The sequence below is a fragment of the Bradyrhizobium sp. i1.15.2 genome (assembly GCF_040548425.1).
Lineage (GTDB): Bacteria > Pseudomonadota > Alphaproteobacteria > Rhizobiales > Xanthobacteraceae > Bradyrhizobium > Bradyrhizobium canariense.
The window spans coordinates 1-109,631 of record NZ_JBEPRQ010000018.1 but is presented as its reverse complement, the minus strand read 5'-3'; the positions used below and the strand labels follow the sequence as shown (position 1 = coordinate 109,631).

114 protein-coding genes, 3 tRNA genes and 1 pseudogene (1 of these 118 running past the window's edge) are annotated in these 109,631 nt (G+C 64.4%); 55 read left to right on the top strand and 63 right to left on the bottom strand.

The genetic code is table 11. The features are described from left to right. A protein-coding gene (locus ABIB80_RS27060; protein ID WP_219683775.1) for an ATP-binding protein crosses the window boundary here: on the bottom strand, positions 1–1,293 show its 5' portion. The gene continues 1,110 nt to the left of window position 1, outside the view; 1,293 of the gene's 2,403 nt are visible here — the first part of the coding sequence; the start codon lies at positions 1,291–1,293; its stop codon lies off the left edge, out of view. Between the two features lie 382 nt (positions 1,294–1,675). Between ABIB80_RS27060 and ABIB80_RS27055 the strand changes: the two genes are divergently transcribed. Beyond that, positions 1,676–2,389 carry a substrate-binding periplasmic protein gene (locus ABIB80_RS27055; protein WP_219683776.1) on the top strand — a complete coding sequence of 238 codons (714 nt, stop codon included), beginning with the start codon at positions 1,676–1,678 and terminating at the stop codon, positions 2,387–2,389. 50 nt (positions 2,390–2,439) lie between these two features. On the opposite strand, the gene ABIB80_RS27050 is transcribed toward ABIB80_RS27055, so the two are convergent. After that, on the bottom strand, positions 2,440–2,631 hold the full coding sequence (locus ABIB80_RS27050) for a hypothetical protein (protein ID WP_219683778.1): 192 nt from the start codon (positions 2,629–2,631) through the stop codon (positions 2,440–2,442). 197 nt (positions 2,632–2,828) lie between these two features. Here ABIB80_RS27050 and ABIB80_RS27045 point away from each other — a divergent pair, with 197 nt between their 5' ends. After that, a complete protein-coding gene (locus tag ABIB80_RS27045) occupies positions 2,829–3,209 on the top strand; it encodes a YciI family protein (protein ID WP_007602906.1) in 381 nt (126 codons plus the stop codon). A gap of 9 nt (positions 3,210–3,218) precedes the next feature. Here ABIB80_RS27045 and ABIB80_RS27040 read toward each other — a convergent pair whose 3' ends face one another. After that, on the bottom strand, positions 3,219–3,809 hold the full coding sequence (locus tag ABIB80_RS27040; RefSeq protein WP_007602905.1) for a TMEM175 family protein: 591 nt from the start codon (positions 3,807–3,809) through the stop codon (positions 3,219–3,221). Positions 3,810–3,936: 127 nt separating this feature from the next. Between ABIB80_RS27040 and ABIB80_RS27035 the strand changes: the two genes are divergently transcribed. Beyond that, positions 3,937–5,994, top strand: a complete 2,058-nt coding sequence (locus ABIB80_RS27035) for an ATP-dependent helicase (RefSeq protein ID WP_354128760.1) — start codon at positions 3,937–3,939, stop codon at positions 5,992–5,994. 6 nt (positions 5,995–6,000) lie between these two features. Here the strand turns inward: ABIB80_RS27035 and ABIB80_RS27030 are convergent, their stop codons facing one another. The 3 genes from ABIB80_RS27030 to ABIB80_RS27020 are packed head-to-tail and all read right to left on the bottom strand — an operon-like array spanning position 6,001 to position 9,118. Further along, positions 6,001–7,248, bottom strand: coding sequence for a metal-dependent hydrolase family protein (locus ABIB80_RS27030; protein ID WP_219683781.1), 1,248 nt, complete (start codon positions 7,246–7,248; stop codon positions 6,001–6,003). Positions 7,249–7,265: 17 nt separating this feature from the next. Continuing rightward, positions 7,266–7,763 carry a GAF domain-containing protein gene (locus ABIB80_RS27025; protein WP_219683782.1) on the bottom strand — a complete coding sequence of 166 codons (498 nt, stop codon included), beginning with the start codon at positions 7,761–7,763 and terminating at the stop codon, positions 7,266–7,268. Next, on the bottom strand, positions 7,760–9,118 hold the full coding sequence (locus ABIB80_RS27020; RefSeq protein WP_354128759.1) for an MFS transporter: 1,359 nt from the start codon (positions 9,116–9,118) through the stop codon (positions 7,760–7,762). The genes ABIB80_RS27025 and ABIB80_RS27020 overlap by 4 nt, the downstream gene beginning before the upstream one ends. 106 nt (positions 9,119–9,224) lie before the next feature. On the opposite strand from ABIB80_RS27020, the gene ABIB80_RS27015 reads away from it, so the two are divergent. Both ABIB80_RS27015 and ABIB80_RS27010 read left to right on the top strand, forming a co-directional pair. Further along, positions 9,225–10,154, top strand: a complete 930-nt coding sequence (locus tag ABIB80_RS27015; protein WP_354128758.1) for a LysR family transcriptional regulator — start codon at positions 9,225–9,227, stop codon at positions 10,152–10,154. Between the two features lie 150 nt (positions 10,155–10,304). Then, entirely contained in the window at positions 10,305–11,336 is a 1,032-nt protein-coding gene (locus ABIB80_RS27010) for an LLM class flavin-dependent oxidoreductase (RefSeq protein WP_354128757.1), read from the top strand. 111 nt (positions 11,337–11,447) lie between these two features. Here the strand turns inward: ABIB80_RS27010 and ABIB80_RS27005 are convergent. Continuing rightward, a tRNA-Tyr gene (locus tag ABIB80_RS27005) sits at positions 11,448–11,533 on the bottom strand. Between the two features lie 206 nt (positions 11,534–11,739). Here ABIB80_RS27005 and rlmB point away from each other — a divergent pair. Continuing rightward, a complete protein-coding gene (rlmB, locus tag ABIB80_RS27000; protein ID WP_219683789.1) occupies positions 11,740–12,570 on the top strand; it encodes a 23S rRNA (guanosine(2251)-2'-O)-methyltransferase RlmB in 831 nt (276 codons plus the stop codon). 61 nt (positions 12,571–12,631) lie between these two features. Here rlmB and ABIB80_RS26995 read toward each other — a convergent pair whose 3' ends face one another. Further along, positions 12,632–13,165, bottom strand: coding sequence for a hypothetical protein (locus ABIB80_RS26995; protein ID WP_354128756.1), 534 nt, complete (start codon positions 13,163–13,165; stop codon positions 12,632–12,634). Positions 13,166–13,208: 43 nt separating this feature from the next. Next, positions 13,209–13,694, bottom strand: coding sequence for a hypothetical protein (locus tag ABIB80_RS26990; RefSeq protein WP_219683793.1), 486 nt, complete (start codon positions 13,692–13,694; stop codon positions 13,209–13,211). Positions 13,695–13,977: 283 nt separating this feature from the next. On the opposite strand from ABIB80_RS26990, the gene ABIB80_RS26985 reads away from it, so the two are divergent. Beyond that, on the top strand, positions 13,978–14,478 hold the full coding sequence (locus ABIB80_RS26985) for a hypothetical protein (RefSeq protein ID WP_007602678.1): 501 nt from the start codon (positions 13,978–13,980) through the stop codon (positions 14,476–14,478). A 165-nt stretch (positions 14,479–14,643) separates the two neighbouring features. Continuing rightward, positions 14,644–14,718: transfer RNA gene (locus ABIB80_RS26980), tRNA-Thr, on the top strand. A 17-nt stretch (positions 14,719–14,735) separates the two neighbouring features. On the opposite strand, the gene ABIB80_RS26975 is transcribed toward ABIB80_RS26980, so the two are convergent. From ABIB80_RS26975 to ABIB80_RS26960, 4 genes are all read right to left on the bottom strand, one after another. Next, positions 14,736–15,149, bottom strand: a complete 414-nt coding sequence (locus ABIB80_RS26975; protein WP_219683794.1) for a GFA family protein — start codon at positions 15,147–15,149, stop codon at positions 14,736–14,738. 59 nt (positions 15,150–15,208) lie between these two features. Next, entirely contained in the window at positions 15,209–15,871 is a 663-nt protein-coding gene (locus tag ABIB80_RS26970; RefSeq protein ID WP_219683796.1) for a class I SAM-dependent methyltransferase, read from the bottom strand. A 100-nt stretch (positions 15,872–15,971) separates the two neighbouring features. Beyond that, complete coding sequence (locus ABIB80_RS26965) at positions 15,972–16,691, bottom strand: class I SAM-dependent methyltransferase (protein WP_219683797.1); 720 nt, start codon at positions 16,689–16,691, stop codon at positions 15,972–15,974. A 247-nt stretch (positions 16,692–16,938) separates the two neighbouring features. Then, a complete protein-coding gene (locus ABIB80_RS26960; protein ID WP_219683799.1) occupies positions 16,939–18,636 on the bottom strand; it encodes a methyl-accepting chemotaxis protein in 1,698 nt (565 codons plus the stop codon). A gap of 246 nt (positions 18,637–18,882) precedes the next feature. On the opposite strand from ABIB80_RS26960, the gene ABIB80_RS26955 reads away from it, so the two are divergent. After that, on the top strand, positions 18,883–19,062 hold the full coding sequence (locus ABIB80_RS26955) for a hypothetical protein (RefSeq protein ID WP_198288282.1): 180 nt from the start codon (positions 18,883–18,885) through the stop codon (positions 19,060–19,062). Positions 19,063–19,065: 3 nt separating this feature from the next. On the opposite strand, the gene ABIB80_RS26950 is transcribed toward ABIB80_RS26955, so the two are convergent. Further along, positions 19,066–19,230: a hypothetical protein gene (locus ABIB80_RS26950; protein WP_007602663.1), complete on the bottom strand. Its 165-nt coding sequence runs from the start codon at positions 19,228–19,230 to the stop codon at positions 19,066–19,068. Positions 19,231–19,332: 102 nt separating this feature from the next. Here ABIB80_RS26950 and ABIB80_RS26945 point away from each other — a divergent pair, with 102 nt between their 5' ends. Beyond that, on the top strand, positions 19,333–19,707 hold the full coding sequence (locus ABIB80_RS26945; protein ID WP_219683801.1) for a hypothetical protein: 375 nt from the start codon (positions 19,333–19,335) through the stop codon (positions 19,705–19,707). A gap of 304 nt (positions 19,708–20,011) precedes the next feature. Then, positions 20,012–20,266: a hypothetical protein gene (locus ABIB80_RS26940; protein WP_219683802.1), complete on the top strand. Its 255-nt coding sequence runs from the start codon at positions 20,012–20,014 to the stop codon at positions 20,264–20,266. A 38-nt stretch (positions 20,267–20,304) separates the two neighbouring features. Here the strand turns inward: ABIB80_RS26940 and ABIB80_RS26935 are convergent, their stop codons facing one another. The 4 genes from ABIB80_RS26935 to ABIB80_RS26920 all read right to left on the bottom strand — a co-directional run bounded on the left by ABIB80_RS26935 (position 20,305) and on the right by ABIB80_RS26920 (position 22,999). Beyond that, positions 20,305–20,547, bottom strand: coding sequence for a hypothetical protein (locus ABIB80_RS26935; RefSeq protein WP_018455389.1), 243 nt, complete (start codon positions 20,545–20,547; stop codon positions 20,305–20,307). Between the two features lie 254 nt (positions 20,548–20,801). Then, positions 20,802–21,509, bottom strand: a complete 708-nt coding sequence (locus tag ABIB80_RS26930; protein WP_354128755.1) for an outer membrane protein — start codon at positions 21,507–21,509, stop codon at positions 20,802–20,804. Positions 21,510–21,799: 290 nt separating this feature from the next. Continuing rightward, positions 21,800–22,195: a hypothetical protein gene (locus tag ABIB80_RS26925; RefSeq protein ID WP_035961651.1), complete on the bottom strand. Its 396-nt coding sequence runs from the start codon at positions 22,193–22,195 to the stop codon at positions 21,800–21,802. Positions 22,196–22,585: 390 nt separating this feature from the next. After that, positions 22,586–22,999, bottom strand: coding sequence for a His-rich protein BRANT (locus tag ABIB80_RS26920; protein WP_219683805.1), 414 nt, complete (start codon positions 22,997–22,999; stop codon positions 22,586–22,588). A 252-nt stretch (positions 23,000–23,251) separates the two neighbouring features. On the opposite strand from ABIB80_RS26920, the gene ABIB80_RS26915 reads away from it, so the two are divergent. Both ABIB80_RS26915 and ABIB80_RS26910 read left to right on the top strand, forming a co-directional pair. Next, on the top strand, positions 23,252–23,794 hold the full coding sequence (locus tag ABIB80_RS26915) for a tetratricopeptide repeat protein (protein WP_219683806.1): 543 nt from the start codon (positions 23,252–23,254) through the stop codon (positions 23,792–23,794). A 108-nt stretch (positions 23,795–23,902) separates the two neighbouring features. Further along, the gene (locus ABIB80_RS26910) at positions 23,903–25,291 is read left to right on the top strand and encodes a serine hydrolase domain-containing protein (RefSeq protein WP_219683808.1); all 1,389 of its coding nucleotides are present in this window, start codon (positions 23,903–23,905) and stop codon (positions 25,289–25,291) included. On the opposite strand, the gene ABIB80_RS26905 is transcribed toward ABIB80_RS26910, so the two are convergent. Then, complete coding sequence (locus ABIB80_RS26905) at positions 25,278–26,843, bottom strand: S10 family peptidase (RefSeq protein ID WP_354128754.1); 1,566 nt, start codon at positions 26,841–26,843, stop codon at positions 25,278–25,280. The genes ABIB80_RS26910 and ABIB80_RS26905 overlap by 14 nt on opposite strands. 255 nt (positions 26,844–27,098) lie before the next feature. On the opposite strand from ABIB80_RS26905, the gene ABIB80_RS26900 reads away from it, so the two are divergent. The 3 genes from ABIB80_RS26900 (at position 27,099) to ABIB80_RS26890 (ending at position 29,122) form a co-directional block, all read left to right on the top strand. Continuing rightward, the gene (locus tag ABIB80_RS26900) at positions 27,099–27,878 is read left to right on the top strand and encodes an NAD kinase (protein ID WP_007602648.1); all 780 of its coding nucleotides are present in this window, start codon (positions 27,099–27,101) and stop codon (positions 27,876–27,878) included. An 88-nt stretch (positions 27,879–27,966) separates the two neighbouring features. Then, positions 27,967–28,512 (top strand): response regulator, encoded by a 546-nt coding sequence (locus tag ABIB80_RS26895; RefSeq protein WP_007602647.1) that lies wholly within the window; start codon positions 27,967–27,969, stop codon positions 28,510–28,512. Between the two features lie 31 nt (positions 28,513–28,543). Beyond that, positions 28,544–29,122 carry an Hpt domain-containing protein gene (locus ABIB80_RS26890; RefSeq protein WP_219683812.1) on the top strand — a complete coding sequence of 193 codons (579 nt, stop codon included), beginning with the start codon at positions 28,544–28,546 and terminating at the stop codon, positions 29,120–29,122. A gap of 122 nt (positions 29,123–29,244) precedes the next feature. On the opposite strand, the gene ABIB80_RS26885 is transcribed toward ABIB80_RS26890, so the two are convergent. The 4 genes from ABIB80_RS26885 to folE all read right to left on the bottom strand — a co-directional run bounded on the left by ABIB80_RS26885 (position 29,245) and on the right by folE (position 32,935). After that, the gene (locus ABIB80_RS26885) at positions 29,245–30,420 is read right to left on the bottom strand and encodes a DUF2336 domain-containing protein (RefSeq protein WP_354128753.1); all 1,176 of its coding nucleotides are present in this window, start codon (positions 30,418–30,420) and stop codon (positions 29,245–29,247) included. Positions 30,421–30,625: 205 nt separating this feature from the next. Further along, positions 30,626–31,705, bottom strand: a complete 1,080-nt coding sequence (locus ABIB80_RS26880; RefSeq protein ID WP_354128752.1) for a lytic transglycosylase domain-containing protein — start codon at positions 31,703–31,705, stop codon at positions 30,626–30,628. An 87-nt stretch (positions 31,706–31,792) separates the two neighbouring features. Next, entirely contained in the window at positions 31,793–32,215 is a 423-nt protein-coding gene (gene hisI, locus ABIB80_RS26875; protein ID WP_354128751.1) for a phosphoribosyl-AMP cyclohydrolase, read from the bottom strand. Between the two features lie 27 nt (positions 32,216–32,242). Continuing rightward, positions 32,243–32,935: a GTP cyclohydrolase I FolE gene (gene folE / locus ABIB80_RS26870; RefSeq protein WP_007602630.1), complete on the bottom strand. Its 693-nt coding sequence runs from the start codon at positions 32,933–32,935 to the stop codon at positions 32,243–32,245. A 231-nt stretch (positions 32,936–33,166) separates the two neighbouring features. Between folE and ABIB80_RS26865 the strand changes: the two genes are divergently transcribed. Continuing rightward, complete coding sequence (locus tag ABIB80_RS26865; RefSeq protein ID WP_007602629.1) at positions 33,167–33,622, top strand: iron-sulfur cluster assembly scaffold protein; 456 nt, start codon at positions 33,167–33,169, stop codon at positions 33,620–33,622. A gap of 62 nt (positions 33,623–33,684) precedes the next feature. On the opposite strand, the gene ABIB80_RS26860 is transcribed toward ABIB80_RS26865, so the two are convergent. After that, entirely contained in the window at positions 33,685–34,584 is a 900-nt protein-coding gene (locus ABIB80_RS26860; protein WP_354128750.1) for a COG3904 family protein, read from the bottom strand. 241 nt (positions 34,585–34,825) lie between these two features. On the opposite strand from ABIB80_RS26860, the gene yidD reads away from it, so the two are divergent. Further along, complete coding sequence (gene yidD, locus ABIB80_RS26855; RefSeq protein WP_354128749.1) at positions 34,826–35,164, top strand: membrane protein insertion efficiency factor YidD; 339 nt, start codon at positions 34,826–34,828, stop codon at positions 35,162–35,164. A 90-nt stretch (positions 35,165–35,254) separates the two neighbouring features. Next, the gene (locus tag ABIB80_RS39450; RefSeq protein ID WP_502918754.1) at positions 35,255–35,482 is read left to right on the top strand and encodes a hypothetical protein; all 228 of its coding nucleotides are present in this window, start codon (positions 35,255–35,257) and stop codon (positions 35,480–35,482) included. Positions 35,483–35,491: 9 nt separating this feature from the next. On the opposite strand, the gene ABIB80_RS26845 is transcribed toward ABIB80_RS39450, so the two are convergent. From ABIB80_RS26845 to ABIB80_RS26835, 3 genes are read right to left on the bottom strand one after another with little or no spacing between them, the layout of a single operon-like run. Next, positions 35,492–36,448 carry a PDR/VanB family oxidoreductase gene (locus ABIB80_RS26845; RefSeq protein ID WP_354128747.1) on the bottom strand — a complete coding sequence of 319 codons (957 nt, stop codon included), beginning with the start codon at positions 36,446–36,448 and terminating at the stop codon, positions 35,492–35,494. Then, positions 36,445–36,966 carry an MOSC domain-containing protein gene (locus tag ABIB80_RS26840; RefSeq protein ID WP_354128746.1) on the bottom strand — a complete coding sequence of 174 codons (522 nt, stop codon included), beginning with the start codon at positions 36,964–36,966 and terminating at the stop codon, positions 36,445–36,447. Before ABIB80_RS26840 ends, ABIB80_RS26845 begins: the two co-directional genes overlap by 4 nt. Before the next feature lie 55 nt (positions 36,967–37,021). After that, the gene (locus tag ABIB80_RS26835; protein WP_219683823.1) at positions 37,022–38,335 is read right to left on the bottom strand and encodes an MFS transporter; all 1,314 of its coding nucleotides are present in this window, start codon (positions 38,333–38,335) and stop codon (positions 37,022–37,024) included. Positions 38,336–38,692: 357 nt separating this feature from the next. Between ABIB80_RS26835 and ABIB80_RS26830 the strand changes: the two genes are divergently transcribed. Further along, positions 38,693–39,256: a helix-turn-helix domain-containing protein gene (locus ABIB80_RS26830; protein ID WP_354128745.1), complete on the top strand. Its 564-nt coding sequence runs from the start codon at positions 38,693–38,695 to the stop codon at positions 39,254–39,256. A gap of 20 nt (positions 39,257–39,276) precedes the next feature. On the opposite strand, the gene ABIB80_RS26825 is transcribed toward ABIB80_RS26830, so the two are convergent. After that, positions 39,277–40,491 (bottom strand): hypothetical protein, encoded by a 1,215-nt coding sequence (locus tag ABIB80_RS26825; protein WP_354128744.1) that lies wholly within the window; start codon positions 40,489–40,491, stop codon positions 39,277–39,279. A 2-nt stretch (positions 40,492–40,493) separates the two neighbouring features. Then, positions 40,494–41,861 (bottom strand): APC family permease, encoded by a 1,368-nt coding sequence (locus tag ABIB80_RS26820; RefSeq protein ID WP_354128743.1) that lies wholly within the window; start codon positions 41,859–41,861, stop codon positions 40,494–40,496. Positions 41,862–42,190: 329 nt separating this feature from the next. On the opposite strand from ABIB80_RS26820, the gene ABIB80_RS26815 reads away from it, so the two are divergent. Then, on the top strand, positions 42,191–43,534 hold the full coding sequence (locus ABIB80_RS26815) for an alpha/beta hydrolase (protein WP_354128742.1): 1,344 nt from the start codon (positions 42,191–42,193) through the stop codon (positions 43,532–43,534). Positions 43,535–43,567: 33 nt separating this feature from the next. Here ABIB80_RS26815 and ABIB80_RS26810 read toward each other — a convergent pair whose 3' ends face one another. Together ABIB80_RS26810 and ABIB80_RS26805 are read right to left on the bottom strand one after the other, a co-directional pair. Beyond that, entirely contained in the window at positions 43,568–43,960 is a 393-nt protein-coding gene (locus ABIB80_RS26810) for a hypothetical protein (protein WP_219683825.1), read from the bottom strand. A gap of 92 nt (positions 43,961–44,052) precedes the next feature. Continuing rightward, on the bottom strand, positions 44,053–45,225 hold the full coding sequence (locus ABIB80_RS26805; RefSeq protein ID WP_354128741.1) for an MFS transporter: 1,173 nt from the start codon (positions 45,223–45,225) through the stop codon (positions 44,053–44,055). Between the two features lie 186 nt (positions 45,226–45,411). On the opposite strand from ABIB80_RS26805, the gene thrS reads away from it, so the two are divergent. From thrS to ABIB80_RS26790, 3 genes are all read left to right on the top strand, one after another. Continuing rightward, a complete protein-coding gene (thrS, locus tag ABIB80_RS26800; RefSeq protein ID WP_219683827.1) occupies positions 45,412–47,493 on the top strand; it encodes a threonine--tRNA ligase in 2,082 nt (693 codons plus the stop codon). 93 nt (positions 47,494–47,586) lie between these two features. Further along, positions 47,587–48,150, top strand: a complete 564-nt coding sequence (locus ABIB80_RS26795; protein WP_354128740.1) for a nitroreductase family protein — start codon at positions 47,587–47,589, stop codon at positions 48,148–48,150. Positions 48,151–48,213: 63 nt separating this feature from the next. Next, positions 48,214–49,482, top strand: a complete 1,269-nt coding sequence (locus ABIB80_RS26790) for a serine hydrolase domain-containing protein (RefSeq protein ID WP_007602606.1) — start codon at positions 48,214–48,216, stop codon at positions 49,480–49,482. On the opposite strand, the gene ABIB80_RS26785 is transcribed toward ABIB80_RS26790, so the two are convergent. The 4 genes from ABIB80_RS26785 to ABIB80_RS26770 all read right to left on the bottom strand — a co-directional run bounded on the left by ABIB80_RS26785 (position 49,468) and on the right by ABIB80_RS26770 (position 54,642). Beyond that, on the bottom strand, positions 49,468–51,930 hold the full coding sequence (locus ABIB80_RS26785) for a putative bifunctional diguanylate cyclase/phosphodiesterase (protein WP_354128739.1): 2,463 nt from the start codon (positions 51,928–51,930) through the stop codon (positions 49,468–49,470). The genes ABIB80_RS26790 and ABIB80_RS26785 overlap by 15 nt on opposite strands. A gap of 536 nt (positions 51,931–52,466) precedes the next feature. Continuing rightward, a complete protein-coding gene (locus ABIB80_RS26780) occupies positions 52,467–52,889 on the bottom strand; it encodes a hypothetical protein (RefSeq protein WP_219683829.1) in 423 nt (140 codons plus the stop codon). Between the two features lie 83 nt (positions 52,890–52,972). Further along, positions 52,973–53,212: a hypothetical protein gene (locus tag ABIB80_RS26775; protein WP_007602597.1), complete on the bottom strand. Its 240-nt coding sequence runs from the start codon at positions 53,210–53,212 to the stop codon at positions 52,973–52,975. Between the two features lie 356 nt (positions 53,213–53,568). Continuing rightward, positions 53,569–54,642 carry an RgsD C-terminal domain-containing protein gene (locus tag ABIB80_RS26770; RefSeq protein ID WP_007602595.1) on the bottom strand — a complete coding sequence of 358 codons (1,074 nt, stop codon included), beginning with the start codon at positions 54,640–54,642 and terminating at the stop codon, positions 53,569–53,571. A gap of 240 nt (positions 54,643–54,882) precedes the next feature. On the opposite strand from ABIB80_RS26770, the gene ABIB80_RS26765 reads away from it, so the two are divergent. Beyond that, positions 54,883–55,923 carry a patatin-like phospholipase family protein gene (locus tag ABIB80_RS26765; protein WP_219683831.1) on the top strand — a complete coding sequence of 347 codons (1,041 nt, stop codon included), beginning with the start codon at positions 54,883–54,885 and terminating at the stop codon, positions 55,921–55,923. On the opposite strand, the gene ABIB80_RS26760 is transcribed toward ABIB80_RS26765, so the two are convergent. Then, entirely contained in the window at positions 55,924–56,352 is a 429-nt protein-coding gene (locus ABIB80_RS26760) for a CBS domain-containing protein (RefSeq protein WP_219683832.1), read from the bottom strand. Between the two features lie 189 nt (positions 56,353–56,541). Further along, a complete protein-coding gene (locus ABIB80_RS26755; RefSeq protein ID WP_473404034.1) occupies positions 56,542–57,378 on the bottom strand; it encodes a rhomboid family intramembrane serine protease in 837 nt (278 codons plus the stop codon). 465 nt (positions 57,379–57,843) lie between these two features. Between ABIB80_RS26755 and ABIB80_RS26750 the strand changes: the two genes are divergently transcribed. Continuing rightward, positions 57,844–58,398 (top strand): PAS domain-containing protein, encoded by a 555-nt coding sequence (locus ABIB80_RS26750; RefSeq protein ID WP_354128737.1) that lies wholly within the window; start codon positions 57,844–57,846, stop codon positions 58,396–58,398. 13 nt (positions 58,399–58,411) lie between these two features. Here ABIB80_RS26750 and ABIB80_RS26745 read toward each other — a convergent pair whose 3' ends face one another. Further along, positions 58,412–58,801 (bottom strand): COG4315 family predicted lipoprotein, encoded by a 390-nt coding sequence (locus tag ABIB80_RS26745; protein WP_354128736.1) that lies wholly within the window; start codon positions 58,799–58,801, stop codon positions 58,412–58,414. Between the two features lie 147 nt (positions 58,802–58,948). Here ABIB80_RS26745 and ABIB80_RS26740 point away from each other — a divergent pair, with 147 nt between their 5' ends. Further along, the gene (locus ABIB80_RS26740; RefSeq protein WP_354128735.1) at positions 58,949–59,458 is read left to right on the top strand and encodes a GNAT family N-acetyltransferase; all 510 of its coding nucleotides are present in this window, start codon (positions 58,949–58,951) and stop codon (positions 59,456–59,458) included. A gap of 65 nt (positions 59,459–59,523) precedes the next feature. On the opposite strand, the gene ABIB80_RS26735 is transcribed toward ABIB80_RS26740, so the two are convergent. Next, positions 59,524–61,518, bottom strand: a complete 1,995-nt coding sequence (locus ABIB80_RS26735; protein ID WP_354128769.1) for a DEAD/DEAH box helicase — start codon at positions 61,516–61,518, stop codon at positions 59,524–59,526. Between the two features lie 368 nt (positions 61,519–61,886). Between ABIB80_RS26735 and ABIB80_RS26730 the strand changes: the two genes are divergently transcribed. Continuing rightward, positions 61,887–62,627 carry a metallophosphoesterase family protein gene (locus ABIB80_RS26730; RefSeq protein ID WP_007602584.1) on the top strand — a complete coding sequence of 247 codons (741 nt, stop codon included), beginning with the start codon at positions 61,887–61,889 and terminating at the stop codon, positions 62,625–62,627. Between the two features lie 52 nt (positions 62,628–62,679). Next, on the top strand, positions 62,680–63,033 hold the full coding sequence (locus ABIB80_RS26725) for a cupin domain-containing protein (protein ID WP_354128734.1): 354 nt from the start codon (positions 62,680–62,682) through the stop codon (positions 63,031–63,033). 23 nt (positions 63,034–63,056) lie between these two features. Here ABIB80_RS26725 and ABIB80_RS26720 read toward each other — a convergent pair whose 3' ends face one another. The 5 genes from ABIB80_RS26720 to ABIB80_RS26700 all read right to left on the bottom strand — a co-directional run bounded on the left by ABIB80_RS26720 (position 63,057) and on the right by ABIB80_RS26700 (position 65,863). Further along, on the bottom strand, positions 63,057–63,569 hold the full coding sequence (locus ABIB80_RS26720; RefSeq protein ID WP_354128733.1) for a hypothetical protein: 513 nt from the start codon (positions 63,567–63,569) through the stop codon (positions 63,057–63,059). 115 nt (positions 63,570–63,684) lie between these two features. Next, the gene (locus tag ABIB80_RS26715; protein WP_354128732.1) at positions 63,685–64,125 is read right to left on the bottom strand and encodes a VOC family protein; all 441 of its coding nucleotides are present in this window, start codon (positions 64,123–64,125) and stop codon (positions 63,685–63,687) included. A 102-nt stretch (positions 64,126–64,227) separates the two neighbouring features. Then, positions 64,228–64,518: a DUF5680 domain-containing protein gene (locus tag ABIB80_RS26710; RefSeq protein WP_354128731.1), complete on the bottom strand. Its 291-nt coding sequence runs from the start codon at positions 64,516–64,518 to the stop codon at positions 64,228–64,230. Next, on the bottom strand, positions 64,485–64,709 hold the full coding sequence (locus tag ABIB80_RS26705; RefSeq protein WP_354128730.1) for a hypothetical protein: 225 nt from the start codon (positions 64,707–64,709) through the stop codon (positions 64,485–64,487). The genes ABIB80_RS26710 and ABIB80_RS26705 overlap by 34 nt, the downstream gene beginning before the upstream one ends. Before the next feature lie 2 nt (positions 64,710–64,711). Next, a complete protein-coding gene (locus tag ABIB80_RS26700) occupies positions 64,712–65,863 on the bottom strand; it encodes a zinc-binding dehydrogenase (protein WP_354128729.1) in 1,152 nt (383 codons plus the stop codon). A 251-nt stretch (positions 65,864–66,114) separates the two neighbouring features. Here ABIB80_RS26700 and ABIB80_RS26695 point away from each other — a divergent pair, with 251 nt between their 5' ends. The 4 genes from ABIB80_RS26695 to ABIB80_RS26680 all read left to right on the top strand — a co-directional run bounded on the left by ABIB80_RS26695 (position 66,115) and on the right by ABIB80_RS26680 (position 70,229). Then, on the top strand, positions 66,115–67,356 hold the full coding sequence (locus tag ABIB80_RS26695) for an MFS transporter (protein WP_354128728.1): 1,242 nt from the start codon (positions 66,115–66,117) through the stop codon (positions 67,354–67,356). Between the two features lie 71 nt (positions 67,357–67,427). Beyond that, complete coding sequence (locus ABIB80_RS26690) at positions 67,428–68,594, top strand: MFS transporter (protein ID WP_007602574.1); 1,167 nt, start codon at positions 67,428–67,430, stop codon at positions 68,592–68,594. Positions 68,595–68,660: 66 nt separating this feature from the next. Further along, positions 68,661–69,272 (top strand): PilZ domain-containing protein, encoded by a 612-nt coding sequence (locus ABIB80_RS26685; protein WP_007602573.1) that lies wholly within the window; start codon positions 68,661–68,663, stop codon positions 69,270–69,272. A 330-nt stretch (positions 69,273–69,602) separates the two neighbouring features. Next, entirely contained in the window at positions 69,603–70,229 is a 627-nt protein-coding gene (locus ABIB80_RS26680; RefSeq protein WP_354128727.1) for a transglutaminase-like cysteine peptidase, read from the top strand. Positions 70,230–70,360: 131 nt separating this feature from the next. Here the strand turns inward: ABIB80_RS26680 and ABIB80_RS26675 are convergent, their stop codons facing one another. Then, entirely contained in the window at positions 70,361–71,437 is a 1,077-nt protein-coding gene (locus ABIB80_RS26675; protein WP_502918755.1) for a CYTH and CHAD domain-containing protein, read from the bottom strand. Continuing rightward, positions 71,426–71,854: pseudogene (locus ABIB80_RS39445) on the bottom strand (CYTH domain-containing protein); the annotation flags it as partial. The pseudogene ABIB80_RS39445 and the gene ABIB80_RS26675, both read right to left, overlap by 12 nt. Between ABIB80_RS39445 and ABIB80_RS26670 the strand changes: the two are divergent. The 3 genes from ABIB80_RS26670 (at position 71,846) to ABIB80_RS26660 (ending at position 74,353) form a co-directional block, all read left to right on the top strand. Next, entirely contained in the window at positions 71,846–72,112 is a 267-nt protein-coding gene (locus ABIB80_RS26670; RefSeq protein ID WP_354128725.1) for a hypothetical protein, read from the top strand. The pseudogene ABIB80_RS39445 and the gene ABIB80_RS26670 sit on opposite strands and share 9 nt — an antisense overlap. Before the next feature lie 335 nt (positions 72,113–72,447). After that, the gene (locus tag ABIB80_RS26665; protein WP_354128724.1) at positions 72,448–73,260 is read left to right on the top strand and encodes a helix-turn-helix domain-containing protein; all 813 of its coding nucleotides are present in this window, start codon (positions 72,448–72,450) and stop codon (positions 73,258–73,260) included. Between the two features lie 115 nt (positions 73,261–73,375). Continuing rightward, entirely contained in the window at positions 73,376–74,353 is a 978-nt protein-coding gene (locus tag ABIB80_RS26660; protein WP_219683843.1) for a Bug family tripartite tricarboxylate transporter substrate binding protein, read from the top strand. A 15-nt stretch (positions 74,354–74,368) separates the two neighbouring features. Here ABIB80_RS26660 and ABIB80_RS26655 read toward each other — a convergent pair whose 3' ends face one another. Continuing rightward, entirely contained in the window at positions 74,369–75,664 is a 1,296-nt protein-coding gene (locus ABIB80_RS26655) for a metal-dependent hydrolase family protein (RefSeq protein WP_354128723.1), read from the bottom strand. Between the two features lie 804 nt (positions 75,665–76,468). On the opposite strand from ABIB80_RS26655, the gene ABIB80_RS26650 reads away from it, so the two are divergent. Beyond that, entirely contained in the window at positions 76,469–76,678 is a 210-nt protein-coding gene (locus ABIB80_RS26650) for a hypothetical protein (protein ID WP_007602565.1), read from the top strand. 18 nt (positions 76,679–76,696) lie between these two features. Here ABIB80_RS26650 and ABIB80_RS26645 read toward each other — a convergent pair whose 3' ends face one another. Then, on the bottom strand, positions 76,697–77,401 hold the full coding sequence (locus ABIB80_RS26645; protein WP_219683845.1) for a GntR family transcriptional regulator: 705 nt from the start codon (positions 77,399–77,401) through the stop codon (positions 76,697–76,699). A gap of 265 nt (positions 77,402–77,666) precedes the next feature. Here ABIB80_RS26645 and ABIB80_RS26640 point away from each other — a divergent pair, with 265 nt between their 5' ends. The 6 genes from ABIB80_RS26640 (at position 77,667) to ABIB80_RS26615 (ending at position 83,254) form a co-directional block, all read left to right on the top strand. Further along, the gene (locus ABIB80_RS26640; RefSeq protein WP_354128722.1) at positions 77,667–78,653 is read left to right on the top strand and encodes an ABC transporter ATP-binding protein; all 987 of its coding nucleotides are present in this window, start codon (positions 77,667–77,669) and stop codon (positions 78,651–78,653) included. A gap of 42 nt (positions 78,654–78,695) precedes the next feature. Beyond that, on the top strand, positions 78,696–79,985 hold the full coding sequence (locus ABIB80_RS26635) for an ABC transporter substrate-binding protein (protein ID WP_007602563.1): 1,290 nt from the start codon (positions 78,696–78,698) through the stop codon (positions 79,983–79,985). A 4-nt stretch (positions 79,986–79,989) separates the two neighbouring features. Further along, positions 79,990–80,949, top strand: coding sequence for an ABC transporter permease (locus tag ABIB80_RS26630; RefSeq protein WP_007602562.1), 960 nt, complete (start codon positions 79,990–79,992; stop codon positions 80,947–80,949). A 3-nt stretch (positions 80,950–80,952) separates the two neighbouring features. Then, entirely contained in the window at positions 80,953–81,831 is an 879-nt protein-coding gene (locus tag ABIB80_RS26625) for an ABC transporter permease (protein ID WP_007602561.1), read from the top strand. Between the two features lie 20 nt (positions 81,832–81,851). Then, a complete protein-coding gene (locus tag ABIB80_RS26620; protein ID WP_219683861.1) occupies positions 81,852–82,583 on the top strand; it encodes an aspartate/glutamate racemase family protein in 732 nt (243 codons plus the stop codon). Positions 82,584–82,759: 176 nt separating this feature from the next. Further along, entirely contained in the window at positions 82,760–83,254 is a 495-nt protein-coding gene (locus ABIB80_RS26615; RefSeq protein WP_219683847.1) for a hypothetical protein, read from the top strand. 174 nt (positions 83,255–83,428) lie between these two features. On the opposite strand, the gene ABIB80_RS26610 is transcribed toward ABIB80_RS26615, so the two are convergent. Both ABIB80_RS26610 and ABIB80_RS26605 read right to left on the bottom strand, forming a co-directional pair. Next, positions 83,429–83,791, bottom strand: coding sequence for a hypothetical protein (locus ABIB80_RS26610; RefSeq protein ID WP_354128721.1), 363 nt, complete (start codon positions 83,789–83,791; stop codon positions 83,429–83,431). Positions 83,792–83,894: 103 nt separating this feature from the next. Next, positions 83,895–84,197 carry a hypothetical protein gene (locus tag ABIB80_RS26605; protein WP_007602556.1) on the bottom strand — a complete coding sequence of 101 codons (303 nt, stop codon included), beginning with the start codon at positions 84,195–84,197 and terminating at the stop codon, positions 83,895–83,897. 92 nt (positions 84,198–84,289) lie between these two features. Here ABIB80_RS26605 and ABIB80_RS26600 point away from each other — a divergent pair, with 92 nt between their 5' ends. After that, entirely contained in the window at positions 84,290–84,505 is a 216-nt protein-coding gene (locus tag ABIB80_RS26600) for a hypothetical protein (RefSeq protein WP_354128770.1), read from the top strand. A gap of 31 nt (positions 84,506–84,536) precedes the next feature. Here the strand turns inward: ABIB80_RS26600 and ABIB80_RS26595 are convergent, their stop codons facing one another. From ABIB80_RS26595 to ABIB80_RS26585, 3 genes are all read right to left on the bottom strand, one after another. Further along, positions 84,537–86,183, bottom strand: a complete 1,647-nt coding sequence (locus ABIB80_RS26595; RefSeq protein ID WP_354128720.1) for a PAS-domain containing protein — start codon at positions 86,181–86,183, stop codon at positions 84,537–84,539. Positions 86,184–86,357: 174 nt separating this feature from the next. After that, a complete protein-coding gene (locus ABIB80_RS26590) occupies positions 86,358–86,888 on the bottom strand; it encodes a gamma carbonic anhydrase family protein (RefSeq protein ID WP_007602554.1) in 531 nt (176 codons plus the stop codon). 90 nt (positions 86,889–86,978) lie between these two features. Continuing rightward, positions 86,979–87,308: a DUF6949 family protein gene (locus ABIB80_RS26585; RefSeq protein ID WP_007602553.1), complete on the bottom strand. Its 330-nt coding sequence runs from the start codon at positions 87,306–87,308 to the stop codon at positions 86,979–86,981. 222 nt (positions 87,309–87,530) lie between these two features. Here ABIB80_RS26585 and ABIB80_RS26580 point away from each other — a divergent pair, with 222 nt between their 5' ends. After that, entirely contained in the window at positions 87,531–88,238 is a 708-nt protein-coding gene (locus tag ABIB80_RS26580) for a hypothetical protein (RefSeq protein WP_007602552.1), read from the top strand. A gap of 166 nt (positions 88,239–88,404) precedes the next feature. Here ABIB80_RS26580 and ABIB80_RS26575 read toward each other — a convergent pair whose 3' ends face one another. The 4 genes from ABIB80_RS26575 to cysE form a co-directional block, all read right to left on the bottom strand. Next, positions 88,405–88,539, bottom strand: a complete 135-nt coding sequence (locus ABIB80_RS26575) for a hypothetical protein (RefSeq protein WP_354128719.1) — start codon at positions 88,537–88,539, stop codon at positions 88,405–88,407. Positions 88,540–88,624: 85 nt separating this feature from the next. Beyond that, a complete protein-coding gene (locus ABIB80_RS26570) occupies positions 88,625–89,596 on the bottom strand; it encodes an FAD-dependent monooxygenase (RefSeq protein WP_354128718.1) in 972 nt (323 codons plus the stop codon). Positions 89,597–89,690: 94 nt separating this feature from the next. Continuing rightward, on the bottom strand, positions 89,691–89,909 hold the full coding sequence (locus ABIB80_RS26565) for a DUF3126 family protein (RefSeq protein ID WP_007602550.1): 219 nt from the start codon (positions 89,907–89,909) through the stop codon (positions 89,691–89,693). A 150-nt stretch (positions 89,910–90,059) separates the two neighbouring features. Then, positions 90,060–90,884: a serine O-acetyltransferase gene (gene cysE / locus ABIB80_RS26560; RefSeq protein ID WP_007602549.1), complete on the bottom strand. Its 825-nt coding sequence runs from the start codon at positions 90,882–90,884 to the stop codon at positions 90,060–90,062. A 275-nt stretch (positions 90,885–91,159) separates the two neighbouring features. Between cysE and ABIB80_RS26555 the strand changes: the two genes are divergently transcribed. Further along, entirely contained in the window at positions 91,160–92,518 is a 1,359-nt protein-coding gene (locus ABIB80_RS26555; protein ID WP_354128717.1) for a hypothetical protein, read from the top strand. Between the two features lie 316 nt (positions 92,519–92,834). Here ABIB80_RS26555 and ABIB80_RS26550 read toward each other — a convergent pair whose 3' ends face one another. After that, the gene (locus ABIB80_RS26550; RefSeq protein ID WP_354128768.1) at positions 92,835–93,605 is read right to left on the bottom strand and encodes an alpha/beta fold hydrolase; all 771 of its coding nucleotides are present in this window, start codon (positions 93,603–93,605) and stop codon (positions 92,835–92,837) included. A gap of 214 nt (positions 93,606–93,819) precedes the next feature. Here ABIB80_RS26550 and ABIB80_RS26545 point away from each other — a divergent pair, with 214 nt between their 5' ends. Next, positions 93,820–94,782 carry an AraC family transcriptional regulator gene (locus ABIB80_RS26545; RefSeq protein WP_007602546.1) on the top strand — a complete coding sequence of 321 codons (963 nt, stop codon included), beginning with the start codon at positions 93,820–93,822 and terminating at the stop codon, positions 94,780–94,782. 149 nt (positions 94,783–94,931) lie between these two features. Here the strand turns inward: ABIB80_RS26545 and ABIB80_RS26540 are convergent, their stop codons facing one another. Both ABIB80_RS26540 and ABIB80_RS26535 read right to left on the bottom strand, forming a co-directional pair. Further along, positions 94,932–95,687 carry an alpha/beta fold hydrolase gene (locus ABIB80_RS26540; RefSeq protein ID WP_007602545.1) on the bottom strand — a complete coding sequence of 252 codons (756 nt, stop codon included), beginning with the start codon at positions 95,685–95,687 and terminating at the stop codon, positions 94,932–94,934. 34 nt (positions 95,688–95,721) lie between these two features. Next, positions 95,722–96,858 (bottom strand): hypothetical protein, encoded by a 1,137-nt coding sequence (locus ABIB80_RS26535; protein WP_354128716.1) that lies wholly within the window; start codon positions 96,856–96,858, stop codon positions 95,722–95,724. A gap of 304 nt (positions 96,859–97,162) precedes the next feature. Between ABIB80_RS26535 and ABIB80_RS26530 the strand changes: the two genes are divergently transcribed. Further along, complete coding sequence (locus ABIB80_RS26530; RefSeq protein WP_007602543.1) at positions 97,163–97,408, top strand: zinc-finger domain-containing protein; 246 nt, start codon at positions 97,163–97,165, stop codon at positions 97,406–97,408. Between the two features lie 19 nt (positions 97,409–97,427). Continuing rightward, positions 97,428–98,630 (top strand): FAD-dependent monooxygenase, encoded by a 1,203-nt coding sequence (locus tag ABIB80_RS26525; RefSeq protein ID WP_354128715.1) that lies wholly within the window; start codon positions 97,428–97,430, stop codon positions 98,628–98,630. Between the two features lie 15 nt (positions 98,631–98,645). Here the strand turns inward: ABIB80_RS26525 and ABIB80_RS26520 are convergent, their stop codons facing one another. Then, on the bottom strand, positions 98,646–99,083 hold the full coding sequence (locus ABIB80_RS26520) for a twin-arginine translocation pathway signal (protein ID WP_354128714.1): 438 nt from the start codon (positions 99,081–99,083) through the stop codon (positions 98,646–98,648). Between the two features lie 172 nt (positions 99,084–99,255). Between ABIB80_RS26520 and ABIB80_RS26515 the strand changes: the two genes are divergently transcribed. Together ABIB80_RS26515 and ABIB80_RS26510 are read left to right on the top strand one after the other, a co-directional pair. Then, a tRNA-Leu gene (locus tag ABIB80_RS26515) sits at positions 99,256–99,344 on the top strand. Positions 99,345–99,503: 159 nt separating this feature from the next. Beyond that, complete coding sequence (locus ABIB80_RS26510; RefSeq protein ID WP_219683854.1) at positions 99,504–100,754, top strand: multidrug effflux MFS transporter; 1,251 nt, start codon at positions 99,504–99,506, stop codon at positions 100,752–100,754. A 204-nt stretch (positions 100,755–100,958) separates the two neighbouring features. Here ABIB80_RS26510 and ABIB80_RS26505 read toward each other — a convergent pair whose 3' ends face one another. Both ABIB80_RS26505 and ABIB80_RS26500 read right to left on the bottom strand, forming a co-directional pair. Next, positions 100,959–102,554 carry a glycosyltransferase family 39 protein gene (locus ABIB80_RS26505; RefSeq protein WP_354128713.1) on the bottom strand — a complete coding sequence of 532 codons (1,596 nt, stop codon included), beginning with the start codon at positions 102,552–102,554 and terminating at the stop codon, positions 100,959–100,961. 244 nt (positions 102,555–102,798) lie between these two features. Further along, positions 102,799–104,406 carry an ABC transporter substrate-binding protein gene (locus ABIB80_RS26500; RefSeq protein ID WP_007602537.1) on the bottom strand — a complete coding sequence of 536 codons (1,608 nt, stop codon included), beginning with the start codon at positions 104,404–104,406 and terminating at the stop codon, positions 102,799–102,801. Between the two features lie 280 nt (positions 104,407–104,686). On the opposite strand from ABIB80_RS26500, the gene ABIB80_RS26495 reads away from it, so the two are divergent. The 4 genes from ABIB80_RS26495 to ABIB80_RS26480 all read left to right on the top strand — a co-directional run bounded on the left by ABIB80_RS26495 (position 104,687) and on the right by ABIB80_RS26480 (position 109,499). Further along, positions 104,687–105,817 carry a M20/M25/M40 family metallo-hydrolase gene (locus ABIB80_RS26495; protein ID WP_354128712.1) on the top strand — a complete coding sequence of 377 codons (1,131 nt, stop codon included), beginning with the start codon at positions 104,687–104,689 and terminating at the stop codon, positions 105,815–105,817. A 167-nt stretch (positions 105,818–105,984) separates the two neighbouring features. Further along, positions 105,985–106,926 (top strand): ABC transporter permease, encoded by a 942-nt coding sequence (locus ABIB80_RS26490; protein WP_007602533.1) that lies wholly within the window; start codon positions 105,985–105,987, stop codon positions 106,924–106,926. A 21-nt stretch (positions 106,927–106,947) separates the two neighbouring features. Further along, positions 106,948–107,835 carry an ABC transporter permease gene (locus ABIB80_RS26485; protein WP_007602531.1) on the top strand — a complete coding sequence of 296 codons (888 nt, stop codon included), beginning with the start codon at positions 106,948–106,950 and terminating at the stop codon, positions 107,833–107,835. Between the two features lie 14 nt (positions 107,836–107,849). Beyond that, positions 107,850–109,499, top strand: a complete 1,650-nt coding sequence (locus ABIB80_RS26480) for an ABC transporter ATP-binding protein (protein WP_219683863.1) — start codon at positions 107,850–107,852, stop codon at positions 109,497–109,499. The last annotated feature ends 132 nt before the right edge of the window (positions 109,500–109,631 follow it).

Below are 109,631 nucleotides of genomic sequence, written 5' to 3'. Positions count from 1 at the left end.
GATCGCATCCATCTTCTGCGACTGGCGAAGCCGCTCCTCGGTCTCGTGCTGCTCGGTCAGATCGGTGGCCGAACCACGATACCCCATGAAGCGTCCGTCGGCGCTGAACACCGGCCGGCCGTTGACGCTGAAATGGCGCGCGCGGCCAGCCGCATCGCGGCCGCGATATTCGAACTTGCGGAACGGCTCGTGGCGATCCAGCGTCGCCAAGTGAGCGCGCCATTTCTGGGGCTCGGCATCGCGGTCGAAGGCGGCGTCTGAACGGCGCCTCCCGATCAGCGCCTTGTGGTCCATGCCGAAAGCATCGGCCCGATCTGAAATGTAGGTGAACACGTGATCCGGGCCGGTCTCCCAGAACCAGTCGGATGCGGTCTCGGCATAATCACGGAAGCGCTGCTCGCTCGCGCGGGCGTTCTCCTCGGCGCGCTGCCGGATCTTCAGGTCACGCTCGAGATTCCCATTGGCCTCGCGCAGCTCGCCATAGGCATGTTCGAGGTTGGCGCACATGGCGTTGAAAGCAACGACCACCTTGTCCAGCTCGTCGGCCTCGTAAGGCGACCGGCGCTCCAGGCGCAGCGGCGGCGGCGGCCGTCCGAGGCTGTATTTGCCGACGTACTCGGCGATGGCGACGAGATGCCGGGTCACCAGCAGATGAAACATGTAGATGATGAACAACGAGACGAGGAACGTCTTTGCCGCCTGGCTTGCCAGAATGACGAGGGCCCTGTTCAGCAATTGCTGATAGACGTCGGTCAGCGTCGCCTCGACCCGCAGCGTGCCGATGGCGCGCGAGGTCCCCTGCACCATGGTGCTCAGCGGAAATTCCCGGGTCATGATCGAACGGGTGTTTCGCTCGCCGACTTCGACACGGATCGGATTGGGCCGATCGACGATCTCGCGGACCTCCGCCGCACGGATGTCAGGCAGCCGCAGAATGCCATCGAGCTGGAGCTTGAGCTGGTTCTGGTCGAGATTCCATAGGCTCTCTCCGAGGCTGCCCGTGGTGCTGCGGCCGATCTCGTCTAGCCGCGTCTCGATCAGTCCGACCTCACGATTGTAATCCAGATAGAGCTGGAGCGCAGTCAGGGTCAGCGTCACGACCGATGAGAACAGCAGCACGGCGGCAAGCAGCCGGGGCCCGACGCCGCTGCGCGACCAGTTGAAGATCCGCGACAGGAGCGCCGCGAACATCGGAGGCGCGAGCGCGGCGCCGATGCCGGTCAAATCCTGCTTCGCAGCCACCGGCGCAATGGCGCGGCGGCGCTTGGTATCATCGTCACCTGCGTTGCCCATGCACCACGTCCCCGAAAATGGCGGCACCTGCTCAGCCGGCCGACCGCAACCGCGAGCAAAGTGAACGGTTGAGGCCCTGCCTCAGCACGCGGTGCGCGTGGCGATCCTGTCGGCCGATGATCCTATCGGCCCTTGATCCTGTCGGCCCTTGGGCGGCCTGAGTTCGACGGGGTCATATCTTGCGCCCAGCAGCAGGATTCCCGGGCAAAGTACCACCTCGCGTGCTAGAATGACATCGGTGAAAGTCCGGAGCTCGCCCGCACAGCGGGAACGTGCTGTCAACGTTGCGGACTGGCGCAGCTGCCATCTCCGGTAGATCGCGCGGCCCCGGAATCCGATGTTAGCAGGGCACGCCCAAAAGGCATGGCCAGGGAGATGCGTCATGAGGCGGATAGTCGTGGTCTGCCTGTTGCTGCTCGCGGCAGGCCCGTCGCAGGCGCAAGAAGTCATCCGGCTCGCACGCATCGCCGATATTCCCGACCAATATGTCGGCGGCGAGATGCTCCGCGCGGTTTATGCCAGGCTGAACATCAAGCTCAAATTCGAGGATGTCCCCGGCAAGCGCGCGCTCGCGCTGTCGAGCACCGGCCAGGTCGACGGCGAGGTCCAGCGGATCGGAACGCTCTCTCGCGACTACCCGACGCTGATCCAGGTGACACCTGCGATCAATTACATCGAGCCCGCTGTCTTCACCACGAAACTGCAGTTCGACGTCGCCGGCTGGAATTCAATCAGGGACTACAGCATCGGCATCGTACGCGGCGTCGGCTCGTCGGAAGCCGGTACGCGCGGCATGACCCGGGTCACGGCGACGACAAGCCTCGACAACATGGTCAAGATGCTCGATGCCGACCGCTTCGACGTGATGGTCACCGACCTCTTCAGCGGGTTGGCTGCGGTGAAGAAACTCAATCTCCAGGCCAGGATCCATCCGCTCTCGCCGCCACTCGAGCGCATCAGCATCTACCACCATCTGCATGAACGGCATCGCGATCTCGTGCCGAAGGTCGGAAGGATGATCGAGCAGATGGAGACGAGCGGCGAACTCGCCCGGTTGCGGGAAACCCTGATCAAGCAGGTGCTGAGCGGGATGTGAGACGCGGTCAGTTCGTGCGAGTCTGCTCCCGCACCGCAACCGCGTCGGGTCTAGAAGCCGCAAACGCTCATTGCGCGCGGGCGCTTGCCGCGCCGGCTTTCGAGGATGCGCTCGCCGCCGCTCTCGGCCGAGCTGCCGTAATAGCGGTGGTGGCCGCTCTGGTCGTGCAGATCCGCGGCGTCCGACTTTCCCGCCCGACGCGCGTCGCAGATGATCTTGCAGATGATCTTGATGGTCGACATGGCCGCCTCCGAAGTGTTCTTAGTGGCCATCAGTCGCGCCGATTTCGAGCGGCGTTCACACCTTTCGGCCGCAATCGGGTTTCGGGAAGGTTTCGTCGCCGCACCCCGCGACGCAATATTTTCCTCAAGCCCATTGTCGGCTGCGACGGTGGTGATACGTCCTTCGGACGCGCGCAGCGAAAATCAACGAGGTGACGATGCTTTACGCCATCCTGGCCTATCACGTGGAAGACGAGATCTTGTCCTGGACGCCCGAGAAGGACGCCGCGGTCGTGGCCAAAGTCATCGAGGTTCAGGCACCGCTGCGGGCAAGCGGGCATTTTGGCCCGGCCGCCCGCCTGGATGAGACCCGAAAGGCCCGCACCTTGCGTGGCCCCGGCGCGGGCGTCGTGCTGGACGGCCCGTTTGCCGAGACCAAGGAGCAGCTTCTGGGCTTCCACCTCGTCGAATACGACACGGACGAGGAGGCGATCGCGGCCGCGCGGACGCTGCGTCAGGTCAATCCGTCAGCGGTCTACGAAATTCGCCCGGTCAAGCTTTACGTGCCGGCCGACGGGTTCGGCACGACGCAAGGCTGAGCCGCGGCCCTACGCGTCCGTCCCGGTCGGCCCGACATAGAAGCGCTGGATCAGCAGGCCGCCGAAGGCGATGAACCACACGAACGGCGCGACCTGCGGCGCGAACGCCGCAACGACCGTGCCCGGAATAAACACCAGCAGCGGAAACAGCGAGGCCATGATCTCGTGGCGCCAGCCGCCCAGGATCCTCCACCACAGCCAGGCATTGAGGCCGGCGATGGTGGTCAGGTGCAGGCCGTAGAGCACGGCGACCGCACTGCTCGTGGGGTAGTTGGTGTAGAGGCCGTTGGTCACCGGCAGCAGCACGATCGACAGCAGGAAAAACAGATTGAGGATCACCGCGCCGCGGCTGCCGACGGGCTGGCGCGCCAGCCGGCGGTGATGGCTGATCCAGAACACGCCGGCGATGATGAAGCTGAGCGCAAGACCCGCGAGCTTGCCGGAATAGACCCGGGCCAGATCGTTCCAGTCGGGCGCGCTTGTGAAGACCGCGGCCCTGGGCAGATCGTAGGCGAGCAGCGTCATGGCAACGCCAAAAATGGTGTTGCTGAGCGATTCCAGCCGTCGCATCTCGAACTGGTCGGATTTGAGCTCGGTCATGCCGGGTGGCGCTTTTCGGAATGGAACCTTGGGCCGTCTTGTCCCTAGGTCTTAACATCGGTCCCGTCCAGACGCATTGCGATTCGCAGCGGGATCGCCGAGTCTGGCTGTTTCACCGGGGCGATTCGTGGCGACATATCTGGACACGCTCAATGCGGAGCAGCGCCGCGCCGTGGAGCATGGTGTGGCCGATGGTGCGACCGTGGGCGCGCCCCTGCTCGTCATCGCCGGTGCAGGCTCCGGCAAAACCAACACGCTGGCCCATCGCGTCGCGCACCTGATCGTCGCGGGCAGCGATCCGCGCCTCATCCTCCTGATGACGTTCTCGCGGCGCGCCGCGGCCGAGATGGCCGGCCGGGTCGAGCGCATCGCCCGAAAAGTGCTTGGCGAGAACAACGCCGCGATCATGCGCGACGCGCTCAGCTGGGCCGGCACGTTCCACGGCATCGGCGCACGGTTGCTGCGCGAATATGCCGAGCGGATCGGCGTCGATCCTGCCTTCACCATCCACGACCGCGAGGATTCCGCCGATCTGATGAATCTGGTCCGGCACGAGCGCGGATTGTCGAAGACAGAGAGCCGCTTTCCCGCCAAAGGCACCTGCCTGTCGATCTACTCCCGCTGCGTCAATGCCGAGATGGAGATCGAGAAGGTTTTGGGGGCGCATTATCCCTGGTGCGCAGGCTGGGCGCCCGAGCTGAAGGGCCTGTTCGCGGCCTATGTCGAGGCCAAGCAGGCCCAGCACGTGCTCGATTACGACGACCTCCTGCTCTACTGGTCGCAGATGATGAGCGATGCGACGATCGCGGAAGAAATCGGCGGCCGCTTCGATCACGTCTTGGTCGACGAATATCAGGACACCAACCGCCTGCAATCCTCGATCCTGCGGGCGCTGAAGCCGGACGGGCGCGGCCTCACCGTCGTCGGCGACGACGCGCAGTCGATCTATTCGTTCCGCGCCGCCACTGTCCGCAACATCCTGGATTTTCCGCAGAGCTTCTCGCCGCGCGCCGAGATGATCACGCTCGACCGCAATTACCGCTCGACGCAACCCGTGCTGGCAGCGGCCAACGGCGTCATTGGCCTGGCGCGCGAGCGCTTTACAAAGAACCTCTGGACCGACCGCGCCGGCACGCAAAAACCACAGCTCGTCACCGTGCACGACGAGGCCGACCAGGCCCGCTACATCGTCGAGCAAGTGCTGGCCACTCGCGAGCAAGGCGCGCTGTTGAAGCACCAGGCGGTGCTGTTCCGAACGTCCTCGCATTCGGGCCCGCTGGAGATCGAGCTCACCCGCCGCAACATTCCCTTCGTCAAGTTCGGAGGGCTCAAGTTTCTCGATGCCGCGCATGTCAAGGACGTGCTGGCACTGCTGCGCTTCGCTGAGAATCCGCGCGACCGCGTCGCCGGCTTTCGCATCCTGCATCTGTTGCCGGGCATCGGACCTGCGACGGCGCAGCGTGTGCTCGACCAGATGGCGGAGAGCTCCGATCCGCTCGCCGCGCTCGGCCAGCTCCCGGTGCCGCCGCGCACCGGCGCGGACTGGACCGGCTTCGTCCGCACCATCGAAAATTTGCGCTATTCGGAATGGCCGGCTGACCTCGAACGCGTGCGGCTCTGGTACGAACCGCATCTCGATCGCCTGCACGAGGATTCCGAGACGCGCCGCGCCGATCTGATGCAGCTCGAGCAGATCGCGAGCGGCTATGCCTCGCGCGAGAAATTCCTGACCGAGCTCACGCTCGATCCACCGGATGCGACCAGCGACAAATCCGGGCCACCCTTGCGCGACGAGGATTATCTGATCCTCTCCACCATCCACTCCGCCAAGGGCCAGGAGTGGAAATCGGTGTTCGTGCTCAACGTCGTCGACGGCTGCATGCCGTCGGATCTCGGCGCCGGCACCAGCGCCGAGCTCGAGGAGGAACGCCGCCTGCTCTATGTCGCGATGACGCGCGCCAAGGACGACCTGCACCTCGTGGTGCCGCAGCGCTTCTTCACCCACGGCCAGGCAGCCAAGGGCGACCGCCACGTCTACGCCTCGCGCACCCGCTTCATCCCGGAGCAGCTGGTCTATCTGTTCGAGCGCACTGCCTGGCCGAAGGCCGGGGCAAGCGCAGCGCGCACCGCCGCGCAAGGCCCGAAGGTCGACATCGGCGCTCGAATGCGCGGAATGTGGCGGTAACGCCGGCTACGCGCCCAGCCGGTCGAACTGGACCTTGCCTGCCTTCATCACCATCGGGATGTGCTCGCCCTGGCCGAGCAGGCAGGCAACATCGCGCAGCGGATTGCCGTCGACCACCAGCAGGTCCGCAATGGCTTCGGGCATGATGCGCCCGAGCTTGCCCTCCATGCCGAGCACCTCGGCGCCGACCAATGTCGCGCTGGCGATGACGGCGCGCGGACCGAGAATCTCGGCGCGGATGCGGAATTCGTCGCTCTGCAGACGCTGCGACGGTCCGAGCAGGTCGCTGCCGAACCCCATCTTCACGCCGGCATCGCGATAGATCGTGAGCGAACGCAGGCCGGCGTCGCGGACATCGGCGATCTTGGCCACGCTTTCGGGCGGCAGGCCGTATTGGGCGCCCTCGTTGGCCAGCGCCTCGTAGGTGACGAGCGTCGGCACCACATAGGCGCCCTTCTCGGCCATCAGTTGCGCGGTCGGAGCATCGACCAGATTGCCGTGCTCGATGGTGCGCACGCCGCAGCGAATGGCGCGTTCGATCGCAGCAGCGGTGTAGGCGTGGGCGAGCACATAGGTCTGACGCCCGCGCGCCTCCTCGACGATGGCGCGGATCTCGTCCTCGGAGTAGCCGAAGGCGCCGACCGGGTCGGTCGGTGAGGCGACGCCGCCGGAGGCCATGATCTTGATCTGGTCGGCGCCCATCTGGAGCTCTTCGCGGGCCGCCCTTCGCACGCCATCGACACCGTCGGCAACGCGCGCCAGCGCGCCGACACGCACGCAGCACGGGCACGGTGCGTCGCTGGCGAGGTAGTCCGAGCGGGCCCGCATGTCGCCGTGGCCGCCGGTCTGGCTGAGCGCACGTCCCGAGACGAACAGCCGCGGTCCGTCGGTGAGCCCGGTCTCGATCGCCTGCTTCAGCGCATGGCCGGCACCGCCGGCGTCGCGCACGGTGGTGAAGCCCCGCCGCAGCATGCCGCGCAGCAGCAGCGTCGAGCGTAGCGTCACCAGCACGTTGGGCATGTGCACCTGCTGCGCCAGATTGAGTTCGACGGCGATCGCATGCACATGCAGGTCGATCAGGCCGGGCATCAGCGTCTTGCCCTTCAGATCGATCGTGCGGTCGGCTTCCACCTGGAGCGGCCGATCGGAGACCTCCTTGATCAGACTGTCCTCGACCAGCACGTGATGTCCCTCCAGGAGGTCCGGCTGGAGCGGATCGAGCAGAGCGGCGTTCTTGAAGAGCACACGGGACATGACGACTTCCTGTCTGATCAGGACTGGATGAGCAGCGCGGGCAGAGCGAGCTGGGCGAATGGAAGACACGCAGCGACATCGTCCTCGCCGTACCAGCCTGCTTCATGGAGCAGATTGAGCGAGCCGAGCGTGCGCCCGCGCCAGCGCACGGGCATGTTGAGCACGCTCGCGCAGCCGAGCGAAGCAATCAGCTCGTGATCGGAAAACACCTCGCGCAGATCGTCCCGGGTGCGGCCGATATAGGCCTCGCCGCGGTCCAGCACAGCCTCGGTCCACGGCCCCGGCGCCAGGCGTTTGCGTCCGCCCGCCGGGTAAGGTCCGGGGAGATTGGAATACACCCGCGCTGCTTCCCTCGTGTCGTCGTCATAGGTCAGGATCGTGAACAGCTTGTGGCCGATCGCCGATTTCAAGGCGTCGTCCAGCGCCGAGTACAGGGCATCCGGCTGATCCGCCCTGCCCTGCGCGGCCGCCACGGCGCAGAGCAGCGGATCGGACCGGCGTTTTGTTTCCCTCACGCGACTTCACCCGCCGCAATCTCTTCCAGCGAACGGCCGCGCGTCGGCACCCCCATCAGCACCACGGTGAGCGCGCCTAACAGCAGCACGCTTGTGGTGAGGCCGAAGACGCCGGCGAAGCCGAAATTGGGATAGAGATAGCCGACCAGGATCGGCGAGACGATCGCACCGATGCGGCCGATCGCGGAAGCGAGCCCGGCGCCGGTGGTTCTGACCGCCGTCGGAAATACCTCGGCGGTATAGGCATAGACGCCCGCATAGGTGCCGTTCATGAAGAAGGACAGTAGAATTCCCGCCACCATGATGTGCTGGTCGCTCTGCGCGAAGGCGAGGCCGAGCGCGCTTGCGCCGCCAAGCACCATGTAGGAGGCGATGGTCGCCTGCCGGCCGATGCGCTCGTTGAAATACGCGGCACTGAAATAGCCGGGAATCTGCGCGCAATAGATCGCGATCGAATAGGCGAAGCTCTTGGTGATGCTCATGCCGTTCTGGACCAGAAGGCCGGGGATCCAGACGAAGAAGGAATAGTAGCTGAACGTGATCGCAAGCCACATGATCCAGGTCATGATGGTGATGCGCGCCTGGCGGCCGGCGAGGAGCGCGGCGAAATTGGCAAGCAGCGTCCCACCAGTCACGGCAGGCGCCGCGGCTTCGACGACCGGTTGTGGCAGGACATGGCCTTGGCTCGCAAAGCCGGCCTCAATCCTGTCGAGCACGGCTGCGGCTTCCTCCTCACGGCCCCGGCTTTCCAGCCAGCGCGGCGATTCCGGCAGCGCCCTGCGCCACCACAGCAGCATGACGACCGGCACCGCGGTGATCACCAGAACGATGCGCCAGCCGTTCTCATAGGCTGGCACGATGAAATAGCCGAGCAAGGCCGACGCCACGAAACCGAAGGAGAAGAATCCGGCCAGCGCGCCGGTAAAGCTGCCGCGGTAACGCCGTGCGACGAATTCCGCCAGATAGGGCGCAATGATTGCGCTCTCCGCGCCGGTGCCCATGCCCGCGACGACCCGGGCGGCGAAGAAGGACGACCAGTCGTTCACCGCCGCGCTGACGATGGATGCGACGCAATAGAGCGCCAGCGCCGACATCATCACCGCACGACGGCCGATCAGGTCACCCAGCGTGCCCGCCAGCAGCGCGCCGAACAGGAAGCCGATATAGGTGCTGCTGCCGAGCACGCCGATCTGCACGCTCGACAGATTCCAGGTCGTGCGCAACACCGGCAGGATGAACGCCAGCACCGCTGCATCCATCGCGTCGAATGTATAGCCGAGCCCGCCCATCAGCAGCAGATGCTTATGGAAACGCGCGAATGGAAGGCGCTCGATGCGCGCCGAAATCATCGACATGAAAGTCCCCCTCTGTCTGGCGGCCGGCACTCCGCTCATCCCTGGGGGAACCATAGACAAGGAGATATTATCGTCATAATTTATAATCATGATCTAGTACATTACTGTGGTGAATGTTCTGTCGTTCCGAAAGCTCGACCTCAACCTGCTGAAAGTCTTCGAGGCCCTGATGACCGAGGGCAGCGTCACGCGCGCCGCCAACGCGCTTCTGATGACGCAGCCTGCGGTCAGCAACGCGCTCGCACGCCTGCGGGACGCGCTCGGCGATCCCCTGTTCGTCAGGTCCGGCACCGGCATCCGTCCGACCCAACGCGCCGTGGTGCTGTGGGAGCCGATCGGCGAAGCGCTCGAAACCGTCCGCGGCGCGCTCGACGAGCAGGTGTTCGACCCGCACCGTGCGCAGACAGAGTTCAGCCTGTCGATGTCGGATTACGTCGCCTCGCTGGTGATGCCGAACCTGCTGAACCATTTCGGCAAGGTCGCGCCCAAGGCGCGAATCCACACCGTTCCCAACACCGTCGTGGAGATCGCCGACCAGCTCGAGGACAATCGCGTTGATTGCGTGCTCAGCGTCTATGTCAACGAGGCGCAGCAACCGGCCGCCATCCGCTCGCGCTCGCTGTGGACCGTCGACTACGCCTGTTTCATGCGGCGCGGCCATCCGGTCGCGGCGATGAAGCGGCTGAGCACGCGCAGCTTCCTCAACGCGGGGCATGTCGATGTGAGCCTCGCCGGCAAGACCTTGCCGTCCTACGACCTCTTCCTCGCCTCGCGCGGGCTATCGCGCAACCTGGTCGCGACCGTCAATCACTACAGCGCCGCCTACGAGGTGGTGCGCCAGTCCGACCTGATTGCGGTGCTGCCGAGCGATTTGCGCTCGCAATCCCGGCACGCGCCGTTCCTGCACGCCATGCCGCTTCCGCTCAAGGCGCCGCCGCGCATCGTCAGCCTGTTCTGGCACCAGCGCAACGACACCGTGCCGGCGCAGCGCTGGCTGCGCGAGACCCTGGTCGAGATGTTCGCCAGGTCCGACTGAAGCCGCGGCCCCCCCCGACACCAAGAAGAAAGGGAAACAATGGGTTTCTCGAAGCAGCATTGCGCATCAGACCCGGCTGCTTAGCTCCAACCAAACCAATCCCCTCCCCCAGTGACAGGCGCGCAAGCCGCGCCCGCAGAGACCTCATCAATGACCGCACCGCTTGAATTCGGACTGGACACCTTTGGCGACGTCACCACAGATACCTCCGGCGCGATGCTTCCGCACGCGCAGGTGATCCGCAACGTCGTCGACGAAGCGGTGCTGGCCGACGAGCTCGGCCTCGACTTCATCGGCCTCGGCGAACATCACCGCGCCGACTTCGCGATCTCCTCCCCTGAGACCGTGCTGGCCGCCATCGCGTCGCGGACCAGGCGCATCCATCTCGGTTCGGCCGTGACGGTGCTGAGCTCGGATGATCCGATCCGCGTCTTCCAGCGCTTTGCCACGCTGGACGCGCTCTCGAACGGGCGCGCCGAGGTGATCCTCGGCCGCGGCTCATTCACCGAATCCTTTCCGCTGTTCGGTTTCGACCTGCGGGCTTACGAAGCGCTGTTCGAAGAGAAGCTCGATCTGTTCGCAGCGCTGCTGTCGCAGAAGCCGGTGACCTGGGAAGGCAAGCTGCGTCCGCCGCTCAAGGGACAGCTGGTCTATCCCCCGGTCGCGAACGGCACGCTCAAGACCTGGATCGGCGTCGGCGGCAGTCCGCAATCGGTGGTGCGCGCCGCGCATTACGACCTGCCCTTGATGCTCGCGATCATCGGCGGCGATCCCGCGCGCTTCGCGCCCTTCGTCGATCTCTATCACCGCGCGTTCAGGGAGTTCGGCCGCCCGGCCCAGCCGATCGGCGTGCATTCGCCCGGCTATGTCGCCGAGACCGACGAACAGGCGCGCGAGGAGCTGTGGCCCGACTACAAGGCGATGCGCGACCGCATCGGCAAGGAACGCGGCTGGCCACCGATGGGCCGCGACGAGTTCGTCAATGAGGCCGAGCACGGTTCGCTCTATGTCGGCTCGCCGGAGACGGTCGCGCGCAAGATCGCCAAGACCGCCAAGGCACTCGGCATTTCGCGGTTTCAGCTGAAGTATTCAGCGGGCCCGCTGCCGCATGGGAAGCTGATGAAGAGCATTGAGCTCTACGGCCGGAAGGTGGTGCCGATGGTGCGCGAGATGATGGGGTAAGGCGATCGGATCCGCTCAGTCCGTCTTCGCCCTACGGGCTTCGCCGGACACCACGCTCCGTCCTTCGCGCATCACGTTGGCTGCGCCACGCGAAGCCCGAAGGGCGAAGCGTGGTGGGGGAGGCAGGACTCGAACCTGCGAAGCCATAAGGCGGCTGATTTACAGTCAGCTCCCTTTGCCACTCGGGACACTCCCCCGCTCGACGGCAGCACAATCGGGCCGGACCTTGCCGGCGACCGAAGACGGCCATGGAACGTGAAGGCCGCGACAGCCCGGATGGGGGCGCGACCGGGCGCGGTTATCGGCGAAGCGATGGGGTAAAGTCAACCGAGGCGAACAGCTAAAATCGCCCCCGACACCACCCAAATTGCCATATTCCGGGACCCGTGACACAAGCGAGCCCATGAAGGATCGAAAATTCAACCCGAGGGGCCCCCGCGGCGGGTCTAAGCCCTTCAACAGGCCCGGAAAATCGGCCGGTCGCCCGGCCCGGCGCGATCGCGATTCGGACACCGACGGTCCCGTCATCCTCTATGGCTGGCACACCGTCACCATGGCGCTCGCCAACCCCCAGCGGCAGATCCGCAAGCTGACGCTGACCGAGAATGCCGCAAGGCGTCTGGCGGACGAGAACATCGCAACCCGCATCACGCCCGAGATCGTCCGGCCCCAGGAGATCGACCGGCTGCTGTCGCCCGACGCGGTGCACCAGGGCCTGCTCGCCGAGGCCGATCCCCTGCCCTCGCCCGACATCGAGGATTTAGAGCAGGACGGCATCGTGCTGGTGCTCGACCAGATCACCGATCCGCACAATGTCGGCGCCATCCTGCGCTCGGCTGCGGCCTTCGCCGTGAAGGCGATCGTCACCACCGCGCGCCACAGTCCGGAAGCGACCGGCGTGCTGGCCAAGGCCGCCTCCGGCGCACTGGAGCTGGTGCCGATGGTGACGGTGCAAAACCTCGCCCGCGCACTGACCACGCTGAACGAGCTCGGCTTCCAGACCGTCGGGCTGGACAGTGAAGGCAGCGCGGATCTCTCCGAGGTCACCCTGCGCGAGCCGCTCGCCCTGGTGCTGGGTGCCGAAGGCAAGGGCCTGCGGCAATTGACGCGCGAGACCTGCAGCGTCGTGGCGCGGCTCGACATGCCCGGCGAGATCAAGAGCCTCAACGTCTCGAATGCCGCCGTGCTCTCGCTCTATGTCGGCGCCAGCCGGCTCGGGCTGATGAAGCGGTGACAAAACAAAACGCCCGTCCGCATCGCGGACGGGCGTCTCGTTGGTTTAACCGATCAAGCGATCAGTAATAGCGACGCAGCACGCGGTGGCCGCCGTAGTACGGCACATGGCGCGGGGCGTAGCCGTAGCGCGGACCGTAGCCGTAATGCGTGCGCGGCAGATAGCCGGCGCGCGGGCCGTAGCCGTAGCGATACGGACGGTAATACGGGCGGCGGTAGGGATAGGCGGCCGGGGCTTCGACCGCGGCGGCGCGATAGCCATAGCCGTGCCCATGGCCATAGCCACGGCCGTAGCCGTAATTGGCGGGCGCAACCACCGCGTCCTCACGGTAGGTCGGATACGGCGCGAAGGTGCCCGGACCGGTGTAGGTCGGGCCCTGGTTGACGTGATAATATTGCGTGGTGGGCTCGGCGAGACGCTCATAGGCGCCGTAGCCGTAGCCGTAGCCGGCCCCATAACCGCCGCAGCCGGTGTTGCAGCCGGAATAGACCGGCGCGACCGGCTGGCACGGATCGAAGCCGCAGGCCGCGGCGGGCGCGGTGGCGGCGAACATCACGGCAGCCGCCGCGACCAGTCCCGAAATCATCTGACGCATTACTCTCTCCTGTTGATTTCCGTTTTTTGGATTTTGTCGTTTCTTAACCCGGCGGTCTGCCGGGCATCTCTGTACGCGGCCGCGGCCGAGGACGCCGCGGATAGTCGTTGATCTCAGGCGCGAGGATCACCGGCGGCGGATTGACGGGCACGTCCATCTGCGGCGGCAGCGGCGCCGATTGCGCGCCCCAGCTCTGGTGATAGCTCTCGGCCGGCTTGGGCATTTTGCGGTTCGCGGGCGGCTCGACCTCGAGCCGGCCATAGCCGGGCCGCAGGCCCAGCGTCGGGTAATAATGGCCGACGTCCTCAGGCTGGCGCTCGGCGATATAGCGGCCGCCATAGATCGTGGGCTGCACCTGCACGTTCTTCCCCAGGCCCCAGGTCCCCTCGACCACGGCATAGGACGCGTCGATGTTGTTGATGATGATGGGCACGCCGGGGCGACCGGGAACGACGATATCGAAGCCGCCGCCGGCAAACGCCGACGCGGGCAGTCCGATCAGAAAGGCGGCGAGCGCAGATGCGCGCATGAGAGGATCCCATTTATCCGGCGACAACCTACCCGATGGCGACGCAGAGAGGGTTAAGGCCCTCTCTCCAATTGCCGGTAAGCCTAATGTGTAAGGATTGCGCGCCGCTCAAATGCTGCAAAGCGAACTAGTGAAGCATTAACGCCGCCGGACCCTGCAGTCCGGAACCATCGCGCGTGCTCACTTCCGTTTGACTGCCGCTCACGAAAATCCGCCGGTTTCAGCGGAACGTCCGGCGTCTTCGGCGTTTAGCCCCCGTCAACAAAACGGGAGCCAAACAATCATGAACGTCAAACTTCTCGGAGCCACGGCGATTGCGGCGACCCTCGTGACGGGCTCTGCCATGGCGCAGGCCGTGATCACCAATCCCGGCCGCTGCGCGGCGCAATTCCCCAACGCCAACTGCCAGAACGTCGGACCGGGAAATCCGTACACCGACAGCGGCTATCGGCATCGTCGCGTGTCCTATCGCCAGACCAACAACGGCGACTGGAATAACGACTGGAACAGGAGCCGCACCGGCTTCTGGCCGACCGACGTCGCCGCCGGCGCGGTCGGAACAGCCGCTGGCGTGGCCGGCGCAGCCATCGGGACTGCAGGCGCAATCGCAACCGCCCCGTTCCGTGCCACGAACGACGCCTACGCCTACGACAATGGCTGGGATAACCGCGGCTGGGACAATCGCGGTTGGGACACCCGCACCTACGCCCAGCGCAACGGCTTCGTCTGCACGCCCGGCACCTGGTTCAAGGGCGAAGACGGCCGCCGGCACATCTGCCAATAAGGCGATTCAACCGAACGCGACAGATCAGGCGGCCTTCGGGCCGCCTGATTCGTGTCTGCATCGGGCATCGCGGGTTCTGGCACTTTCCGGTCAAGTCTGGTATTGCGGCGCGCACGGGTGGACGGCTCCGGCGTATGCTGGTCCCTGCCCGCTTCTCCAGGCGTCGCCGGCTTAGCTCAGCGGTAGAGCAGCGGTTTTGTAAACCGAAGGTCGGGGGTTCAATCCCCTCAGCCGGCACCAGCCTTTGAGCGCAACGCTCACTTCGAATGCTTCGGTGCGCTGCTTTGCTGGAAGTGCTCAGCGCCTGATATTTCCACCCAGGCATGTTTCGACTGTTCGAAAACCGAGCGGATGGGCGCCGGGTAGTTCGGATCCGCGGTAGCGCCGACGGCAACGCCGACCATCGCAGGCAGATTGTCCGCCTTCCAATAGACCGTCGAACCGCACTCGGGGCAAAAATAGCTGCGGACCTTGCCGCCGCTTGCGGCTGTCCGGACGTATTCGTTCGACGTCCCCGAGATCGTGACGCCCTCCGCCGGATAGAACGCACCGACCCCGAACGGCGCGCCGGTTCGACGCTGGCAGTCAATGCAGTGGCAGGCGACGACGAGGCTGGACGGTCCCGGAAGCGACAGCGTGAGCGCGCCGCACCTGCATTGGGCATCGATCATCGGAATTCACTCCACTCTCGTTGGTCCTGTGGTTCGGATGGAGCGCAGCGCGAGCCGGGCTACAATTGATCCAGCGCCCACAGCCCGAGGCTCTTGTCGCGCCAGCCGCCACCGCCCTCCTCGCAATGCTCCTTGATCAGCTCGCGCGGTGCCGGCCAGTCGAACGGCGCCTTCTCCATGTTCAGCGCGCGCCAGTCGCCGTCCTCGCAATCGCGATTGTCGTCCCATTCGGGAAACGTCGTGACCAGCAGGAAATGCGCGCCGCTGGCGCGAAAGTTCGCGACGGCGCGGGCGATATTGCCGAAACTCAAATGCACCAGGCAGTCCCGGCACAGAACGACATCCGCGCGCGGCAGTGCATCGCGCGTGATGTCGGCAACGAGAAACCGGCCGGACAACTCGCCGCCCGCCACGCGCTGGCGATTGGCCGCGATCAGCGACGGAACGATGTCGATGCCGGTGTAGTCGAGATCCAGCCTCACGCGGCCGATCCAGCCCGCGTCCCCGCAGGGCGCATCGAGCAGCGAGCGCGCGCCGAGCCGTTGCAGCAGTGGAGGAAGCACCTCGCGGACCGCTGCGGTCGCGGGGTCCTCCGAGCCGAGGCCCGACACCGAACTAGCCGCGCCCCACAGGTTGGTCTGCTCGATCCGCTCGAACCGCGCGGCGAGGCCGAGGCCCGCGAAATTGTCGCGGTCGGCGGCGAACCGCTCATGGGCGAGCACGGGTGGACGATTGGCGGTCGTCGGGCGGACCTCAAATCAAGATTCCGTCGCGAACACACTAGCAGTTCAACTGCGCGTCCGAAATCGCAGGCCTCGTCCCTCAAGCCGGCTTCTGCCACTCCATGATGTGGAAAAAGGGCACCCGGCGATGACGGGCAATTCTGTCGGGATCACCGCCCGTAGGCTGCGGCTCAACGAACAGGCGCAACTGGAGTCCGTGATCGAGCAGCAGCGTCATGTAGGTGGAGAGCGGACGATGCCAGTTCTGGACGCGAATGCCGCGCCATGTCACCCAGGTCGGCCGCTCGTCCATGTAATGATCGATGACGAAGCGCAAGACGCCCTCGCCGTCACGTGTCCAGCCCTCGGACGGACCGGCGGTGTTGAAGCTGGTCAGGTTGGCGAACAAGAGCGTACCGCCCGGCCGCAGCGCCGCCACCATCCTCGCGACAGATCCAGCGAGATCGGGCATGTCTATCAAACTGAGATAGCTGACGACCAGATCGAACTCCGCGCCGAAATCCATCGTCTCGGCTCGGCCGAGCCGATAGTCGCCCTGCGGGTCTAACTCCATGGCACGCGCGAGCAGCGCTTCGGTTGGATCGACGCCAGTGGTGCGGATACCGGCGCGCTGCATGATGCGACAGAAGCGCCCCTCGCCGCAGCCGACGTCGAGCGCATTGCGGAAGCCTCGCCCTTCGATCCGCGCCCGCATCGGCGCGTCCAGCACGAAGCGTCGGCCATAGTCGCCGTCCTCGCCCTGCTCGACGATCCAGGCGACCGCGGACGCGGCCCAGCCGTCGCTGACATCCTCGTTCATGGATCGACCTTCCGGAATGCATGTTGGCCGCGCGTGTCGCGGGCGCGGCTACTGACCATAGATTGGATCAGAGTTCAACATGAGGTAGATTGCAGGACCGATGCGCCCCACCGTCAAAGAGAAGGCCAGGATCGCCGCCGGCGCGACGGCGGCCGTCGTCATGACGGCCGTGCTGTTCGCATTCGCAATGGGATTTCTGCTGGCGCGATGAGTGCGCAGCGCGGCGGACGAAGCCGCCGCGCCGGACTCAGGCGGCGCGCACCGTGTGGAGGAATTTCCCGACCTCATCCTTCAGCCGGTTGCTGTCGGTCGCCAGCATCTTGGCGGTGGAAAGCACCTGCGAGGAGGCCGAGCCGGTCTCGGCTGCACCGCGCTGCACGTCGGCGATGTTGGTGGAGACCTGCTGGGTGCCGTGGGCGGCCTGCTGCACGTTGCGCGAGATCTCCTGGGTCGCGGCGCCCTGCTCCTCGACGGCCGCGGCAATGGTCGACGACACTTCCGAGAGCCGCTCGATCGTCGCGGAGATGTCGCGGATCGCGTTGACGGATTCCTGGGTCGCGGTCTGGATACCGGAAATCTGCTGGCTGATCTCGCCGGTCGCTTTCGCGGTCTGCTCGGCCAGCGTCTTCACCTCGGCGGCGACGACGGCGAAGCCGCGGCCGGCCTCGCCGGCACGTGCCGCCTCGATCGTGGCGTTGAGCGCCAGGAGGTTGGTCTGGCCGGCAATGGTGTTGATCAGCTCGACGACGTCGCCGATGCGCGTCGCCGCAACCGAGAGCTCGCTGACGCGCACCGTCGTGGTGCGAGCCTGGGTGACGGCCTCGCCCGCCATCCGCGCCGATTCCTGCACCTGGCGGCTGATCTCGTTGACCGAGGAGGACAGCTCCTCCGTGGCCGTCGCAACCGACTGCACGTTGCTGGTCGCTTCACCCGACGCGACCGCGACGACCGAAGTGAGCTCCTGCGCACGCTGCGCGGTGGTGGCCAACGTCGAGGACGACGCTTCGAGCTCGGTGGACGCCGAGCCCACCGTCTCGATGATCTCGCCGACCGCGCGCTCAAAGCCGTCGGCAAGGTTGACCATGTCGCGCTTACGCTGATCGGCGGCCTGCTTCTCCACTTCAACCTGCGAAGCCTTGAGGCGCTCGACCTCGATCCCGTTGGTCTTGAAGATTTCGACCGTCCTGGCCATGTCGCCGATCTCGTCGCGGCGGTCCTTCTCGGGCACTTCGGTCTTGAGATCGTTGCGGGCAAGGCCCTCCATGGCGAGCTTGAGGCGGGCAATCGGCCGTGACATCGCATTGAGGCCGATGAACAGCGCGATCGCGATACCCATGATCAGGCCGCCGGCGCTGACGCCGATCACCGTCCAGGTCGCGGATCTGGCGTCGCGGTTGATGGCGTCCTTGCTCTTGGCGACCGCCTCTGCGGTCTCGCCCACGAACTTGGCAACGCGCCCCAAGGCCGCATCCATCACCGGATCGCACTCCTTGTGCGCACGCTCGGCCGCCTTGGCATTCTCTTCCGGGCTGCTCGCGAGCGAGCCTGCCTTCAGCACCGGATCGCAGCCGGCGAACACGGCTTTCAATTGGTCGCCGATACTCTTGATCTGGCTCGCGCGCGCGGGATCGTCCTGTTCGGCTGCCTCGAGGTATTGGCGGATCTCGTCGCGGTTCTGGGTCGCGGTCTTGAGGCGGTTGGCGTTGCCCGCCTCCGTCGCCTCGGTGAAGACCGCATAGAGCGCGGCATGATAGGTCTCGGCGCGGCGCTGGGCCCGCGTCAGGTTGAGCGCCGAGGATTGCGCGGCGGAAAGCTCGGCGAAGCCGTCGACAGTTGCCGAGAGTTCGCGCGTGCCGAAGCCGGCGACGGCGACCATGGCAAAGCCCATCACGGCGACGATCAGCGCGACCTTCCACACGATTTTCAGATTGTTCAAAACGCTCATTGCAGCCGCCCCAGTGATTTTCTGCCGATGCATATTCCCAGCACCGTGCATTGGAACCAGCTGACGTTAAGATTTGATGCCAAATGTCCCGGGTAGTCTTACGGAAAACTAACTATTTTGGCTTCCGCCGTAAGCTTCGCGTAAGCTTCGGCCTATTCCGGGGCGCGAGCCGGGCGTGGAATGCCGGAACCGGTCGCCGGTGTCCTCCGTTGTCGGCCCATGCGGATCAGGGAAGAAAACCGAAACATGTTTCTGCTGGCCACCGTGACGCTGTGCTGTAGCGCCTTGGCCGCGGCAATTGCGCTGTTCGAACCGGCTCCGGCAAAGCGGCAGGCTGAAACGGCGGCGATCGACGTGCCCGCTTCGACGCCGGTTCGGGTGGTCGGGGCTCCGTTCCGGCCCAACCTCAATCCGCGGGAGCGCTAGCCCTCACCCCGGCGAGACGTCGGCGCCTTCCTCGGGACGGCGTTTGGCGCGGGCCAACTCCTCAACGAACGCGATCACCTCCGCCCGTTTGTCGGGCGGCAGCGAGAGGAACGCGCGGACGAGCCTCAAGCCCTCGGCTTCGGCTGAATGGTCTGCTTTGGCATCCATTCCCCACTGTCGGGCGGCCGGGAAAAATATGCAATCCCCCACGCAACAGCTTCTTGATTCGGCCGGCCAGCTTTGCTGGAATAGCCCCGACAGGGGTGCACCATGAAGTGGATCACGGAACGCGACGCGCTGATCGCGCAGACAATGGCCTTCGTCCAATCGGTCACCGGCAAAAAGGATGACTTGCATCCACCGGAGATCCCGATGGCGACAGTGGCCGCGTCGGTGCAGATCGTCCCCGCCAACACCGTCGTCGAGACCGAGCCACTTCAGGCCGCTCCGCCGCAGCCCTTGCCTCTCCCGCCGCCGCGGGTGGCGAGCCACGACGTCCGCACCGAGATGCAGGCCCGCATCGCCAATTTCCGCAAGCATCAGGAGCGGTTCGAGCGCGAGCGCGAGGAATATTGCGCGGCCACTTTGACCAAACTGCGCGCCGCCATCCGCGACCCCTCCTCCCGTCCACCGGCTGACAAGTAAAGCCGGATCTCCCGTCGCTGGCCTAAAGCCAGGACCACACCAGCCAGAGATTGGCCGCGCAGGCGCCGAACAGGGCCAGCGTGAGGGGCAGCAGCATGCGCCCGCAAGAGGTTTTCAGGTCCGTCGTCATGGCCGAAAACATCCGCTGATTCCGCCAAACGAGTCCCGGGGATTCTTTTTTTCGGGATTCAGGACTCGTTAAGGACTCAGGACCCGACGACCCCGATCACGGCCGCGTGATCGACCGTCCGACCGGAACCCCTCCCCCGCAAAGTCGTTAATGCGCTTTCCGGGAGCGGGAAGAATGCCCTACGCCCTGTTCTGCAACGACGCCCAGATCAGCAAGGCCTATCCTGACGAGTCCGACGTCTGGAGCCTCGCGCAGCGAAGTGGCCTCGTCGTGGACGTAACCGCGGATGACGACCGCCCCGGGCCACGCCGGGTGCTCGACAACGATTACGAGATCAAGCCGTGCCAGGCCGCACAGGGCGAGGACCCCGCGAGGAACAAGGCGGAGGCCGATCGCCAGGCGAGGATGGAGCTCGAGCTGAATTCGTAAAGACGGATCGAAGCTGGGAAGCCGGAGCTCAGGAAAGCTCAGGGCGTCGCGGTGGCCAGCGAGGCCTGCTCGCCCGCCAGAGCCACGCAGGCCTTCCGGCGATGCAGCCCGCGGATCGCGCCGGTGACCTTCAGCACCTTGCCGGAGGAGCACGAGGCGTCCTTGACGAAGGCCACCTCATAGGGTGCCAGCATCAGAGGCTCGGATTTGAGGATTGTTTGGGCAGCGCACGGCAAACTGACGAAGCACGAGAGCACCACAGCCGACACCAAGATACGCATGTCCGTCGTCCCACCAGCCCGGTAATTCTCATATAACGCGTTCCGGCGCGCGAGTTCCGTAAGCTGCAAAAATTATTTTTGCTTTACCCGAGCTCCATGACGCGCGTGAGAAAGCGCGCGCCAAAACGTTTGCTTGCAAATGACGCGCCAGATGGTTGACGCAATGCAAACGACAGGAGGTGGCAACCGGAGCCCGGCAAACGAAAGGCCGGCGGGAGCCGGCCTTTCGTCAGATCGTGGTTGTTGGTGGCGCGTCAGTAGCGCGAGGCTGCCGGACCGCCCCAGCCAAAGCGGTAGTTCACGCCGACCTTGACGGTATGCTCGTCCTCCCGGCCGCGGACGCCGACAACGTCGACCGGACCGGAGGTGATCGTCGTGCTGCCGAAGTTGTAATACTGGTACTCGGCCTTGGCGGACCAGTTCGGCGCGAACATGTATTCGAGGCCAGCGCCAACGGTATAGCCATCCTTGCTGTTGCCGGTGGCGGTGAAGGGCTGCGGCACCCCGGCAATATTGACGCCGAGGCCGCCATTGCGCCAGGCATAACCGCCCTTGGCGTAAAGCAGCGCCGGACCCCAGGTGTAGCCGATGCGGCCGGTCACCGAGCCGAGCTGGTCGGTATTGGAGGTCACCTGCGTGCCCAGCGGGAACGTAGCGCCGCCGTTGTTGGTCGGCAGCCAGGAATACTGGGCCTCGACACCCATGACCCAATTGGGCGCGAACTGGTAGTCGAAGCCGCCCTGAACACCGCCGAGGAAGCGCGCGTCGCTCGACGGGAAGCTGCTGTCGCCGGCAAAGGCGCCGCCGACATGGCCGCCGATGTAGAAGCCGGTCCAGTTGTAGATCACCTGCGGCGGCGTGTAGGCCGGAGCCTTGGTGTAGGTGCGCGCCTGCATGTCGGCTGCTGCAGCCGGCGCGGCCAGCGCAAGCAGGGCAACTGCACCCAGCAAAATCCTTTTCATGATCATCCCCGTTCTTTCAAATTCGACACTCAGGAAACAACGTGGCGTGAATTGGGTTGCTTCGAGGCGATGCCGGAACGTTGATCGTTCGTGACTGTGACGGAGCGGCAACAACGCGATTTTGTTCCGTCCCGCAGGCGCGTGCCGACGGTTTTTTTTCCGTCGGAAACAGAACCCGCCGTAACGATTAGTCGCAACGCAAAACCACTTCGTTCAAAGCTCCCCGAAATGTGATCCGGCAGCTCCGGCGGGCTCTGTCCTATCACCAAGCGATGAAGGTGGGCTTTGCGCTACCGCGTCATCTTTTCAAGTTCCGGAAAGGGTACGTAAACCGCGCCCGCGCACAGCTCGCTGGCACGATCAACGACGCGGTCCGCCCGACCGTTGACGAAGATCACGGCGCGCTCCCTCATGGCCTTGTACGTGCCGTCGGTCTCGCGTGGGGTGAAGTGCAGGCAACTGACATAGAACTGCCGGCCTCCGACCTCGCGCTGCACCGGCTCAGCCATGCTGGCGTCACGCACGCCGACAGGATTGTTCAAATAGCTGCGCATCAAGGCCAGCGTGTCGCCACGGAAATTATCCGGGAACGGTTGTGGACCTCCGGCCTGAGTCCCGTCCATCAGAGTTGGACGGTCACCATCGCTGCCGAAACATCCCGTGAGCGCCAGCGGCAGTGCCAGCATCAACGCCAAGCTCACTGCGCGTTCCGCTAGTCGCCGCACCGCTTACGCTCTCCGCTCGATCAGTCTCGAAGACGTTCCAGCCCCAAGGTTGCAATGATGCATGTCTACAGGTGTTTTGCCCGACGAGTCAAACGGCTTCGTAAAATCCGCAGATGAGCCACCCGTCAAACCATTGATTTATCTACGACCCGCTACTGTGCATGGGGTTGTTTTTCGAGGTTTTGTTTGCGGCCGCCAAACCTGGGGCGTTGCTTGCGGGCTTCAGCATGGTCGTACCGGCCCGCCGCCAGCACCTCGAGCTTTCGCCCAAGGCGTGACGAACGGGCCGGTCCTGAATTCCTCACGCGGCGGTTGGGGCAATGCTAGGACGCCGCCGCGCAGGATCAGTCGTTAGCTGCGCTTCTCCATCGTCGCCGGCTTGGTCACGTCCGGCTGCGTCTTCAGCGACTTCTTCGCTGAGAGATGCTTGTGGTGGTGGCGATGCGTGCGCACGGTCTTGTGCTCGTCGGGAGTGACCGCGGCGTTGGCGTTCATCGCCTTCGACTTGGTGTCCACCTTGGCGTCCGCCTTGACGTCCGAAGCCTTGACGTCTGAAGCCTTGACGTCTGAAGTCTTGACGTCCGAAGCCTTGGCACCGGCCTTGAGGCCGGCATCCGGTTTCGCGGCGGTGGTCGACACCTTGGTCTGGCTCTGGTCTGCCTTGATCACCGGCGTGGTCGTGGTGGTCTTGCCGGCCTCGGCTGCGAAGGCCGGGGCTGCGATCACGGAAGCTGCGAGCAAGGCTGCGGAAATGGTCTTCAACATGGTTGGTCTCCTCTTGGAAGGATCTTGAGGCGGGCGCCCTCTCGCCAACCCTTTGATCGTAGGTTGGAGCCTAGGGGGCACGCACTGAACCCAATCTGAAGCCCGCAGCAGGCTTCCGTTCATCTGGATGACAAGTTTGTCATCCGCCCGCAGGGCGAATAGGCCAGGATGCCGGGAATGTTTTTGCCTGATGGGTGTTCCGGTCTTTGGGCAATCGTGTAGGATCGCCACATTCCATACCGGAGAACTTAGATGCGCAAACTCTCAACGCTTCTTGTGCCGGGACTTGTCGCCATGACATTGGCGGCCGGGCCGGCTCTGACCAGCGCTTATGCCGCAGGTGGCGACACCCCCTCGTCGCCGCCATCGTCGGACACCTCGACCAAGAAGGGCAAGAAGAAGAGCTCCTCCATCAGCGATCCGAAATTCCTTGCTGCCTATCGCACCGCCTACACCACGATCTATGACAATCACGACTACACCGGCGCGATCGGCCAGCTGAAGTCGCTCAAGCGCGACGACGTCGCCGACGTCGCCAATCTGATCGGCTACTCCTATCGTAAGCTCGGCGATTACCAGTCGTCGAAGATCTATTACGAGCTGGCACTGAAGGACGATCCGAACCACGTCCGCACCTGGCAGTATTACGGCCTCTGGCAGCTCGAACAGGGCAATCGCGAGCAGGCGCAGTATCACCTGAACAAGCTCGCCTCGCTCGCCGGCACCGACAGCTCCGAGTATCGCTCGCTCGCCGCCGCGCTCGACAAGCCGACCGGGGCGACCCTCGTCTATTAAACGCATCGCATCTTCGCACGAGGCGAACGGGCACAACCGCAGGGTTGTGCCCGTTCTGCGTTCTCGGCTAGCTTGCCCACCAAACCTCCCCTCGCAAACCGGTGCGCAATGGACAATTGGCTGCGATCCGCGATCGACTACATCGGCTTCTGGATCGAATTCCAGCACACCACAATCCAGCAGCCCGGCGTCGTCATCGCATTCGCCCATCGCGGCGAAATCGTCGCCGAGCACGCGTTCGGCCTCGCCAATCTCGACACCGGCGAGAAGCTCACCCCGCGCCACCGTTTCCGCATCGCCTCGCACTCGAAGAGCTTTACCTCGGCCGGCATCATGAAGCTGCGCGAGCAGCGCAAGCTCCGGCTCGACGATCCCATTGGCCAATATGTCGGAGGCCTGCATCCGCGCGTCGCGGAAACGACGATTGCGCAAGTGCTGTCGCACAGCGCGGGACTGACGCGCGACGGCGCCGATTCCGGTCAGTTCATCGACAGCCGTCCCTATCTCGACGCGAGCGAGCTGCTCGCGGAATTGAAGCTGCCGACCGTAATCGAGCCGGGCACACGCTTCAAATATTCCAATCACGGCTTTGGGCTGATTGGTCTCATCATCGAGGCCGTGACGAAGGAGCCCTACCGGGTTTGGATGAAGCGCGAGATCATCGAACCTGCGGGCCTGCGCGAGACCGAGCCGGACGCGCCGCTTCCCAAGGGGGCGCCGTTCGCGCGCGGCCACACACGAAGGGTGCCCTACGGAGAGCGATGCGTGATCCCCGGCGACAATCCCACCCACGCGATGGCTTCCGCCACGGGCTTTGCCGCTACCGCCGCCGACACCGCCCGCTTCTTCGCGCAGCTCGCGCCCAACGCAAGAAAGAGCCTGCTGTCGGTCGCAAGCCGCCGCGAGATGACGCGACATCATTGGCGCATACCGCAGAGTTTCGAGGCCTATTACGGCTTGGGTATCGGCGCCGGCAGGCTCGACGGCTGGGACTGGTTTGGCCACGGCGGCCATTTCCAGGGCTATATCTCGCGGACCTGCGCCATTCCCGCCTGCGAACTCGCGATCAGCATCATCAGCAACTCCATCGACGGCGCAGCGCCGTTCTGGATGGACGGCGCGATGCAGATCCTGCGCGTTTTCCAGACCCGTGGCGCACCCGACCGCCGCGTGAGCGACTGGACCGGCCGCTGGTGGACGATCTGGGGCGCGACCGATCTGGTACCCGTGGGCAACCGCGTGCTGGTCGCCAATCCTCAGTTCAACAACCCGTTCATGGATGCCGGCGAGATCGAGGTCACCGGCCGCGACACCGGCAAGCTCGCCTGGGCCGCCGGCTACTCCAGCCACAGCGAGCCGGTGCGCCGCGTCCGCGACAAGCGCGGCAAGGTTAGTGACGTCTGGATCGCTGGCGCCAACATCAAGCCTGCGGCCGCCGTCGCCCGCGAGATCGCGCGGAGATACAAGCCGCGCAAGCGCCCGCCTACTCCCGAATGAGAGTCTCGACCTCGCTCCGAAGGGCCTGCCGCGAGCCGTCGCGCGAATAGAACATGTGGCCGCCGGGATAGACCACGAACTTGACCCGCTGCATTGCGAAGGCCGGCAACTGGTCGAGCACCCGCTTCGATCCGAAATAGGGCGTGGCGAGATCGAACAGGCCGTGCGCGACCAGCACGTTCAGCTTCGCATCCGTGGCGAGGATCTGGCGCAGCTCGGAGACCGACTGCGGCGGGTTGATGCCGCGGCCGAAATCCCAGTGGCCTTCGATGGCGCCGTTCAACACCTCGTAGGAGCCATCGGGCCGCCAGTTGAGCTTGTGCGTCAACAGGTCAACCGCAGCACTCGTTAGCGGCGCCTGCAGCGCATCGCCGGAGGGATCACCGAACCGCGAGCTGCTGGAATCCGGATAGGGATCGAAGCCGCGCACCGAGGCGTCGTAGCGCCCCGTCACCTTGCCGTTCTTGCGGTCGAATTCGCGGCGGAATTCGCCGACGTCGAAGCGGCCCGCAAGCCGACGGCTCACCGACTGGTCGATGCCGGTGAGCTCGGCGACCTTGTCGGCAAGACGATTGGTCGCTTCCTTGTCCGCCTCACCCTTGACGAGGTCGGCCAGGAATTCGCCGCGCGCGTAAGCCTCTGCGTCGGCGAGATCGGCGCGTTTGACCGGACCTTTCGCCTCACGCGCCACCGCGACATAGCTCGGCAGCGTCGCGACATATTGCAGGAGGCTGGTGCCGGTGAACTCACGGAAGTCCAGGAGCGGCGACACCAGAATCAATCCCCTGACCCCGACGCCGTGCTGGAGCTGCAACTGGCGCACCACCTTCGGCCCGCGAATGCCGCCATAGCTTTCGCCGGCGACGTATTTCGGCGAGGTCAGCCGGTCGTGCTTCTCGAGCCAGCGGCGGATCACGAGCGCGATCGAATTGACGTCACCATCAACGGAGTAGAACGATTTGCGCGCGTCATCGCCGGTCGCGACGAACCGGCTATAGCCAGTGCTGACGGGATCGATGAAGACGAGATCGGTGAAGTCGAGCCAGGTCTCCGCGTTCGGCTTCACCTCGGGCGAGGCGGACGGCGACAGCGCTTCGCCATCGAGCGGCAGCCGCCAAGGCCCGGCCGCGCCGAACTGGAGCCATGCCGAGGACGCACCGGGCCCGCCGTTGAACAGGAACGTCACGGGGCGCGTCGCACGGTCGGCGCCGTCGAGCTCATAGGACGTATAGGCGATGTCGGCCACAGGCTCGCCCTTGCCGTCGAACACGCGGATCGATCCGGCGGTCGCTGCGAAATTGAGGGTGCGGCCGGGAAGATCGAGCGTCTGCTTCGTGGTCGAATCCGACGGAAGACGGTGCGGCTCGGCGGATGACGATGAATTTTGCGATGCGCCTTGTGCACCGCCGCGTCCGCCCTTCTGTCCGGCTGGTGCCGCCGCCTCGGCGCGCGGCTGCGGCGGATCGTCGGCGCGCGCCAATCCTGCGAGCGCGAAGGCCGACACCGCCAGCACCAGGGTCGCGCGGCGGAGCGCCGGCATATTCGTGGCCATGATCGTTCTCCCTGTCCGGCGACGACCGCCGGTGCGGACCGTAAGGGTAGCGCGGAATTGCGACGGTTTGGGGGATCATGGCTCCGGTGGTGCCTGAAGAGCCCGGTTGGGCACAAACCGACCCGGTTTCGTGCTCAAATCGGAATCGGCAGTTGCCGGTCTGCTGTGAAGGGCGGTCATCCTCGACAATCGGGGGCGAGATCGTTAGACGAGCCCGGCGGAACTTTCTCCAGCCAGCGGCCCTGCCCGGAAGCCATGACCAAGCCAGCGCGATACGACCGGATCGCCTTCGTCGCCAGCCCGAGCAGCGAGGCGCAAGCCGCCTTCGGCCAGCTCACCAGGGACTTCGGCAATTGCGATCCGAAGGACGCCGACATCGTGGTCGCACTCGGCGGCGACGGGCTCATGCTCCAGACGCTTCATCAGCACATGCATACGGGCAAGCCGATCTACGGCATGCACCGCGGCACCGTCGGCTTCCTGATGAACGAGTACTCGACCGTCGATCTTCGAGCCCGTCTCGAGGCGGCGCAGGAATCCGAAATCCACCCCCTCCTGATGCGCGCGACCGACGCCAACGACCGCGTCCACCTGCATCACGCCATCAACGAGGTCGCCCTGTTCCGGCAGACCTACCAGGCCGCGCGCCTGCGGATCCTGATCGACGAGCGCGAGCGCATGTCCGAGCTGATCGCCGACGGCATCATGGTGGCAACGCCGGCCGGCTCGACCGCCTACAATCTGTCCGCCCAGGGACCGATCCTGCCGATCAACGCCGCGCTCCTGGCGCTGACGCCGATCAGCGCCTTCCGCCCGCGACGCTGGCGCGGCGCGCTGCTGCCGAACACGGCTTATGTCGTGATCGAGGTGCTGGAGGGCGACAAGCGCCCCGTGGCGGCGGTCGCCGACCACGACGAGGTCCGCGACGTTCGCCGCGTCGAGGTGCTGTCCGACAGGACCATCTCGATGCGCATGCTGTTCGACCCCGGTCACAGCCTGGAAGAGCGCATTTTGCGCGAGCAGTTCGGCTCCTGAGCCGCCTCGCCGGACTGCCGATCGCAACCCTTCATTAACCCCCGGCGAGATATGGTTAACGAAAGTTGACCGCTCCGGCCCGGGCTCCATGTTCCGCATCGATTTCAACAAGCTGCGTTTCCTCGTCTGCGACGACAATCCGCACATGCGCCGCATCCTGCGGACGCTGCTGCATTCGTTTGGCGCGCGTGAAGTCTACGAGGCCGAGGACGGCGCCACGGCGCTGGAAATGTACAGCCATTACGTGCCCGACATCGTCATCACCGACTGGGCGATGCCGATCTTCGACGGGCTCGAGCTGGCGCAGATGATCCGGCAGCCGGAATCCAAGGGCAATCCCTACGCGCCGATCATCATGCTGACCGGCCATTCCGAGAAGCGCCGCGTCACGGTGGCGCGCGATGCCGGCGTCACCGAATTCCTGGCCAAGCCGATCTCGGCCAAGGGGCTCTACCAGCGCATCCTCAACGTGGTCGCCAGTCCCCGCCCCTTCATCAAAACCAAGACCTATTTCGGCCCGGACCGGCGCCGCAACATCAACTCCGCCTATATGGGCCCCGAGCGCCGCGTCGGCGAAAAGCACGAGGTGCTGCAGCAGCCCTCGCTGCTCGACAAGGCCCGCTCCACCATCTAGCGCAACGTCTCTCACGATCGAGGCCGATATCATGGCGAAGAACAGCGCAAGAGACATCGAGATCAAGGCCTTCGCCACGCATCAAATCATCACGCAGCCCAACCCGCTGAGGTCGGTCCTGCGCCGCGTCGAAGACAAGGACATGGACGATCCGGTCGGCCGCGCCGAACAGGCGCTCGCGGGCCTTGCCGGCGAGTTCAAGGACTGGATGGCGACCGAGATCAACCGGCTGTCGGCGGCCTACGTCGCCATCCGGCACGACGGCTTCACCAAGGACAGGCGCGACGAGTTGTTTCGCGCCGCGCACGACATCAAGGGCGATGCCGCGACTTTCGGCTATCCGGCGGCGGCGGGCGTAGCCGAGAGCCTGTGCCGCGTCATCGAGCACGCGCCCGATCTCGAAAAGGTGCCGGCCGAGCTGTTCACGCACCACATCAACGCCATCCTCGCCATCGTGCACGAGAACACCAAGCTCGACAGCATCAGCGTCTCCGCCGAGCTCAGCCGGCGCCTGCGCAAGGTCGCCGACGATTATCTCGCCGACGCCAACCGCGATCGCCCCGAGCATCTCGAGGTGATCCTGGCGCCGAGCATCGCGCCGGCGGGGTAGCTTCGCCGTTCGCGAGGTGTGGTAGGGTGGGCAAAGCGAAGCGTGCCCACCAGTCGCCATGAATTGTGCGGAGAGACGGTGGGCACGGCGCAATGCGCCTTTGCCCACCCTACGTCGTCTCGTTACGCTGCAATCAGCTCGCCATACACCGGATCAACCATCTCCTCCGCGACCAGCTCGTCGCAGAACAGCCTTGCCTCTTCGCGTGCGGATTCGGTGGCGAAGCGGCGCAGCAGGACCATCAGCGGCTCGGTCGCGCCGCGGTCGGTCTCGCAATGGGTGAGCACGCGCTCGACCATGCGGCGGCGCAGCCTCGCCGCATTGTCATCGCTGTCGACGAAGCCCTGCTCGTGGCAGGCATCGAGCGCGACCTGGAAGGCCGCAAACGTCGCCTCGGGAAGCCCGGCGCGGCGGAGCAGCGCGTGCAGGCTATTGCCGCCGCGATCGTGCAGCAGCGCGGACACGCGCGCCAGCGGCAGCTCGGCGAGCTCAGCCAGCGCCGCATGGAAGAGATCCAGATTGCTCGACAGCAGCGCGCGCAGAATGAGACCCGCGGTGAGCTGGCCGGTGATGCGCAGGTGCCGAACAAGCCCTTCCATGTCTTCGCCGCGCGAGCGCGCCGCGATGTTCATGGTGGAGCGGTCGCGCGCCTCGGTCGCGATCCGCTCGGCGCGGTCGGCACTCAGCCAGTTCCGGGCCACGACGAATTGAGCCAGCGTCTCCGAGAGTTTTGCCACCAGCGCGGCGCGCGTTGCCGACGGCAGATCCTCCAGCACCAGCATCGCCTCGCGGATCGCGGCGAGATGGCCGTGACGCTCGACGATGCGATCCCAGGAGAACGGCGCAAGCTCGGCATGAGGATTTTCGATCAGCTCGAGCGCTGCCGCCGCGCAGCCGACTTCGGCAATGGCGGCGCAGACCGATACCGGCAGCGCGATGCGGCGCGCGACCGCGCACTGCACCTCGTCGTTGCCGGTCGCGACGATGTCGACGAGATCGGCGTCGATCAGCAGCGGAGAATGTTCGAGCACGGGCAACGCGACGGTCGGCTGGTCCCCCGACAGCGCCCGCACGATCGACGCGGGCGCCTCGGTACTGCGCGCAAACGCCTCGGCCATCGCCTGCCGCACCAGCGGCGAGGGATCGTCGAGCAGCATCAGAAGCGCGCCTTCAGCGGCAACACGGTCATCATGGGAAAGGTCTGAGATCAGCCAGGCCCGGGCCAGCGCCCGCGTTGCCTCGGCCCGCTCGCCAGCGGGCGCCGTCCTGATCCAATTGATGAACTGCCGAACAATCATGGTGCTTCCGGCTTACGCAACGAAGACGAAGCGGTGACGGCTTGTCACCTGCAACACAAAATAAACCACGACGCTTAACAAAGCGTTCACCATAACTGGCTGGTTTTATTGACGTTTTGTTAAGGGAACAAAGGCGGCCCGTTCACGCGCCGGGACCTGCGCGCAGCGTTCACGCTGCGACGTATCCGAGACACGGGCGCGCGAATTAGCTTGAGAACGTGCCGCTGCGATCGCTGAAGAGATCAAGAGGCTGCGGCGGCCGGACGTCGGGCGTTGCCGACGCGGCCGAGGTCGCGGGTGCGACCGAAGTGAGCGAGGCATTGTTGCCCCACAATTTCTGCACGGTCGTCGAGACCGGCTGGGTGGTGTCGCCGGGCTGATAGATCGAGCGAAACACCGGCGTGCTCGGTGCATTGTCCGCGACCGTCGTCGGCGCCGTCGCGCTGACCGGCGTCACCGCGCGTGTGTTCGGAAAGGACTGGAGATACGCGGCATTGTCGATCAGCGGCGCGGCAGGCTGTACGCCGTTGGCGCTCGCGACCTGCGTGGTCGACGGCGTGCCGCCATACATCGCCATCGCGCTGCGGGTGGTTTTCGAATTTGCCGCGCCGGCGTAGCGTGCATCCAGCACCGAATAGACCTCGGAAACGCTGCGCGCGCGGCCGTCCTTGGCGTAGAAGATCGAGCGATTGGCGGACGCCGCGTTGGGAAACAAACGCGCGCCGACCGCTTGCGGATTGTCCTCGGCATTGGCGATCAGTTTCGCGGCGCCGCCGACGCCCATGAAATGCGCCATGTAGAGTTCGCTGTCGGACGGCCTGCGGCCGAGCAGGCCGGTGAGCTTGAAGCTGTTCGACTGCGTCAGCGCGGCCGCCATGCTGGAGGCGGCCTCCGGATCGTCGCGCAGTTTCATAATCGACCGCTTCATCGCGGGATCATCGACGGTGTAGGTGCCCGACGACGTCCTGGTGATGGCGTCGGAATAATTGCCATAGCCGAGCTGGGTGCCGGCTTCCTTCACCGTGCCGAGCCAGGTCTGGTCGATGAACTGGTAGAGCCCGTGCGCGGATGACGTAGTCGCCCCCGCCGTGGGATCGAAATCCGATTCCATCTTGGCGGTGGTCAGCATGTACTGGAAGCTGACGCCGGTCCGGTTGGAGACCTGATTGATCGCACCGGCGACGCGTGCCCGCGACGAATCGAGAACCGCCGTCTGAGAGGCACTGGAGTTGTCGACCGACATAATGAAGTGCCCGCACCGCACGGCGTTGAGTGGCGCCGGCAATTCGGCGCCCTGTCGTCTCACCGTGGGACAGGTATGGTTAATGCGGGGTTAATTCGGCCGTCAGCCCTACCCTCAATGACGGCAGGACTACTTCTTGTACACCGCGTCCGGATCGAACAGCCTGTCCGCATCGACGAAGACGAGCCTGGCGCCGCCGTCTTCGGCCTCGACCTTGCGGTAGAAGCAGGACCGGCGGCCAGTGTGACACGCCGCGCCGATCTGCTCGACACGGAGCCAGACCGCATCCTGATCGCAATCGGTGCGGATCTCGACCACGCGCTGGGTCTGACCTGAGGTCTCACCTTTTCGCCACAAGGCATTGCGCGAGCGGCTGAAGTACCAGGCCTCGCCGGTCGCGATGGTCTTGCGCAGCGCCTCGTCATTCATGTGCGCGACCATCAGCACGTCGCCACTGGCAACATCGGTCGCGACGACCGTCACGAGCCCGGCCGCGTCGAATCTGGGAAGGAAGGCGAGACCTTCCTCGATTTCATGGGAGTGAGCAGACACAACGCCCTCGCCGGTCTATTCGCGAGGTCAGCGCTGCAGACCTCGCACCAGGGACAGAAAACGAGCCTGCTCCGCCGGATTGTCGCGGAACATGCCGGTGAAGCGGCTGGTGAAGGTGGAGGCGCCATGCTTGGCGACGCCGCGCACCGACATGCAGGTATGCTCGGCCTCGATCAGCACGGCGACGCCGCGCGGCTTGAGGATCTCGTCGATCGCCGCCGCGATCTGCGCGGTCATGTGCTCCTGGGTCTGGAGCCTGCGGGCGAAGATGTCGGTGAGGCGCGCAAGCTTCGACAGCCCGACCACGCGTTCCACCGGCGTGTAGGCGATGTGCGCCTTGCCGTAGAACGGCATCATGTGATGCTCGCATTGCGAGGTGAACTCGATGTCGCGCACAAGCACGAAATCATCATAGCCGGCGGTCTCGCCGAAGGTGCGATCGAGCACTTCGGCCGGGCACTGGTGATAGCCCTGATAGAGTTCGTCGAAAGCCTCGACCACGCGGCGCGGCGTGTCGAGCAGGCCCTCGCGGTTGGTGTTCTCGCCGATATAGGCGAGCAGCGTCTTCACTGCCTGCTCGGCCTCGGCGCGCGCGGGGCGCGGCTGGTCGGCCCGGACGGCGGCGGCGAGGAATTCGGAAGGATCAAGCTCCGCCGGACGGCTCTCGGGCTGCCGGTCGGAGGGCTTGTTGGGGCGGATGGATTTGATGGTAGCGTCCATGTCGACTCCGTTCGACGGCCTTGCGGCCGGAGTGTCACCGGCAGACGGGGCGGCGAACCGCCGGACGCCTGAGAGAACAGTTTCGGCGAAAAAATCTGCAAGCTGTAACGCCGGCAGCAGGGTTCTGCATCACACCACTGCTGCAGCGCTGGACTGTTTTTCCGCCAGTTCCGACCCTATATAAGGCCGTGGACGGCGCACGCCAAGGCCGATCCTGCTGGACTCCATCACATGCTGAACGACATTTATAACAAGCGGATCATCGAACTGGCCGGGAATATTCCGCGGCTCGGGCGGTTGCCGGATCCCGATGCCACCGCCACCGCCCATTCCAAGCTGTGCGGCTCGACCGTCAAGGTCGACCTCAAGATGGAGGGCGAGAAGGTCACTGACTTTGCCCACGACGTGAAGGCCTGCGCGCTGGGACAGGCTTCTTCATCCATCATGGCAAGTCAGATCGTCGGATCGACTGCGAGCGAACTCCGTGAGTTACGCGAAACTGTTCGCAAGATGCTGAAGGAGAACGGCGCGCCTCCTGAAGGCAAATGGGAAGAGATCAAGTTCCTCGAGCCGGTCCGCGACTACAAGGCGCGCCACGCCTCGACGCTCCTGACCTTCGATGCCGTGGTCGATGCCATCGGCCAGATCGAGGCGAAGGCGAAGCAGCCGGCTGCGGCGCAAGGCTGATTCCGGCGGAGGTTGATCCCGGGCTCGTCGCTGGGCCCGGATATAGATCAGAGATTCCGAGGCTACTTCTGCGATGCCGCGACCGGCGTGGCCACGCGGCCCGTCGGCACCAGGGCTTCCGCCGTCTTGGTCGACTTGGCAGGCTGCTCCGGTTCCGCACCGAACCTCGCCTGGGTCTTCGGTGCAAGCTCCGCCATTGCCGGCGCGGAGATATCGACATGCGGCAACACGTCGGCCACGAGATCCGTCGTCACGAGATTGGTAAGCTTGAGCTCGCCCGCATCGAGCTCGTGCAAATCTTCCCACGGCGGGACGCTGAGCGCGAGCGACAGCAGATCGCCGGCACCGCCCATGTCGAACGTGTATTTGGCGAGCCGGCCGATATCGCGCTCCACGATCATCAGGTCCTGCGCGCTGTAGCTCGCGGCCTTGGCATCGTCGGCGCGATCGCCCATCCAGATCTGGTGAACTCGGACATGGGCCGCTTCCGGCACGTAGCGCTTCTTGCCCGCCAGCAGCAGGAACACGCACATGGATTCGCAATAGGCCTCAGGAGCGACCGCCGGACGAACCGTCTGCCCGCCGCGGGTCTGAATGCTGATACCAACCGTGGTCAAAAGTCCGAGATTGCGAAAGCGCCGGCCGAGCGTGATCGCGTCGTTGACGGAACCGCCACTGGAATCGAGCACCACGGTGGCGCCGCCGAGCTGGCGTCCGCGGGAAAATTCTTCGAAGTCCCGGGGCGTATCGGCGGTGATGATGCCGACCGCACTGACCCACCCGCGGCAATTCGGTTCGCAGGCGACCCAATTGAACTTCATCGGCAGCTTGCGCTCTTCGAGGGCAGCACCGGCCCGGGCCGACGACCCGAGCGTCGCGACGGCGCCAGCCAGCACGACTCCACAAGCAGCGGTTCCTACCAGCAACCAGCCGCGAAGATTGAGCGCCTTCAGAAGTTTCAAACTGGTCCCTTCCCCAAGCCCAAAGCAATAAGCCAAAGCCGATTCAGGCAAGCCCCGTTCTGACGTTCCATGAGTCTCACATGGGCGTCACAAAAATGGTATCCGGGGGAATACAGATCGTCCATAGGTACTTGCTGCACTGCTCCCAAAAAGCACGCAAAATATGGCGTGCAAACAACAGCTTACAGTTCCCTGCATCGGAACCACGCAAAACCTCGCCCACGATCTCAGCAAAGCGCCCATGAAGCAATCAGCCTGCGAGCACTGTTCCAATTCCGTCGCGGGCGCGCTCCGGCTTCCGCGCAGATTCGGCCGCGCGCTGATCTGGATCTACCGCCACACGCTCTCGCCCTTGGTTGGCTACAATTGCCGGCACCTGCCGACCTGCTCCGCCTATGGCGACGAGGCGATCGAAAGGTTCGGGCTGTGGGCCGGCGGCTGGATAACCCTGGCGCGCCTGCTCCGTTGCAACCCCTTCGGCACCTCGGGCATCGACAACGTGCCCCTCACCGCGCCACAGGGCGCGCGCTGGTACTCGCCCTGGCGCTACGGCCGCTGGCGCGGTGTCAATGCATCCTAAGCACGGCGCGGCGCCTCACGCGTCGCTACCTTGAGTGGAACCGAAATTCTCCCCTCGCGTTGATGTGATGCTCCCGCGGGAGGAAAAACAATGCGCTGGAAAATCAGCCCTCATTTTCACGTCAGGTCTGGACCGGATTCGCGGATTGGTTCGCGAGGCCACGATCCCAGAACCCACGATCCCAGAACCCTCGACATGCTCGCCATCATCGTCCTCTTGACCCTCGCGGCCGGCTCCGGCTGGTATCTGGCGACGAGCACTGCCACGCCGCCCAGTACGACGGCGTTCATCGTGCCGAGCCAGAGCGTGCACTGGTAGAGCTAGACTTTAGAGGTCCAGCACCAGCCGGTCGGCATCCGATCCGGCGACGCAGATCATGAGAAAGCGTTCGCGCTCATACGGCGACAGGACGCGATCGCGGTGCACGGGCTTGCCCTCGATCCAGCCGACCTTGCAGGCGCCGCAAATGCCGCCGCAGCAGGACGTCGATATATCGATGCCTGCTTCCTGCAAGGCGGCCAGCATGGTCTGGCCGGCGCGAACCGGGATTTCGGTCCCCGTACGCGCCAGCGACAGCGTGAAGGGCTTTGCGTCAGGGTCGATCACCGGTGGCGGCGCGACGAAACGCTCGATGTGAACATTGGCTGCGGGCCAGGCTGCGGTCAGGCGCTCGAACTCGTCGGTCATGCCTTCCGGCCCGCAGCAGGCGACCATCGTCTGGACCCCAACCTTTCCGACCAGCGACGCCAGATCCGGACGCCCGGCCCAGGACGTGCGGTGCACGACGACACGCCCCGCATCGATCAGCGGCGCGAGATGTGCGGCAAGCGGCACCTCCTCGCGCACGATGAGGTGCAGCACCAAATCTGCATTGCCAATCTGCAGGAGGTGACGGGCCATCGACAAGAACGGCGTTACACCGATGCCACCGGCGACGAACACATGATGCGCAATGTCCGCACCCGGCTCCAGCCCGCCGCGCGGCAGTGACACGCCGATGACGTCGCCTATGCCAACCTCGTCGTGAAGCGCGCGCGAACCGCCGCGCCCATCCGCCTCGCGTTTGACCGCGATGACGTAACGCGAGTTGTCGGCGGGCTCGTTGCACAGCGAATAGGTCCGCACGAGACCGTTCGGCAGATGCAGGTCGATGTGGGCGCCGGGCTTGAACGGCGGCAGGTCCCAACTGTCGGGATCGGCCAGGGTGAACACCTTGATCCCCGCACCGGCCCCCTCGATGCCGGCGACAACCGTCTTGATCGTCGTTATGGGCCGTGCGCTCATGCAATGTTCCGCACGGTGTCGCCGACCCTGACGATGCCGCCTTGCAATATCCTGCAGTTGAGGCCCGAGCGGTTGATGAGCGGATCGAAGATCGCCTTGCCGGTGATCTCCTCGATATGCCGGCATGGAATCGATAATCGGGTCGCTTCCAGCAAGGTCTCACCTAACCAGAAGCGGCGGCCGACCAGATGATTCAACGGCACGCCCTCGACCGTCACGTTGCGGCGATGCTCCTCGGGACCGAGTTCGATTCCCGCGTCGCGCTTGAGCGCGATCAAGGTTTCGAGCTCGAACAAGGTGACCTGCCGGCCCTCTTCGGGCTTGTGCGAATAAAATCCTTCCTCGCGCCCGATCATGTAGCGGTCACCTTCTATCCCTTGGTCGGCGACGAGAACGAGCTGCTCCATCGCGCGCATTGGCAGGAACGCGCGTGGAGCGAGATGGAGGAAGCGGACCAAGCCAGTCCAGCCGAGGCGTGCTGTGCTATCGGCCGAGCCGGCGCCTATCTCATCGAGCATGACAAAATCCTTGTGAGAAGCGATGGCGCGCCGCCGGCAGCGGCGCGCCGCGGGATCAGGTCAGTTCCTTGTTCGCCATTTCCGGCGCGAACGTGGTCGCGGTCGCCGTGATGGCGGCGCAGCCAATCAGCAGCAGCGAAACCGGCCAGGTGGCGCCGCCACTCCAGCCCATCAGAGCCGCCGCAATCAGCGGCGTCAATCCGCCACTGATGGCGGCCCCGACCTGGAACCCGAGCGAGGCGCCGCTATAGCGCAGCCGCGCGGAAAACAGCTCGGAGTACCAGGGCGCGCCGATGCCGAACATCACCATCTGCCCGAAAGTAATCGCCACCACGATGGTCCAGATGACGATGGTGGGATCGCGGGTGTTGAGCAGCCAGAACAGCGGAAAAGCAAACAGCGCCGAAAACAGACAGCTTGCATAGAACATCTTTTTGCGCCCGACGATGTCGGACAGCCAACCGAACAGCGGAATGGCGAGCAGCGCGACCAGCGATGCCGCGAAGGCGCCGTTCAACACCACCGTACGCGATAAGCCAAGATTCGCGGTGGCGTAGGACATCACGAACACGCCGCCGATGCTGGCATAGGCGATCTCCGAGATCTTCAGTCCGACCGCGGTAAAGAAAGGACGGCGGTGATGCCTGAAGATCTCGACCAGCGGCAGACTTGCGACCTCCTTTTTGGCCTGGACCTGGCGGAAGGCCACGGTCTCTTCCATGTTGAGGCGGATGTAGAGACCGACGCCGACCAGCAAGATCGAGATCAGGAACGGAATGCGCCAGCCATAGGACATGAACTCACTTTCCGGCAGGCTCGCCACCAGCGCAAACATGCCGATCGCGGCGAGATTGCCGATGGGATTGCCGACCTGCACCATGCTGCCGAGCAGGCCGCGGCGGTGCGTCGGACAATTCTCCACCACCATCAGCACCGCACCACCCCATTCGCCGCCGAGGCCAATGCCCTGGAGGAATCGCAGGCCGATCAAGAGCAGCGGCGCGGCGATCCCGATCTGCTGATAGGTCGGAAGCAAGCCGATCAGAAAGGTGCCGATGCCCATCACCATGATCGTGATCGCGAGCATCGCCTTGCGGCCCACCCTGTCGCCGTAGTGACCGAAGATCGCGGCGCCAAGCGGTCGCGCCAGAAAGCCGACCGCATAAGTGCCGAAGGCCGCGATCGTGGCGAGCGCGGGGTTGCCGGCAGCGAAGAAGACCTTGTTGAAGACCAGCGCGGTCGCCGTGCCGTAGATGAGGAAGTCGTACCATTCGACCGCGGTGCCGATCACGCTCGACCACACGATCCGCCGCAAGCTCGCCGCCTCGTCCGGGGCTACGTTCAGGGTTACGTCGTCTGCTACGGTCATCGATGTCTCCAAAAAGTACCGGCGCCAGGGAAAGCAGTTGGTTCTGTCCGCGGAGCCCATCGGCAGCCCGGACGGTAAAAATCGATCATGTTTACTGTTGGAAATCAACGGCGCGGAACGCGGCAAATGCCGTCCGGAGCGGCAAAGCACGCTTATTGCCCTTTAATTGAGCTGATTTAGGCGATAAACCAGAGTCTTTGCTTACAATACCTGCGACCTTGCTCTAAATTTCTGCGCATATGTTTTCCTTTGGAATACAGCCGGCGCGTACACGGAAGGGACAGCGCGCACCCGCCGGACTGGCAGTCGAGCGGCATCTGTTGCAAAAGAGACGTCAGCAATTCGGGAGACTCATGCGTGCTTGACGTCAGCAAAGCGGCAGCCGTCGGGGCCAACATTCGCCAGGCGCGGATCGCCAAGGGCCTGACACTGGACCAGCTTGCCAAACAGAGTGATCTCACGCGCGGCTATATCTCCCTGGTCGAGCGCAACCTGAAGATCCCTTCGCTCGCCGCCCTGCTACGGATGGCAGCCGCGCTCGAGGTCAATGTCGCGAATTTCTTCGACCCGAACGCCGAGCCCGCGCCGCGCTACACGCTGTTCCGCCGTGAAGGCGGCAGCGTGCCGCTGTTTCAGGACACCTTTGGCGTGGTGCCACTGGCAACCGGCCGCACCCGCAAGATGATGGAGCCGTTCCTCCTGAGCCCGCCGCACAAATCGGCGACGCGCGCCTCGCATGCGGGCGAGGAGTTGCTGTTTGTCATCAACGGCAAGATCGCGATCAAGCTCGACGGCGAAGAACTCGTCCTCGGCAAGGGCGATTGCCTATATTTTTCAGGCGAGACACCGCACGAGGTCAGGAGCCTCGGCCGGCAGAAGGCGGAGGTCCTGGTCGTCGTCGCCCAGAGCCCGGCGGCATAACGCCGGGCCTGGCACCAGGCCTAGCGGGACCAGAAAAAGCGCCCGGGTGGCGGCGGGACCGGCTCGGGCGGACGTGGCCGCTTCGGACGCGGTGGTTTCGGCGAGGGCTCGGCGGACGAGGTGGTCTCCGCGCCGGGCGCCGTCTCGCTTCCCGGCACCTTCACCGCCAGCAGCAAGTTCGATTCGTGCATCCGCCAGCGGTAGCCGACGCCGAAATCGATCGGCTGGGCGCGCGTGAACAGCGCGGCGTAGCGTTCCTGGTAGCGGCCGGGAAATTCGCTGATGGGTCCGAGATAGCGGCCGAACGGGAAGAAGCGCCATTGCCGCGAATTGTAGCTCGAAAGCGGAATGCCGGAATCGTCCTGGACGATGGTCGCGCTGTTGGCGAGCAACCAGTCGCGCGCGACGGTGAAATTGCCGGAGTGCAGCAGATAAGACGCGCTCTTGATCAGGCTGTTGCCGGGGCCGAGCGTCTCGCAGAACTTCAGGAAGCCGGCTGCGCGTGCACCTGAATTGGAGAGATCGGTCGAGAAATAATACAGCGTGCGCGCCTCGCCGTCGGGGCCTGCAAAGGTGATGCGGGCGCCGCGCGTCGCGTTCGGTCCGGGGTTGTCGTTGCCGACATGCATCCCGCCCTTGTCGTCGAGTGCAACCATTTCGACATTGCGGATGGTCTTGCCGGAGCGGACGAGGAAGACGTAGAGGATCGGCAAGGTGCCGTTGACCTGGTTGGTGTGCAGGTCGACCTTCATTTGCTTGGTGATGAAGAAGGAAAAACTCAGGATCGAGCCGAGCGAGCGCTCGACATTGTAGAGCGCGGCGCCGACCGAACCGCGTGGCAATCGCGTCAGGTCAGCCACCGCACCGACCGGCTCCAGCGCGCCGAGCACGTAAGTGCTGGCCTTCGAATAGAAGGCGTTGGCGTAGAGGAAGTCGGGGCCGCTGAACAAATAAAACATGGTCGGTCTGGGCGCCGCCAGATTGACGTCGGCCCAGTTCCGGATCTTCGAGAGCTGGCGCTCCTCAAGCTGGGCGAAGGCGCCGTCGAAGAATCTCGCGTGGCGCTGCCAGCCCGGGTCCTTTGTGAGCGGCACCAGCGGCGAATCCGCCGAAGGCTGCATGCCCGCGAGGAAGCGCGCGGTGTCGTCGAAGGTTGCCTCGGCAGCACGTGCGGACGGGACGGCCGCAGCCAGCAAGGCGAGAGCCACGGCCGCAATTCTCATGGGTCGAAACATGTCTATTCGCGATTGTGTGACGTGCCAGCGGCGACCGGCCGCCTGCGGAAAACAGCATAAATCAACAGGCCCGAGAGCATGACGAGCATCCCCGACAGCGATTGCACGAGCCGCTCGGTCAACAAATAGTACATCATGAACCCGGTCACGAGCAGGAAAACGAGCGGCGTGAACGGGTATCCCCAGGCACGATAGGGCCGCGGCAAATCGGGATCCGTGATGCGCAGCTTGATGACGCCGGCGACCGTGAAAAACGAGCAGAACAGCAGCGCGAACTGGATGAAGTCGAGCACGGCCTCGAAGCTGCGCGTGAACAGCAGCAGATTGGCGACGGCGAGCTGAAACAGGATCGCATAGGCCGGCGCGCCGCGCACCGATCTCTGCGAGAACACGCGCAGCGCCGGAATGTCCTCCCCCATCGTCATCATCACGCGCGGGCCGATCCACATCATCGCGCTGATCGAGGAGATCAGGCCGAAACAGATCATCGCGCCGACGATCCGGCCGCCGAGATTGCCGAAGATCGCGCTGCCGGCGATGCTGGCGACGTCGAGCTGACCCGCGAGTGCGCCGACCGGCGTCGAATGGAGAAACACCGCATTCAGCGCGACGTACAGCACGAGCACGATCAGCGTGCCCGCGAGCAGCGCACGTGGCAGGTCCCGCTGCGGCATGTTCATCTCGCCGATGATGTAGGTTGCGGCATTCCAGCCCGAGAACGAATACATCACGAATACGAGCCCGATCGCGAAAGGCGCGCTGACGATATGCGCGAGATCGCCCGCCTGCGGCGTGAAGGCGATCGGCTGCGGCACGCCGACAATGAATCCTGCAACCAGGAAGGCAACGATCAGCACGACCTTCAGGATGGTCGAGATCAACTGGAAGGTCGAGGAGTGCCTGACCCCGGTCAGTTGCACGAGCGAGACCAGCCACACCACGGCGATGGCAAGCGGGATCGGCGGCACACCGGGCACGACCGATTTGGCGTATTCGCCGAAGGCCATCGCGGCGAGCGCGACGGGTGCTGCAAAGCCAACGGTCGCCGACACCCAGCCGGCGAGAAAGCCGAAGGCAGGATGATAGGCACGGCCGAGGAAATTGTATTCGCCGCTCGAGCGCGGAAACATCGCGCCGAGCTCGCTGTAGGAGAATACCCCGCATAGCGCGACGATGCCGCCGACGGTCCACAGCAAGAGGATCGAGAAGCCTGAGGGGATGTCCTTGACCTGGAAGCCGAGGCTGGTGAAGACGCCGACCCCGATCATGTCGGCCACGACGATGGCGGTTGCGACCAGAACGGAGACCCCCGACCCGCGTCCGGTCAGCCGGCCGGTCCAGGGTGCAGTACCCGCATCTGATGCCGTCATCGCCGTCCTCAACCTCAGGCGTCACGCCTCGTGGGAAGCATCGTGCAGCTCGGTCCAGTCAATTCAAGCAGGGTTAACAAGGGTTAAATGAGGCGGGGCCAAATCGGTACTGCAGCACCATTAATGCACCATCCGGGCAATAAAGCTTCGTAAACACCGGGACATCCCGCCTCCGTCCCCCACAATCACGACACGATTGCGTGGTCCCTTCCAGCGTTCCGGATGTGGGGAAGTTTCTCCGGACACTTAACGTCGCCTAAACGCCCGTCGGCTCAATTGCCTTAATGATTGCCGATGGACTTGTGGTCATGACTTGGGGTCATGGGTGAATGGTCGGGGCCGTTCCGAAACCGAGAGCTGACATCCGCGCCGACCGGACCACGTCCGGCGCACGCGGTCGTGCGCTTCGGACCGCTCTGATCTCAGCCTTGGTGCCGTTGTCGCTGACGCTGGTTCAATGCGGCAAGGCGCCCAATCCGGCAGCGCTCGCGGCGAACTCGCAGGCCAATGTCCAAGGCAACGTCCCAGCCAACGTCCAGGTCGTCGCGAAGACAAGCCAGCAAGTCGCAAGCGGCGACACGTTCGAGGATCGCTTCCCGGCCCCCCAGTTCAAGGAGCGCTTCCCATCCGCGAGCGAGGGTTTTCTGCAACGGCAGATGTCCGACTTCTCACCCAAGCGCGCCGTGCAGCAGCAGCCGGAGCAGGCGCCCTACAAGGTCGCTTCGCTCGCGCCGCAGGCCCCCTACCAGCGTCCGCCACGCGAGGACCTGACGACGCTCGTCAGCATGAAATCGTCAGCTTTCCCCTATTTCGGCAACAACCCTGCCTCCGACGCGCCGTTCCTCAACATCTCCAAGGGCGACCGCCGCGGCCACCGCAGCTATTCCGGGCGCGTGTTCTGGCAGGACGAGACTTACAACGACAACCGCGTCCTGATGCACGTGCCCGAACATTTCGACGTGCGGAAGCCAGGCGTGATCGTGGTGTTCTTCCACGGCAATGGCGCGACGCTGGAGCGCGACGTGCGCGACCGCCAGCTGGTGCCGCAACAGATCACCGATTCCGGCGCCAATGCCATCCTGCTCGCACCGCAGATGGCGGTCGATGCCGCCGATTCCAGCGCAGGAAAATTCTGGCAGGCCGGCGGCCTCAAGCGCTTCATCGACGAGTCGGCAAACCATCTCGCCCGCCTCACCGGCGATCCCAACAGCGCCCGCGCCTTCGCCAACATGCCGATCGTGATCGTCGGCTACAGCGGCGGCTTCCTGCCGACGGCCTGGAGTCTCGAGGTTGGTGGCATCAGCGACCGCGTCCGCGGCGTCGTGTTGCTCGACGCCGTCTATGGCGAGATGGACAAGTTCGCCTCATGGATCGAGAGCCACCGCTCCGGCTTCTTCGTCAGCTCCTACACCCGCTACACCGCGCGGCGCGACCGCGAACTGATGAGCACGCTGCGGCAGAAGGGCATCACCGTCTCCGAAGACATGGACGGCCCCTTGCGTCCGGGCAGCGTGGTGTTCGTCGAAACCGGGGACGGCATCACCCATCGTGACTATGTCAATCGCGCCTGGACGCAATATCCGCTCAAGGACGTGCTGCTGAAGATGTCAGCGACGCCGGCACTGGCGCTGACGCGCGTCGCAGCTACGGCGTCATCCGCATCGAGTCGCTGATTGGACGTGACTCGCTAAGCCTACGTCTGTCGCTCAGCTCTTTGGCAGCTTCGGAATGCTCTCGGCAAACCCATTGAAGCAGGCCAGCCGCTCGTCCTCTTCCTTGAAGAAACGGCAATCGGCGTAGCCCTTGGCCTTCGCCGGCTTCGGCTTTGGCGCCGGGGGGATCACGGCGTCGTAGCAATTGAGCCGGTCCTTGGTGCCGTCATCGAGGTCGAGGCAAGCCTGGAGCCGCGCCGCGATCGATTGTGGCTTGCCCTTCGGCGCGGCGGCCGGCTTGGCCGCCGCCTCCTTGGTCCCCGCCTTGGTGCCCTTGGGCTTGACTTGCACCAACGGCTTGTCCCCGACCATCGGCGGTGGCTTGTCGGCTTGCGCGAAAGCGGAGGCTGAATAGAGCACCGCGACAACCGCCAGAATCATCCTCATTTCAGTCAACCCTCTTTGGTCCCCATGCCTCGCCTTCTAGCGCTCCCGCGCGCGGTTTGCCAAGCACCTTGCGCACACGGACACGCTTCCGTTCAGGCCGGGGCGGCAGTTGCCGGCCGGGGCCGGGTCAGGACCACCAGGATCAGCGCGACCACGACGAAACCGACCGCGACGAAGCCGAGCGTATGCAGGAGCTCGCGAGCGAACAACAGTCCGCCGACGGCAGAGCCGACCGCCTGGCCGATATAGAGGACGGAGGTGTTGAGTGCGACGGTCGCGGATGCCAGCGGCGGTGCGGCCGAGACCAGCCGCACCTGCTGCATCGAATTGGTCGAGGCAAAGCCGAGGCCCCAGATCGCGACCGCACCCGCCATCAACGCGAGCGTGCCGGCGCCGAGCGCCCAGCCCGTGATCCCCGCAAGCAGCAGGCAGGTGAACAACAGCGAGGTGCGATAGGGCCCTGATGTGTCGACGATGCGGGTCGCGATGACAACGCCGAGGAAGCCACAGACGCCATAGAGAGCGAACACCAGGCCAATCGCATCGGGCCCTGCGCCGGTCAGCTTGTTGAGCAGCGGCCCCATGAAGGTGAACACCACGAACTGCCCGGACATCTGCAACATCGTGATTGCAAGCAGAAGCAGGATCGTCCTGTTGCGACCGACCGCGCTCCAGGTCTTCAGATCCACCGGCGTCCCCTTCAAGCCCGCCGGCAGCCGTATCAGCAACAGCAGCAGGCTGACGCAGCCGAGGGCGCCGATCCCGCCATAGGCCGCGCGCCAGCCATAGCGGCTGGCGATGAAGGTGATCAGCGGCAGGCCGACGGCGGCAGCGAGCGACCAGCCGAGAAAGATATAGGCAATCGTGCTGCCGCGACGCTCGACCGGCACGATCAACGCCGCCGTGCCGGCGGCCTGCGGCGTGTAAAGCGCGCCGACCGCGAGCAGCACCAGGCGGATGACGAGGAGGCTTGCATAGTCGGGCGCAAAGGCCGAAGCGAGGTTGCCAAAGGCGAGCACCGCCAGCGTCGTGGTGAGCAGCGCCCGGCGCTCGATGCGGCTGGTGAGCCAGGCCGTCAGCGGCGAGCCGATGCACAGGATGACAGCCCCGAAGGTGATCAGGAGCGCGGCCGCATGGATGCTGACGTCGAGCCCCGTCGCCAATTCCGGCAGCATGCCGGCCGGTGCCAAGACCGAGCAGCCGGTGACGAGATTGCCGAGCATCAGGGCGGTTGGCGCGAAACGGCCGGCGCGTGCATTTTCCATGCAAACGCATGTAGAACCGCCTTGCGACCAGTTAAAGGGCATTGCCCGGAATAGTTCGTGCAGCGCCCCCGCTTTTGCGCGCCGTTTTCTTGGAAATGCCGGATTGCCCAGGCCGAATCGCCTGATATATCGCTCGTTCCCGCTTACCTGCGCTCGTTCGCAGGAGTGAGCCTCAGGAGACATGCCATGACCGACCAGCCCACGGACCAATCCAAGGACCAATCCAAGTCCGAGCAGCCCAAATCCGAATCCGGCTTTCAGTACAGCCTCAGCAATTTGAGACCCGTGACCCCGCCGGAAAAAATCACCCTCACCTTCCCCGACGGCGCCCGGCGCGAATACGCCAAGAGCATCACCGGTCTCGAACTCGCCAAGGGTATTTCGCCGTCGCTGGCCAAGCGCACGGTCGCGATGGCGCTCGACGGCGTGATCTCCGACCTCGACGATCCCATCGAAGCCGATGCCAGGATCGAGCTGATCAACCGCGACGATCCGCGCGCGCTCGAGCTGATCCGCCATGACTGCGCCCACGTGCTTGCCGAAGCCGTGCAGACGCTGTGGCCGGGCACGCAGGTCACCATCGGCCCCGTGATCGAGAACGGCTTTTATTACGATTTCTTCCGCAACGAGCCGTTCACGCCGGAAGACTTTGCCGCGATCGAGAAAAAGATGCGCGAGCTCATCGCGCGCGACAAGCCTTTTACGAAGGAGGTTTGGGATCGCGAAAAGACCAAACGGGTGTTCCGCGACAAGGGCGAGGCGTTCAAGGTCGAGCTGGTCGACGCCATTCCCGGCAACGAGCCGATCAAAATCTATTACCAGGGCGACTGGTTCGATCTCTGCCGCGGCCCGCACATGACCTCGACCGGCAAGGTCGGCAACGCCTTCAAGCTGATGAAGGTGGCCGGCGCCTATTGGCGCGGCGACAGCAACAACCCGATGCTGACTCGCATCTACGGCACGGCATTCGCCAAGCAGGAGGACCTCGACGCTTATCTGAAGCAGATCGAGGAAGCGGAGAAGCGCGACCATCGTAAGCTCGGACGCGAGCTCGACCTCTTCCACTTCCAGGAGGAAGGCCCGGGCGTCGTGTTCTGGCACGCCAAGGGCTGGACCATCTTCCAGCAGCTGATCGCCTATATGCGGCGACGCCTCGCCGGCGACTACAGCGAGGTCAACGCCCCGCAGATCCTCGACAAGTCGTTGTGGGAGACCTCCGGCCATTGGGGCTGGTACCGCGAAAACATGTTCGCGGCGCAGTCGGCCGGCGAGGAGGCCGAGGACAAGCGCTGGTTCGCGCTGAAGCCGATGAACTGCCCCGGCCACGTGCAGATCTTCAAGCATGGCCTGAAGAGCTACCGCGACCTGCCGCTGCGGCTCGCCGAGTTCGGCGTGGTGCACCGCTACGAACCGTCCGGCGCGATGCACGGATTGATGCGCGTGCGCGGTTTCACCCAGGACGACGCGCACATCTTCTGCATGGAGGATCAGCTCGCCGACGAGTGCCTGAAGATCAACGAGCTGATCCTGTCGACCTACGCCGATTTCGGCTTCACCGGCGATCTCACGGTGAAGCTGTCGACCCGGCCGGAGAAACGCGTCGGCACCGACGCGATGTGGGATCACGCCGAGCGCGTGATGGCGACGGTGCTGCGCGAGATCCAGTCGCAGAACAATCACATCAAGACCGAGATCAATCCGGGCGAAGGCGCCTTCTATGGGCCGAAGTTCGAATATGTGCTGCGCGACGCCATCGGCCGCGACTGGCAGTGCGGCACCACGCAGGTCGACTTCAACCTGCCGGAACGGTTCGGTGCGTTCTACATCGACCACGACAGCGGCAAGAAGCCGCCGGTCATGGTGCACCGCGCGATCTGCGGTTCGATGGAGCGCTTCATCGGCATCCTGATCGAGCACTATGCCGGCAACTTCCCGCTCTGGCTGTCGCCGGTGCAGGTGGTGGTCACCACCATCACGTCGGAAGCCGACGAGTACGCCAAGCAGGTGTTGGAGCAAGTCCGGCGTGCGGGACTTCGGGCCGAGATCGACCTGCGCAACGAAAAGATCAACTACAAGGTCCGCGAGCATTCGCTGGCCAAGATTCCGGCACTGCTCGTGGTCGGCAAGAAAGAGGCCGAGACGCAGTCGGTCTCGATCCGCCGCCTCGGCAGCGACGGTCAGCAAGTGACGACGACGGCGGAGGCCATCGCCGCCCTCGTCGACGAGGCGACCCCGCCGGATGTGAAGCGGAGCCGTGGCGCGGCCTGACATCTGAAATCGGTCTAAACTCGCTTTCGGTTGCGGGCGTGCATGCTTATCTGGGCATGGCACGCCCGACGACCAGCCGAAGAGGATATCGCAGTGCCCGACGCCATCGAACTCCTGAAGACCCGCCGCTCGGTCAAGCCGCGCGAGATGTCCGGACCCGGCCCCTCCCCGGCCGAGCTCGAGACCATCCTCACCATCGGCGCGCGCGTGCCTGACCATGGCAAGCTCGCGCCCTGGCGCTTCATCATCTTCGAGGGCGATGCGCGCCAGCGCGCCGGCGAGGTGATCGCGAAGGTGTTTGCCCGGAAGAATCCCGGCGCGGCGGCGGCCGATGTCGAGACCGAGCGCAAGCGCCTCATGGATGCGCCGCTGGTGATCGGCATCGTCAGCTTCACCAAGCCGCATCCGAAGGTGCCGGCCTTCGAGCAGGAATTGTCGGCCGGCGCCAGCGTCATGAACATCGTCACGGCCGCGACCGCGCTCGGCTACGGCGCCTGCTGGCTGACCGGCTGGTTCGCGTTCGATCGCGACGTGCTGGATGGCCTCGGCCTCAAACCGGACGAGAAACTCGCCGGCTTCGTCCATATCGGCAAGCCGACCAGGCCGAGCGAGGACCGTCCGCGACCGGTCCTTTCCGAAATCGTGACGCGATTTTAATCGAAGGCGTGTTGACGCCTTCGATGTCTTGCGGCTTTGATCCCGGCAAGGGAGGAAGCCCGGATGAAGCGTCGTGAATTTCTGGTCGGAGCCGCGCTGCTGGCCGGCACGATGGCGCGGGCCCGCGCCGCCGACATCCCCGCTCCGTCGTCCGAGGGGCTCGACCGCATCACCGCGTACTTTGACAACGAGGTGACGAGCGGCCGGCTGCCGGGCGCCGTGGTCCTGGTCCAGCAGCACGGCAAGCCGGTCTATCTGAAGACTTTCGGCGTGCGCGACACCAGGACGGGCCTCGCGATGACGCCCGATACGATCTTCGCCATCCACTCGATGACCAAGCCGGTCACGTGCCTTGGCGCGATGATGCTGATCGACGAGGGTAAGCTCGCGCTCACCGACCCGGTGTCGAAATACGTTCCCCTCTTTGCCGATACCAAGGTGGGACTTGAGGTCACCAATCCCGACGGCACGTTGCATCTGGATCTCGTGGCGCCGATCCGTCCCGTCAACATCGAGGATCTGCTGCGGCACACCTCCGGCATCAGCTACGACTATATCGGGGGCAAATGGGTCGAGCAGGCCTACAAGGCCGCCAATATCTTCGAAGGTCAATTCGACAACAGGGAATTCGCCCAACGCATCGCGAAGCTGCCGCTGGCGCGGCAGCCGGGGACCCTGTGGCGCTACGGTCATTCCACCGACGTGCTCGGCAGCGTCATCGAGATCATCTCGGGCCAGACGCTGTACGCATTCCTCAAGCAGCGCATCTTCGATCCGCTCGGCATGAGCAGCACCAAGTTCGCGCTGGCGACCGAGGACGAGCTCGCGCGGATGGCGCGGCCGCTGCCGAACGACAACATCCTGCTCGCCGCCGAGCGCGAGCGCCTCGACCATCCCGAATGGCAGTCCGGCGGCGGCGGGCTGCTCTCGACCATCACCGACTATCAGCGCTTCGCGCAGATGCTGCTCAATGGCGGCGAGTTCGACGGCAAACGCTATCTGAGCCCCGCCGCGTTCAAGGCCATGACGACCGATCACGTCGGGCCGGGCTCGGGCGTCGGACGCGATTACTTCTATTTTCCGGGCGACGGCTTCGGCTATGGCTATGGCCTCGCGGTGCGGACCGATCCCGGCAACGCCAGACCGCCGCCGCCGGGCTCGCTCGGCGAGTTGAAATGGGACAGTGGCAGCGGCACCTATTTCGGCGTCGATCCCAAGCTCGACATGGTCTACCTGCTGATGCAGCAGACCCAGAACGAACGCAGCCGCATCACGCCCGCCTTCAAAGCGCTGGTCTATGATTGTTATCCGTCCGAGTTACGCCGCCCGTGAAGCACGCTGGCCGAAATCGGCGAGCAGCTTTGCGATCTCGGCCGCGGGCCGCGCAGCGCTGAACAAGAAGCCCTGCACTTCGTTGCAGCCTTCGGCGCGCAACCACGCGAGCTGATCCTCGGTCTCGACGCCTTCCGCGGTCGTGGTGATGTTGAGGCTGCGGCCAAGCCCCGAGATCGCGCGAACGATCGCGACGCAATCGGGCCGCCCTGCCAGATCCTTGACGAAGGAGCGGTCGATCTTGATCTTGTCGAAGGGGAAGCTGCGGAGATAGCTGAGGCTGGAATAGCCGGTGCCGAAATCATCCATGGAGATGCTGACGCCGAGCTCGCGCAACTGATGCAGGATGGCGAGATTGGCGTCGGTCTCGGCCAGGAAGATCGACTCAGTGATCTCCAGCTCGAGCCGCTTCGGCGACAGGCCGGACTGCGCCAGTGCCGAGATCACGACCTGAACCAGATTGCGGCTTCGGAACTGCGCCGGCGACAGATTGACCGCGACCTTGACGTCGACGGGCCATTTCACCGCCTCGGAGCAAGCTACGCGCAGCACCCACTCACCAAGCTGGGTGATCAGGCCGATGTCCTCGGCGACCGGAATGAACTCCGCCGGCGAGATCATGCCCTTGTCGGGGTGATGCCAGCGCAGCAGCGACTCGAAGCCGGAGATGCGGTCGGAGGCGATCGAGACCAGCGGCTGGTAGTGCAGCTCGAACTCGCCATTGGCAAACGCGCGGCGCAGATCGAGCTCCATGTCACGGCGCTTCTGCGCCTGCAGATCCATCTCGCGCTCGAAGAAATGATGCACGCCGCCGCCGTCGGATTTCGCCCGGTACAGCGCCATATCGGCGTTGCGCATCAACTCTTCCGACGTCGTACCGTCGCCCGGCGATAGCGCGATGCCGATGCTGGCGCCGATCACCATCTCCTGACCGTCGATCTCGTAGGGCGCCTTCAGCAGGTCGATCAGCAAGCCCGCGCAGGCGCTGGCCTCGTTGGGCGTGACGTCGGCCGCCAGGATCACCGCGAACTCGTCACCGCCGAGCCGGGCCGCGAGATTGGCGCCGCGGACCGCGGTGCTCAGACGGGTGGCAACCTCCTTCAACAGGCGGTCGCCCACCGGATGGCCGAAGGAATCGTTGACGTTCTTGAACAGGTCGAGGTCGAGGTAGAGCACGCCGACCCGCTTTCCGCTGGCCTGGTCGAGCGCCTGCTTCAAGCGCTCCTGGAAATATTCGCGGTTCGGCAGATCGGTGAGCCCGTCATGGTGCGCCATGTGGGCGATCCGCGCCTCGGCCTTGCGCCTTTCGGTGATGTCGACCACCGCGACCAGATATCCGTCGCGATCGTCGAAGGCGACGCGGCGGCCGAAGGTCAGCACCTCGATCTCGCTGCCGTCGGCGCGCAGATGCCGCCAGTTGCGCGAGGAGTGATAGGCGTCGCCGACGCGTTCGAGCGCCTCGGCATGGCTGTCCCACTCGTCTTGCGGCCAGATCTCGTGCAGTTTCATGCGCAGGAAGGTGGCGCGGCTGTAGCCGTAATGCTGGACCGCGGCGTCGTTGACGCTGAGAAACTGCTTGCTCGCGGCGTCGAACACCCACATCGGCATCGGGTTGTTGTCGAACAGCAGGCGGAAAGAGGCGTCGCGCCGCTTCAACACAGTGACATCCGAGATCGTCAGCGAGACCACGTCGGCAAACGCGGTGGCGCTCAGCCGGAGATGGCGTCCGTCGCTCTCGATCTCGAGCTGCTCGCCGCGACCGCCGGAGACGGCTTTGAGCAAGAATTCCATGACTTCAACCGAGGCCAGCAGCGTGTCCCCCTCGCCGATGCGGCGCCACAGCAGGCTCGCCCCTTCGGCCTTCAGCAGCAGCGCCGCACTCTTGTTGTGGTGCACGACCTGGAGATCGAACGGCTTGCCATCCGCGTCGCGCAGCGTCGCCAGCGAGACCACCGCGTCGTCGGTCGAAGCGAAGATCGCGTCCAGGAGATTGTATTGCGCGCCGCGTTCGTTGATGTAGGCGCCGACCAGCGTCGCGCCCCAGCGCGATGCGGTCGGAAGCGCCAGCACATCAAACGTCCTGACCATGCCGTCGCGCACGCAATGGGCGCTGGCCAGGTGTGGCCGCCCGTTGGCGAGCGCGCTCGCCGCGGCTTCCAACAGCGCGGTAGCGCAATCGGGCGAGAGCGCGGCAACCGGGATGTCCCAGCGCTCTTCGCCGAGCCATTTCTGCACGTAGCGTCCGCTGCGCGACAGTTCGAGCGCGCCGTCGCCCTTGAGCAGCGCGATGTGGTCGGCGAGCCGTCCCAGGCTGCCGAGCATCACGTCCTCGTAGCGCGGCAGCCGTTCGCCCGGCTTCAACGCGGCACGCCATTTGCGCTGAAGCACCGGGATGTCGTCGAACATTTCGGCGGCCGGTTTTCCCGACACTTTCTTCACGGCACTCATGGCAGTCCCCAACGCACTTTCCGCTGCATCCAATGCAGCCGCGCTTAACGGCGTGTAAAGAGCGCACGAGCGCGGGTTCCGTTCGGCGATTATGACAGTTTAAAGTCGGGCGTTGGTTAGTGGGCGTTAGAGACTGTGACGGTTTTGCGAAGGCGTTGCGTAGGAGGCGCGTGAGACCGAAGCTTTGGCGCACCGCTGCATCAGCATCGTCATTGCGAGCGCAGCGACGCAATCCAGAATCTCTCCGCGGCGGCAGACTGGATTGCTTCGCTGCGCTCGCAATGACGGAGTCTCTGGGCGGCAGCGTCACGCTTCCATTCACATTTTCGATCGCAGACGCACCTTCGCATCCTCGCGGCGCATTCGCCCGAGCTTTGCTTCGATGCCTCACCCTCAAATGAAAAGAGGGCGCAGGGAAGACCGGGTGCCGGCTGGCACCCGCGGTCCACTGTGCGAGATTGTCGTAAGAACATTGCACAGCGGCATACAGGTGAAGCCTGAACATCCGGCCTTCCCTGCGCAGTGGTTTTACGGCTTTATGTCGCGCTCTCCCCGGGGAGCGATGCACTATTGCCCCCGTCGCCTTGCGGATGGCTGATGCACGCGCCCCGGTTGGGCCGCGACATCACCGCAACGCTTGGCGCACAGACCCCGGGCGCCAGGACCACACGATTTCGCCGTACGCCGATCACACCGGTCGTGTGCGCGGCGGCTTCGCTCACGGTTGCCCGCCCTGCGAAACCCTTCGCGCCGATGTGGCCCACGTCCACCGCCGTCCGGCCCGCGTTCGTGACGATCGCGATACGCCCCTCTTCCTTGGGCCGGAGTGAGGCGAAATATACGTAATTCCGAAATTCGGTAAAGTGGAATATTTTGAGCCACGCGGGTTGACCGGCAGCTTGGGTGTTTTGCCCGACGGGCAACGCGATATCTTGTAGCCCGGATGAGCGAAGCGACATCCGGGATTCCTACCACGAGCTGTCCCGGGTATCGCTTCGCTCACCCGGGCTACGAGACCTACCGGACTGCACGCGAGTCGCGACTAGTCCTCGCTGGACGTCGCCAAGCGATTGCGCAGATGGGCCTGCGACAACAGGAAGAACAATGCGCGCTCGCCATGATATTTGGCGGACGGCCGGGTGCGCTCGAAGCCATCGGCAAATTTCTTGCCGGATTGGTCGCACACCTGCCACCGCCAGCCGAACCGCTTACGCCTGGTGAGGATCACTTCGAACATGCCGACGAGCTTGGCCCCTGCTCCTTGCCGGTCTCGCAGACGCACGAGCCTGCTCCGGCCTCCCCCGTTGGAGTGATGCCCGACATATAACGCGGCAGGATGGAAAGCGAATAAAATTGATTATCGGAAATAGGTATCTTGCACCGGCTGTGAGGAAGTCGCGGCGCCGCCGGAATAAGCCGGCGATGCCGATGTTGATCGGTCCTGCTTGGTAGCGCTGCCAGAGCTGTTCAAATCGAAACACCAAGCAAATCGCAACACCAAACGGAGCAGCGGAGAGCATCTGCTTTCGCACACGGGACTGGCGGTAATACGATATGGGGGATCCGTGCGCTGAATGAGAAGCGTTCACCAGACACGGAGATCAGCGTCGGGCCGCATGCGGCATCACCGCTCAAACACTACCGCGCGACGACTTCCACTTCGCCGTCGACGCCGTTGACGACGTTGAAGCCGCGCTCGTAGACCTTGCCCTCGTTCTTGGCGATGGCGCGGTATTCGCCTTCGGAGAGCACGACGCGCGGAAAGGCGCCGATCGATTCCTTGATGACGTCGCCGCCCGGGGTCAGCACCGACCAGGCAGTGTTGGCGAGCGCTTCGCCGCCCCTGTCGCTGACGAGCTTGAGCGTGATGACGGCGGCGCGGTGGGTTATGGTGACGTCGGTGAGCTTGCTGGCCTGGACGCGGATGTCCGAGCGCACCACCGAATTGGCGTCGCCGTAATTCGAGATGATGTAGTAGGTGCCCTCGGGCAGCAGCACGACGTCACCGGCGGCGACGTTCGGCACCAGGGAGGCGCGCTCGCCGGATTCGAACTGGCTGCCCTTGTAGATCGCGAACGAGATCTGGTTCTGCGGAATGCGGCTGGTGCCGACGCGGCCCTCGATGCGCAAGCCGCCGGCGGGCAGCACGAAGGATTCCCGGTCGGTTTCGGCCTTCAGGCTGACGGTGCGCACCGCGCTGACCAGGCCAAAGGCGACGTGCACGACGTAATTGCCGGGCGGCAGCACGATGTTCGGCGTGGCATTGCGGTCTTCGCGGATCAGCTTGAAGGTGCCATTCTCGTCGGGACGATCGGCAAACACGCGCCAGACCAGACCGCTGGTGATCGGCGGGGTGTCCTTGCCGTATTTCGCCGTCAGCGACAGCACGCCCTGTCCGGGTACGGCCGCGTTGAGCGGCGGGGCGGACGGCACGGTCGTGACCGCGGGCGGCGGCATGCTGGGCGTGGTCGGCTGCAACAGGGTCGGCGGCAGGCTCGGTGGTCCGGCACCCGGGCCGGAGGGCGGCGCCAGGCTGACGGCACCGCCGGGATCGGGCACTGAAGCCGGCGGTACCGGCGGCGGACGATCGGAGAAAAGCTGCGCCTGCGCAGCATTTTGGCCAAGGGTATAGAGGCAGGCAGCAAGGACCAAGGCCGGCAGCAGCGATGCGCTGCGCCGCCATCCGATGATGCCGTCACCCCCGAGAGTCATGCCACCTGCTTTTCACCGAAAACGCGGCAAATTCAAGCCTCTGTCCCCCTGAGAAATACGGCCCGACAGGTTTTGGAACCCGGTTGACGCCTGCGTGATTACCCGAGAGGCAGCCGCGCCTCGCCATACTCCTGCCCCGCGCGCTTCCCAAACCGGCATAAACCATGCTTCGGCCCGGTTCTGGCGGAGCGCGAGTACGGTGCCTAGTCTGATGGCGGGTCCCGGCGTAGGAGAGTTTCGGTGCTGGACATATTGAAGGGTCGGGGTTCGAACAGCGATAAGGTCACCGAGAAAGTCGGCCTGGGCAGCATCCGCCGGCCGGTCATCGGCCTTGCGCTTGGCGGCGGCGCGGCGCGCGGCTTCGCTCATATCGGCATTATCCGGACCCTGCTCGCCAACGGAATCGTGCCCGACGTCGTGGTCGGCACCTCGATCGGCGCGGTGGTCGGCGGCCTCTATGCGGCCGGCCGGCTCGATACGCTGGAAGAATGGGGCCGCAGCCTGCAAGGGATGCGCAACATCCTCGGCTACCTCGACATCCGCCTCAACGGCTCCGGCCTGATCGGCGGCGAGAAGCTGGCGACCCGGCTCGAGGCCGCCTGCGGCCAGAGCCAGATCGAGGACCTCCCGGTCAAGTTCGCCGCCGTCGCGACCGAGGTCCGCACCGGCCACGAGATCTGGCTGACGCGCGGCCGCGTGGTCGACGCGATGCGCGCCTCCTACGCGCTGCCGGGCATCTTCTCTCCGGTCCTGATCGGCGATCGCTGGCTGGTCGACGGCGCATTGGTGAACCCGGTGCCGGTCTCGGCGGCCCGCGCGCTCGGCGCGGAAATCGTCATCGCCGCAAATCTTTCCAGCGACATCTTCACCTATTCGACGACGGTCTATTCGCACGGCGCGATGCCTGAACCGGTGATCCCCGCGGCCGAAGAGCCGCCGTCAAAGCGGCGCTTCCCGAGATTCTTCTCGCCCGAGAAGACGGTGAAGCGCGAGTTCTTCGGCGGCGGCAGCGCCCGGCCCGGCCTCTCTTCGGTGATGGTCGACGCCTTCAACATCATGCAGGACCGCATCACCCGCGCCCGCCTCGCCGGCGATCCGCCCGATATGCTGATCACACCGCGGATCGGCCAATTCGGCTGGTTCGATTTCCACCGCTCCGAGGACCTCATAGCCCTGGGCACCCGCGCTGCCGAGCGTGCGCTGGAGTCCATCCAGGAGGCCATCCACGAGCTGGCGCCGGCGCCCGAGGGCGCCGCGCCCAAAGCCGACCAGCAAGCCTGATCAGGCGGTCTTGATGTAGTCGCGCAGAGCTTCCTGCTCGGACTCGTATTCCTGCACCCGGCGCTTGACGATGTCGCCGATCGAGATCAGGCCGACCACCTTGCCATTGTCGACCACGGGCAGATGGCGGAACTTTCCGGTGGTCATCATCTCCATGAGCTCGGCGACCGTGTCGGTCTCCTTGCAGGTGACGACCTTGCGGGTCATGACCTGAGCGACCGGCTCCTCGAGCGCGCCGGCGCCGCGCTCGCCGATCACCCGCACGATGTCGCGCTCCGACAGGATGCCTTCCAGCCGGCTCTGGTTCATCACCAGCACCGCGCCGATCTTCTTCTCGCCGAGCAGTTTGACCGCGGCCGCCAGCTTCGCGTCCGGCTCGACGCTCATGATCTGGTGGCCCTTGGTGTTGAGAATCGAACGTACCGTCATTGTCGCCTCCCTGAATCGGAACCGTCCGCTGTTCGCGGTCCGGACTTGTTCTTCGAGTCTTCAACTAACAGTTTCAGCGCCGGTTTCACGCTCAGGCGCTTTGCGAAGCATCGCCTCTAGCGGCCTGTCGCTTCGGAACATTCTTCTCGGGAATGATGGATGAATTCGGGCGGCGCCGCAAGCGCCGCTTCAAATGCGGTCTGAAATGTCCCGTGATGACGCATCCGCAGCATCGCTTCGCACGCGCGGCACGGGATCGAACAGCGTGAACAGCAATAGGCCGGCAAGGAAGCCGCCGATATGCGCCTGCCAGGCAACGCTCGTGGTCTCGCTATCGACGCCGATCGCGCCGACGCCGAAGACGATGTTGACGCCGAACCACACCGCGAGGAAGCCGAGCACCCGCCCGTCGCGCAACGCGCGCGACAGCGGCAGCGCCGGAACTCTTGCGGCGGTATCGGCATCCGATCGGCTGAATGACAGGAAGCTGCCGCGAACGAAGGCGAAGCGGATCGCCGCCGCCATCGCGCCCGACACCGAGGCCGAGGCGCCGATCATCGGCGCCACCGCGTGCTCGTGGGTGACGAGATGGGCGAGCGCGCCGGCCGCCGCCGTCACCGCGAGGAACAGAAAGAACCTGATGGCGCCAAAGCGCCGCGCCAGCGCGCTGCCGAACGGCAACAGCCACAACACGTTGAAGCCGATATGGGTGAGATTGGCGTGGAGCAGCGAATAGGTGACGAAGGTCCAGACCTTGGCGCCGGCCCCGCCGGGGATCTCCAGATTCAGCAGCGAGGAATCGTAACGCTTGGGGATGAAACCGAAGACGTCGATGGTCCAGTTCTCGAGCTCCGGCGGCAGCAGCACCCGCAGATGGATCACGGCAAGCAAGAGGATATAGGCCGTCAGCGCGAACGGCAGCGTCAGGATCGGCTCGCGCGGAGCCTCCTCAACGACGGCCGGCACTGCCAGCGAAGCATCTTGCGACGGAGGATCTTGCGGCGGAGAATTTGGCGGGGAATCCAAGGCGGCTTCGCTTTCAGGCGCGATCGGAGCGACAGGCTTGACGACAGGCCTTGGAGATAGTCGCCTTTGCCCGCCCTGCGCAAGTGCACAAAAGGAAAAGGCAGGGCCCTGGGAAAGCCCTGCCTATCCGTGTCGGACTTCCGGTACCCAGAGAGACGGGAATATCCCCACCCCTCCCCGCGGCCGGTGACCAAACTGTTTGACGCCTGTGTACAGGCCTCGCCGAGAACCTGGAGAAAAGCGGCGAAGCTTGCGACCGCGATCACCATAGCAGCGGCGTGGCGCGCGGAAAGCGCATAGTTAACTTAACGTTAACGACGCAAAGGCAGCGCCAGGGACGCCGAAAACGCCGCTGCGGCATGGACGCTGCAAAGCCCCTCCTGCACAACAACACAGGGATTGCGGCTGCACTGAAGCGGGACAGGTTTGTCCCGCGAGGTTGCGCCCCGGGGTAAGCGTTCAGTCATGAAACATCCGTCAAGCCGCGAATTCTTCGCATATTGGAACGAAAAGCGCGGCACTGCGCGGGCGCCAGACCGGGCCGATATCGATCCGGCTGCCGTGCGCGGCCTACTCGGAGACATCTTCGTGCTGTCCTGCGAGCCCCATCTCGGCTTCCCGTTCCGCGTCGCCGGCACGCGCGTTTGCGCGCTCGCAGGGCGCGACCTCAAGGACTCGAGTTTTGCGGCGCTGTTCAACGAGGCTAGCCGCCGCGAGATCGAGGAGATCACGACCATCGTCGCCGACGAGAGCCTCGGCGCAATCGCCGGCGTCACCGCCGCGCGCGAGGACGGCAGCAAGGCGCATCTCGAGCTGCTGCTGCTGCCGTTCAATGCCCGCCCGCATACACCGGTGAGCGTGACAGGCGTGCTCGCGCCGTTCGACGACGAATGCGGCGCCCTTGGCCCGTTCGCCCTCACCTCCTGGCGCTATCTGCACCAGCCGGAAAAACTGCTGCCACGCGCGATCCGCAAGCTGCAAATCGCACGCGGGCTGATGGTGTATGAGGGGCTGCGCTAGCAGTGCACCCTGCTCACGGCATCGCCAGATGCCAGGCACCGTTGAGAAAGCCGTCGCCGGTGACGTCGCCGGGCTTTGTGTCCTTGGCGAAGGTGTAGAGCGGCTTGCCCTTGTAGGCCCACTGCTTCGAGCCGTCGTCGCGCGTGATGACGGTGTAGCCGTCGGCGGCGGCATCGCTGGCCTCGGCTTTCAGCACCGGCCAGTTGGTCGCACACGGACCATTGCAGGCCGACTTGCCGTCAGCATCCTTGTCGAAAGTATAGAGCGACATGCCCTTGGCATCGGTGAGCACGTTGCCTTTGCCGGTCTTGCCGGTCTTGGCCGGCGGTGCCGCGAAAGCAGTGGGAACCAGCGCCAGCGATATTGCGAGCGTGAGCGCGAGGCGGATCGAGGTTGTGGTCATGGTCTCTCCTGTCATGCAATGGGCTTGCATCGATAGGACGCCGCGCGAGCCGTCGTATTCCTGAGATGGCGGCAAAGATATTTTTCGCTGCACGCATCGTCGCATCGGAATAAACTGGAAATGATTGAGACGGAACGACGGATCGACATGAGCAAGCCGCATTGGCGTCCCGGGCGCGCCTCCGATCTGCCGGCGATCAGCACGATCGCAGTGCGGATCCATCCTGATCTGCCTGAACGCCCCGAGGTGCTCGCGGAAAAAATGCGGCTCTATCCCGACGGCTGCCGCGTGCTCGTCGCGGACGACGGGATCGTCGGCTACGGTCTCGCGCATCCCTGGATGCAGCACCGGATTCCCCCGCTCGACGGCTTGCTCGAGCAATTGCCCGACGATGCGGATTGCCTCTATTTGCACGACGTCGCGGTGCTGCCTGATTTTCGCGGCGGTGTCGTGCGCGATTATGTGCTGGCAATCGAACAGCTCGCGCGCGCGTCAGCGATTGCGACGCTCGCATTGGTGTCGGTCTACGCCACGCGGCCGCTGTGGGAGCGTCTCGGCTTTCGGTCCGTCACGACTGATGCGGAGCTGCGGGCAAAGCTCGCGACCTACAGCGACAGCGCAACATACATGCTGCGCGACCTCGCTGCTCAGACTTGATTTCCGAGATAATGCCGCCGGTGAAATCCGGCAGCATCATTGCCGTCCGCGCCGTGCAGCTGCAGTCAGGCGCGATACTTCTTTTTCGTCTTCGGCTTTTTCCCGGGAGCGCCCTTCTCAGACCACGACGTGACCGAGGGCTCAGCATAGCCCGGCTTGTTCTTGTGCTTCTTCTTTTTTGCGAAGGAAGGAGCATCGTCGAATTTCTGCGTACGCTCGCCGTATGGCTTTTCGTGCGATTTGCCGTGTGTCTTGCCGTGTGGCTTGCCTTGCGGTTTGAACCCGCCCGGCTCGCGCGGGCGATCGTCGCGGCGTTCACGATGGTCGCTGTCGCTGCTCTCGCGCCGCGGCGCGTGGGACCGCTCTTCCGAAGATGCCTGCCGTTGCGGCGCATCCGCCATGGACTCGATGCGAATGTTGTCTTCCTTGTCCGGACGCTTGATCTTGGCGGCGAAAGATTCCACGACCCGCTCGGAAATCTCGAACTCGGTCGTGGTGTCCATGATCTTGATCGCGCCGATATCGTTCTTGTCGATGCCGCCACGGCGGCAGATCATCGGCAACAGCCAGCGCGCTTCCGCATTCTTTTTTCGTCCGATGTTGGCCCGGAACCAGACGCTGCCATCGGCCATGCCATGTTTCGACGATTTCCCCGATTTGGCCCGAGCCCTTTCGGGGCGGTCATCGCCACGCGAGGCGCGGACATCGTCGCGCGGAGCGCGCGTATCGTTGCGACCGCGATCCTCGCGCGGCCGGCCAGCTCGCTCGCCGGGATCCATGATGTCTTCGGGCGACGGCAGCCGCGCGCGATAGAGCCGTGCGAGAGACGCGGCGATCTCCTCAGCCGACCGCTCGGCCAATAGCGCCTGCGCCAGCGCCAGATCGTCGGCGGTCGTCTCCTCCGTGAACAGCACGTCTTTCATGCGCTCGTGATCGAGCTTGCGGATCTCATCCGGCTGCGGCGCGGTCCCCCAGACCGCGTCGATGCCCGAGACGTTCAGCAGCATTTCCGCACGCCGCCGCCGCACGGGCGGCACCAGCATGACGCTCGTCCCCTTGCGGCCCGCGCGGCCGGTGCGGCCGGAGCGATGCTGCATGACCTCGGCGTCGTTGGGCAGGTCGGCATGAATGACGAGATCGAGGCTCGGCAGATCGATGCCGCGGGCGGCGACATCGGTCGCCACGCAGACCCGCGAGCGTCCGTCGCGCAGCGACTGCAGCGCCGTGGTCCGCTCGTTCTGCGTCAATTCGCCTGACAAGGCGACCACGGAGAAGCCGCGCTCCAGCAGCGCCGCCTGCAAATGCCGGACGCCATCGCGCGTGCTGCAGAATACCAGCGCGCTCGGCGCCTCGTAAAAGCGCAACACGTTGACGACGGCGTGCTCGGCATCGCCGGGCGCGATCCGGATCGCGCGGTACTCGATATCGGCATGACCGCCTTCGTCGCCGGCGACCTCGATCCGGAACGCCCGCTGCTGATACTGCTTGGCCAGCGCGACGATGCCGCGCGGGAACGTCGCCGAGAACATCAGGGTGCGGCGGGTGTCCGGCGTGGTCTTGAGGATGAACTCCATGTCCTCGCGAAAGCCGAGATTGAGCATCTCGTCGGCCTCGTCGAGCACGACCACTTTCAATTCCGAGATGTCGAGACGGCCGCGGCGCAAATGATCGCACAACCGGCCGGGCGTGCCGACGACGATATGAGCGCCGGCCGCAAGCTCGCGCTGCTCGCGCCTGGGGTCCATGCCGCCGACGCAGGAGACGACGCGCCCGCTCGCATGCTCGTACAGCCACGCCAGCTCGCGATGGACCTGCAACGCGAGCTCGCGGGTCGGCGCCACGATCAGGGCGAGCGGTGCACCCGCCCGCTCGAACCGCTCGGCGTCACCCAGCAGGTCCTTGGCCATGGCCAGCCCATAGGCCAGCGTCTTGCCGGAGCCGGTCTGGGCCGAAACCAAGAGGTCGCGGTCAGCGGCCTCGTCCGTGAGCACTGCGAGCTGAACGGGGGTCGGACGGTCGTAGTTGCGCTCGGCCAAAGCTCGGGCGAGCGGCGCACTCATGGTCGGAAAAGACACGGGATAAACCTTGGTTGGTCCAGGCGCGGAACGTCGAGCCGCGCGACCTGAAGCTGCGTAGGCGGCAAATGGTCCAGCCGCACGCGTGGTGATTTGATTTGGACGCTCTTTACGCCAAGTGCGGGCAAATCACCATGCCTATGACGCATGGCTTTGGCGATGCCGAGAATAAGCTTACTGGCCAGCTCGACCCACTACATCCAGCGTTTTCGAGCCGTTTTGCTGCATATAGCGGGATTTTGGGGCGAGGCTGCAGATTTTCACGGCCACCTCGCTTAAATTATGCGCGGTTGGAGCTGCCGGAGACGCACAACAGGGCTAAGCTCAGGCCGATTGGACTAGGGAGCACGACGATGCGATTGGCAGTCATTTCCGATATCCACGGCAACCTTGCCGCGCTGGAGGCGGTGCTGGCCGACATCAAGGCGCGTGGCGTCGATCGTACGGTCAACCTGGGCGATTGCGTCACCAGTCCGTTGTGGCCGAAAGAGACTTTCGAAGCTCTCGAGGCGCTGTCGTTGCCGACCGTACGCGGAAACCATGATCGCTGGATTGAGGAGTTTCCGGACGACAAGCTCTCGTCCGCAGGCCTGTTTGCGCGCAACGCATTGACTGCGGAGCAACGTCTCGCACTCCACAGCCTGCCTTCCCAAATACGGCTGGACGATGGTATTCTGGCCTGCCACGGCACGCCCGACAACGATACGACATGCCTGCTGGAAGAAACGCTCGACGACGGCCGCTTCGTACCGGCACGCCGCGACGTGCTGGCAATGCGCCTCGCGAGTGAGCCGACGGCGCGTGTGGTGCTGTGTGGTCATAGCCACCGCCAGGCCGTCGTTCACGGACCTCATGACTGTCTGGTTCTCAATCCAGGGAGCGTTGGTTGCCCGGTCTTCGCAGACATTCCCGTTGCCGCAAACCTGGAATACCGCTCGCCGCACGCGCGATATGCAATCCTCACGAAGCGACAAAGGGGCTGGCAGGCCGAACTCTTGGCCCTCGAATACGATTGGGACGCCGCATCGTCCCGTGCCCTCGCCAACGACCACCCGAAATGGGCGCGGGCCATATCGTCGGGATATGTCAAATAGCTGCTGGCATCGCTCGACCCAAATCGTGCCGCACGGAAGAACGGGAGAACACATGGCCGACGGCATTTCGCTTGCCGACAAACTCGCGACTTTTGGGGATTTCTGGTCGCCACGCACGATCACGACCTTCAACGATTGCGACGTGATGGTGGTGAAGGTGAAGGGAGAATTCACCTGGCACAAGCACGATGACACCGACGATTTCTTTCTCGTCCTGAAAGGCAGTCTGGACATCAAATTGCGGGATCGCACGGTGACGCTTGGTCCGGGCGAACTCTATGTCGTGCCCAAAGGTGTTGAGCATCGCCCGGTCGCGCGCGAGGAGGTCCATCTCCTGCTGATCGAGCCGACCGGCACGCCGAACACGGGCGACAGGGCCACCGCCGCGGCCCGCAAGCTCGCATAGAGAGCAACTCGCCCGGCGCAGCCCTAATCCCTGGAGGCCACCAGCCTGCCGAAGCCGCCGGCCAGCCTGGCTCTGGTCCGCGCAACGGTGTCCCTCGCCGCACGGCCCAAGGCGCGGACCGCGCGCCAGGCTTCGGTTGCCTGCAGCCATGCTCTCGCCTCGGTGAACTTCCCATAGGCCCAGGCGAAGGCCGGAATCCGCATCAGCTTGTCACGCGTGAGATGGAACAGGCGCTCGACCAGCACTAGCTTGAGCAGTTCGCCGACGATGAAAGTCACGGCCCCGCTCACGATCTGGCCGGTTGCGGCGAGATAGGCCGCCACGGGCTTGACCGGCTCCAGGATAATGACGGGCACGGAAAACAGGGCGAGCGAGCAATAAGGCGACAGCGATCTGATCCAGCCGCGCAATCGCTTCAATTGGAGATGCCGCTCGATCCAGCGCGAGATTGGCCTCGCCACGGCCATGAAGACCGCATCCACCAGGAAGTAGATGGCGGCCAGGATGTAAGTGACGGGTTTCAGGATCCGCTTCACGATGAACTCTCCCGTGAACTGAAAGCCGAAACCCCGGTCTAAGTTTCACCCCGGCGTGAATAACTCGCGGATTTCCGATGGAACTTTTCGTACACAGGCCCACCGCTCCCGCGGTTCAGATCTCCGCATAGACCTCCAAGAGATTGCCGTCGGGGTCGCGGAAGAACAGCGTCCGGTGCCCGAACGACTGGTTCGTCGGCGGCGACAGCAGGGCCACGCCGTGGCGTGCGAGTTCGTCGGCACATGCATCGACTTCGGCCGCGGACACCTTGAAGGCCAGTTGCAGCGAGGCGCTCCTGTGCGGCACAGGCGCGTCAGTCGCAGTCCGGCCCGGCTTTGCGAGAGCCAACGTGTTAGGGCCCAGGCCGTACTCGATCCAGTTCGCCGACAACTCCCGCAGCACCGGAAATGCGAGAACCTCCTCGTAGAAGCGGCGCATCGCCACCATATCGCGTACCAAGATGACGGTGTAGTCGATCGCACGGATGGAGCTGAAGGGTGAGCGGGTGCGCTGGCCTGGTTCGGTCGTTTGTTCGTTTGTCATCTCGTCCTTCATTCCAAACGCCGGCCCCGTAGCCCGTATGCAGCGTAGCGGAATGCGGGGAGCCGCAGGCGAGAATCCCGGATTGCGCTGCGCTCCATCCGGGCTACGGATCATCTAGCGCAGCAGCCCGCCACCATAGCGCAGCTCGTAAAGCAGCGCGCCATCCTCCTGCGCAATCGTCTCGATGCCGTGGAAACGATCGAGCGAGCCTTCGACCTCGTTACGGTAAACCATGCCGTCCTGCTCAAACAGATGCGGCCCCCGGTACGGCTCCTCCACGGATCCGGCCAGTAGTGCCTGGCGCAGGAATTTGTAGATCGCAAGGAAGGTGTCTCGCCCCGTGATCTCCGCGCGGACGCCCCCGCTGTAGCTCATCGACCAGATGACGCGCCCATCCCGGGACACGGTCTCCTGCCCGACGAAGAACCCCATCCGAAATAGATATCGCGATAGGCATAAGGCGACGCGCGATGCTCGAGCTGCTTGGAGCCTCTGAGCAGCGGAGCGGCCACGGTGGCGTCGTCGTCCAGCCCCGCATAGGTGCGGCGCTTGGATTCGACCAGAAACGCCGCGAGCTCGTGCGGGATCGATGCCATCGCTACTCCACCAGCTCCGGCCACGGCACGATGGTTGACTTCACCGTCTTCATCGCCATCGCATCCCTGACCGCCTGCGCGACGCCTTCTTCCGTGAACGGATAGATCGTCTGCATCTTCAGCCAGGGATATTTGTCACGGGTGCGATAGAGCATGTCGACGCCGAGCGGCAGATCGTTGGCGGTAAAACCCCAGGAGCCCAGCACATTGAGGTCCTTGGTGCAGATGCGGTGCCAGGAGGTCTCGATCGAGCCGGCGTCGGTGAACTGGCCCATCTCGACATAGGTGCCGCCGTCGCGCAGCATCTCGATGCCTTCGGGGCCGGCGGAGGGATGGCCCGAGCAATCCATCACCAGATCGGCGCCGAAGCCGCCGACGATGTCGCGCACGCGGGCGATGCGTGCCTCGGGCGATTTCAGTTCGTCGATGTTCACCGTCGCCTCGGCGCCGAACTCACGCGCGAGCTTGAGCCGCGGCTCCTCCGGCGCACCGACGCAGATGACGCGCCCTGCTCCCATCTCCTGCGCGGCGGCAACCGCGAGAATGCCGATCGGGCCCGAGCCCTGGATCACCACCGTGTCGCCCCAGGTGAAACCACCGGCGCGGCTGGCGCGATTGAAGGCGCGGATGCAGGAGGTCAGCGGCTCCGACAGCGCCCCCAGCCGCAGCGACATGTCGTCAGGCAATTTGTAGATCTTGGTGCCCGGCAGCATATCGAGATCGACATAGACATATTCGGCCCAGCCGCCCCACATGTGAGGCGCCTTGTCGAAGCCGAGATAGCGGCCGTAATAGACCGGCGTCAGGCACTTGTTGGCGACTTGCGGAAAATGGATGCAGTAATAGCAACGGCCGCAGGGCATCAGCGGCGGGATCATCACCTTTGATCCGACCTTCAGCGGCTTGCTCATGAAGTCCTCGGTGAATTCGTCGCCGCATTCGATAATGATTCCGCCGAGCTCGTGGCCGAGCGTGAACGGCCACGGCAGCGGCTTCGGCCAGTGCCCCTTCAAAATGTGCAGGTCCGTGCCGCAGACGCCGCACGCACCGACCTTGATCAGCGCGGCCTTTTTGCCGACCTTCGGCCACGGCACGGTTTTGATGACAGGCTCGCTGCCTGGTCCTGCGTGGGTGCAGACGCGAATCTGGTCCATGGCGTGTCCTCGATGCCCGTCTGTTATGATTGATTGGTGCGGGCTGAGGCGAAGCGTATGTGAGATGCGCGCTGGTGCCAAGCCGCGGTCTCGTAGCCCGCATGAGCGAAGCGACATGCGGGACCAGCGTTCCCGGATATCGCTTCGCTCATCCGGGCTACGGGACCGCCGTCCTCACACACCCAAGTGTCTTGAGCGCTCGACGGCGAACGTGTAGGCACGGCGCGAAAAGTCCCACCCCAGGTGCCCGCTTGAACCCCCTCCCTCAAAATCCTGTCGTCGCGTCCGGCTCGTTCGCGGCGATGAAGTCGGTGCCGTACCGGCTCCAGTTCATCGCTTACGTGCTGGCGATGATGGCGGATAATATTGAGCATGTGATCAGTTATTGGGTGGTGTTCCAGAAATTCCATTCGCCGGCGCTGGCGGGCTTTGCGGTGCTGTCGCACTGGCTGCCGTTCCTGCTGTTCTCGGTCGCGGTTGGCGGGCTCGCCGACCGGGTCGATCCGCGCCGCATCATTCAATGCGGCATGCTGCTGTTCATCGTTGCTTCGGCCGGATGGGGTTTCTTCTTCATCACCGACACCATCGAGATGTGGCACGCCATGCTGCTGTTGGTGATCCATGGCTGCGCCGGCGTGTTGTGGCAGACGCCGAACCAGCTGCTGCTCTATGATCTCGTCGGCCCCGCCGATCTTCCGAGCGCGGTGCGGCTGAATGCGATGGCGCGCTATCTCGGCATTTTGGTCGGACCTGCCGTCGGCGGCATCATCATGCTGACGCTCGGCACCTCGCATGGCATCATCTTCAACACGCTGTTCTATCTGCCGATGCTGCTGTGGCTGTTCTGGGCGCCGGTGCGGGACAAGAGTGTCGCTGTGCGGCGCTTCGCCGTGCGCGGCCTTGCCGACATCATGCTGACGATCCGTGCCATCGGCACGCAGCCGGTGCTGACGGCGATGACATGGCTTGCCGGCCTCACCTCGTTCATGATCGGCAACGCCTATCACGCACAGATGCCCGGCTTTGTCGGCGATCTCGGCCACGGCGATCCCGGCATCTCCTATAGCGTGCTGCTCGCGGCCGATGCTGCCGGCGCGCTGCTCGCCGGCATCGCGCTGGAATCCTGGGGACGGCTCAAGGGCACGCCGCGCACCGCGATCTTGCTCGCCATGCTGTGGAGCGTGGCGCTGCTCGGCTTCGCCTCGGTGCGGATCTATCCGGTCGCGATCGTGCTGCTGTTCTTTGCAGGCTTCTTCGAGCTGTCGTTCAACACAATGGCGCAGGCGCTGGTGCAGTTGAACGCGCCGTCCGATATTCGCGGCCGCGTCGTCGGCCTCTACAACATGGCCGGGCTCGGGATGCGAGCCTTCAGCGGCATCACGGTCGGCCTGTTCGGTGCGGCGATCGGCATTCACTGGTCGCTCGGGCTCTCGGCCGCGGTGCTGCTGGCGCTGCTATGTCTCCTCTATCGGCGTGCGACGAGGAAGTCGTAAGCTCAGAGCTTGCGGTTGACTCCGGCGTCTCCCCACCGCACGCTCGATATAGGGTTTGGGGAGATGAAGCGTTGCGCAATCGCTGGGGCATACTTGCGATCCTGTTCGTCGTTCGCCTCACCATCGCGTTCCAATTCCAGAGCGTGGCCGCGGTCGCGCCGCTGCTGCAGCAGAGCTTCGGCGTCGGACTCGCCGATATCGGCATCCTGATCGGACTCTATTTCACACCGGGCATCGTGCTGGCGCTGCCGGGCGGCGCGATCGGCCGGACGCTTGGCGACAAGCCCACCACGATCGTGGCGCTGCTGCTGATGACAGCGGGCAGTCTCGTCATGGCCACCACCGACGTCTGGGGCTGGCAGATGGCGGGCCGGCTCGCCTCCGGTGCCGGCGGCGTGCTGCTGACCGTGCAGCTCACCAAGATGGGCACCGACTGGTTTGCGGGTAAGGAGATCGCCACCGCGATGGCGATCTTCGTCAACTCCTGGCCGGCCGGCGTTGCGATCTCGCTGCTGGTGCTGCCGGCGATCGGCACGGCGTATGGCGCCGGCGCCGTGTTCCTCGTGGCCGGCGCGCTGACCGCGATCGGCATCGTGCTGATCATTTTCTACCAATCGCCGCCGGGAGCAACCGCCAGCGCGGCCGGCTCCAGGCTGCTTGATCCGCTCGCGCTTCTGGCGGTGATCGTCGCGGGTGCGATCTGGGGCCTTTATAATATCGGCTTCGCCATGATTTTCTCGTTCGGCCCCTCATTGCTCGTCGAGCGCGGCTGGAGCATTGCGGCGGCAGGCTCGGCGATCAGCCTCGTGATGTGGCTGTCGGTGATCTCGGTGCCATCAGGCGGATATCTCGCCGATCGCACCAAGCGCCCCTTTGTCGTGGCGATCGCGGCGAGCCTCGTGGTGGCCGCCCTACTGGCCTGGCTGACCCGGTCCGACGCTGTGATCGCGATCCTCGTCCTGGGCGGCTTGATCGGCGGCCTTCCCGCCGGCCCGATCATGAGCCTGGCCGCCCGCGTACTCGCGCCGGAGACACGAGCGGTCGGGATGGGCGTGTTCTACACTCTCTTCTATGCCGCGATGATGCTGGGGCCGGCGGTGGCGGGTCGGCTCGCCAAATCGGCCGGCACTGCCGCCGTCGCGCTCGACCTCGGCGCGCTGACGGTGCTGGCCTGCCCGCCCCTGATGTGGCTTTTCGAACGCATCGTGTCTGTTCGTCATCGCCGCGCCCGATCCTAACGTAGCATTAACCCTGTGCACCTTAGGGTGGTCCCGGACTCCGCAGGCGGGGGTCGGGTTGTGAAAATGGCGTTGGCGCACAAAAAATTTCTTCCGGCCGCCGAGGAACGTCGGCGTTTCCAGCGGGTGAAGGTTCACCTGCTCGGCCGCTACATGTTGCCGGACCGCCGTGAATTCCCCTGCCAGGTGATCAACATGTCGCCGGGCGGGCTGGCGCTGCTGGCCCCCGGCATCGGCAATGTCGGCGACCGCGTGGTCGCCTATCTCGACCATATCGGCCGCGTCGAGGGCAAGATCACCCGCATCATCGACAATGGCTTCGCCATGACGGTCGGTGCGACGCCGCGAAAGCGCGACAAGCTTGCGGCACAGCTGACCTGGCTCGCCAACCGCGACATCCTCAATTTGCCGGAAGACCGCCGCCACGATCGTATCGTGCCGCGCAATCCGATCGCGGTGCTGACTCTCGAGGACGGCACCAAGATGACCTGCCGCATCATCGACCTCTCGCTGTCGGGCGCCGCCATCGCCGCGGAAAACCGTCCCCCGCTGAAATCGACGGTTCTGCTCGGCCGGGTGCAGGGTCGCGTGGTCCGAAACCTCGAAGACGGCTTCGCGCTCGAGTTCATGCATTCGCAGCCGATTGAAACTCTCGAAGAGAGCGTTACCGCGCGGTAAAGCGCGAAGGCACCAAAACCACTGCATTTCCAGTACTGAAGGCGGCCTCCGCGATGCGGACGCCGCCTTTTTCATGGTCGTGACGGGCCTCGCGCGGGTTAACGCGGAGGTCGCGGGTGCGTGCAAACAACGGTTCCGCCAGCGTTTCCGCGTTAATCGATAAAATTTGAATCAATTGCAGTCATATCGAATTTTATTCAAGTTTGACTCAAGTATAGATCGAATTCGCCGCGCGTTTTACTTGTATTCGTCTCGACTTGACTTGACTGACTTAGCGGCAACTCAAAAGCTCCCTGCGCAATGTGGTCCCAACAAGAAACGGGGGCCGCAATGTTTGATTTCAGGGGACAGGGGAAGAGAATGGCGCTGGCCGCCATGCTCTTCGGAATGAGCGCGGCAGCGCAGGCCGGCGAAGGCCGTCTGCTCTACGCAAGCCTCGGCGACACCACGCGTGCGCCGATCGGCTGGGTCGAGTTCTGTGCGGACAATGCCGCTCAGTGCCAGGGCGCACCGACGCAACCGCGCGACATCGTGATGTCGCAGGCTGCATGGCGCGACCTCGTCAAGGTCAATCGCTGGGTCAACGAGACCGTCAAGCCTTTGACCGACCAGGAGCACTGGGGCGTGATCGAAAAATGGTCGCTGCCGTCCGACGGTTACGGCGACTGTGAAGACTACGTGCTGTTGAAGCGCAAGATGCTGATCGATGCCGGATGGCCGCGCGAGGCCCTGCTCATCACCGTCGTGCGCGACAAGAAGGGCGAAGGACACGCGGTGCTGACGGTGAAGACCGACAAGGGCGAGTTCGTTCTCGACAATCAGAACGAGAACGTCGTTGCCTGGACGGAGACCGGCTACCGCTTCGTCAAGCGCCAGTCGCAGAGCGATCCCAATGTCTGGGTCTCGCTCGGCGACACCAAGCCGGCGGTCTCCACCGCCAGCGCAAGGGACCAGTAGCAGATCAGTAGAGACAAACGAAAGAGATACGCGACCGGTCACATCCCCACCCCTCCCCGTCCCAGACCGGTTCGCGCGCGCCCAGCCATCCCCCAATGGCTGGGCGCAACTTTTTTGGGGACGTACTTCGCTTAGTCCTGCGGCGTCTGCCGCGACCAGGGCACGCGCGCGGCGGTGAAATCGCGCCATGTGCTTTGTAGGGCCGGCTGCACCCCGACCGACGCACGCGCCTGCCAGCCGGCGATCGCCGCCGCGGCGATGGCGCCGTCGGGCTCGGCGTCGAGCCCATCGAGCAATGATGCCGTGACCGCCATGTCGTTGAAGGCGCCAAGCCGCTCCTGCAAGCCGGCGAGCCTGCGCGAGAATTTTCGCGCGGATTTGCGGTCTGCGAACAGCGGCAGCAGAAACTCGCTGAGATAGCGCAGCCGCTTGGTCGCGAGCCGTACGCGGTGCAGACCTTCGGCGGGAAGCGATTTGAAGCGGCGGCCGCGCCTGAGCACCTTCGCATATTGCTCCGACAGAATGCGCTGCGCGAAGTTGACGGCGGGTTCGGCGAGCTGGCCGAGATCCTGCGCGGCGACGTCGTTGCGCCAGCCCCGCGTCTCGATCCACCCGCCGAGGCTGATCAGGAACATCGCGCAGCGGCGATCGTCGAGCGCATCGTGCGCCTTGCGATAGGCATCCGACTGGCGTTCGGCCGCAACCTGGCCCAGCGCGTCAAAGCCCGCGACCGACGGACAGGCTGTTGCGATCGTCGGCAAAGTATCGAGCCGGAACACATCCCAGTCGCGCGCGGCGGACAAATCCTGCGCCAGCCATCTGGCTTCGGTTCGCAGCGTGTCGACGTTGCTCGACACGCCCGCCGAATGCATCAGATCCAGCACCGACCGCAGCCGGCGCAGCGAGACGCGCAGCTGATGGATTCCTTCCGGATTGCGCCCATCCTCGGCAGCCGGCAGCGACTGGAGCAGATGGAGGAAACAGGAGCGCAGAATCGTGGCGAAGGCCTCGTCGAGCGTGACCGACGCATCGAGACGAAGTTTTCGCGGACGTCGAGCCGAGGGCGGCTTGTCGGTGGCAAGATCGAACCCGCGCGCCGATTTGGTGCGGATCGACGGCTTTACGTCGCCGTGCTCCGCGAGCCGCAGCGCGATCTCGTAGATCGCGCCGGCGCTGCCGCTCTTGAGCTCCAGCTCGATCTCGTTCACCGGCAGTGAACGGTCGCCGGCCGTCAACTCACCCCGGTCGAAGGCGATCTCGACCGCGCCTGACGGCAGCTCGATCAGCCGCGCATGGCGATGGACATCGGCGGTGAAGACCGCTTCGAGCGGCTGCGCTTCCAGGTGGCCGCGAAGCTTCTCAGGAATGAAGGGCACTGCCAAAGCGAGGTCGGGCGCAAGCGAAGGCACGCTCGCCTCCCACTCGCCACGGCGGAGTGGATCGTCCACCGCATCGGTCTTCACGGTTTGCACGAAGCGCGCACCGCTCTGACGAACGCGCAGGCTCAAGCCGTTGCGCCGAAGTGTCCGCTCCGGCGTGTCGTAATAGACGGACTTGAGATGTTTGCGCGTGCCCTTGTTGCGCGCGTTCGTCGCGATCACAGGCGCAGCGTTGAAATGCGCCATGCGATCGGCATCGACGAGAAGCTTGAGTTCGATCTCACCGGCACAATGCGCGGCAGCGCTCGACCGGAGTGGTTCCGTTGCCGGTTCCGCGTCTTGCGATGGCGTCTGATCGATCACAGCGCCCTCGACGATCACAGGTTCCGCGGCGGGTTCGCGTTGCCTGAGGAAGCCGGCGACGGCTTGCGTTCTCTTGTTGTCCTTCGCAACAGGACTCCCATCCCGCGCGCTCGGATGCTTGCGGACCGGCGTTGCGTCTGACTTCAGCATTTGAGGTAACATGACAGTTCAATGACAGAGCGACAGCGTATAGCCGCTGCCGCGCGCGAGGAATAGTCACCTTACGTCGCAGTACCCCACCGTCCACACGAGGCCGCGAGCGGCTTGACCACAGGAACTAAATTGCCGCCGGGCGCAGCAAGCGATCGAATTGACTGCGAATTCCGCTCTACTCGAAACCGAGATGAACGCGTCAGCGAGCTTGACTCATGCCAACCTTCCCGCAATCGGTGAAGGCGATGGCGTCGAGCGCGCTGCCCTGTCCCTCCCGCGGTTGCTTCACCAGGTAGCGGCACAGGCAATCACAAGGAGCTGCCATGACGTCGTTCCGTCCCGTCATCGCGTTGTCCAGGGGCCTCGAAGTCCTGCGGGTGATCAATCAGGAACGGCAGTCGACCGTCGGCTCGCTGCACAAGGCGACGGGGCTCAACAAGGCGACGATCGTCCGCATGCTCGAGACGCTGGAGCATGAAGGTTATGTGGTGCGCCGTACCGAGCCGGCCAGCTACGCGCCGACGGGACGCGCGCTGCTGCTCAGCGCAGGCTATGACGAGCCGACCTGGATTGGCGGCATCGCCGAACCCATCCTCAACAAATTCCGTAAGCAGATCCATTGGCCGTCAGACATCGCGGTGCTCGATCAGGAATCCATGGTCATCGCCCACACAACCCGCGTGGATGGATCGCTGCTGTTCAGCCGCCCGCCGGGTTTTCGCTTTCCCGTCCTTGGCACCTCGATGGGACGGGCCTATCTCGCCTTCTGCGAGCCTGCCGAGCAGGAGCGCATTGCCGCGCGGCTTGCCCTCGGTCCCGAGCCCTGGAACGATCTGGCGCGCAATCCCGACAAGCTCACCAAGGCGCTGCGCACGATCCGCAAAGCCGGGTTCGCGGTGATGGACGACAGCTACAGCCGCAGTATCTTCGGCGGCGCAGTCTGGGCGCTTGGCGTTCCCGTCGCGCTTCCGAACCGGCTGTTCGGCAGCATGAACGTGATGATGCTCCGCGAAGCGGTCAGTCCGGAGGAAGGCATACGCCGCTTCGTACCTCCGATGAAGAAGGTCGCTTCCGCACTTGCCGAGGCGCTCGGCGCCAAGCTTGCCGCGCCAGGCTCTCCTGCAGGTCGGCCGTGACCATTTCACACAGTGAAACGATATTTTGATTTCTTGACCCTCCTCCTTGCCCATGTGACACCTCGTTGCGGCGGCTGCCGGCTGCCCAATGACACACGGAAAAGGGGAGGCCGAAGTGCGGACATCCGCGAGAATTTGGGCTGCCGCGATTGCATGCCTGACGCTGGCCGCTTCTGAAACGGCTTGGGCCGAAGCCTGGCCGACCCGGGCAATCAAGATCGTCGTCTCCACACCGGCAGGCGGCATCACCGATGCCTTCGCCCGCGCCTATGGCGACTACATCTCGCAGAAGCTTGGCCAGCCGGTCATTGTCGAAAACAAGACCGGAGCCAGCGGCGCGCTGGCGGCACAGTCGGTGAAGGATTCCCCGGCCGACGGTTACACGCTGATGTACACGATCTCGTCCACCCTGCTCGGTAACCGGCTGCTGCTGAAATCGCTGGCCTATGATCCGGACAAGGATTTCACGATCGTCGCGGTGACGCCTTCGGGGCATCTGCCGTTGGTGGTCCATTCCGCCACCAATGCAAAGACGATCGAAGAGTTCGTCGCGTACGCACGTAGCAACAAGGTCACGGCTGGCTCGTACGGGATCGGCTCGTTCGCGCACATTGCGATCGCCGAGCTCAACCGACAATTCGGTCTCGACATTTCCATCGTGCATTATCGCGGCGAAGCGCCGATGTGGCAGGATCTTGCCGCCGGGGTGATCCAGGCGGCGGTCGGAAGCTATCAGGCCGCGCTGCCGGTGCTCGATACCGGCATCGGCCGCCCAATTGCCGTGCCGACACCGGTGCGCATGAAGAAGCTGCCCGAGACCAAGACATTTGCCGAGCAAGGGGTCACCGGCAATGTCTTCCAGCTCATCAGCTTTACCGCGCTGGTGGCGCCTGCTGCGATGCCTGCAGACCGGATCGACATGCTCGCCAAGCTGATGGTCGAAGGCGGCAAGACGGAGCGCGTGCAGAAGCTGCTCGATGCCTTCGGCGTCGACCAGCCGGCCATGGATCGCGCCTCCTCGATTGCGCTTTACGAAAAAGAAGGGCCGATCTGGCTCGAGTCGATCAAGACTCTCGGATTGGAGCCGCAATAGATTCGGGGCGGCTCCTCACTGCGCGAGACTGTTCTTGTAAATCCTGCCGCCCTTCATGATCAGCACAAAGTTCTTGGCGGGATCCTTGACCAGGGCGATGTCTTCGAGCGGATTGCCGTCGACGAGCAGGAGATCGGCCAGCGCGCCCTCCTCGACCACACCGAGCTTTCCGGGATAGGGATTGCGCAGGCCCGACAAGCCCAGCAATTCGGCATTGGTCGATGTCGCCATGGTCAGCGCCTCGGCCGGCGTATACCAGCGCGTCAGCGCGGCCAGCATCGCGCCCTGCTTGTCCGCCAGCGCCAGCGAGAACAGGACGTCGGTCCCGAACGCTGTCTTGATGCCGTACTTTTTCGCCAGCGCGTAGACGCGGTCGGTGCCGGCAACCACCTGCCGCATCTTGTCCTGCTCCGCTGGTCCCAGCGCGGCGGCGCCGGAGATATCCAGGAATGGCTGCGTGCTCAACCAGATCCCCTTTTCCGCCATCAGCCGTGCACTCGCCTCGTCAATGAGGTGGGCATGCTCGATGCATCTCACGCCGGCCACGATCGAGCGCTGGATCGCGACCGGCGTGTAGGCGTGGGTAGCGACATAGGTGCCCCAATTGTCGGCGGCCTCAACGGCGGCGCGCAGCTCGGGCTCGGTGAAGGTGGAGACGTCAAGTGGGCTGAACGGCGACGCGACACCGCCGCCCGCCGTGAGCTTGACCTGCGAAGCCCCCTGCATCAGCTGTTCGCGCGCCCGCACGCGGACTTCGTCGGGACTGTCGGCGACCATGCTGCCGCCAATCCGCTCCATGCGGCTGAGCATGCCGCCGATCGTTCGCGGCAGATCGGCAAGCTGGCGGAAGTCGCCATGGCCGGCAGTAATGGTGATCATGGCGCCGGAGGGATAGATGCGTGGACCCGCAACGAGGTCCTCGTCGATGGCCTGCTTCAATCCGAACGAAGGTCCTCCCATGTCACGCACGGTGGTGAAGCCGCGCATCAGCGTGGCCGCTGCCTCAGTGGCAGCGAGCAGATTGTTGTAGCCGACGTCACCTGCAAGCACGGCCATCGGGGTCGGCCGTACCAGCATCGCGTGCCAATGCGCGTCGATCAGCCCCGGCATCAGCACGCGGCCGCCGCCGTCGATCACCTTGGCTTCTGCCGTGATGTCCGTGGCCGAGATCTTCTCGATCGTCTTGTTCCTGACGAGAACATTGGATGAGGCAGAGAGCGCGCCGTTCTTTCCGTCGAATATCCGCACGCTGCGGAACAGAACGGCGGAGTCCTGCTGGGCCATCGCAGGCGACGGGCTGAAGATGCTCATCGTCCCCAACGTCAGCAGAACGGCAGCTCTCGCGAGTCCAGCCCGCGAACCCAAACCCCGCATCTTCGCTCTCCGCATCCGGTGCGCGCGCTAGGCAGCGGCAGCTGCAGGCCGCCATGCAAGGCTCAGCCATCCGATGCCGTGGGACAACAGGTCAATGCCGAGCAGCAATCCCAGGACCCAGAGCCCCGTGAGCGGAAAGCCGGTGAGGATGATGAGACCTCGCCGGCGCCTAGACCTGTCCGCTGGTTCCGACGACGCAGACCCCGAACAGCTCGCTCGGAACGCGGGCGAGCGCAGGGTAGACCTGCGAGTTTGTTCCGTCGCGATTGATTGAAACCGCCGCTGCGCCTCGTTCACCAGCGCTTGCACAATCTCGGGAGCGGGCAAGTGGCCGGTCGAAACGTAGGCGGTCTCTCGTTCGTCAGCCAGAGCTCGCGCCATGGCAGCACTCCGCAGAACGGATTCACCTGATGTCGGCTCCGTTCTAGAACTCGACGCTCACGCTTCAGTTGATTCCCATCATCGCCGCGAGTCAATTTACAACCATAAGGCGATTTTGCATTTCAGCCATACGACTCTATGAGACATGGATGACTGCACAAAACGCCGGGAATTTTCGGCACGTGTGTAAGCGCTACTGTCGCGCTTGCATCGAACTCAAATCAAAAGAGCGAAGAGCAACTCTCAACGCGAGATTGCAATACCCGTGCGCTGGAATACGATCGGCCACGGGCTACGCGAGAGGGTCATGGGCGAAGGGAGACGCGAGGACAGCCCTACATCAAGTGAACGAGGCGCAACATGGTAGCACAAACGAGTGACGGATATGTCCTGCTGGTCAAGAAGCTCGGCGGGCTCTTCGCAATCATCCTCGGATGCCTGCTGACCGCGGTCGGTGTAACCTTCGAATCCGGCGGCACGACTTTCTTCGGCGTTCTCTTCCTGGTTCTTGGCGCAGGTTTGCTGGTGCTGAAGATAGTCAGGCGAAACGAAGGATCTCCGTCGCCATAAGCCGCCGGCGCAGCTTGCTCACGCGCCCAGCACGTCCGCGAGCCGCAACTCGTCGGCTGGATCCTTCAGGAACAGCTCGGCCTCGATCTCGTTCAGATGCGACAACATCTGCGCGCGCGCGGCTTCCCTGTCGCATTTGCGAATCGCAGCGACGATGCCGGCGTGATGATCGGTGCCGCAGGCCGGCGTGTCGTGCCGGCGGTAGAGCAGGATGATGAGCGACGAGCGCGCGATCAGCTCCTTGAGAAAACCGAGATAGATGCTGTGGCCACTCATCTCGGCGACGAGTCGATGGAAATCGCCGGAGAGGCGGACCGAAGCACGCGCATCGCCACGCAGCTCCGCCTCGCGTTCCTCGGCAAGATGCCGCTGGAGACGCCCGATCCAGGCCGGCGACACAGCGTCAACGGCGTGGTCGACGATCGTCGGCTCGATCAGGCGGCGCGCCTCGAACACTTCGCGGGCGTCCGCAGGCGTCGGCCGCGCGACGAAGGCGCCGCGGTTCTTCTCGATGTTGACGATGCCCTCATGCGCGAGCTGTTGAAGCGCGGTGCGAACCAGCGTTCGGCTCGCGCCGTAGATCTCGCCGATCTCATCCTCGCCGAGTTTCGTGCCGGGCAGCAGGCGATGCTCGAGGATCGCCGCGGTCACGCCTTCCCGGATGCGGCTGACGCGATCGCTCGCATCTGGCGCGTCGGATTTCGGTCGGGACTTGGCGGCCATGGGGGTGAGGACTCGATCGTCGAAGATGGCGTCGAATCCTAATCGACCAGCTGTATCCAATCACAGGCGAAACTTTATACAATCCGCGCCTGTTTTGTGTGCACGCAGCTGCGAAGGCAACGAGCCGCCCACGCCCGAGGGATTCGATCTAACGATCTGACTCCGCTGCACTGTTTTGGAATTCGGCCGGCCGAGAACGATTCAAGCGCGATTGGCATGGACCTTGCGGAGAGAGGCGCAGCATCGCCCTCGCCCCGGACACGCCATGGCCACTCCCGCCGCCCTCGAACTGGTCGCCGTCACCAAGCGCTACGACACGACGCTGGCGGTCGACACCGTCAATTTGAAGATCCCGGCCGGCACCTATTGCTGCCTGCTCGGCCCCTCCGGCTGCGGCAAAACCTCGACCTTGCGCATGATCGCCGGCCACGAGGCCGTCAGTGAGGGCGACATCATCCTGGGCCCGCAGAACGTCACCGATCTCGAACCCGCCAAGCGCGGTACGGCGATGATGTTCCAGTCCTACGCGCTGTTTCCACACCTCACCGTGATCGACAACGTGGCGTTTGCCCTGAAAATGCGCGGCATCGACCGGGCGACGCGGCACAAGCGCGCCGGCGAGCTGCTCGAGCTGGTGGCGATGACGCCCTACGCGGCCCGCCTCCCCGCACAGCTCTCCGGCGGCCAGCAGCAGCGCGTCGCGCTGGCCCGCGCGCTGATCACCGAGCCGCAGATCCTGTTACTCGACGAGCCGCTCTCGGCGCTCGACCCATTCCTGCGGGTCAGGATGCGCGGCGAACTGAAGCGGCTGCAGCGCGAGCTCGGCATCAGCTTCGTTCAGGTCACGCACGGCCAGGAAGAGGCGATGGCGCTGGCCGACCACATCGTCGTGATGAACCAGGGCAGGATCGAGCAGCAGGGAAGCGCCCGCGACATCTTCCATCATCCCCGCACCGAATTCGTGGCGCGCTTCATCGGCGGCCACAACGTCCTCAGCGACGCAGGCAAACTCATCGCCGTGCGCGCCGATCAGCTCGGCATCGTGCCGATCGCCGACGGCGCGGTCGGCGCGCCGGCGCTGCTGACCCAGACCGAGTACCAGGGCTCCTACATCGCCGTCTCGCTCACGCTCGAAGACGGGACCGCCCTGTTCTCCCACCTTCCCGAGGCCGCCTTCGACGTCCACCAGTTCCGGCCGGGCGATCGCGTGCTGGCCACCTGGGATCCCGCCAAGGCGCAACGTCTGCAATAGCGCCGATCAATCACCGGAATGCGCAACAGAGGAGTCAGTGATATGACCGAAACGACCAGGAAGAAGGGCCTTAGCCGCCGCACGCTACTGAAGAGCACCGCGGGTCTCGCCGGCCTTGCCGCCGGCTCCGGCGCCATCACCGGATTTCCCTACGTCATGTCGGCCGAGCCGAAGGTGCTGCGCTATCTCGGCACCGCGGTTAACGAGGGCGACGAGATCTCCAAGCAGTGCCTGAAGGACACCGGCATCAAGATCGAATACATCACCGCGACCACCGACGACGTCACCAAGCGCGTGATGACCCAGCCGAACTCCTTCGACGTGCTCGACACCGAATATTTCGCGCTGAAGAAGATCGTGCCGTCGGGCAACATCCTTGCCCTCGATGCCAGGAAGATCAAGGAATTCGACAACATCACGCCCGTCTTCACCAAGGGCGTCACTCCCGGCGGCAAGAAGATCGGCGGCCAGGGCACCGCGCCCTGGAAGGTGCTCTATCTCGAAGGCAAGGACTCCAAGAAGTTCGCGACCTCGGCAACCGAGTTCGTCACGCTCATCCCGACCGTCTACAACGCCGACACGCTCGGTATCCGCCCTGATATCATCAAGCGTCCGATCAGCTCGTGGGCCGAGCTGCTCAATCCCGAGTTCAAGGGCAAAGCCTCGATCCTCAACATCCCCTCGATCGGCATCATGGATGCCGCGATGGTCGTGGAAGCCACCGGCAAGTACAAATATGCCGACAAGGGCAACATGACCAAGGAAGAGATCGATCTTACGATGAAGGTGATGACCGAAGCCAAGAAGGCCGGTCAGTTCCGCGCCTTCTGGAAAGACTTCAACGAGAGCGTCAACCTGATGGCCTCGGGCGAGACCGTCATCCAGTCGATGTGGTCGCCGGCGGTGACGAAGGTCCGCTCGATGGGGATTGCCTGCACCTTCCAGCCGCTCAAGGAAGGCTATCGCTCCTGGGCGTCCGGCTTCTGCGTCTCCAAGGGCGTCTCGGGTGCGAAGCTCGAATGGGCCTACGAGTTCGTCAACTGGTTCCTTTCCGGCTATGCTGGCGCTTATCTCAACCGCCAGGGCTACTACTCCGCCGTGCTCTCCACCGCGAAGGCGCATATGGAGCCGTACGAGTGGGCCTACTGGATGGAAGGCAAGGCGGCAGAGAAGGACATCAAGGCGCCCGACGGCTCGCTGCTCGAGAAGGCCGGCGCCGTGCGCGACGGCGGCTCCTACGAGGACCGCATGGGCGGCGTCGCGTGCTGGAACGCCGTGATGGACGAGAACGACTACATGGTGCGCAAGTGGAACGAGTTCATCGCAGCGTAATCTGATGGACACGTCGGAGGACATTTTGCAACAGGCATCCCCGGACCTGGTCCGGGGATCGGAGACGGCGCGCCGCAGCAAAGCGGCGCGCCTGTCACCCTCCTTCATCTCCTGGCTTCAGGCCGGGCCGATGATGCTGGTGTTCCTCGCCTTCTTCCTGATCCCGCTCGTCTTCGTCGTCATCGTCTCGTTCTGGGACTACAACGAATACCAGTTGCTGCCGGCCTTCTCGGGCCGCGGTTACACCGACACGTTCGAAGGCTGCATCGCGCAGCTCCCCGATCTCTGCACGATCGCCAAGACTTATCTGAAGACGCTGAAGCTGTGCTTCCTCGTGTGGGTCATCACACTTTTCATTGGCTTTTGGGTCGCCTACTTCCTCGCCTTCCACGTCAAGTCGAAGACCTGGCAGATGGGACTGTCGCTGCTCTGCACGATCCCGTTCTGGACCTCCAACGTGATCCGCATGATCGCCTGGATTCCGCTGCTCGGACGCAACGGCCTTGTCAACTCAGGCTTGGTGAAGACGGGGCTGATCAACCATCCCGTTGAATGGCTGCTGTTCTCCGAATTCTCCGTGGTGCTGGCACTTGTGCATCTCTTCACCTTCTTCATGGTGGTGCCGATCTTCAATTCGATGGTACGCATCGACAAATCGCTGATCGAGGCTGCCTATGACGCCGGCGCGACCGGTTTCCAGACCCTCGTCAACGTCATCATTCCCCTGGCAAAACCTGGCATCGTGATCGGCTCGATCTTCGTCATCACCATCGTGATGGGCGATTTCATCACCATCGGCGTGATGGGCGGGCAGCAGATCGCGGCCGCCGGCAAGATCATCGAGACGCGGGTGAACGCGTTGCAATTCCCCGCAGCAGCGGCCAACGCCGTGATCCTGCTCGTCATCACCTTCCTGATCATCACCATGATGTCGCGCATCGTCGACATCAAGAAGGAGCTCTAGAGCATGAAGGAAGGACGCCCGCGCTCTTTCTACGTGCTCGCGATCTTCTTCGCGGCCTACACGCTGTTCCTCTACGGCCCGATGATCGCGATCTACGTGCTGTCGTTCCAGGGGCCGCAGGGTGGCCTCACCTTCCCGATGAACGGTGTGTCGACTTTCTGGATCGCAAAACTGTTCCAGGGTACCGGCATCGTCGATCTCGGCGCGGCCTTTCGCCGTTCGCTGCTGCTCGGCATTATCGTGATGATCGTCACCGTCGTGCTGTCGGTCGCCGCGGGCATGGCGTTTCGCCGCAAGTTCAAGGCGCAAAGCATCCTGTTCTACTCGGCGATCGCGAGCCTCATCGTGCCCTCGATCATCACCTCGCTCGGCATCTCGCTTGAATTCCGCATCATCGACGATGTGATCAAGGGCACCTTCAACGAGAATTTCGAGACCTCGATGGGCCTGCTCACTTCCGGCCTCGGCGCGCATCTGACCTGGACGCTGCCGTTCGGCCTGCTCATCATGTTCGCGATCTTCAACCGCTTCGATCCCAGGCTCGAGGAAGCCGCGCGCGATCTCGGTGCGACGCCGTGGCAGGCGTTCCGTCATGTCGTGCTGCCGATCATCCTGCCCTCCGTGATCGGTATCGGCCTGTTCGGCTTCACGCTGTCCTGGGACGAACTCGCGCGTTCCAGCCAGGCGATCGGGGCCGTGAACACGCTGCCTCTCGATCTCCAGGGCCTCACCACCACCGTGACCAACCCCGACATCTATGCGCTCGGCACCGTGATCTCGGCCGTCTCGTTCACGGTGATCGCGCTTGCGCTTGGCACCATCCACATGCTGAACAAGCGACAGGCGGCCAAAGGCTCGGACGCCGGCAAGGGGCTTGTCTGAAAAGGGGCTTGTCTGATCTGATGCGGCTTCACGTCGTCAATCCCAACACCGCTGCGACCATGACGGTGAAGATCGCCGCTGCCGCGCGAAGCGTCGCCCTGCCCGACACGATGATCGATGCGCGCCAGCCCACGATGGGCCCGGTCTCGATCGAGGGATTTTACGACGAGGCGTTCGCGGTGCCCGGCATGCTCGGCTGCATCCGCGAGGCCGACCGCGACGGCGCGGATGCGCACATCATCGCCTGCTTCGACGACACCGGTCTCGACGCCGCGCGCGCCGCGGCAAAGACGCCCGTGATCGGCATTGGCGAGGCCGGCTTCCACATGGCGAGCCTGATCGCCGCGCGCTTCGCCGTGGTGACGACGCTCGGTGTTTCCATCGTGCCGATCGAACATAATTTGCGGAAATACGGCCTCACCGACCGCTGCACCCGCGTCCGCGCTGCCGAGGTGCCGGTGCTCGCACTCGAGGAGCGCAACACCGATGCGCTCGCAAAAATCTCTACGGAAATCACGGCCGCGATCCGCGACGACCGCGCAGAGGCCATCGTGCTCGGTTGCGCCGGCATGGCCGATCTCGCCAATGAACTCGCCGCCACGCACGGCCTGCCCGTGATCGACGGCGTCGCGGCCGCGGTGACCTTGGCGGAATCACTGGTGCGATTGGGACTGAAAACCTCCCGGCTCGGACCCTATGCGGCGCCCCGATCGAAGACCTATTCAGGTCCGTTTTCGCCGTTTCAGCCCTGATCTCTGCCTCTGACGGGCGCTTGGATGCCCTAAGGCATCCTGATTGCTGGTTTTTTTGCTCTTAGCCTCTTTTTGGTCCCATTCCTTGCCGAAACGTAACGCTTTCGGGACACCCGGTGGCCTCAGGGTTGCCGGTCTTCGCCACTCACCAAGTTTCAATTTGGGTTTTGTCAGCGATGATCGATCTCGCAGAGGACGCACCGTCCAACCCGCTTCTTCGCCTCGGCGCCCAGCCCATCGCGCTGACCGCCGCCGCCCTCCTCCTGCTGATCGCCGGTGTGACCTCGATCGCGATCTGGCGCGCCTTTACCGGCTCAGCCCCTGAGACCGACCGGGTGGTTGCGTCGCGGCAGCTTCAGGCTCGGACCGCACAGGCATCCGAGCAGCTGGTCGAGAAGACCAAGGGGCTGGAGGCAACCCAGCAGGAATCGATCGACCAGCTTCAGGTCGTGCAGGACCAGCTCCAGAGTATGAAGCGCTTGCTCGCATTCCAGCAGGCCGACACCAAGCGTCTGTCCGAGCAGGTCACGACACTCAACGAGTCCATCGACGGCCTGCGGCAATCCTTTGCGAGCGCCCGGGCGACCGAGGCGGAGACTCCCTCGGTTACCCGCAGGAAACCGGCGCGGCATCGTGTCCATGCCAGTGCACGCAAGCGCTCGCGCGGCTGAGCAGCCGGCGCCGCCTAAATTTTTGGACTTGTGAACTGGATCACATTCGCCCGTATGATTCCGAGCGATGCTCGCCGTCACCGGATGGCGTGAGCCGATTTCAATGTCCGGGGCTGGCAAGGTCGTTGACGGTATATTGCGTCAACGGCCTTGTTTTTTAACGGGTACCGCCGCCTATTCGCAGACATCCACGGAGCGGATGCGCCAGCCCGACGGCGTCATGACGCGCTTGCGCACGACGTAGCAGCCGCCATAGCCACCATCGTCGTAGCCGGTACCATAGTAATAGGGATCGCCGTAATACGGTTGGCCGTAGCCGTAATAGCCGCCGTAATAACCCGCGCCGGCGATACTCGCCCCGATGGCGATTCCCGGCCAGAAGCCACCGCCATGCCAGTGGCCGCCGTGACCCCAGCCGCCACCGTGGCCCCAGCCGCCACCACCGTGGCCGAAACCGCCCCGCGCCTGGGCGGCCTGTGGGGCTGACAGCCCGACTATCGCGACGGCCAGCGCCGCCATCATCATCTTGCGTAACATCCACTCGATCCTCCGCGTGGACACGCTCCACGCTCAAAGCAGGATCAAGCTAGCGTTCCCTGGGCATTCCGGACAGCCACGCTGCCTCACTTCCGCGCGAGCGTCAGCAGCCGCGGCAGATGCTCTTGAGCTTCTTGTCGAGCAGCCGGTTCTCGGCGTTGACGGCGGCGTCGGTGGATCCACCTGCGCCGGTCCCGGTGGTGGTTCCGGAGGTGGCATTCGCTCCCGATGATTGCGCCGTACCCAGGCTGTTGGTCCCGGGCGGCGGAGCCGGAGAATTGGCGACACCTCCGGCCGATCCCGCTGCGCCGCCGCTCGCTTGCGCGAACGCTACGGCCGGCATCGCGGCAAGGGCGAAGATGACAATCATGGTCTTGATTGAACAGGTTGCGGACGATGTTGCCATTCGAATGCTCCTTTACCGATCAACCGCCGCATCGATGACCGGTTCCGGAACAATTGCCGTCAGTTCAGCTTGAAAGGGGGAGAGCCACGATCATGCGAAAGCCGATCGCGTTCGACGCTGCAAACCAGAGAGGCGAAATCAGGATGACGGATCGCGATCCTTTTGCAGAGGGCGAACGCGCCGCGCGCGAAAACATTTCGGCAGAAGCCAATCCTTACTCGGACGGCAGCGACGAACACGCGTTGTGGGCTGCCGGTCAAGAGAGGGTCGCGGGTGCGATCGAAGCGCGCGAATCCGAGGGAAGCTGAGGCGCCGCTTCGAATGGGGCGCGCCGTTGAACTACGCGGCCGCCACCATCCCCTCGGTCCGGTCCTCGACCATGGTCACGAACATGTGGGACTCTTCCCCTGCGCCGCCGATCTGGACACGGCGGGCGGAGATCACGCGGCGCCCGCGCGCGGCATTGTCGATGGTATCGACGATCGGCTCGAGCTGCTGTTTCTGCGCCAGAAGCTGTTGGTCGCGCTGCTCGATCAATTCGGCTGCCTCCGCGGAGAACAACTCCCGCGCGGTCTTGCCGATGATCTCGCCGCGCGACATGCCGATCATGTTCTCGGCCGCCTTGTTGACGAAGACGTAACGCAAATTGCGCGCGTCCTTGGCGATGATGCCCTCGGCCACGTTCTCGATGATGGTGGCGAGGAAGCGCTCCATCCGCTCGAGAATGCGCTCGCGCTGACGCTGCTCGGTGACGTCTTCCTGCACCGACACCCAGCCGCCACCGTCCATCGGACGCTCGTAGATCTTGATGATGCGGCCGTCATTCAGGGCGACCTCGTCGACCGCCGGCTCGCGCTTGGTGATCCGGTCGAGGACCGCCGCGACATATTTCGCGACGTTACCGCTGAACAACCCGCTCCTGACTCTGTGCTGGAGAATTTCCTCGACCGTCGACCCGGCCTGGATCGTCTCGGGTAGATTGTAGATCCCCCGGTAGTTGGTGTTCATCGCGACCACATTGGCCTTGCCGTCGAGCATAACCAGGCCCTGCGGCATGCTGTTGATAGCGGCCGAAAGCTGCCACTTCTTGGCCTGGTACTTGTCGTTGAACTTGTCGCGCTCGGTCATGGCCGCGTCGCGCGCCTGCGCTGTGCCGAGTTCGATCTCCTCGAGCTCGAAGATCCGCGCCACCGCATCGCGGAAGTTCTGTACGGCTCGCGCAAGACGACCGATCTCGTCGTGACGGCCGAGATGCGGCACCTCGCTCTTGACGTCACCGCCGGCAATGCGGTCGGTCGCTTGCGTGATCTCAGCCAGCGCCCCGACCACCGAGCCCCGCATCACAACGACGTTCAGCCCCGCGAAAACGAGCGCCCCGAGCCCGAGCACGAACAAATAAGCCGCGGCATAGCGGTTCTCGTTGGCAAGTTCGTCCGCCTCGCGGGCGCGCTGCCCGTAGATCCGTTCCAGCGTCTCCAGATCGAGATTGAGCTTGTTGCGTAGCGTCCGGTTGGTGTCGTTATCGCCCCATTCGCGCGCTGCGGCCGGACTGATCTCCAGCCCGCGCCGAACAAGCTCCTGGCGAAATTCGATGAACTGCGCGATGCGCTGGCGGAAGCTCGAGACTTGCGCGGCATCGTCGGCGGCGACGGTCCGCTCCATGCTCTTCACCGCCTCGGCGAGTTCGCGGTTACGGCGCACCAGACCGTCGGCGAACTGCTTCATCGCGCCGCGATCGGCGGACATGTAGATGCCGCGCGATTCCATGACGACGGCGTAGATCAGCGTGTTGATACGCCCGACATTGATCGCCGCCTCCGCCGAAGAGGCGTGCATGTGGCGGTAGGTCGTCTGCAGGCGGACGGTCTGGATCGACATCACGAGCAGGAAGGTGGTGACGATCGCGAGAAAGCCGGCAATGCTGTAGACTTTCTCCGCAACGCTCAGGGTATCCGCGCCGCGAGCGAAACGAACGAGCTTTTTCACAAATTTGGTTCCGGCGCCGAGTCCGGATCCCAGCGCCGCAGCATCCATGGCGCCACTCCTCCTGGTTGAAAACGCTCCAGGATAGGCATGATGGCGCTAGCGGAGGATTAAAATACCGGCGGGTGTTTTTACGGTACGGAACCAGATGCCGGCCGCACACGGCCTGCGTGCATCTCAGTCGATCCGCTTTAGACCCTTCGTGAAGCGCGGGCCGTTCGCGACGTAGAACTTCGCCGCGCTGCCCATCTTCTGCACCTGGGCGTCGTCGAGCGTGCGGATCACCCGCGCCGGCGAGCCGATGATCAGGGACCGTTCGGGGAATTCCTTGCCTTCGGTGATGACGGAGCCGGCGCCGACGATGCTGTTGCGGCCGATCCTGGCGCCGTTCATCACGATGGAGCCCATGCCGACGAGTGCGCCCTCCTCGATGGTGCAGCCGTGCAGGATGACGTTGTGGCCGACCGTACAGTTTCTGCCGATGTGAAGCGGAAAACCGAGATCGGTGTGGCAGGTCGAGCCGTCCTGCACGTTGGATCCCTCGCCGATCTCGATCCACTCATTGTCGCCGCGCAGCACCGCGCCGAACCAGACGCTCGCGCCCGGCTTCAGGCGCACGCGGCCGATCACGGTGGCGGTCTCAGCGATGAAGTAATTGCCGTCGGCGGGAAGGTCGGGCGCCTGCCCGTCGAGCTCGTAGATCGCCATGAGGGTCTCCTGTCGGGTCAACCCCAGCCATAGCGAAACGGCAGCCTTGACGCAAAGGCCCGCCGCGCAGGCAGCCCTACAGCGCCCGTATCAGACCAGAACGCCGGCCGCGCGGAGCGTCATCAGGAAGAAGGTGCCGCTCATCATACTCCAGAAGCCGGCGATGACGGTGGCCATCATCACGAATTCGACGCGGCGGCTCTCCACCTGCCTGCCGCGCAGGGTGTTGCGCATGATGATGAAAGGCGCCGCGAACACCAGGAACGGAACCGCCGCGAAGGTCTTCGGCGCCACGCCGTCCTGCAACAGACCGAAGCCGGCGGGCCGCTGTGCGACCGTCTGGTATCCGCTGACGAGCGCTCCCGCGAGCGCGAAACCGATGCCGATCGAGAAGAATGTATTGAGAGCTTCAGGTGTCATCGGAACGGTCCGCCCTTACGCAACGCGAGGTGACTTCCTGTGACAAAGAGTGCCGGTTAACGCTACATTATCCTTAAGGGAAGGTTAACGCCGCCGGCCGTTCCACGCAGGCCTGTCTCCCTTCCCTGCAGCCGGCGAACGCTCCGCGAAATCGCAGCCGCGTGGCATATTCGCTGCTGATTCGTCGGCCATCGGCCGACTTCCGGCTCATTCGCGCGGCTCATGACGGTGTTTTCGGCAATTTCCCCTCAATCTCCCCGGGCGCACACCCGGGCCCATGTGGTGCCGATCGTGCTCGGCGGCACTGCCGCGATGTGCGCCGTCGCGCTCGTCGCCTATTTGTTGTGGCCAACCTGGGGCCCGAGCGGCGCGAGCGCCCCGGACAAGCTGCCGGTGAGCGTCGGCGGCACGCTGTTCAACCTGCCGACCAATGCGATCCGCATGAAGATCCAGCGCCACTCCGGGCCGCAGGAGCGGATCGATCTCGACTTCCTGTATCCCTCGCTCGAGCCGCCGGGCGCGCCGAAGCACGTCACCGCCGATAGTGTGGATGCGGCGATGCAGCCGATCGACCGCATCTTCCTGTCGATCGCCGCGCATCGCGATGCGCTCTCGCCCGAGCAGCGCACCGCCACGATCTATCCGCGCTATCTCGACCAGGCCGCGGCAACGCCCCAGGACGGGCTAACAATGCGGATGTTCCGCGCCGATACGCCCTACGGCAACGAGGATCTCTACTCTGCCGCGAGTCCTGCACTGACCGCGCGCTGCACGCGGGATGCGGCGACGCCCGGCATGTGCCTCGCCGAACGCCGCGTCGGCGGCGCCGACCTCACCTTCCGCTTTCCGCGCAGCTGGCTATCGCAGTGGCGCGATGCGGCGGAAGCGATGGAGAAGCTGACGGCGCAACTGCGCGGCCCGAAGGGCTGAGCGCAGCCTCTGCGCCCCGAGCCTCCAAAACAAAAACTGCGAAAACAACCCCATGCACAGTAGCCAAGTGCCTGGCATGACTTCGTATTTTCGAAGCCAGCCTGCAAAAAATTCGGCCCCTCCCGAGAATTCGTCTTTTCGAAAAAGATTCAAAGCCGCAGGCAATTCAAACGCCGATCTCCTTGTGATCGCTCCAGCGATAAGTCGGCAGATCCAGCTTGTCGGCAAGGTCTCGACCGATGGCGAGTCTCGCCGCACCGGGAAACGAGAACGCCTTCACGACCTGATTGCGAAACCACAATCCCCATGACGTCCGCGGCGCAAATGCCGCGGCGAAGCGCTCCGCTCCGCGCTGCTCGGCGCCGATATAGCTGCGAAGGCGGGTCTCATAGGCGCTGAATGCTTGCTCGTCGGCGCCCGTCGGCGCGTGCGAGTTCTCCCGCAAGCACATAGGCAGAGATCATGGCCAGAGCCGAGCCCTGCCCGGCGACGAGCGACACGCAGAAGGCAGCGTCTCCAATCAGCACGACGCGGCCCCGCGACCAGCCGTCCATCCTGATCTGGCTGACCCGGTCGCAATACAAATCATCGGTGCGCTCGAGTTCGTTCAGAATGTCTGGGCATTCCCAGCGGGCGTCGCGATAGAGATCACGCAGCTGTGCCTTTGCGGCAGGCCCGCCTGCATCGCCGCGAAACACGAAGAGGAACAAGGTGCGATCATTGCACAGCGCGAAACGGCCAATCATCCGGCCCGGCCGGTTGCGCATCAGATACACATTCTCGTCGCGACGACGATAGCCGCGGGTTTCGAATGCCGCGACGCCATAGCCGAGATTTCTTTCGAACGTCCCGATCGAGCCGAACGCAAGGCTGCGCACCTGCGAATGCAAGCCGTCAGCACCGACGACGAGATCGAAACGTCGGCTCCCGCCGCGCCGCAACTGGACGTCGACCCATTCAGGCTGCTGCTCCAGGCCAACGATCTCCTCATCGAAGATCGTTTCAACACCGTCGCGGACCGTACCGTACAGCAGGCGCGACAGATCGCTTCGTGCCAGAGTGACGTAGCGGCCGCCTGTGAGATCGTCGAGGACGTCCGTGCCAAATCCGGCGATACGCCGGCCATGATCGTCGACGATCCGCATTTCCCTGGCGCGATAGCCGGCGTTCTCGATCGCCGGCAGCAGCCCCATCCGTTCGGCGATGTCGTAGCCGAGTCCCCAGAAATCGATCACGTAGCCGCCGCGACGAAGTGCGCTCGCGCGCTCGACCAGCGTCGGCGCGTAGCCCGCCGCCTTGAGCCAATAGGCGAGCGTCGGCCCTGCAATCCCCGCCCCGGAGATCAGAACTGTTCGCATGGAAGGAATATGGGAAAAGCGGCGGCCGATCGCACCGCCGCGTCAGACACCAAATGGTGAGGGCGGGAAGTTCCGCCTCACCAGTCGTGTCGCATCACTCCTGGTCGACCAGATCGTCCTCGAGGATCGCCATCTGGAACTGGAACGAGCGATCATCGTCCTCGTCGTCGACGAAGAGCACACCGATGAATTCCTCGCCGATATAGACTTCGGCGGAATCATCCTTCTTAGGCCGCGGCACGACGCGGATCTTGGGATTGCCGAATACGCGTTTCAGGTACGCGTCGAGCTTCCTAACTTCCTTGACGTCCACGGCAAGTCTCCAATCGAAATCTAGGTTGGCGCGGGTTTTAGGACGAGACGCGACCAACCGCCAGCATGAATTGCCAAAGAATTTGGGGACCGAAAGGGGCGGGAAATCCCGCCCTTCCGACAAGCTCGAAGTCCGCCTCAGAGTCCCGCCTCAAAGTCCCATGGCGTTGATCATCTGATCCATGGTGCGCGACGGCTCGGCGCAGCCGGCTTCGCCGACGACCTTGGCGGGCACGCCTGCGACCGTCACGTTGTGCGGCACCGGTTTGACCACGACCGAGCCCGCCGCGATGCGCGCGCAATGACCGATCTCGATATTGCCGAGGATCTTTGCGCCCGCGCCGATCAGGACCCCGTGACGGATTTTCGGATGGCGGTCCTCGTTCTCCTTGCCGGTGCCGCCGAGCGTGACGCCGTGCAGGATCGAGACGTCGTCCTCGATCAGCGCAGTCTCACCGCAGACGAAACCGGTGGCGTGGTCGAGGAAGATGCCGCGGCCGATGCGCGCGGCGGGATTGATGTCGGTCTGGAATACCGCAGACGCCCGGCTCTGCAGATAATACGCAAAATCCTTGCGGCCCTTCAGATAGAGCCAATGCGCGAGGCGGTGGGTCTGGATGGCGTGAAAGCCCTTGAAATAGAGCAACGGGTCGATGAAGCGCGACGTCGCGGGGTCGCGGTCGTAAACGGCGACGAGATCGGCGCGGAACGCGTTGCCGAGATCGGGATCATCGCGTAGCGCCTCGTCGTAGGTCTGGCGCACGAGATCGCCCGACAGCGCGGAATGATCGAGCCGATCGGCGACACGATGGATGACAGCATCTTCCAGGCGGCTGTGATGCAGCACCGTCGAATAGATGAAGGTCGCAAGCTCCGGCTCGCGATGGACGATGTCCTCCGCTTCGCCGCGGATCCGATCCCAGATCGGATCAAGCGTTGCGAGCTTTCCTCCCGGATTGACCTGATGCACTGCCATGAGATCTGCTCTTTCGAATTGGCTCGTTTCGATGGTTCTATAACACAGTCTAAGCGACAAAGTCCTGACGGGCTTGCCTGAGAGTGAACAGTGCGTTGCCCAGCGGGGGCATGCCAACACGTTGAATCACAACAGTTTCTTCCGACACCCCCGGCGGCAAGGTCGGCTCAAAATGGTCAGGGTTTCGCCAAATTCAAGCCGGGCGGCGTCAAACTATTGGTGAATTCCGCCTCAACCGTGATTGCGGGCATGGTCCGAGTGAGGACGGAGCGGATTTGACCATCACCACCGATCATTTGCGCGCGGGCGCCGCTGATACCCTCTGGCTGCGGCTCGCCGCGGTCGCCCTGCCGCTCCTGTTGATCGCGCCGGCGTTCTGGAACGGCTATCCGCTGTTGCAATGGGATACCGGAGGCTATCTGGCGCGCTGGTACGAGGGCTATCTCGTCCCGAGCCGCTCCACGGTGTTCGGCATCTATCTGCACTATGGCGAGAGTTCTGGATTCTGGATCAACCTCGCGGCCCAGGCGCTGGCGACGCTGTGGCTGTTGCAGCTCACCTTGCGCGTGCTCGGCCTGATGCAAACGTTCCGTTTCGTCGCGATCAGCCTGCTCCTGATCCTGTCGACTGCGCTGCCCTGGCTTGCGAGCATGTTGCTCACCGACATCTTTGCAGGCCTGTCGGTGCTGTCGTTATTCCTGCTGGTCGTCGGTGGGCAGCGGACTTCGGCGCTCGAAAAGATCACGCTGTTCGTCTTCACCGCCTTTGCCGCCGCGACCCACAGCGCCACGCTCGGCGTGCTGCTCGGGCTCTGCGTCGCCGGCTGGATGGCGCGACCGTTGCTGGGGCGCCGGCTTCCTATCGCCGGACTGGCGCAGGCGAGCCTGACCATCGTCGTGGGCGGACTGATGCTGGTGTCAGCCAACCATGCGCTGTCAGGCAAATGGGCCTGGACCCCCGGCGGCACGGGGGTCGCCTTCGGCCGCATGATGCAGGACGGCATCGTCGCGCGTTATCTCAACGACCATTGCCCGCGCGAAAAACTCAAGCTCTGCCCCTATCGCGACCAATTGCCGGCGACCGCCGACGAATTCCTGTGGGGCAAGAGCATGTTCAACACGCTAGGCCGGTTCGAGGGCATGAACGACGAGATGGGCACCATCGTCGTGGGTTCGCTCGCCGACTATCCGGCCTGGCAAGCCGGCGCGGCGTTGCGGGCGCTGGGTCGGCAATTGCTGCATGTCGCGACCGGCGAAGGCACCAATGGCTGGATCCCGCACACCCGCGGCATCATCGAGCGCTATATCCCCTCACAGGCCGCGCCGATGCGGGCGGCGCGCCAGCAGCACTGGGGTCTCGATTTCGCCTACGTCAACTGGCTGCACGTGCCCGTTGCGCTGGCCTCGATGCTGGCGCTTGTCGTGCTGCTTGCGCATGCTCTCGCGATCCGCCGGCTTGACGACCTGACGCTGCTGGCGGCAACCGTCACGCTGGCGCTGCTCGGCAACGCCTTCATCTGCGGCGTGATCTCCGGCCCGCACGACCGCTACGGCGCGCGGATGGCGTGGGTCGCGACCTTCGTGGTGCTGATGGCGCTGGCGCGACGGTTTGGCGAGGACAGCAAGGCGCGATGAGATTGGGGTGAAGCGCTATCGCGCTCCAGTTCTTGGAACGAATTCGTCGCCCTCGTCTGCTTGAAAATTCGACCATGTCGGGTTGCCCGACTGCCGACTTGAACGCTGCCACGACAACGTCGAATGGCTTCGAGCCCCTAAGGCTGAAACGCTCGACCTCGACTTTAGCGATTGTCATTGGTCCTCCGTAACTGCTGCAAGCTGTGCATCCAGTCGCCATGTCGAGTTGGGTAATGTCATTCTCCGGATGCCTGGCTCAAAATGGTCGAGCGGAAGCGTGCGGGCTCCCGGCGCCAAAGCGCCGGGAGCGGCACCGTCACTTCGCGAGGGCCGCTTTTTCGATCACCTCAGCGACCTGCTTCGCATGGACGACGAGCGAGGCATGGCTGCCGGCGACTTCCGTCGTCTGAGCATGGATCCTGGCTGCGAACGACTTCTGGGCCTCGGGCGCGAGGACTTTGTCCTTCGTGCTGATGACGTAGAAATTCGGCTTGTCATGCCAGGCCGCAACGTCGACCGGAGCTTCGAACGCAACGTGGTTCAGCGGAAGCTGCGAGTTGGCCAGGTGCGCGGCGATCTCCGGAGGAAGGTCAGCCGCGACGGCTGACGGAAACACCTTTGGATCGATGTACAGATTGCCCTTCGCATCGGGGTGGATCGCCTTGCCGCCTTCGGTCGGCGGACCGGCCTTCGTCAGCGACGCCAGGGATTCACCGATCTCCGGCGCAAAGGCGGACACATAAACCAGCGCCGAAACCTTGGGATCGTTGCCGGCTTGCGTGATCACCACGCCGCCCCATGAGTGGCCGACCAGAACGGTCCTGCCGGCTTGCTTCGCGAGCGCCTGTTTGGTCGCATCGACGTCGGCGGCGAACGAAGTGAGTGGATTTTCGACGAGCGTGACGTTGTAGCCTTTCTTCGTGAGAATATCGGCAACCGGCTGCCAGCTCGTCTGGTCTACAAAGGCGCCGTGCACGAGCACGATATTGTGGGCTGCCCCCTTGGGCAGTTCGGCGGAACGGGCGGGCCCGACCATTGTCGATCCGGCCAGGAGTACGGCGGCTGCTGAAAGTAGGAAATTTAGCATTGATTGTTCCTGTTGGTATGTCGGACGAACACAGTCCGGGGGAATGGACAGGCGTTTCCAGCAAGGTCGCGGTTCTTCCATCTGCCGTTGGCGAAATGGTTGCCGCACGTCACGTCGGCCCGCCGTGGCATGACCTATTCCATGGACTTATCGGACGATAGGGACCAATCGTCCGCGTCTTGTGTCCGATCGTCCATGGATCTAGTCTCGGTGGATGGATATACTTACCCAGGTGCTCGATCGGGTTCGTCTCGGCGGGACGCTGCTCTTTCACTTCGAGCTCGGCCATCCCTGGCATCTTGAGTTGCCGGCGCGCCCCTACGCCCTGTTTCACTATCTCAGCCAAGGTTCAGCGACCCTCGCGCTCGAACAGGGAGAGGAAATCCAGATCACCGGGGGCGATTTTGTCGTCATCACACGTGGCGAGCCCCATGTGTTTTATTCGGATCGCCGGGCCGAGCCTTTGCGCATCGTGGATATCGAACGGTCGTCGCCACGCCTCGGCTTCCTTCGCCACGGCAGCCGTGCAAAGCCGCTCTCGACCATGCTCTGCGGCAATTTCACGGTGTCGCGGCCGACGTTTGGCAGCGTGCTGGAGTTGCTTCCACCCGTGCTCTTGCTGAAGCCGACGTCGGACCGTGGTTGGCTTGAAGCCATCCTGCGCCGCATGATGAGCGAGTCCGCGCTCGAGCGTCCTGGCCAAGGCGTCGCGCTTTCACGACTGACGGAAGTGCTCTTCGTCGAGGTGCTGCGAAGCTGGATCGCGTCTCTCAGCCCCGGACAAGGCGGCTGGATCGGGGCCATTTCTGACCCCCATATCGGACCCGCGCTGAAGCTGATTCACGAAAGTCCGGAGCAGCTTTGGACGCTGAGCGACCTTGGCCGTCGCGTCGGGCTCGGCCGCTCGGCATTTTCGGCGCGCTTCACCAGGCTCGTGGGCCAGCCCATGCAACGTTATGTGATCGAACGCCGGATGACGGAGGCGGCGTTCCTGCTCGAAACCAGCGACGAGCCGATCGCACGGATTGCCAACCGGGTCGGTTACGAGACTGCAGCGGCGTTTTCGAAGTTGTTTCACCGGCACATTGGTCAGTCGCCCGGCCGTTACCGGGCTGCGCGACGCGCCGACGGAGGCCGTGCGCAGTTGGACGGATCGGAATTGCAAGTATCCGATTGACCTGGATAAGGCTGTGGCTTTGAGCTGAGTCTCATATGCGCGCTTAGCGAACCCCGGTGCCTGCGTAGAGGAATGGACGGTTGCCCCGAAGGGAGTGGATGGCCCATTGTAACGAGACATTTCAGGATAGCTGAAACCGCCTCATCGCCTCAGCTCCTGCGTGAGAGGAAATCCAGCACGCCGGTCTTGTAGACCTTGTCGCCGACTGCGCGCATGTGATCGCGGTTCGGAATGTCGAGCACTTCCGAACCCGGGATGATGGCGCCGAGCGCGCTGGCCGATCCCGCGACGTCGTCGGTCGAGCCGACTGCGATCAGCACGGGCACGTCGATGCGTGCGGCTTCGTCCTTTGTCATGAGATCGCGCGTGCCGCGCAGGCAGGCGGCCAGCGCCTTGTGGTCGGAACGGGTTTGGTCTGCAAAAGCACGAAAGGTGCGTCCGACGGGATCGGAGACGTCGTCGAGCGAGGGCGCTTCCAGCGCCTTCGCAACGTTCTCGCCCGGCCCGGTGCCCTCGATCAGGCCGCCGATGCCGATGCCGCCGAGAATTGCCGAACGCAGGCGCTGCGGCTCGTTGAGGGAGAGCCAGGCCGTCATCCGTCCGCCCATCGAATAGCCCATGAGATCGGCCTGCGGGATGGCGAGGTGATCCATCAGCGCGAGCACGTCGCCGGCCATGGTCGGGATCGAGTACTGCGCGGGCTCGTAGAGCTTGGCGCTTTCGCCATGGCCGCGATTGTCCAGCGCAATGACGCGGCGGCCGTTCTTGCGCAGCTCCGAGACCCAGGTCGGATAGACCCAGTTCACGTTCTTGCTGGAGGCAAAGCCGTGCACCAGGATGATCGGATCGCCCTCGCCTTCGTCGAGATAGGCAATTTCAACGGCGCCGTTGTGAAAGCTCGGCATCATCAGTTCCGCAATCTTGAGGGGAAGACGTATCTTAGGCGGTGACGGCAGCGCTTGCCAGGACGGCTTCGGCGGCGATCCGGGCCTGGCGAAGTCGCCGCGCCCGCCTGCGATCGCACCAAGCCTGGGTCATGCGCTCCGTCGTGGCCTTGATCGAGGACAACAGGCCGAACAGCGTCAAGGTCGCGCCGAACAGCCAGAGTGCAAGATTGAACGCCCCGCCGATCAGCAGCAGGGCGCCGCGGCCGAGCAGCTTCAGGATCGCGCGCGTCTTGCCGCCCTGCGCTTCCGCGAGCCGCGCCGCGCGTGCGACGTCCTTCGGACCTTCGGCGATGCGCAAGCTATCCATCGCACCGCGCGTGCCGGTCTTCTCGACGACGCGCGTGACATCCTTGCCGAGCCGAACCAGCGCGCCGGCCTTCTCGGCGCGGAACGCGGCCTTGATCGCGCTCAAGGTCTGGCCCGGCCGCAGCACCGAGCCGGAGGCAACCGCGTTCTGGAGCATCGGCGTATCGACGACCTCGCGCGCGGACCGGCCGGCCCATGCCGCCAGTCCCTCGCCGAGCCGGCCCACCTTGCGCGCGTCCTTCACCAGCGTCAGCCCGGCGCGAACCGGCGCGGCACCGCCGACAGAGACGTAGGTCACGGCCGTGACCGCGAGACCCGCGGCCGCAAGGCCCAGCACCAGGCGATCGGTCTCCTCGCCCATGGCGAGGTGCTTGCCCTCGCGCACGACATCCCTGATGTCGCCGATGACGAAGAGATCGCCGGCCACGGTCCCCGACAGGCTCGCAACATCGTCCGCGTTGCCGGTGACGAGACCCGTGGCAAACCGTTTTGCGACATGCGAGGTGGAATTTTCGGCTTTGACCGCGTCGCTGACACGGCTCAGGAGGTCGTCAGGCAGCGCGGTGTTGCGGTCGCGCGCCAGCGCGACAAAACTGTCGGCGAGATCGGCATCGCCCGACGCGAGCGCGGCCTCTATGTTGTCCTGAATCATGCGGTCATTGTGCCGCAGCAGCGCGTCGAGCTTGATCTCGGAGAGCGCGGCGGGATCGTCCTGGGCGGCCAGAATCGCCCCGGCCTCGCGGGCAGGCGGTGCTACCTGCGCGAGCATGAAGCCGCAAGCCACGATACCGGTCAACGCTGTGCTGATTCGCAACCACTTCATGCGGAGAGCCTGGACGGTCCTGAGATCGTTGACGCCTAACAGTTGGTCTTTCGTCGCAATTACGCTCGTCCACAGACATAGTATGCTAAAATTGCGACACAACGTCCCCGACGAAAGAAGGGCTTCTCTCAGGCCGCAAGATTGTGTCGAATTTGCATGAGCAAATGAGCATGGGGCATTGCGGAGCTTTCGGTTCCGCTGGACTAGCAATCATCCACACCCGCCAGTATGGTCCGCGGCGCCTTAATAATGCCGCGTCAGTCGTGATTGTGTCTGCCGCCATTGCCACTCCAGGATGAGTACGATGTCCGACCATGTCGTCCCGCACTTCCACAACGATGCCGGTGTCCCCGTCATCGAGATCGGCTCGCAAGAGTTCATGTGCGTGGGCGCCAACCCTCCGTTCGATCATCCGCACGTCTTCCTCGACCTCGGCAACGACAACGAGATCATCTGCCCCTACTGCTCGACGCTGTACCGTTTCGCCGCCGACCTGAAGGCGGGCGAAGCCCGTCCGCCGGAATGCGTCCTGAAGGACAAGGTGGCCTGATCGCTTCCATCGGTCAGGGGTGGCGCTCTCCCGAACGATTGTCATCGCTGGTGCCGGCATAGGTGGACTGACGGCTGCGCTTGCGCTCGCGGCACGCGGCTTCCGCATCGTCGTGCTGGAAAAGGCCGAGCGGCTCGAGGAAGTCGGCGCCGGTCTGCAACTTTCTCCCAATGCCAGCCGCGTGCTGGTCGAGCTCGGCCTTACCGAGCGCCTCAAGCTGCGCGCCGTGATCCCGGAGGCGGTCTCGATCATGAGCGCGCGGGCCGGCGGCGAGCTGTTGCGCATGCCGCTGGGAGAAGCCGCCGCCGCGCGCGCCGGCGCCCCCTATTGGGTGGTGCACCGCGCCGATTTGCAATCCGCACTCGCCGGCGCAGTCTCCGACCATCCCGATATCGACCTGAAACTCGGCGCGACCTTCGAAGACGTCGCGCCTCACGCCAAGGGGCTGACGGTCGTCCATCGCAGCGGCACGATCCGGCGCAGCGATCTCGCCAGTGCGCTGATCGGCGCGGACGGCATCTGGTCGACGGTGCGCCAGCATCTGTTTCCCGAGGTGCAGCCGCGCTTCTCCGGGCTGATTGCCTGGCGCGGCACGCTCGACGCCACGCAACTGCCGAAGGACTACACCGCGCGCCGGGTCCAGCTCTGGATGGGCCCGAATGCCCATCTCGTCGCCTACCCGATCGCGGGGGGACGCCAGATCAACGTGGTCGCGGTGCTGCCGGGCACCTGGAATAGACCGGGCTGGAGCACGCCCGGCGATCCGCGCGAGGTGATGGACGCCTTCGCCGCGCCGCGCTGGCCGCCAGCGGCGCGCATGATGCTCGCCACGGTCGATAGCTGGCGGAAATGGGCGCTGTTCGGCGTGCCTGACGACTGCCCCTGGAGCAACGGCCCGGTCGCGCTGCTCGGCGACGCCGTGCATGCGATGCTGCCGTTTGCAGCCCAGGGCGCCGGCATGGCGATCGAGGACGCCGCGGTGCTCGCGCAGCATTTGAGCCTTGAGGTCGCCGAGAGCACCGCTGGCATCACAGCTGCGCTGAGACAATACGGCCGTACGCGCCAGGCGCGCGTGCGGCGGGTGCAGCGGACCGCGCGGCAGCAGGGCCGCATCTATCATTTCACTGGGCCGCTCGCGTTCGCGCGCGATCTTGCGGTGCGCGCCCTCGGCCCGGAACGCATGCTGGCACGGCAGGACTGGATTTACGGCTGGCGACCCTGATGCGAGGCGCCGGTTTCAGCGCACTGCTCTTGTCGATTTCGGGGCAGGCTTGATCGGACCAAGGGGGTTGGCTGCTGGCGCCAGCGCAGCGGCCGGCGTCGCCTCGGGGGGCGTTTCCCGGCACTTGTTGCGGCGCCAAGCGTCATCGGCCATCTGCGCGCGCCCGCGCACCGCGACGTAGTCGTTGCGGTAGGCAAGCTCCGACACGACGGCGCCGCCCGCGCCGGTCTGGGCCTTGTCCATCAGCCTCTGCAAATCAGCGGTGCGGTTGGCGAGCCCCTTGCGCTCGGCTTCGAGCAGCTTGCAATCGTACAATTCGTACCTGGCGGGATCGGCAAAGGCCGGAGCGACCGTCTCGCTGATGCCTGCGCAGCCGGACAGTGCGAAGCCGGCCGCGAGCAGCGCGACGGCCACGCAGCACGTGCGCAGGCGATATCGGATCAAAGCAGCCATGCCGGATGAATAGTCCCCGTGGATTGAGAATGCCTAAAGCAACAACAGATGTCCGGATTGAGGCTTTGCCTTGTGCGGCCGGCTCGCCTAAGGAAGAACCGCCCCTCCGGCCTGCAAACGCCAATTCCAGACGGCCGGCCAGGGACTTAAGTGATTGATCTCGTTGGATCAAGCGGGCATGGCGGAATTGGTAGACGCAAGGGACTTAAAATCCCTCGGCGCGCAAGCGCTGTGCCGGTTCGACCCCGGCTGCCCGCACCACGAGAGCTGCGCGGACGATCCCGCCGATCGCCGCGGCCCCGAGCGCTGATACCTCGTCAATGTTGTCCGCTCCTGCACCGCCTGCCAGCTATCCCGAAACGTCGCTTGTGCAACGCAGCATTGAAGATAGACAGGGGCCTCAAATCAGAGGTGAGCTGCTTGTCCGACGTCAATGCCGACGATTGGGTGTCCTCGGGACACCGGCCGATGGGTTTCCCCGAATTCGTCATCGTGATCGCGTCGATCATGGCGCTGAATCCGCTTGCGATGGACATGATGCTCCCGGCGCTGCCCAACATCGGGTCGGCCTTCAATATCCCCGTCGCCAACCATCTTCAGCTGGTGCTGTCGACCTTCCTGATCGGCTTTGGCGCGGGGCAGTTCGTCATGGGTCCGCTGTCGGACCGCTTCGGCCGCCGCCCGGTGCTGCTCGGCGGGATGGCGGTCTATGCGGTGGCGAGCGTGCTGGCGATCGCCGCGCCGTCGTTCGAGACGCTGCTGCTGGCGCGCGCACTGCAGGGCTTCGGCACCTCGGCGACGCGCGTGATCGCGACCTCGATCGTGCGCGACTGTTATGTCGGCCGCCGCATGGCGAGCGTGATGTCGCTTGCGATGATGATCTTCATCGCCGTCCCCGTGATCGCCCCCTCGTTCGGACAGGCGGTGCTGCTGGTGACGCAATGGCGCGGCATCTTCGTCGTGCTGATGCTCTACGGCCTGCTCGCGCTTGCGTGGTCCGTGCTGCGGCTTCCGGAGACCCTGCCTGAGAGCGAACGCAGGTCGCTCGCGCCGGCCGACGTGCTCACGGCCTACTGGCAGACCGTGACCCATCGCCAAACCCTCGGCTACGCGCTCGCCGCCGGAAGCGTCATGGGTGCGCTGTTCGCCTACGTGTTTTCGGCCCAGCAGGTTTTTGTCGACATCTATCATCTCGGCCATTATTTTCCGCTCGCCTTCGCCGCGATCGCAGCCGGCACCGCCATTGCCGGCTTTCTCAATGCGCGATTCGTCGGGACCCTCGGCATGCGCGTGATCTCGCACGGCGCGCTGACGCTCTACACCGCGGTGGCCGGCGTGATGCTGCTGACCGAAAGCCTCGGCGCGTTGCCGCTTCCCCTGTTCATGGTGCTCTCGGCGCTGATGATGTTCTCGTTCGGCATGATGGTCGCCAACTTCACCGCACTCGCCATGGAGCCGCAGGGCCACATCGCCGGCACGGCGTCCTCGCTCTACGGCTCGATCACCACGCTTATCGGCATCGTCGTCGGCATGGCGATCGGACAAAGCTTCGACGGCACGCTGCTGCCGTTCTCGGTCGGCTTCTTCGTGTCGTCACTCGCTGCGCTCGCGATCGTGCTGGTGGTGGAGAGAGGACGGCTGTTCAAGCCGCATCATCGCGCCATCGGGTGAGGAACTTCGCGGCGCTCTCGATGTTGTACTGCAACAATCTGAAAAGGCGCTTCAATGGAACCGAAACCCCGTAAAGACCACGACGCCGCGGAACGGGCGGAGACCGAACGCACGCCGTCGAGCGTTGAAAAGACCGCCGTCACCGTGCCATTCGCGAGTGAAGGGCTCGAGCGGGTCCGCGACAGCCACTGTTGAGCAACACGTCTATTCCGTTGCGCGCCTGTTGGCGCTGAAATCGTCCGCAACGCCCTCGGGTGCCGCGCGGCCTTCACGGGGCGGCACCATTAGCACAACCACGTCCCGCGTGAGACCGGGCCGGCCCCATAGCTGCGCTTGTACATTAAATTCCCGCCTGACGAAGTGCCCGGCCCGCCCGGCCACCCCGTCCATCCACCGGCTGCAATCATCCTGATCGCGGAAACAGAGCGCGGCCCAGCCGCGGTCCAGCGTCGTCTTGCGCGGCAAGCCTCCGGGAGATTGATCCTCGAACGGCTGGGCGTAGTGCGGGTGGTCCGGGCTGTAGAAGGCCATCGCGAAGGCCAGCGCATCGTCGCCGCTAACGGCGGCGAGCGGCTCGCCCGTCAGTTCGCGCCACTCGCGAGTCAATTCGCTGGCGGCCTGCGCGTAGAAATTGCGCCCCTCTTCGTAACCGTAATCGTTGCGATAGAGGGCATGGATCGGCGCGGCGACGAGGACGGCCGTGAGCGCGACGCCGGCCACGACCAAGGTGAGGTTGACGGTGTAAAAGCGCTCGATCGGGTAATTTGTGCCGCAGACCACGAGAATGGCGAACAGGAACAACCCCTGCAACGCCCACAGCGACGGCAGATCGGTGCCGATCACGAGCGAGATCAGAACCGGCAGCGCAATCGTGCCGACGGCAACGTAAAAGAGGAGCCGCAGGCCCGGATTCATCGCCGCGAAATCGTCCGGAAACTGCTTCAGCCGCGTGCCGGCGATCAACATCCAGGTGACGGATGACACACTGATGGCCGCCAACAGCCCCAGAAGGAAGTTCCTGGCCTCCCCGAGCGAGCTCGCCGCAGTGCCGTTGGCATGGTTCAGCGCGTAGGTGAAGGTCGGCGCCCCGGTCGTGGCGAGCCAGTGAACATGCGGTGACAGCGCCGCAAGCCCGACGACGACCGAGATCCAGGGCGAGGCGGAAGTGAAATAGGCGCGACGCGCCGGATGCGCCAGCGCGGCAAACGTGAAGCTCGCGACAAGGAAGATCGAATAATATTTGCCGGCCATGGCCAGCGCCGTCGTGAATCCCACGGCGATCGCCCACGACGCCGCGCGGGTCTCGAATGCGCGGACGAAGCACCAAGTCGCCAGCGGCCAGACGGCCAGCAGCACCGCATTGGCATTGAAGCGCTGGGCATGGAACTGATAGGCCGGCGTCAGCATCAGGAGCAACAGCACAAGGACGCGCTTGTGCCCCGTCACGAATTGCCGCGCGATCCGGTCGACGAAGACCAGCGCAAGCCCGGCATTGGCCATCGCCATCAATTGCAGCGACCAGTCAGTGAGCGGAAAAATGGCGCTCCAGCTCGCGGCAACCCAGCCGGTCAAGGGTGGATGCTTGGGATAGCCCCACGCGAAATGCCGCCCCAGCGTCCAGGCCTCCAGCGTATCGGGGTGCAGACCGCCGCCGGCATAGGCGACCGCTAGATAAAGTGTCCAGATCGCGACGAAGCCCGCGATGAGAAGCGGCACCGCCCAGCCCGTCTCGACGCCATCGAGCCAACGCAGGAATGGCCGGCGCCATCGTGCCGGCGTGCGATCGGACCGTTCGGCCATCGCCTGGAATGCAAAATCGATCGGCACTGGAATCAAATGGAGGAAGGAAGGTGATGCGCAAGGACGGCACATCTAGTTCAGGACGGAAACAAATAGCAATGAATGGAAACTGGAAAAGTTTGAAAACGTCCGCCTTCTCAGCCGGCGCAAGGTCGACAAAAGAGCCAAGATCGACAAACGACAACGGCGCCGCTGATGACAGCGGCGCCGCAGGATGATCCGGACGAAAGGAAGAGCCTTCGCCCTACTCCGACTTGTCGACGTTCCAGAACAGCGGGGTCGCGGGACCGTCGAGCACGCCGGTCAGCGATTTGCGCCAGCCGCTCGGCAGGAGATACTGCCCCAGCGGGATGTAAATCACCTGCTCATAGGCTTCCTTCTGGATGTCAGCGGCGATCTTCTTCTGATCGTCGAGCGAGGCGGCGCGAACGAAGTCGTCCTTGAGCTTTTCGATCTTGGCGTTCTCGGCCCAGCCAAACCAGCCCTTCTTGCCCTGACCGCCGATCGAGAGATTGGCGATCGGGTTGGAGACGTCGGCCGCGACCCAGTTGGTGAAGAACATGTTCCAGCCGCCCTCCTTCGGAGGCTTCTGGCTGGCGCGGCGGCTCACCACCGTCTGCCAATCGGTCGCTTGCAGGTCGACCTTGAAGCCAGCCTCGCGCAGCAGCTGAGCCGCAACGATCGGCTGTGCCTTCAGCGTCGTGACATCGCCGGGGGCCATGATCACGATGGGGGTGCCGTCATAGCCGGATTCGGCGAGCGCCTTCTTGGCTTCGGCCATGCCGTTGCCCTTCACGAGGGTCTCGGCACCGGCCTCGGTCGCGAACGGCGTATCGCACACGAAGAAGGCGCCACAGATCTTCTGATATTTGGCGTTGCCGACGAGCGCGTCGAGAACGTCCTTCTGGTTTATCGCCAGAAAGGCAGCACGGCGCACTTTGACATTATCGAACGGCGGATAAAGGAAGTTCATCCGGCCGAGCGTCTGGAAACCGAACTTGTTCGAGACCTCGATCGTGATCTCCTTGTTCGCTTCCAGCAACGGGAGCATGTCGTAAGGCAGATTTTCCACAAAGTCGATGTCGCCCGACTGCAACGCGTTCACCGCGGTCTGCGAGTCCGGCATGGTGATCCACTCGACGCGGTCGACCTTCACCACCTTGCCGCCGGAGGTCCAGCTCGACGGCTCCTTGCGCGGCACGTAGTCGGTGTTCTTGACGTAGACCGCCTTCACGCCCGGCTGGAATTCCGACTGCACGAACTTGAAAGGACCCGAGCCGATCTGCTCGGGGATCTGCTTGTCCGGCGGCGTCTCGGCGAGGCGCTTCGGCATCATGAAGGCAACGCGGGAGGACGGCTTGCCGATCGAGTCGAGCACGAGGCCGTAGGGCTCCTTCAGCTTCAGCGTGATGGTCTTGGCATCGGTCGCCTCGATGCTCGCGGTGAAGTCGAAAAGTTTCTGGCCCATGCCGTCGACTGCGCCCCAGCGCTTGAGCGAGGCAACGCAGTCCTCCGCCGTCACCGGCGCACCGTCATGCCACTTTAGGCCGTCGCGCAGCGTGAACGTATAGGTGAGCTTGTCGTCGGAGATCTTCCAGTCCGCCATCTGCGGCTGGATCTTGAAGTTCGAATCGGGCGCCACGAGCGTGTCGTAGATCATGTAGCCATGGTCGCGCGTGATGTAGGCCGTGGTGAAGATCGGATCGATGATGCGCAGATCCGAATGCATCACCGCCGTGATGGTCTTGCCGGCCGCAAGCACCGGCGAGGCCAGTGCGGTCGAAAGCGCGACGACCGACAGCGCAAGTTTGGAGGCGAACGCGCGAGGCCCCCGGCGCATCAACTTAAACATAAAAAGTTCTCCTGACGTGAAACTGTTCAAAGGCAGGTTATTGATTGAGCATCCGGTTCGTTCTTTAGGCGAACTAACCTCATGCAATGCCTTTATCTTTTCGAGACTTGCAGACAGTGCCGAGCGCGTCAATCCGGTTTCGCTGCAAGCCCAAGCAGCGCGCGCACGGGCTCCACACGGATCGGTTTGGCTCTACAACGCTCTCCGCCTGCCCTGCCCCGCGCCAATGCAATGCGCGTTCCATGTTCCGAAGCCCAAGAGACATTGGAGAGACATTGAGATGAATCCAGCCAATCTTCCCTTCGATTCCGAAGCGATGCTCCAGGGTCTGCGCGGCTGGGTGGAATGCGAAAGCCCGACCTGGGACGCGAGCGCCGTGAACCGCATGCTCGATATCGCAGCGCGGGAGATGGCAATCATGGGTGCGACGATCGAGCGCATCGCCGGTCGCCAGGGCTTTGGCGGCGTGATCCGCGCACGCTTTCCGCATCCGAAGCAAGGCGAGCCGGGCATCCTGATTGCCGGACACATGGATACTGTTCATCCCGTGGGTACCATCGAGACGCTGAAATGGCGGCGCGAGGGCAGCAAGTGCTACGGACCCGGAATCTACGACATGAAGGGCGGCAATTACCTTTCGCTGGAAGCGATCCGCCAACTGACCCGCGCCTCGTTCACGACGCCACTGCCGATCACCGTGCTGTTCACGCCCGACGAGGAAGTCGGCACACCCTCCACGCGCGATATCATCGAGGCGGAGGCCGCACGCAACAAATACGTGCTGGTGCCGGAGCCCGGCCGCGCTGACAACGGCGTCACCACCGGGCGTTACGCCATCGCGCGGTTCAATCTAGAGGCGACCGGCCGGCCCAGCCACGCCGGCGCGACCTTGTCGGCGGGCCGCTCGGCGATCCGCGAGATGGCGCGGCAAATCCTCGCCATCGACGCAATGATGGGCGAAGACTGCACGTTTTCGGTCGGCGTGGTGCATGGGGGGCAATGGGTCAATTGCGTTGCCACGACCGCCACCGGCGAAGCGCTTTCGATGGCCAAGCGCCAGGCCGACCTCGATCGCGGCGTCGAGAGGATGCTGGCGCTCTCCGGTACAACCAATGATGTCACCTTCAAGGTGACGCGCGGCGTGACACGTCCGGTCTGGGAGCCCGATGCCGGCACCATGGCGCTTTACGAAAAGGCGCGCGGGATCGCCAAATCGCTCGGCGCAGAACTGCCGCATGCGAGCGCCGGCGGCGGCTCCGACGGCAATTTCACCGGCGCAATGGGCATCCCGACTCTCGACGGCCTGGGCGTGCGTGGCGGCAACGGCCACACGCTCGAAGAGTATATCGAGGTCGAAAGTCTGGTCGAACGCGGCCGGCTGATGGCGGGGCTGCTCGCGACTCTGGAGTGATGGCGCGAGCCAAGGCACCAAAAGGGGGCGAGATCACCAAAACAAGGTGACCGCACTGCAAAAACCGTGACCCGGATGGCATGGGAATTGCTGAAATGTTAGGCTGGTGGCAGAACGCAGCCTTCAGCCGCTGTCTCTGATTTGACTCTGATCTGACGGGATCCAACTTGCTCGGATATCTCCTTCGCCGAATTCTCGCCGCCGTGCCCGTGATGGGCGTGGTGGCGCTGTTCGTCTTCCTCCTGCTCCGCCTCACCCCCGGCGATCCCGCCGCGATTCTTGCCGGCGACAACGCCACGCCGGAGCGGCTCGAGCGCATCCGCACCTCGCTCGGTCTCAACGAGCCGCTGATCGTGCAGTTCATCACCTGGCTGAACAAGCTGCTGCATGGCGATCTCGGAACGTCACTCATCTCCAACCTTCCGGTGATGAAGATGATCGGCCAGCGGGTCGAGCCGTCGATCTCGATCGCGTTGTCGACCATCATCCTCGCGGTCATCGTCGCGGTTCCCCTCGGTGTAATCGCTGCCTGGAAGCACGGCACCTGGATCGACCGCTTCGTGATGGGCCTGTCCGTGCTCGGCTTCTCGGTGCCGGTGTTCGTGGTCGGCTACATCCTGATCGAGGTCTTCGCGATCGACCTGCGCTGGGTGCCGGTCCAGGGCTTCCGCAGCATCTCGAACGGGTTTGGGCCGTTCTTCGAGCGCATCATCCTGCCAACCTGTGCGCTGTCCTTCATCTACATCGCTTTGATCGCGCGCATGACGCGCGCGGCGATGCTCGACGTGCTCGGCGAGGACTACGTCCGCACCGCGCGCGCAAAAGGCATCAACGAAGTCGCCGTGATGATGCGCCATGCGCTGCGCAACGCCGCCGTGCCCGTGATCACGGTGATCGGTACAGGCTTTGCGCTTTTGATCTCCGGGGTCGTCGTCACCGAGAGCGTGTTCAACATCCCGGGCATCGGCCGCCTCACGGTGGATGCGGTGCTGGCGCGCGACTATCCGGTGATCCAGGCGATGATTTTGCTGACGTCGTTGATCTATGTCGTCGTCAATCTTCTGATCGACGTCGCCTACACGCTGCTCGATCCCCGGATCCGGTACTAGGGCCAAGGATAACAACGAAAAATGTCGGTCGATACCCTTCCCCAGTCGTCCATCCCGATCACGTCGCCGCTGCGGCCGCGCTTCGGATTCCTGACCTCGACGCCGATCATCGCGGCGGCGACCATCTGCCTGGCGTTGGTTGTGCTGATCTCGATCCTGGCGCCCTTGATCGCGCCGTATGATCCGATCCAGCTTGCGCCCTCGCAGCGGCTGAAGCCCTCTTCGGCGCAATTCCTGCTCGGCACCGACGCCTATGGCCGCGACCTGCTGTCGCGCGTCATGTATGGCGGACGCATCTCGCTTCTGATCGGCATCGGCTCGGCGATCATGTCGATCGTCATTGGGTTGGCGATCGGCCTGGTCTCCGGTTTCTTCAAGCTGGTCGATTCCGTCATGATGCGGATCATGGACGGCCTGATGGCAATGCCGAGCATCCTGCTGGCAATCGCCGTGGTGTCGCTGTCCGGCGCCAGCCTCTGGACCGTGCTGATCGCAATCACGATCCCTGAAGTTCCGCGCGTGGCACGCCTGGTGCGCTCGGTCGTGCTGTCGGCGCGCGAAGAGCCCTATGTTGAAGCGGCGATCTCGGTCGGCTCATCCCTGCCAAAGATCATGTGGCGGCATTTGATGCCGAACACGATCGCGCCTCTGATCGTGCAGGGTAGTTATGTCTGCGCGTCCGCGATCCTCACCGAGGCCATCCTCTCCTTCCTCGGCGCCGGCATCTCGCCGGAAACGCCGACCTGGGGCAACATCATGGCCGAGGGTCGTCAGTACTTCCAGCTCAAGCCGACGCTGATCTTCTGGCCGGGCCTGCTGCTCTCGATCGCGATCCTCAGCATTAATTTGATCGGCGATGCCGCCCGCGACGCACTCGATCCGCGCATGAAGCAGCGGGAAGGCAAATGATGACCGATCAAGTGATGACCAGCCCGATCCTCGACATCAACAACCTCGTCGTCTCCGTCGGCAAGAAGCCGAATGCCGCAAACATCATCGACGGCATCTCGATCCAGGTGCACGAGCGCGAGACGCTGTGCCTCGTCGGCGAAAGCGGCTCGGGCAAGTCGGTGACCTCGCTGACCACGATGGGTCTGCTGCCGAAGGGCACGCTGATTCCGACCGGCGGCAGCGTCAAGCTGGTCGGCGAGGAGATTCTCACCGCGACCGACCGCCGCCTGCGGCAGCTCCGCGCGACCCGGATGGCGATGATCTTCCAGGAGCCGATGACGGCACTCAATCCGGTGATGCCGGTTGGCCGCCAGATCGACGAAGTCCTGCGCGCGCACACCAAACTCGATGCGAAGGCGCGCAAGAAGCGTATCCTCGACATGATGGAGCAGGTGCGCCTGCCCCAGGTCGAGCGTATCTTTTCCTCCTACCCTCACCGACTCTCCGGCGGTCAGCGCCAGCGCATCATGATCGCGATGGCACTCGTGCTCGAACCGAAGCTGCTCATCGCGGACGAACCGACCACCGCGCTCGACGTCACAACGCAGAAGCAGATTTTGACCCTGATCCGCGACCTCCAGCGCGATCACGGAACCGCCGTGCTGTTCATTACCCATGACATGGGCGTGGTCGCCGAAATCGCGGACCGCGTCGCGGTGATGCGGCAGGGCCGACTGGTGGAGACCGGAACGCTGGATTCCATCCTGCGCAATCCGACCATGGAATACACCCGCAACCTGCTCTCCGCGGTGCCGAGCCTGGTGCCGCGCGCGGCGCGGCCTGAGACCAGGGAACCGGTGGTGCTGGAGGCCAACGAACTCGGCAAGGTCTATCGCGAGCGCGCGTTCTTCGGTAAAGGCCGCGAAGTCGTCGCCGCCGACAAGGTCACGCTGACGCTGCGCAAGGGCCGCACGCTCGGCATCGTCGGCGAGAGCGGCTCCGGCAAATCGACCGTGGCGCGCTGCATCGTCCGCCTGATCGACCCGACCTCCGGCGGCGTGCGCCTCTCCGGCCGCGAGATCTCGGACATCTCGCGGCGGCTGTTGCAGCCGCATCGGAAGAAGATCCAGATCGTATTCCAGGACCCCTACCGCTCGCTCAACCCGCGCGTCACTGTCGGCGAAAGCATCGCGGAAGGCCCGATCAATTACGGCGTGTCGCATGCCGACGCAATGAAGCGTGCGCGCGAATTGCTCGAGCTGGTCGGCCTGCCCGCCGATGCGGTCGCGCGCTATCCGCACCAGTTCTCCGGCGGCCAGCGTCAGCGCATTGCGATCGCCCGCGCGCTCGCGCTCGATCCCGACGTGCTGGTCGCGGACGAGGCGGTCTCCGCCCTCGACGTGTCCGTGCAGGCGCAGGTGCTGGACCTGTTCGACGAGATCCAGACGCGGCTCGGCATCGCCATCCTGTTCATCACTCACGATCTGCGCGTCGCAGCGCAGATCTGCGACGAGGTCGTGGTGATGCAGCACGGCCGCGTCGTCGAGCAGGGTCCGGCCGCCGAAGTGCTGACGCATCCGAAGGAAGCCTACACCAGAGCCTTGCTCGAGGCAGCACCGGGCCGCGGCTGGGATTTCGCGAACTTCCGGCCGGTGGCCGAGGGCGTGGCGGCTAGCGCCTAGTCACTCTCCTCGTCATTGCGAGCGCAGCGAAGCAATCCTGAGCCTCCCCTAAATCGGTGGACACCTATAGCTTAGACAGCAAGAGGTGTCAGATGACGAAACGGCAGCGACGTTCTTATTCGGACGAGTACA

Excerpts from the sequence above, each read along its gene's own strand:
- ABIB80_RS26960 (WP_219683799.1), bottom strand. The coding sequence starts at position 18,636 with ATGAGCGTTTTGAACAATCTGAAAATCGTGTGGAAGGTCGCGCTGATC.
- ABIB80_RS26785 (WP_354128739.1), bottom strand. The coding sequence starts at position 51,930 with ATGAGTGCCGTGAAGAAAGTGTCGGGAAAACCGGCCGCCGAAATGTTC.
- ABIB80_RS27045 (WP_007602906.1), top strand. The coding sequence starts at position 2,829 with ATGCTTTACGCCATCCTGGCCTATCACGTGGAAGACGAGATCTTGTCC.
- ABIB80_RS26985 (WP_007602678.1), top strand. The coding sequence starts at position 13,978 with ATGAACGTCAAACTTCTCGGAGCCACGGCGATTGCGGCGACCCTCGTG.
- ABIB80_RS26975 (WP_219683794.1), bottom strand. The coding sequence starts at position 15,149 with ATGATCGATGCCCAATGCAGGTGCGGCGCGCTCACGCTGTCGCTTCCG.
- ABIB80_RS26840 (WP_354128746.1), bottom strand. The coding sequence starts at position 36,966 with ATGCTCGATGAGATAGGCGCCGGCTCGGCCGATAGCACAGCACGCCTC.
- ABIB80_RS26610 (WP_354128721.1), bottom strand. The coding sequence starts at position 83,791 with ATGTTACGCAAGATGATGATGGCGGCGCTGGCCGTCGCGATAGTCGGG.
- ABIB80_RS26585 (WP_007602553.1), bottom strand. The coding sequence starts at position 87,308 with ATGACACCTGAAGCTCTCAATACATTCTTCTCGATCGGCATCGGTTTC.
- ABIB80_RS26990 (WP_219683793.1), bottom strand. The coding sequence starts at position 13,694 with ATGCGCGCATCTGCGCTCGCCGCCTTTCTGATCGGACTGCCCGCGTCG.
- ABIB80_RS26605 (WP_007602556.1), bottom strand. The coding sequence starts at position 84,197 with ATGGCAACATCGTCCGCAACCTGTTCAATCAAGACCATGATTGTCATC.
- ABIB80_RS26770 (WP_007602595.1), bottom strand. The coding sequence starts at position 54,642 with ATGACTCTCGGGGGTGACGGCATCATCGGATGGCGGCGCAGCGCATCG.
- ABIB80_RS26745 (WP_354128736.1), bottom strand. The coding sequence starts at position 58,801 with ATGACCACAACCTCGATCCGCCTCGCGCTCACGCTCGCAATATCGCTG.
- ABIB80_RS26655 (WP_354128723.1), bottom strand. The coding sequence starts at position 75,664 with ATGAGCATCTTCAGCCCGTCGCCTGCGATGGCCCAGCAGGACTCCGCC.
- folE (WP_007602630.1), bottom strand. The coding sequence starts at position 32,935 with ATGGACGCTACCATCAAATCCATCCGCCCCAACAAGCCCTCCGACCGG.
- ABIB80_RS26950 (WP_007602663.1), bottom strand. The coding sequence starts at position 19,230 with ATGGATGCCAAAGCAGACCATTCAGCCGAAGCCGAGGGCTTGAGGCTC.
- ABIB80_RS26965 (WP_219683797.1), bottom strand. The coding sequence starts at position 16,691 with ATGAACGAGGATGTCAGCGACGGCTGGGCCGCGTCCGCGGTCGCCTGG.
- ABIB80_RS26730 (WP_007602584.1), top strand. The coding sequence starts at position 61,887 with ATGCGATTGGCAGTCATTTCCGATATCCACGGCAACCTTGCCGCGCTG.
- ABIB80_RS26735 (WP_354128769.1), bottom strand. The coding sequence starts at position 61,518 with ATGAGTGCGCCGCTCGCCCGAGCTTTGGCCGAGCGCAACTACGACCGT.
- yidD (WP_354128749.1), top strand. The coding sequence starts at position 34,826 with ATGAAGCAATCAGCCTGCGAGCACTGTTCCAATTCCGTCGCGGGCGCG.
- ABIB80_RS39450 (WP_502918754.1), top strand. The coding sequence starts at position 35,255 with ATGCGCTGGAAAATCAGCCCTCATTTTCACGTCAGGTCTGGACCGGAT.
- ABIB80_RS26915 (WP_219683806.1), top strand. The coding sequence starts at position 23,252 with ATGCGCAAACTCTCAACGCTTCTTGTGCCGGGACTTGTCGCCATGACA.
- ABIB80_RS27020 (WP_354128759.1), bottom strand. The coding sequence starts at position 9,118 with ATGTCGATGATTTCGGCGCGCATCGAGCGCCTTCCATTCGCGCGTTTC.
- ABIB80_RS26935 (WP_018455389.1), bottom strand. The coding sequence starts at position 20,547 with ATGCGTATCTTGGTGTCGGCTGTGGTGCTCTCGTGCTTCGTCAGTTTG.
- rlmB (WP_219683789.1), top strand. The coding sequence starts at position 11,740 with ATGAAGGATCGAAAATTCAACCCGAGGGGCCCCCGCGGCGGGTCTAAG.
- ABIB80_RS26600 (WP_354128770.1), top strand. The coding sequence starts at position 84,290 with ATGCGAAAGCCGATCGCGTTCGACGCTGCAAACCAGAGAGGCGAAATC.
- ABIB80_RS26715 (WP_354128732.1), bottom strand. The coding sequence starts at position 64,125 with ATGAAGGACGAGATGACAAACGAACAAACGACCGAACCAGGCCAGCGC.
- ABIB80_RS26835 (WP_219683823.1), bottom strand. The coding sequence starts at position 38,335 with ATGACCGTAGCAGACGACGTAACCCTGAACGTAGCCCCGGACGAGGCG.
- ABIB80_RS26590 (WP_007602554.1), bottom strand. The coding sequence starts at position 86,888 with ATGGCGATCTACGAGCTCGACGGGCAGGCGCCCGACCTTCCCGCCGAC.
- ABIB80_RS26930 (WP_354128755.1), bottom strand. The coding sequence starts at position 21,509 with ATGAAAAGGATTTTGCTGGGTGCAGTTGCCCTGCTTGCGCTGGCCGCG.
- ABIB80_RS26530 (WP_007602543.1), top strand. The coding sequence starts at position 97,163 with ATGTCCGACCATGTCGTCCCGCACTTCCACAACGATGCCGGTGTCCCC.
- ABIB80_RS26910 (WP_219683808.1), top strand. The coding sequence starts at position 23,903 with ATGGACAATTGGCTGCGATCCGCGATCGACTACATCGGCTTCTGGATC.
- ABIB80_RS26955 (WP_198288282.1), top strand. The coding sequence starts at position 18,883 with ATGTTTCTGCTGGCCACCGTGACGCTGTGCTGTAGCGCCTTGGCCGCG.
- ABIB80_RS26670 (WP_354128725.1), top strand. The coding sequence starts at position 71,846 with ATGCGCCATGCGATCGGCATCGACGAGAAGCTTGAGTTCGATCTCACC.
- ABIB80_RS26520 (WP_354128714.1), bottom strand. The coding sequence starts at position 99,083 with ATGGCTGCTTTGATCCGATATCGCCTGCGCACGTGCTGCGTGGCCGTC.
- ABIB80_RS26945 (WP_219683801.1), top strand. The coding sequence starts at position 19,333 with ATGAAGTGGATCACGGAACGCGACGCGCTGATCGCGCAGACAATGGCC.
- ABIB80_RS26845 (WP_354128747.1), bottom strand. The coding sequence starts at position 36,448 with ATGAGCGCACGGCCCATAACGACGATCAAGACGGTTGTCGCCGGCATC.
- ABIB80_RS27030 (WP_219683781.1), bottom strand. The coding sequence starts at position 7,248 with ATGTCCCGTGTGCTCTTCAAGAACGCCGCTCTGCTCGATCCGCTCCAG.
- ABIB80_RS26620 (WP_219683861.1), top strand. The coding sequence starts at position 81,852 with ATGCGGCTTCACGTCGTCAATCCCAACACCGCTGCGACCATGACGGTG.
- ABIB80_RS27050 (WP_219683778.1), bottom strand. The coding sequence starts at position 2,631 with ATGTCGACCATCAAGATCATCTGCAAGATCATCTGCGACGCGCGTCGG.
- ABIB80_RS26705 (WP_354128730.1), bottom strand. The coding sequence starts at position 64,709 with ATGGCATCGATCCCGCACGAGCTCGCGGCGTTTCTGGTCGAATCCAAG.
- ABIB80_RS26650 (WP_007602565.1), top strand. The coding sequence starts at position 76,469 with ATGGTAGCACAAACGAGTGACGGATATGTCCTGCTGGTCAAGAAGCTC.
- ABIB80_RS26685 (WP_007602573.1), top strand. The coding sequence starts at position 68,661 with ATGGCGTTGGCGCACAAAAAATTTCTTCCGGCCGCCGAGGAACGTCGG.
- ABIB80_RS26535 (WP_354128716.1), bottom strand. The coding sequence starts at position 96,858 with ATGAAGTGGTTGCGAATCAGCACAGCGTTGACCGGTATCGTGGCTTGC.
- ABIB80_RS26740 (WP_354128735.1), top strand. The coding sequence starts at position 58,949 with ATGAGCAAGCCGCATTGGCGTCCCGGGCGCGCCTCCGATCTGCCGGCG.
- ABIB80_RS27040 (WP_007602905.1), bottom strand. The coding sequence starts at position 3,809 with ATGACCGAGCTCAAATCCGACCAGTTCGAGATGCGACGGCTGGAATCG.
- ABIB80_RS26625 (WP_007602561.1), top strand. The coding sequence starts at position 80,953 with ATGAAGGAAGGACGCCCGCGCTCTTTCTACGTGCTCGCGATCTTCTTC.
- ABIB80_RS26865 (WP_007602629.1), top strand. The coding sequence starts at position 33,167 with ATGCTGAACGACATTTATAACAAGCGGATCATCGAACTGGCCGGGAAT.
- cysE (WP_007602549.1), bottom strand. The coding sequence starts at position 90,884 with ATGGCAGTGCATCAGGTCAATCCGGGAGGAAAGCTCGCAACGCTTGAT.
- ABIB80_RS26550 (WP_354128768.1), bottom strand. The coding sequence starts at position 93,605 with ATGCTAAATTTCCTACTTTCAGCAGCCGCCGTACTCCTGGCCGGATCG.
- ABIB80_RS26540 (WP_007602545.1), bottom strand. The coding sequence starts at position 95,687 with ATGCCGAGCTTTCACAACGGCGCCGTTGAAATTGCCTATCTCGACGAA.
- ABIB80_RS26495 (WP_354128712.1), top strand. The coding sequence starts at position 104,687 with ATGAATCCAGCCAATCTTCCCTTCGATTCCGAAGCGATGCTCCAGGGT.
- ABIB80_RS26780 (WP_219683829.1), bottom strand. The coding sequence starts at position 52,889 with ATGTCGCTTCGCTCATCCGGGCTACAAGATATCGCGTTGCCCGTCGGG.
- ABIB80_RS27010 (WP_354128757.1), top strand. The coding sequence starts at position 10,305 with ATGACCGCACCGCTTGAATTCGGACTGGACACCTTTGGCGACGTCACC.
- ABIB80_RS26630 (WP_007602562.1), top strand. The coding sequence starts at position 79,990 with ATGGACACGTCGGAGGACATTTTGCAACAGGCATCCCCGGACCTGGTC.
- ABIB80_RS26790 (WP_007602606.1), top strand. The coding sequence starts at position 48,214 with ATGAAGCGTCGTGAATTTCTGGTCGGAGCCGCGCTGCTGGCCGGCACG.
- ABIB80_RS26900 (WP_007602648.1), top strand. The coding sequence starts at position 27,099 with ATGACCAAGCCAGCGCGATACGACCGGATCGCCTTCGTCGCCAGCCCG.
- ABIB80_RS26500 (WP_007602537.1), bottom strand. The coding sequence starts at position 104,406 with ATGTTTAAGTTGATGCGCCGGGGGCCTCGCGCGTTCGCCTCCAAACTT.
- ABIB80_RS26570 (WP_354128718.1), bottom strand. The coding sequence starts at position 89,596 with ATGCGAACAGTTCTGATCTCCGGGGCGGGGATTGCAGGGCCGACGCTC.
- ABIB80_RS26545 (WP_007602546.1), top strand. The coding sequence starts at position 93,820 with ATGGATATACTTACCCAGGTGCTCGATCGGGTTCGTCTCGGCGGGACG.
- thrS (WP_219683827.1), top strand. The coding sequence starts at position 45,412 with ATGACCGACCAGCCCACGGACCAATCCAAGGACCAATCCAAGTCCGAG.
- ABIB80_RS26645 (WP_219683845.1), bottom strand. The coding sequence starts at position 77,401 with ATGGCCGCCAAGTCCCGACCGAAATCCGACGCGCCAGATGCGAGCGAT.
- ABIB80_RS26905 (WP_354128754.1), bottom strand. The coding sequence starts at position 26,843 with ATGGCCACGAATATGCCGGCGCTCCGCCGCGCGACCCTGGTGCTGGCG.
- ABIB80_RS26750 (WP_354128737.1), top strand. The coding sequence starts at position 57,844 with ATGAAACATCCGTCAAGCCGCGAATTCTTCGCATATTGGAACGAAAAG.
- ABIB80_RS26665 (WP_354128724.1), top strand. The coding sequence starts at position 72,448 with ATGACGTCGTTCCGTCCCGTCATCGCGTTGTCCAGGGGCCTCGAAGTC.
- ABIB80_RS26635 (WP_007602563.1), top strand. The coding sequence starts at position 78,696 with ATGACCGAAACGACCAGGAAGAAGGGCCTTAGCCGCCGCACGCTACTG.
- ABIB80_RS26640 (WP_354128722.1), top strand. The coding sequence starts at position 77,667 with ATGGCCACTCCCGCCGCCCTCGAACTGGTCGCCGTCACCAAGCGCTAC.
- ABIB80_RS26805 (WP_354128741.1), bottom strand. The coding sequence starts at position 45,225 with ATGGAAAATGCACGCGCCGGCCGTTTCGCGCCAACCGCCCTGATGCTC.
- ABIB80_RS26680 (WP_354128727.1), top strand. The coding sequence starts at position 69,603 with ATGTTTGATTTCAGGGGACAGGGGAAGAGAATGGCGCTGGCCGCCATG.
- ABIB80_RS26895 (WP_007602647.1), top strand. The coding sequence starts at position 27,967 with ATGTTCCGCATCGATTTCAACAAGCTGCGTTTCCTCGTCTGCGACGAC.
- ABIB80_RS26940 (WP_219683802.1), top strand. The coding sequence starts at position 20,012 with ATGCCCTACGCCCTGTTCTGCAACGACGCCCAGATCAGCAAGGCCTAT.
- ABIB80_RS26920 (WP_219683805.1), bottom strand. The coding sequence starts at position 22,999 with ATGTTGAAGACCATTTCCGCAGCCTTGCTCGCAGCTTCCGTGATCGCA.
- ABIB80_RS26580 (WP_007602552.1), top strand. The coding sequence starts at position 87,531 with ATGACGGTGTTTTCGGCAATTTCCCCTCAATCTCCCCGGGCGCACACC.
- ABIB80_RS26885 (WP_354128753.1), bottom strand. The coding sequence starts at position 30,420 with ATGATTGTTCGGCAGTTCATCAATTGGATCAGGACGGCGCCCGCTGGC.
- ABIB80_RS26815 (WP_354128742.1), top strand. The coding sequence starts at position 42,191 with ATGGTCGGGGCCGTTCCGAAACCGAGAGCTGACATCCGCGCCGACCGG.
- ABIB80_RS26890 (WP_219683812.1), top strand. The coding sequence starts at position 28,544 with ATGGCGAAGAACAGCGCAAGAGACATCGAGATCAAGGCCTTCGCCACG.
- ABIB80_RS26810 (WP_219683825.1), bottom strand. The coding sequence starts at position 43,960 with ATGAGGATGATTCTGGCGGTTGTCGCGGTGCTCTATTCAGCCTCCGCT.
- ABIB80_RS26700 (WP_354128729.1), bottom strand. The coding sequence starts at position 65,863 with ATGGACCAGATTCGCGTCTGCACCCACGCAGGACCAGGCAGCGAGCCT.
- ABIB80_RS26825 (WP_354128744.1), bottom strand. The coding sequence starts at position 40,491 with ATGTTTCGACCCATGAGAATTGCGGCCGTGGCTCTCGCCTTGCTGGCT.
- ABIB80_RS26725 (WP_354128734.1), top strand. The coding sequence starts at position 62,680 with ATGGCCGACGGCATTTCGCTTGCCGACAAACTCGCGACTTTTGGGGAT.
- ABIB80_RS26925 (WP_035961651.1), bottom strand. The coding sequence starts at position 22,195 with ATGCTGGCACTGCCGCTGGCGCTCACGGGATGTTTCGGCAGCGATGGT.
- ABIB80_RS26505 (WP_354128713.1), bottom strand. The coding sequence starts at position 102,554 with ATGGCCGAACGGTCCGATCGCACGCCGGCACGATGGCGCCGGCCATTC.
- ABIB80_RS26615 (WP_219683847.1), top strand. The coding sequence starts at position 82,760 with ATGATCGATCTCGCAGAGGACGCACCGTCCAACCCGCTTCTTCGCCTC.
- ABIB80_RS26760 (WP_219683832.1), bottom strand. The coding sequence starts at position 56,352 with ATGACGGTACGTTCGATTCTCAACACCAAGGGCCACCAGATCATGAGC.
- ABIB80_RS26820 (WP_354128743.1), bottom strand. The coding sequence starts at position 41,861 with ATGACGGCATCAGATGCGGGTACTGCACCCTGGACCGGCCGGCTGACC.
- ABIB80_RS26480 (WP_219683863.1), top strand. The coding sequence starts at position 107,850 with ATGACCAGCCCGATCCTCGACATCAACAACCTCGTCGTCTCCGTCGGC.
- ABIB80_RS27055 (WP_219683776.1), top strand. The coding sequence starts at position 1,676 with ATGAGGCGGATAGTCGTGGTCTGCCTGTTGCTGCTCGCGGCAGGCCCG.
- ABIB80_RS26995 (WP_354128756.1), bottom strand. The coding sequence starts at position 13,165 with ATGCGTCAGATGATTTCGGGACTGGTCGCGGCGGCTGCCGTGATGTTC.
- ABIB80_RS26485 (WP_007602531.1), top strand. The coding sequence starts at position 106,948 with ATGTCGGTCGATACCCTTCCCCAGTCGTCCATCCCGATCACGTCGCCG.